Raw genomic sequence first — 113477 nt, 5'->3', positions numbered from 1 at the left:
CCGCCACGACGCCCGCCCCGGTGTTGCGGTCCGCCACGGGCTCCCGGGCGTCGACGCGGGCGGTCAGCGTCACCGGACGACCGGGCGTGAGCCCGCGCAGGGTGAAGTGCTCGCCGCCCACCACGTGGCGTCCGCTGTCGACGACGACGCGGCCCGCCGCGTCCTGGTTGCGAACCTCGGTGCGGTCGTCGACCCCCACCAGCGCCCGGTCGACGCCGTAGCCGTGCGCGGCCTCGTCGGCGGGGTCGCCGACGTCGACCCGGTCGACGATCCGTCCCGGGACCGGGTAGTCGGGCGCGTCGCCGTTGCCGACGTGCGACCAGTCCGCGCGCCACACGCTGATCACCGGGCACCCGCCCGCGGTCTGGCAGATGCCGCCGAACGGCCCGGCGTCGCGCTCCGGGCTCTTGAGGTCGAACGAGGTCAACGGCTCGGCGCCGAGGATCCGCGCCTTCGGCAGGTCGCCGACCGGCACGAGTTCCGTCTCGTCGAAGATCGAGAAGTACGTCGGCCGCTGGTCCGGAGGCAGGTGCGCCAGCTGCTCGTACATCGCGCCGGAGCCCTCGAGGGCGGGCCGGGCGAAGCCCGGGGTGGTGAGCCCGACGAGGTCGACCACGCGACGGTCGGAGAACCAGGCGACGGCGCCCACGTCGTTCACGGCCACGACCGCGTCCGGCGGGGTGTTGCCCTTGATCCACTGCGCCGCCGAGACGGCCGACTCCCGGATGCCGGCGGCCTGCTCGGCCTGGCGCAGCGCCCAGGTCGGGGCCGAGACGAGGGCGAACGCGCCGAGCACCGCCACCAGACCCGTCGTCACGATCCGGCCGCTGCGCGCGTCGCCCGCAGCTTGGCCGATCGCGCGGACGCCGAGCACCGCCAGCAGGACGACGACCGGCAGGAACGGCTGCAGGTAGCGGCCGTCGTGCCACAGCGCGGTCTCCAGCGTGGCCACGGCGGACAGCACCCCGGCGAGCCCGAGGGCGAGCACGCCGGCCACGACCCGTCGTCGGGATGCCACCGCGGCCAGCCCGATCGCCGCGACGATCGCGACGCCCGGCCCGGCCACCGTCGTCGTGGTGAGCCCGCCGACGAGCTCGAGTGCGGTCCGCGCGGTGGTGACCACGCGGTCGACGACCTCCCACGGCGACCCCAGCGGCCGGCTGAGCCAGGACTTCGCGACGACGCCGGAGTTCTCCGCCGAGCCGGTCAGCAGGCGGTAGAGCCCGAACTGCGCCAGTGCCGCCAGGAGCGGCAGCACCAGCAGGAGTGCGTTCCCGACGGCAGGTCGGCGCCGGCGGCGCACGAGCGTCACCACCGCGCCGACGAGCACGACGACGACGAGGACCAGACCCTCGGGGCGCGTGAGCACGAGGGGGACCGCGAGGGCCGGTGTCACGACGAAGTGGCCGAGCGGCTGCTCCCGCACGAACGCCAGCAGCACGGCCACGACGAGCACCGCGACGAGCGCCACCTCCATCCCGCTCGTGACACCCCAGAGCAGGGGCCCGCAGAGCGCGGTCAACACGCCCGCGACGGTGCCCGCGGGGCGCGAGCCGAGCTCCCGGCCGAGCAGCGCGACGAGGACCACCGTCACGACGAAGCACGCGATCCCGAACGCGACCGCCGCGTAGAGCAGCAGCCCCGACGGCAGGACCACCGAGGCGGCCCCGAGGAGCAGGACGTAGAGCAGGCTGCTCGCGCCCGTCGTGCGCGGGGCACCGGGCTGGTAGCGCAGGAACTCGCCGAGGCCGATCTGGCGGGCGTACTGCAGGTGGATGTACACGTCGTCGAGGGGCGGGACGAACCGCCCCTGGTTGTGCGCGAGGTTCACCGCGACGACCGCGAGGGACGTCAGGAGGGCGAGCGCGCCGACCCCGAGGAGCGCGCGGTCACCGAGGAGGCGCCTCCAGTGGGGCTGCACCCGGTCCCCGTGTGGGTGATCCGCGGGGTCGGCCGGGCGCGTCGGGTCCGGCTCGAGAGCGGGATCGGAGATCGTCGGGCCCCTGGTCACGACAGCTGTTCCTCCTCGTCACACGCCTCCTGCGCGGCGACCCCGCCACGGTAGGCGGCCCGCCGTCACCCGCGGCGGGCGGGGCGCGGCGCGCACGGTGTGTGACCAGGGGCGATCGCTCCGCGGTCGGGACGCGGCCCACTCCACCGGGGAGGGCCGCGCACCGCTCGGACGGGTCGGATCGGGCCGTGGGACGGGGCGGCGTCGTCACGGTGCGTGCCGACGTCACCCGGCTCGCGGACAGCGACCGGACGGCCGTCGCTCGATCCACTGAATGGCCTATCAGGAATCGGACGAGTCGTGCCGTTCCCCAGGTCGAGCACCACGGTCGACCTGATCGGGGCGCTCGGTCGGGGAGCACGGGGTCGGGGAGGCAGCACCATGGGAACGCTGACGTCACTCACGTCGCGGACGACGGGTGCGCGCGGGACGGCGGCGGAGCCGACCCGGGTCTCCTCGCTGCGCACGACACCGCTGGTCGCGGTGCCGCTCGTGTCCGACGACGCCCTCGCGGCGTCGCCGGTTGGCTTCCGGACGCCCGGTGCGGGGAGCGGGACCGTCCTCCCGCTCCCCCGGACCAGGGGGACCTCGCCGGTGCCGGCCCTGCCGGCCGTGGAGCCGCCGGCCGCGCGGCCGACCGGCACCGACCCGACGTCGGGACGGAAGCCGCAGGACATCGCCCAGCTCACCGGGCTGCGCTTCGTCGCGGCGGTGTGGGTGCTGCTGCTGCACGCCTCGTACATTCCCGGCGACGTGTTCGCGCGCTGGACGGCCCCGATCGCGCCGCTCGTGGCGGCCGGGCCGCTCGGGGTGGACCTGTTCTTCGTGCTCTCCGGGCTGGTGCTGACCCGCTCGTACCTCGCGCGGATGGGGGCCAGGCCGTCGGTCGGTGGGACGGCCCGGTTCCTGCGCGCGCGCATCGCCCGGGTGTGGCCGCTGTACGCGGTCGTCACGGTCGCGTTCGGCGCGTGGTGCGCGGCGCGGCTGGTGTTCGGCAGCGACGGGATCGTGGCCTGGCAGAACCCGCAGCCCTCGCTCGGCCCGCTCGGCTGGATCCGGCAGCTGACGATGACCCAGATGTGGACCTCGTCCGGCATCGAGGGCGTCTCGTTCGTGCTGCCGGCGTGGTCGGTGAGCGCGGAGTGGCTGGCCTACCTGTGCTTCCCGCTGCTGGTGCTCGCCGCGTGGCGGATCCGGTCGTGGCCGCTGCCCGTGCTGGCGGTGTTTGCGGTGCTGGCGGCCTCGCCGGTCGCGGTGGTCCCGCTCGTGACGGCGGGCTCGGGCGAGTCGGGCGCGTGGGTCTGGTTGCTGCGCATCGGCGGCGGCTTCACCGCCGGGATGCTGACGTGGCTCGTGGTGGAGCGGCTGCCCCGGACGCCCGTCGTCGAGCTGTGGGCGGGCCGCCTGGTGCTGGCCGTGCTCGCCGAGACGGTGCTGGTGGCGTACTGGGCGGCCTCGGCGCCGGCCTCCGCGGCGATCCCCGCGGCCGACCGGCTCTGGCTCGCCGTCCCGCTCTTCCCGGTGCTGCTGGGCGCGCTGTGCGTTGCCCGGGGCCGGCTCGTGGACTGGCTGTCCTCGCCGCGCCTGCAGCACGGCGGCCGCATCTCCTACGCGATCTACCTGGTGCACTTCCCGCTGATCGAGATCACCGTCGTCGCGATGACCCGGTTCCCGGCCCTGGCCCCGAACTCCTCGCTCGCGGCCCTCGCGATCCCCCACGTGCTCGTCGCCTCGGTGCTCGTGGCCCACCTGGCGTACCGGTGGGTCGAGGAGCCGGCGCGTCGTCGGTTGATGCGGTCGTCGTCCCCCGCCGCGTCAGCGGTGGCACACGGCTGACACTCGACGTCAGGAATGCGCCACGCTCGCGGTCCTCAGCGGGGCAGCAGCGCGAAGACCGCGATCCCGTCCATGTGCGCGCGGACGACGTCGAGCGAGTCGTCCGGGCCCACCGGGAACGCCTCGAGCGCCCACGGCACGGTCATCGCCGCGAGGTAGGCCCGGACCACCGGGGCGCCCTCGTCGGCGCCGAGCCGCTCCGTGTGCGCTCACGCGCAGGTGAGCAGTAAGGGTGGCTATAGCGACCCTTACTGCTCACGAGGCCGGAGGCCACCTACACGGGCAGACGCCGGAAGATCGGGCGCGGGATGTGGCGGAGCACGCTCATGACGTACCGGAACTGCGGCGGCGCCCAGACCAGCTCCCGGCCCTTCGTCACCGCCCCGACCGTGATCTCGGCGACCTGCTCCGGGGTCGTCGCGAGCGGCGCCGAGTCCATGCCCGCGGTCATCTTGGTCTTCACGAACCCGGGCCGGACGATCGTCACGCCGATCCCGTCGCCGCGCAGCGCCTCGGTGAGCCCGGTGTAGAAGGCGTCCATCCCGGCCTTGGTGGAGCCGTAGACGAAGTTCGAGCGGCGGGCGCGCTCCCCGGCGACCGAGGACAGCGCGACGATCCGGCCGTGTCCCTGGCGGCGGAACTCGGCGGCGAGGGCGACGCCGACCGACACGGTCGCCACGTAGTTGACCTCGGCGAGCTCGACGGCCACGTCGATGTCCTGCCAGGCCTTCTCCTGGTCGCCCAGGAGCCCGAACGCGACCACCGCGATGTCGATGTCCCCGCCGGCGAACGCCTTGCGGACGGCCTCGGTGTGCACCGCGGCGTCCTTGGCGTCGAACTCGACGGTCTCGACGTGCCCGCCCGCGCGCTCGAGGCGCGCGGCGGCGTCCGCGAGGCGCGGCGACTGACGGCCGGCCAGCACGATGCGCACCGGCCCGTCGGCGAGGTAGCGCTCGGCGATCGCGAGCCCGATCTCGGAGGTGCCCCCGAGCAGGAGCAGGGAGGACGGGTGCCCGACGGCGTCGATCATGGGTCTCCAGTCGGAAGAGATCAGCTGGTCAGCGCGAGCCGGCGCGACATGTCCGAGGCGAACACGCCGTCCGGGTCGGCGGCGTCGCGCACCTTGCGCCACTCGTCGAGCCGCGGGTACATCGCGGCGAAGGTGGCGGCGTCGGTGCGGGAGTCCTTGGCGGTGTAGAGCCGGCCGCCCATCGCGAGGACCCGGCGGTCGAGGTCGCGGCAGAAGCGGCCGAGACCGTCGACGATCGGGAAGTCCACGCAGATGTTCCAGCCGGGCATGGGGAACGACAGGGGCGCGCGGTTCCCCTCGCCGAACTTCTTGAACACGTTGAGGAAGGAGACGTGCCCGGACGCCGCGATGTCGGCGATGATCGAGCGGAACTCCGCCTCGGCGGCCAGCGGGACGATGAACTGGTACTGCAGGAAGCCCTTCGAGCCGTAGGCCCGGTTCCAGTCCCCGAACAGGTCCAGCGGGTGGTAGAAGGCCGTCAGGTTCTGGATCTGGCCCCGCTTGTTCTTCGTCTTCCGGTAGTACAGCTCGCCGATCAGCGAGAACGTCGCCTTGTTGGCGAGGCCGTTCGGGAAGACGTCGGGCAGCGTCGCGAGCTGCGGGGCGTCGAACTTCAGCGGGTCGCGGCGCAGCTTCTCGGGCAGCTCGTCGAGGCGCGCCAGTGAGCCGCGGCCCAGCGCGGCGCGGCCCAGCTTCGGGCCGGTGGAGATGGAGTCGAACCAGGCCGAGGAGTAGTCGTAGGCCTCGTCGGACCCGTCGGAGAACCGCTCGATCGTCTCGTCGAGATTCGCGGTGCGCTCGGTGTCGGCGACGAAGTAGGCGGTCTCGGTCTTCGTCATCCGCACCGTCGCGCGCAGGATGATCCCGGTCAGGCCGATGCCGCCGACCGTCGCCCAGAACAGCTCCGACTCGGGTCCCTCGGGCTCCAGACGACGGATCTCGCCGGTCCCGGTCAGCAGGTCCATCGCCACGACGTGGTTGCCGAAGCTGCCGTGCGAGTGGTGATTCTTGCCGTGGATGTCGCTGGCGATCGCGCCGCCGATGGTCACCTGGCGCGTGCCGGGCAGCACCGGAACCCACAGCCCGAAGGGCAGCGCGACCTTCATCAGCGTGTCCAGCGAGACGCCCGCGTCGACGTCGACCAGGCCGGTCTCGGCGTCGATGGAATGCACACGGTTCCGGGACGTCATGTCGACGACGAGGCCGCCGGCGTTGACCGCCGGGTCGCCGTACGAGCGGCCGAGACCCCGCGGGATGACACCGCGCGGACCCGCCGTCGTGACCGCCTCGGCGAGCTGGACGTCGGAGGTGACCTCGTCGCCGGAGAGCACGGTCGCCCGGCTCGGGGCGGTGCGGGCCCATCCGACCAGGGTCTTCACGGTGCGAGCCATCGCCATCGAGGCTAGCGCGCGGGGTTCCGTGCCCTGCTCGGAGGTGCTAGCTCTCCCCGATCGAGAGCGGACCCGGCGTCGAGAACCCGCTGTGGGAGACCTCGCGGGAGGTGACCCCGGGCGGGACCAGCGGCGTCGTCGGGACCCAGCGCTCGAGGCTCGCGATGTCGGTCAGCGGCAGGCCCGGGAGGTAGACCGCGTAGCGGACCTGGCGGACCAGCGCCCGCGCGGTGAGCCACGGGCCGCCCTGCGAGGCGGTGTAGCTGATGTAGCCCGACTGCGCCTCGCTGCGGGCGTCGGTGGACACCCGCCAGCCGGGGAGCTCGGCGACCCCGTCGCGCAGGGTCGGGAACGGGGTGCACGGGAAGAGGAACGCGCCGGGCCAGTCGACGGCGGCGGGCGTGCCGGGGGTGAGGACCTCGTTCCACGGCACGAGGCGGGCGATCCGCGGCGCGGAGAAGCCCTGCGTCTCCGGTGTGTCCCGGGCGCTGACCAGGCGGATGGCGGTGTAGTCGGCCGAGAGCCCGGGGTCGAGGCGCAGGTCGCGCGAGCGCGGGGCGTCGACGCTCGCCGACTCCGCGTACTGGGTCGCGCCCTCGTCGAGCGGCACGCGGGTGACCTCGCCGTCGGGAGCGCGGAACTCCGCGACGACGTCCCCGGCCGCGACCGGCCCGGTCAGGGTCACGACGACGGGTCCGGGCGGGTCGGGCTCCTCGCCCGGCGGGTACGTGGCGCTGTCGCGGTCGGGCAGGCGATACCAGCCGGTCGTCACGTCGGGTCCGCGCCAGCCGGGGAGATCGGCGCCGGCCATGCTCGGGCCGTCGGGACCCGTCGTCGGGAGGGCACCGGGTCCGTCGGACGGGAGCAGCCCGGCGAGCGGGTCGCGCTCGACGCGGAGCCGGTCGGCGATGCCGCAGGAGCCGCCGGTCAACGACGCGATCGAGTCGGACGCCAGGGTGTACGAGTCCCGTCGCTGGTACGCGGTCCGCGCGAACGAGAGCACCTCGATCGCGACCACCAGCACCACGACACCGATCGCGAGTCCGGGCGCCCACGCCGTGGCAGGAAAGCGTCGTTGCTGTCGTCCAGTGGCAGGTTCGCCACTCCGTCGCAGCGCCAGGACCGCCAGGACGACCGCCACGGCCGCACCGACCACGAGCACCGCGTCGGCGAAGCGCACACCGCCGAGCTGCGGCGACAGCGTCGACCACGTGATCGCGTAGCTGGAGATCCAGTGCCACTGGTTGTAGCCGGCGAGCGTCAGCCCCGACACGCCCGCCGCCGCCGCGACCCCGACCGACGCGCGCCGGAGCCGGCGACCCTCGTCGTCGGGAAGGGAGCGCCGCCACGCGTCCAGCGCGAGGAGCGTGGTGGCCGTGCCGAGGACGGCGAAGGCGCCGAAGTGGTGGGTCCACTTCGTCGGGGTGAAGGCGAGCGAGACCAGCGAGAGCAGCGTCACCACGACGACGCGGCGGCTCGTCCCGGTCAGCCGGTCCCGGGCTCCGAAGGCGAGGGCGGCGAACGCCAGGACGAGCAGCAGGACCGGGGCGCGGCGCCCGAGGTTGCCCTCCGCGTCGCCGACGGTGAGCAGCGAGGCGTAGCGGACGTACTCGTCGGTCCAGGGCCGGTCGCCGCCGATGAGCGTGCGGATGCCGACGGAGTCGAGCACGGACGCCCAGGTCTGGTCCGCGTAGACCAGCACCAGGGTCAGGCCCAGGGCGGCGATCCCGACGACGAGCGTGGCCGGCTTCAGCAGGGGACGGAGTGCTGCCAGCCCGACGAGCAGCGGCACGAAGGCCATCAGGCCGGTCGGCGTGACCGCGAGCGTGACCCCCGCGATCGCCAGCGCGCCGACCAGGGCGACGGCGCTCGACCGCTCGATCGCCCGCTCCACCAGCACGAACACGAGCGCCGACCCGACGAGCACCCACGGCTCGGGCCGGACGCCGAGGTCGTAGGGCAGCCACCAGGCGAGGTAGACGACCCCGGCCAGCAGCGGAGCCGCCGGGACCGTCAGCCGGGGCAGCACCGAGCGGGTCAGCAGGAACCAGCCGACGATCCCGAGCACCGTCGCGGGCAGGCGCAGCCAGAACGGCGCCGGGCCGACGCCGGCGATCACGGCCAGCACCTCGTAGAACCAGCCGAACGGCGTCTCCGGGGAGTTCAGCCACCGGAAGACGGTGCCGACCTGCCCGTTCTGCCCGAGCGAGCGCACGATCCCGGCGATGTAGCCGTCGTCGACCGTCAGCGGCCCGATCACCTGCCACAGCAGGAGGCCCCCGACGACGCCGAGGTCGGCGACGCGGGCGCGGGGGCCTCCCGACGAAGTGGCGTTCCTGCCACTGGATGACAGCAACGACGCTTTCCTGTCACCGGGGGAGGCGCGCCACAGCGCGCCCAGCGCCACGAGGAACGCCAGCACCGCCACGACCCCGAGCGCGACCTTCCAGCCGCTCGCGGTCGTCTGGAACCGCGTGTCCCCGACCGCGGAGAAGCTCAGCCCCGCGGAGGTCGCCGCGCCGGTGAACGCGCCCGCCACGGCGGGCCGGACGTCCCCGTCGGCCCGGGCGACCTCGCGGCCGTCGACGGCGAGGGTGGTCGCGTCGACCGACGAGTCCACGCGCAGCGACCCGGCCGGCACGGGCGCGAACGTCCGCCCGCCCGAGGTCACCTCGACCCCGTCCGCGGCCGTGCGGACCGTCAGCCCCTGGATCGGCTCGGCGAGCGGGTCGGTCACCGGCGGCGCCGTGGAGAACAGCACGGTGCCCGGCGCGGCCGCCCGCACCGCGTCGGCCGTCACGGTGACGACGAGCGACTGCGGTTGGTAGGGCAGCATCGGGATCGCCGCGCCGGTGGGCGCGACCGACGTCGGCCACGAGTACGTGACGACGGGCTGCGTCACCGGCGCGAACGGGAACGCCAGCGCCGCGAGCACCGAGACGGCGCCCGCGACGAGGGCGATCCACCTACCCGAGGTACTCACGCCCCGAGTACGCCTCCGACGCGAGGGTCGGGAACCGGGTCAGGCCGCTGCGGGTCACCGAGCCGACCGTGAGGTCGTAGTTGTCCGTCGGGTGGTCGTAGACGATCCGGTCGACGTTGCCCCACTGCAGCGTGGGCGGTCCGCCCGCCGTCACGGTGGAGTAGATGCGCACGGTCGCCCACGTCCGCTCGGACTGCACCATCGTGCCGCCCCACGACTCGTAGGTCGGGTTGGTGAGGATGAAGTCCGGTGTGTTCTCCGCGGCCTGCAGGCGCACCACCGGCGTCGGCGCGATCCCGTGCTGGACCGCCACCTGGTTCACGCACGGCCACAGCACCGCGGAGAGCTGGTCGGCGAAGACCGGTGGGCCGGTGCCCGGTCCGTTGCCGTAGGCGTCCGGACCGGTCAGCGACTGCACCGGCTGCATCGCCGCGAGGTGCGGCGGGGCGACGGCCAGCGCGGTGTCCGGGCCGGCGACGCGGTCCTCGGCGACCAGACGCACGGCGCTCGGCCGGTCGCCGGGGAGCAGGACGGGGACCTCCTGCCACTGCCGCGCCGTCAGCCCGTTCGCGGGGTTGACGGTCACCGCCGTGGTGCGGGTCGGCGCGGCGGCCGGGCCGTAGCCGAACTCGAGGACGATCCGCTGCTGGTCGGGGTCGTTGCCCGCCACCGGCACCACGACGTGCGTCGCGGTCGACTGCGCGGGCACCGGGTACCAGCCCGTCGTCAGGGTCCCGAGGCCCGTGCCCTGCTGCGGGAGGTTCGGGTCGCTGGTCACGGCGTCGTGCCACATCGCCGGGCCCGTCCCGCCGGGCGCGGGCCCGGGCGGCGGGACCGGGGCCTCGTCGGGACCGCCGTTGCCGGGCTCGGTGAGGGCGAAGTCCCCGGTCCCGACGGCGGGTGTGACCGGTCCGCCGAGATCGGCGGGGGTCCGCTCCATCACCTCGACGGAGTTCGACAGCTGGCAGGGCCGGCCGGCGAGGGCCTGCAGCTGCGCGCCCGCCACCGACCAGCCCGGCGCCTGGATCACGGGCGCGTAGACCATCACCGCGACCATCAGCAGCGCGGTCATGACGACGGACGGGACGAGCACCGCACGGTCGGGCGTGATGCCGAACGTGGGTTTCCGGTTCCGCCGGCGCCAGGCGACGAACAGGGCCGTCGCGAGGGCCAGCCCCAGCCACCACCAGAACTGCCGCAGGTAGAGCGGCCCGATGTGGGGCGCGAGCTGCTCCATGTCGAGCATCGACAGGTCGGGGTCGAGGTGCTTGCCGAACGGCTGGCCGCGGTCGGAGTAGGGCTTCCAGACGTTCGGGCCGGCGAACCCGAGCACCGTCGCGCCGGTGAGCAGCGCGACCCCGGCCCCGGTGACCAGCGCGCCCGGTCGGCGCGGCAGCGGCGTCTGCAGCATCGCGAGCGCGAGCAGCAGCGTGCCCGGGGCGGCGATCGCGCCGAAGTGGTTGACCCACTTCGTCGGGCCGAGCGCGAGGAGGAACAGCGCGACCGCCGTCGTCACCGCGGTGGAGAGCGTGTAGGCGTGCAGCGGGCCGTCGGAGCGGCCGCGTCGTCCGGAGCCGATCGAGACGATCACGAGCAGGACCAGCGTGAGCAGCACCGGCAGGCGGCGGCCCCACGTCCCGGTCTCGATGAGCGTCCGGTAGTGCGCCCACTCCTCGTACCAGGGGAACGTCACGTAGTACCAGGAGTGCACGCCGGTGGCCTCGACGACGTCGCCCAGGGTCGCGTCGCCGAACCCCACCGGGATCGCGATCGTCCCCGCCGCGATCACCGCTCCGACGACGCCGAGCCGCGTCCGCCAGCTCGTCGTGCGGAGCCAGCGGAAGAGCCAGGGGAGGGTCACGACGACGGGTGCGGCCGAGACCAGGCCCGACGGCGAGATGGTCACGGACAGGGCCGCGAGCGCCGTCGCCGGGATCAGCGGTCCGACCGCGTCCCGCTTCCGCGCGATCTCCGCGAGCAGCAGCACGCCCGCGAACACCGGGACGATGAACACCTCGGGGCGCAGCGCCATCCCGTACGGCAGGAACCACGCCAGGTGCGCGCCGAGCAGCGTCCAGGGAACCCAGCGGCGCCGCTCGATCCGGCCCAGCGCCGTGGCGAGGACGCCGCGCAGCAGGAACCAGGTGAGCAGGCCGAGCAGCAGCGGCAGGATCCGCATCCACAGCAGGCCCCACCCGGGCATGCCGAGCCAGTTCCCGACCGACCCCCACATCGACATCAGGTACTGGCTGCCGACGAACGGGTTCTCCGTCGCGTCGAACATGTAGATCTGGTTGCCGACGTACCCCGTCGCCCCGGCGTTGCGGGCCATGAGCAGGTACCAGGAGTCGTCGTTCTGCAGCGGGCTGAGGACCACCCAGGCCGCGCTCACCACCCCGACCGCGACGTCGGCGCCGTGGAACCGGGGCCGGACGAACCCGCCGTCGTTCCGGCCCCACCAGCGCCGCGCGGCGAGCACGATCGTCGCGGCGAGCGCGAGGACGTGCAGGATCAGCAGCGTCAGCTTCAGCCCGGACGGGACGCTGGAGTAGCGGTCGTCCGGATGGACGGTCGCGGCGAGGCCGGGCGTCCCGGGGGCGTCGGTGGCGAGCTCGGCGACCTGCGGGGCCTGCCCCGGCGCGGCGTAGAGCTGCTGCCCGTCGCGCGTGAGCGTGGTCGTCGTGCCGTCGTTGGCGTAGCGGTAGAGGCACGGGGTGAGGGGGAGGACCTCGTCGACGAGGGTGGCGCCGTCGCTCGTGACGGTGACCCGACCGCCCGAGCTCGAGACGGTGAGGCCCCGCCCGGGGGTGCCGGCGCTCGCGGGCTGGGTGCGCAGCGCGTCCCCGCCGCCGCGCAGGGCCTGGCACGGGACCTCGGCCGTCATCGCCAGCGGGCGGTAGGGCACCAGCGGGACGCTCGTGGAGGTCGCCGGCTGGCCCGCCTTCGGCCAGGAGACCACCGGGTCGTCCGCGGTGACCGGCGCGAAGGGGATCGCCACCCCCAGCAGCACGGTCACCGCCGCGAGGGCCGCGAGGAACCACCCGGAGCGGATCGTCCGCCGTGAGGGGGTCCTCCGGGGATCGTCCTCCGTGACGTGCACGGGGGTGTCCTCGACGACGGCCATGGGTGGAAACGGTATCGACGGTGCGGTGACCGGCCGGTGGGGGAGGGTGCCTACCATCGGGAGGCGTGAGCGTCGAGGAGAACGTCGGTCCCGCGGAGGCGGCGGTCGCCCCCGCCGCGCTGGGCCTCAAGGCGCAACTCGTGCGCTTCGTGCTGATCGGCGGCGTCGCGGCGTGCGTCGACCTCGGCGTCTACCAGCTGCTCCTGGCCCTCGGGGTCTGGGCGCCGCTCGCCAAGGGTGTGTCCTTCATCCTCGGCACGACGACCGCCTACCTGCTGAACCGGCGTTTCACGTTCGCCGCGTCCTCCGGCGGCGGGGCGAAGTTCCTGGGCTTCGTGGTGCTGTACGGGTCGACGTTCGCCGTGAACGTCGGTGTCGCGTCGCTGGTGCTGCACCTGATGGACGCGCCGTCGGTGAACCCGCCGCTCGTCGCCTCGGTGCTGTCGTGGTTCGTCGCCCAGGCCTGCGCGACGACGATCAACTTCGTCGTCATGAAGTGGGTGCTGTTCAGGAGCTGACGCTCCGCGCAGCAAGATCTGATCGAGCGGAGCGATGTGATCGCTCAGCGATCACTTCGCTCCGCCGGCTGAGATCTTGCGGCCCAGGGCCGCGGTGCCCGGCGCCTCATACCGCTCCGGACCGGCCGGCGCCACCCCCGGTGGAGGGGCGAGTCCCTTGGCGGGCGGCCGCACCCCGGGCGACCCAAGATCCGGACCAGCGGAGCAATGTGATCGCTGAGCGATCACTTCGCTCCGCCGGATGAGATCTTGCCGCCGTTCCGCCGGCCGCCCCGCCGACGCCCCCGACGACGGGCCACGCGACCCGCCGTCGGGAACCGGATCACCTCTCCGGCGACGGGATCCCCGGCGGCGGGTCGCCGATCTCGCCCTCGCTGTGGGTGCCCCACACCGTCTTCTCGCCGTGCACGACCTGCGGCGCCACCGTGCCCGGCGCGTACGGCTCCAGGGCCTCGATGCGGCCCCAGTCCAGGGTCGCCTCGCCCTCGAGGTACGACGGCACGTCCTGCTGGCGCTCCAGCACCTCGATCCAGCCCATCGGGCCACCCGCCGAGGGCTGCGACCAGGTCTCGCCGCCGATCCGGAACTGGGAGGCGTCGGCGATGAGCCGGTAGGTCGGCACCTCGGCGATGCCGTCGGCCACGTCGAAGGGCCGCAGGCACGGCGACGCGAACTGCACCGGCCACTCCAGGTAGCCCGGCTGCGTCCCGACCGCCTGCGTGAACGGCACCAGCTTCGGCCCGCGCATCGGGGCGATCGCGATCCAGCCGTCCGGGCCGAGCGAGCGGTCCTGGGCCACGAGCCGCACCTCGTCGGCGGTCGCGCCCTTGGTGGTCGAGAGGTTGACCTTGATCTCCCGCCACGGCGGCTCGTTGCCGCTGCCGCCACCGAGCTGGTCGGAGCCGAGGATCTGGATGCGGCCGTCGGGGAAGCGCTTCGCGTACTGCAGGAACAGCGAGTTCCCGCCGTCGAGTCGTCCGGCCACCGAGATCACCAGCGGGGTGGTCCCGGCGCGCAGCGAGTCGTCCACCGACTGCCACGGCGTGCGCAGCGTCCCGGTCGCCCGGCCCTCGGGGTCGAACGTGCCCAGGACCTGCGACGACAGGTCGTTGCGCAGCGTGTACTCGTAGCCCGACACCCCGGTTCCGCCGCCGGTCGGCGGCACGGCGTCCTCGGCGTGGAAGCCCTCGTTGACCGGGTTCGGGTCGACGAGCTGCGCGAGCGGGCTCGAGGCCGGCACGGTGTCCGGCGGCAGCGGCGCGGGCTGCTGGCCGGGCGCGAGCGGCACCTGCGGCGCCACGATCGGCAGCACCCCGCGCGCCGAGGGGACGAGCCCGGTGAACGGCGGCGCCGTCGGCAGGATCCCGGCCTCCGGGCTGCCCTCGACGCGCACGTGGTCGGCCAGCCCGCACGACGACGAGAAGACGTTGCGGAGCACGTCACCGCCGAGCGAGAAGCTGTCCCACTGCTTGTCGATCGCCTTGCCCATCGACGCCATCTGGAACAGCACGAGCGCCCCGCAGATCACCGCGATCGGCGCCGAGCCGAGCCGCAGCGCCCGGGCGCGCCGCTCCACGGCACCCGCCGAGCGCGACCCCCGCAGCCGGCGGACGCGCTCGCGCAGCGGCGCCGAGGCCGTCGTCAGGAAGGAGGTCTTTCCCGACGACGGGTCGCGCCGCTCCTCCGGGATGCCTCGGAGGTGCTCGATGGCCGCGACGACGAGGAAGAGGAACGCGACGCCGAGGAGCAGGGTGGAGGCCTGGTGGCCGTTGTAGGAGGGCGGCTTGTCGTTCCAGGGGACGCCCCAGTTGTTCGTGTACCACCACGTGTTCGGGCCGGTGAAGGCGAGCGCGAGGGTCGCGAACACCGCGGCGAGGAACAGCGAGCGGTTGCGGCGCGAGCGCAGCACGTCCGACGACGTCGCGAGCGCGGTCAGCGCCGCCATGCCCGACCCGAGCGCGGCGAACGCGCCGAAGTGGTGGGTCCACTTGGTCGGGGTCAGCGCCAGCACGAGGAAGCCGAGCAGCGTGGTGCCGATGAGGCGCTGCGACGGTCCGAGCGCCGCGCCCTTGATGCGGTTGCGCCGCAGCAGGACGACGAGGCACACGACGAGCCCGAGGATCAGCAGCAGCACCGGGGCCCGGCGTTCCAGCGAGCCGTCCGCGGAGACCGAGAACAGCGACTCGTAGCGGACCACCTCCTGGTACCAGGTGTAGTTCGGTCCCAGGTTGAAGCGGACCCGGTTGGCCTCCATCACCGCGGCGTAGGTCTGGTCGGCGAAGATCGCGACCAGCACGATCAACCCGGACGCCAGGATCGGCAGCACCACCGGCAGCCAGCCCAGCCGGGCCACGCGCTCCTGCACGAGCCGGAACAGCGGCCGGGCGGCGGCGAGGAACGGGGCGACGGCCATGAGGCCGGTCGGGGTCGCGGCGAGGGCGAACGCGGCGGCGACGAGGCCGAGCGCGACCGGCGCGAGCCGCCGGGTGGCCACCGCCCGCTCCACCGAGCAGAACGCGAGCAGGGCGGAGATGACGGCGACGGGCTCGGGGCGCAGGCCGTTGTTGAACGGCAGCCAGAACATCAGGAAGACCATCGCGGCGGCCCAGCCCGCGGCCTTCGAGCGCCGCACCTGCTGGCCGAGGCGGGGCAGCATCTCCCGGCTGATGAGCAGCCAGGACACGATGCCCATGAACACCGAGGGCAGGCGCATCCACAGCACGGTGTCGCTGACCTGGACCCAGACCGAGTACAGCTCGTAGAACCAGCCGAACGGCGCCTCGGGGACGTTGAACCAGCGGTAGTAGTTGCCGATGTAGCCGGCGCTCTCGCGGGCCCGGGCGATCCCGAGGATGTACCCGTCGTCGGAGGTCTGCGAGCCGATGACCGCCCAGACCGCGAGCCCGGCGACCACCACGCCGTCCCGCCAGGTCGGCACCCACCAGCGGCGCGGGGCGAGCCGCGGGGCGCGGCGGCCGGCGCGGGTGTCGAGCACGTGCAGCGCCCACACCGCGCCGAGGAAGCACAGGATCGCGAGGATGCCGGCGGCCGTCTTGAGCTCGGTGGCGGTCGTCTGGAAGCGCGTGTCCGGAGTGATCGAGACGCTGGTCCCGGCGACCGGGTCGCGGTTCTGGTCGAGGTCGGAGTAGATGCCGACGACCTGCGGGCGGAAGTCGCCGCCCAGCACCGTGTCGGCGCCCGCACCGAGGTTGATCACGGTCTCGGAGAAGTCCGAGGTGATCGTGACGTTGCACGGGCCGGCCGGGACCGGCTCCTGCGCGGCCTGCTGGCCGCGGTCGGCCACGGTGAGCTGCCCGTCGTCGACGAACAGCTGCATGCCCACCTGGTTGCCCTGCGGGGAGAGCGGCGGCGTCGTGGAGAGCACGGTCGCGCGCTGGGTGGCGCGGGCGTCGAGGCTGCGGATGGCTGCGCACGGGATCGTGGCGGTCATCGACTCCGGGCGGAACGCCACGAGCGGGGCGTCGACCGAGCGGGTGCCGGTGGTCGCGCTCGGCCACTGGATCGTCGCCGTGTCCTGCACCACCGGCAGGAACGGGTAGACGAGCGCGAGCACCGAGCCGAGACCGCCGAGCACGATCGCGATCCAGCGCCACCGGCGCAGCACCCGCTCGTCGTCCCGTCCCGACGACGGGTCGGGGCGGGTCCCGTCGCCGGTCGCGCGGGCCGTGGCCGGCGGGACCGAGTCCGAGGTCAGCACGTGGGGCGTCCTGACATGGTGGGGAGAACCTCCAGGAGGGGGGAGCTCATGCCCGGCGGAACTTCTCGCGACGACCGAGCCGGACGAGGCGCAGCCAGTCGCGCAGCGCCGCCGGGTCGCGTCGTTCCACGAGGAAGTACCAGCCGAACCGCAGGTGCTCGATGGCGCCCAGCTTGCGCAGTCCCGGCTGCGCGAGCAGGTAGCCGCGGTTGCGATAGGTGTAGTAGCGCTTGGTCGCGTCGCCCGGGTCCTGGGCGTGCAGCCGACCGCCGAGCATCGGTTTGAACTCGTCGGACCCGTCGGGGTGGACGTAGGCGGTCGTCAGGCACGTGCCGTAGGGAAGCCCGGAGCGCATGAGGCGGCGGTGCAGTTCGACCTCGTCGCCCCGCACGAACAGGCGAAGATCGGGCACGCCCACCACATCGAGTGTCTCGGCACGGAAGAGCGCCCCGTTGAACAGGTGCGCGATCCCGGGCATCAGCTCGCCGTCGCCGAACCCGTCGAGGTCGCTGCGGCGACGAACCCAGGTCAGGCCGCGGCGCAGCGGGAAGGCCAGCCGCTGCGGGTCGGCGGCGTCGGCGATCACCGGCGAGACCTCGGCGAGCCCGCGGCGCTGGGCGACCTCGAGCAGCGTCGCGAGGACGTGCTCGTCGGCCGGGCGGCCGTCGTCGTCGGCCATCCAGAGCCAGTCGGCGCCCGCGGCGAGGGCGGTCAGCATGCCGAGCGCGTAGCCGCCCGCCCCGCCGAGGTTGTGGTGCGAGGGCAGGTAGGTCACCGGCAGGCCGCAGGACTCGACGACCTCGCGGGTCTTCTCGTCCGGCCCGTTGTCCACCACGACGAGGTGGTCCGGACGGCGGGTCTGCCCGGCGATGACGGCCAGGCCGTCCGCCAGCAGCTCGGGGCGGTGGCGGGTGACGACGACCGCGTGCACGCTGCCGGTCACGGACGGGCCTCGCTGGGTGCGTCCGCCCCGATCCGCTTGAGGGTCTCGGGGCTCAGGGTCTCGAAGAGGTCGCGGCCCTTGTAGTGGCTCACCACCTCGCGCAGGGAGCCCTGCTCCTTGATCTCGCCGGTGTCCATCCAGATCGCGGTGTCGCAGAGCTCGACGAGGAACTCGTCGGAGTGCGAGGCGAAGACGAGCATCCCGGAGCGGGACACGAGGTCGCGGAGCCGGTCGCGGGCCTTCTCCAGGAACGCGGCGTCGACCGCGCCGATGCCCTCGTCGAGGATGAGGATCTCGGGGTCGATCGAGGTGACGACGCCGAGCGCGAGCCGCACCCGCATGCCCGTCGAGTAGGTGCGCAGCGGCATCCGCAGGTAGTCGCCGAGCTCGGTGAACTCGGCGATCTCGTCGACGCGGCGCTCCATCTCCTTGCGCGTCATGCCGAGGAAGAGGCCGCGGATGAGGATGTTCTCCAGGCCGGAGATCTCCGGGTCCATCCCGACGGCGAGGTCGAAGACCGGGGCGACACGTCCACGGATACGTGCGCGGCCGCGGGTCGGTTCGTAGATGCCGGCGAGCAGGCGCAGCAGCGTGGACTTCCCGGCGCCGTTGTGGCCGACGAGGCCCACCCGGTCGCCCTGGCGCAGGCTCAGGTCGATGTCGCGCAGCGCCTCGACCACCGGCACCTTCGCGTCGGTGATCCGGCCACCGGCCCGGCCCAGCACGGACTTCTTGAGGCTGCGGTTCTTGGCGTCGAAGATCGGGAAGTCGACGCTCGCGCCCTGGACATCGATCGAGACCATGTGTGTCACACCCAGTACGCGACGCGCGAGCGGTAGTTGCGCAGCGCGATCAGGGCCAGCGTCCAGCCGACCACGGTGATCACGCCGACGACCGCCCAGTGCGTCCAGCTCTGCACCTGACCGACCAGTGGAGCCCGGAAGATCTCGATGAAGTGGTAGAAGGGGTTCAGTCGCGCCAGCTGCTCCACCAGCGCCTTCGTGCTGCCCGGCGCCCCGCCCGCGAGCAGGTCCGGGGTCCAGATGATCGGCGTCATGGTGAAGAAGAGCTGCATGAAGCTCGAGACCACCGGCGGGATGTCGCGGAAACGGGTGGCGATGATGCCGAAGAGCAGCGTCACCCAGAGGCCGTTCGCGACGATCACGACGAAGGCCGGGATCGCGAGCAGCGCCGTCCAGCTCAGGCCCGGGTGGAGGATGCCCGGCGTGCCGTCGCTCAGCTGGTTGATCATCCGGTACGGCTCGTCGAGCTGGCCGAAGAAGATCGCCAGCACGATGACGTAGACGACCACGTTGTGCGCGAAGAACAGCACCTGGCGCCAGACCGTGCGGAACACGTAGATCATCAGCGGGGCCGGCAGGAACCGGATGAGGCCCTCGTTGGCGATGAAGGTCTCGGTCCCCTCCAGCACGCAGGCGCTGATGAAGTACCAGATCATGAAGCCGACGGTCACGTACGGCATGAACGTGCCGATCGGCTGACCGAAGAGCTGGGAGTACAGCCCGCCCAGCGCCGCGGCCGTCACGGCCATGCTGATGGTGATCCACAGCGGGCCGATCGTGGAGCGCCGGTAGCGCTGCTTGATGTCCTGCCAGCCGAGGTGGCCCCACAGCTCACGCTGGGCGATCGCCTGGCGGATGTCCCCGAAGGCGCGCCGCCAGGAGCGGGGGGACGCCCCGTGCAGGTCGCCCCCCGCGGCGTCGTCGTCCGACGGATCGTCGGCGCCGGGACGCGCGAGTGCAGGGACGGCCACGGGCGGTGAGCGTACCCGGGCGGGTCAGAGGTACTGGCCGGTCGTCCCCCCGGAGCCGTTCGCACCGCCGGCGCCCGCGGGCAGGCCGCGGCGCATCTGCTCGAGCTGCATCCGGGCCGCCATCTGCTGGGCGACCAGGGCCGTCTGGATGCCGTGGAAGAGGCCCTCGAGCCAGCCGACCAGCTGCGCCTGGGCGATCCGCAGCTCGCCGTCGGTGGGGGTGTCGTCCCCCTCGAACGGCGCGATGATCCGGGCCAGCTCCTCGCGCAGCTCGGGGGAGAGCGCCGACTCGAGCTCGGCGAGGCTCGACGCGTGGATCTCCTTGAGCCGACGGCGGCTGGCGTCGTCGAGCTCGGTGGCGCGCACCTCCTCGAGGAGCTGCTTGATCATCGTCCCGATCCGCATGACCTTCGCCGGCTCCTCGACCGCCGACGACAGGTCCTCGCGCTCGCCGTCGGTCTCCTCGGCGGGCTCGCCGGAGGGCATGCGCACGGTGCCGACGGGGCGGCCGTCGGCACCGACGATCATCACCTGGTCGCCCTCGGAGGCCCCGGACGGGTCGCTGGGCTGGTCGCTCATGTCCGCCATCCTGGCGGATACCCGGTGCGCCCCGCGCACGCATCGCGGCGCGGCGTGCATCCGGTCCCCGTGACGCCGCACCGTCAGCGGACCGCTCCGGACTGCGCCGGTCGAGCCCTCCGCCGACCAGGACCCTCCGCCGGTCGAGCGCCGGGCGGACCGGGCTCGGCTACCGGACGGAGCCGCCGTACCGTGCCGGAGCATGACGGTGGACGTCGCTCGGGTCCGGGGCCAGGTCCCCGCGCTCGGTGACGGCTGGGTCCACCTCGACGCGCCGGCCGGCATGCAGGTGCCCGAGCAGGTGGCGACGGCGGTGTCCTCGGCGCTGCGCGCGCCGGTGTCCCCGCCCGGCTCGGTCTTCCCGGCCTCGCAGCGCGGCGGCGCGATCGTCGACGCCGCCCGCCGCGCGGTGGCCGACCTCGTGGGCGCCGATCCGAAGGGCGTCGTCCTCGGGTCGTCGGCGGCGTCGCTGCTCGAACGGCTGGCCGACACGCTGTCCTCGCAGTGGTCGCTGGGCGACGAGGTCGTGGTCTCCCGGCTCGACGACCGCGCGAACGTGCTGCCGTGGACGCGGGCCTGCTCGCGGACCGGCACGGCGGTGCGCTGGGCCGAGGTGGACGTCGAGACCTGCGAGCTCCCGAGCTGGCAGTACGACGACCTGCTCGGCGACCGCACCCGCGTCGTCACCGTCACCGCCGCCTGCGGCCACCTCGGCACCCGCACCGAGATCGCCGCGATCGCGCGCAAGGTGCACGCGCTGCCGCCGCCCGCGTCCGGGGTCGAGCCGTTGATGGTCGTCGACGCCTCGGCGGCCGCGCCCTACCTGCCGCTGGACCTGGCGACGATGGGCGCCGACGTCATGGTGCTCTCCGCGGCGGCCTGGGGCGGCCCGTCGGTGGGCGCCCTGGTCTTCCGGCAGCCCGAGCTGCTCGACCGGCTGCCCGCCGTGTCCTTCGACGCCGCCGCCCGCGGTCCCGAGCGGCTCGAGGTCGGCGACGCCCCGGTCGCGCTGCTGGCGGGCCTCGCCGCGTCGGTGGACCACCTCGCCGAGCTCGACGACCGTGCCCGCGGCTCCCGGCGCGACCGGGTGCTCACCTCGATGTCCTCGCTGCGCGCCCACCACGACGAGCTGACGACCTACCTCGTGCAGGAGCTCCGCCACCTGCCCGGCGTCACCGTGATCGGCGACCCGGCGCGGCGCATCCCCACCGTCGCCTTCGTCGTCGCCGGTCGCACCGCGCAGGAGGTCGCCGAGCGGGTCGCCGACCAGGGTGTCTGCGTCCTGATCGACCCCGGCGACCAGGGGGCGCTCGAGGTCGTCGGCGGCGCCGAGATCGGCGGGGTCGTCAAGATCGGCCTGGCGCACTACACCTCGCGCGCGGACGTGAACGCCCTGCTGGGCGCGCTGGCGCGGATGTGAGCTGCGCTCTCGTGAGCACTAAAGGTCGCTATAGCGACCGTTAGTGCTCACCTGCCGGAGGCACCTCGAGGATGATCTTCCCGACGACGCCGCCGTCGTCCATGAGCCGGTGGGCCCGCGCGGCCTCGGGCATCGGGATGCGCTCGTGGACGATCGGGCGCACCCGGCCCGACTCGACCAGCGGCCACAGGTCCGACCGCACGGCGGCGACGATCGTGCCCTTGCCGTCGGGTCCGTCGGTCGGGCGTCCGCGCAGCGAGGTGGCGGCCACAGACAGCCGGCGGGTCAGCATCTTGGCCAGGTTGATCTCGCCCTTGGCGCCGCCCATGAGACCGATGATCACCATGCGGCCTCCGTTCGCCATCGCGTCCAGGTTGGCGTCGAGGTTGCGGGCGCCGATGTGGTCGAGGACGACGTCGGCCCCGCGCCCGTCGGTGGCCTGCTTGACGAGTTCGACCAGGTCTCCGTGGTAGTCGAGGGCCGCGTCGGCGCCGAGGTCGCGGCAGAGCTGCAGGCGGTCCTCGTGCCCCGCCGTCGCGAGCACCGTCACGCCCAGGGCCTTGCCGACCTGGATCGCGTGCGTGCCGATCCCGCCGCTCCCGCCGTGGACGAGCAGCGTCTGGCCGGAGCGCAGACCCGCCGTCAGGACGAGGTTCGACCAGACCGTGCACGCCACCTCGGGCAGACCGCCCGCGTCGACCAGCGACACCCCGGCCGGGACGGGCAGCAGTTGCGCCGTCGGCACCGCGACCTTCTGCGCGTAGCCGCCGCCGGCGAGCAGGGCGCAGGCCTCGTCGCCGACGTTCCAGCCGCTCACGCCCGGTCCGACCGCGCTCACGCGGCCGGAGCACTCCAGCCCGGGCAGCTGCGACGCCCCGGGCGGTGGCGGGTAGTTGCCCTGCCGCTGCATGACGTCGGCGCGGTTGATCCCCGCCGCCACGACGTCGAGGACCACCTCGCCCGTCCCCGGTTCGGGGTCGGGCTGCTCGGTCCACTCGAGGACCTCGGGGCCGCCGGGCTCACGGATGGAGATGCCGTACACGCCGGCGGACGCTAGTGGTCCGAGCGCGGCGACGCAGAAGGACGAACCGGAAGCGGTTGCCTGCGGATAGGATGCACCGTATGTCCACCCCGGAGGAGCCGCGCTGGCTCGACGCCGAGGAGTGGCGTGCCTGGCGGAACTTCATCGCCGGGCAGGCGCTCCTGCTCGGGCGGCTCGGTCGTGAGCTCTCCGACCAGCACGATCTCGCGTTCGCCGACTACGAGATCCTCGTGCGGCTCTCCGAGAAGGCCGACCACCGCCAGCGGATGACCTCGCTCGCCGAGGAGGTCGTCGCGTCCAAGTCGCGCCTGTCGCACCAGGTGGCGCGGCTCGAGGGACAGGGCCTGGTCCGCCGTGAGGTGTGCGACTCCGACGGCCGCGGTGTCTTCGCCGTCCTCACGCCCGAGGGGTACGCGCGCCTGGAGAAGGCGGCACCCGACCACCTCCGCGGCGTCCGCGAGCACTTCGTCGACCTCCTCGACGAGGACGAGCGCCGCGTCATGGGCGACGTGATGGAGCGGATCGTCGCGAAGCTGCGTCCCTAGCGTCACCTCCGGGTCAGCCGTGGCACACGGCTGACGTCCGACGTCAGGGCGGCGCCACGCCCACCGTCCCGACGGCGGGTCCTGGCGCGCCGTGCCTGCCGGCGTTGCCTACCCTGTCCCGCGGAAGCGTGGCAGAGCGGCCGATTGCATCCGCCTTGAAAGCGGACGTACCGAGAGGTACCGGGGGTTCGAATCCCCCCGCTTCCGCCGCCCGACCGGCCCAGGCACCGGGGCCGCCACGGCCGACCCGCGCGCAGGCACGGGGCGGAGCGTTCTACGCTGAACGGTCGTGACGATCGAGAACACGGGCGTCGCACTGGCTCGACGGGCCGCGGAAGCACTCGAGGCACTCGACCAGCACGGCCCGCACCAGCGCCCGCCCGGCAGCGACCGCTTCGGCTGGACCGTGGACGTGCTCGACGAGCTGGCGCGGGTCGCCGGCCTCGTCGGCCGCGCCGTCGACCACACCTCCGGCGACGCGTGCCCGGAGGTCCGGCGCGCCGCCCAGGACCTGGTGGACGCGATCGTGGCCCACCGCAACACGATGCTGCAGCCCGGGCGCCACGCCGCTGCGGACGTCCGTGCCGCGCACGAGGACCGCACCCGCCGCGACTACGCGCCGCCCGCCGCGCGCACCTGAGGTCGCGACGCCGCGATCCCCCGCAGCGCGAGGTCGATCCCGGCCAGGAACTGCTCGCGGTCGTCGTGGTGGCGCATCTGGTCGCCGATCGTCCGGGTGAACGACCACTCCTCGGCGTCCAGTTCCTCCCACGCCGTGGCCACGGCGTCGAGGAACTCCCCGCGGCTCCCGACCCGCGGCGCAGCCTGTGCGTTCGCCGCGTTCTGCACCGCGGCGCCGAGGATGTACTGGATCAGCACCGTCGTCGTCACGAACCAGTCGGCGCGCGGGACCCCCAGCGCCCGGACCTGACGGCCGACCGCCTCGAGGACGTGCGGGCTCGTCGCCTGCCACGTGCCGGTCGAGAGCTGCGCGGCCATCCACGGGTGCTGGTCGACCGCGTCGAACAGGCCGAGGGCCACGGCCCGGACCCGGTCCTCCGGCGAGCCCGAGGCGGGTTCCTCCGCCAGGGCCCGGGCGACGACGGCGTCGGTGGCCGCCGTGAGCAGCTCGTCCTTGTTCGCCACGTGCCAGTAGATCGCCCCCGGTCCGGTGGCCAGCCGCTCGGCCAGCACGCGGAAGGTCAGCCCGCCGGCGCCGGCCGCGTCGAGGATCCCGACCGCCGTCGACACGATCTGCTCGCGGGAGAGCGACTCGGAACGTCGGGGCACGGACCCATCTTGACACGGCTGGAACGTCGTTCCAAGCTACGTTGGAACGACGTTCCAGAGGAGACGACATGGTCACGATCGTCGGTGCCGGTCTGGGCGGTCTGGTGCTCGCCCGCGTCCTGCACGTGCACGGCATCCCCGCCGTCGTGTACGAGGCGGAGGCCTCGGCCGACGCGCGGGCCCAGGGCGGGATGCTCGACATCCACGCCGAGGACGGCCAGCCGGCCCTCGAGGCGGCCGGGCTCACGGAGGGCTTCCGCGCCCTCGTCCTGGAGGGCCGCGAGGCGATGCGCGTCCTCGACGCCCACGGCACGGTGCTCCTCGAGGAGCCCGACGACGGGTCGGGCGGCCGGCCCGAGGTCCAGCGGGCCGACCTGCGCCGGCTCCTGCTCGACGCGCTGCCCCCGGACACGGTGCGGTGGGGCCACAAGGTGACCGGGGTCCGCCCGCTCGGCGACGGCCGCCACGAGGTGTCCTTCGCCGACGGGACGAGCGTGACCACCGATCTGCTCGTCGGCGCCGACGGCGCCTGGTCGAAGGTCCGGCCGCTGGTCTCGGCCGCCCGGCCGACCTACGTCGGGCACTCGTACGTCGAGACCTGGCTCTACGACGGCGACACCCGCCATCCCGAGGCGGCCGCGGTGGTCGGCGGGGGCGCCCTGATGGCGCTCGCTCCCGGTCAGGGCATCTCGGCGCACCGCGAGAGTGGCGGCACCCTGCACGGCTACGTCGCGCTGACCCGCCCGCTCGCCTGGTTCGACGCCCTGGAGCCGGAGACGATCACCGCCCGGGTCGCCGCCGAGTTCGACGGCTGGGCCCCGGAGCTCACGGCGCTGCTCACCGAGAGCGACGTCCCGCCCGTCGTCCGTCGGCTCCACACCCTGCCCGTCGGGCACCGGTGGGAGCGGGTCCCGGGCGTCACCCTCGTCGGCGACGCCGCCCACCTCGCGCTCCCCAACGGCGACGGCGCCAACCTCGCCATGCAGGACGGGGCCGAGCTCGCCCTCGCCCTCGCCGCGCACCCCGACGACGTCGAGGCCGCCCTCGCGACCTTCGAGCAGGCCATGTTCGCCCGGGACGAGGCCGCGGACGGGGCGCAGCTCCACGAGCTCATGTACGGCGAGGACGCGCCGCACGGCCTGATCCGGTGGTTCGAGGCGATGGCTTCCTGACGACGGGTCGGGCCGGGTCGAGCCGGGTCGGCAGGGCGCCCACGGTCAGGACCCGGACGCCGCCCGCGACCGTGGCGACCTGCTGACGTCAGACGTCAGCGGTGGGCCACGGCTGACGGCCCGGCGCCCGCCACCACTCCCTGTGCGGGCTCGTCATGCCGACGGGGCCCGCACGATGTCGCCCGGCCCGACGGGCGCCGGCGTCGGCCGCGGCGCTCCCTCGAGCACGTCCCGGACCCGCTCCTCCAGCTTCGCCGCGACGGCCCGGTAGAACCGCCGCTGGGTGAAGCGGCCGAAGACGAGGAAGCCGAGCGCGATCACCGGGTTCGGGATCGACGCCCGCGACGACACTCCCGTGATCACGAACTCGACCCGCCCCGTCGTCGTGTTCTTGACGACCTCGTACACCAGCCGGCCGCGCTCGAGGTGCCGCCCGAGGGTCTGGTAGCTCCAGCCCCACACGCGCTCCTCGGCGCCGTCCGCCCGACGGCGGGTCTCGTCGACCACGGTGTCGACCCGCACCCCCATCGGGAAGCGCAGCACCACGAAGCGACCCTCGAGGAGCATGTCGCGCCCCTTCAACGGGACGTCCGCGTGGAAGAGCGCCGACATGATGTGCCGGTCGGCGAACTCGTAGTCGTGGGTGAGCGCGCAGGCGATCTCCCACGGCCCGCCGGGCTCCGGGTCGCCGGGGTCCTCCACCGCGAGCGTGTGCCGGAGCCGGTCGTGGTGCCAGCCCTTGCCGCCCGTCGTGGAGGGGTCGTAGTTGAGTTCGAGGCCCGCGATCTCGGCGAGGTCGGCCGCCGGATCGGACACCGGGCTCAGCCGCATCGTCCGCATCGCGCTCCTCATACCCGTTTTTCCCGACGCCAGGTCGTCCCCGGCCCGGCGATCGCGTCACGCCGTCCGTTCGGCGGTCCACCGGGGAGCACACACGCACCTCTCAGCGACCGCTCAGGAGCCGTCCGTAACTTCCGGCGGCGATGACGCTCCTCGAGGAACGCCCCGTCCGGGTCTGCAGCGCCGAGCCCACCGGCCGGCTGCTGCAGCCCGCCGCGTCGGGCGAACGCCGCCTGTCGTGGGACGTGATCCGGGTCCTCGCCGTCCTCTCGGTGGTCGTCCAGCACGCCACCTACACCGCGCAGGGCGTGATGCCGTGGCTCGCGCCGCCGCCGTTCACCTGGAGCGTCGAGGCCGGGGCGAACACGCTGATGGTCGTCTCCGCGTTCTTCATCTGCGTCACGATCGCGAAGCGCCGGCCCGGTCGCTGGTGGACGCAGCGGCTCTCCCGGCTGCTGCCCGCCTACCTCGTCGCCGTGCTCGTCACCTACGGCGCGACGCTGCTCGCCGCCGACTACGGGTACTGGCGCCCCGGCGTGCGCGACCTCGTCGGGAACCTGCTGCTGGTGCAGGGCTTCGACCCGGCCGTGACGTACATGGACCACTCCTACTGGACCCTGCCGCTCCAGCTCGGGGTGTTCTCGCTGGTGGCGCTGACGGTCGGGCTGCTCGGCCGGGACCTGTGGCGCCGCCCGGGCGTCCTGCCGCTGCTCGCGTGGTTCGGCGTCATCGCGCCCGTGCTGCTCGCCACGTACGCGACCGGGTGGCTGAAGTTCCTCTCCGACGGCTTCGTCATGTGGCGCTGGCAGCTGTTCGCCATCGGGCTCGCGATGTGGCTGGCCAGCACGCGGCGCATCTCGCTGACCCACCTCGCCGCGCTCACCGCGGCCGGCGTGCTCGCCGAGGCGGTCATCACGCCCGACACCGACTCCGCGATCGTCCTCGCCGCGGCGTGCCTGCTCATCGCGGCCGCGACCCTCGGCCCGGACTGGGACTTCCTGCGGATCGGCCCGCTGCCGCGCCTCATCGGCTGGGCGGCGGGCGTCTCCTACGGCGTCTACCTGATGAACCAGCAGATCGGCTACTTCTTCGCCTGGCTCGCGCAGGACTACGCGGGGATCACCGGGTGGGGCCGGCTGATCGGCGTGCTCGTGCTGGCCTTCACCCTCGGCTGGCTGCTCACGCGGTTCGTGGAGCGCCCCGCCTTCCGGGCGCTCACCGCCCGGCGTCAGGCGAAGGACCGCGCGGCGTCGAGCAGCAGCTCGTTCTCCTCCGGTGCGCCCGCGGAGACGCGCACGCCGTCGGGGTGAAACGCCCGCACGACCACCTTGTGGTCGAGGGCGTGCTCGGCGAACGCCTGCGTGCGCTCCCCGAGCGGCAGCCAGCAGAAGTTGGCGTGGGTCTCGGGCACCTCGTAGCCGGCCGCGCGCAGCTCGTCGGCCATCCGGCGGGCCTCGGCGGCGGCCGCCCGCGCGTCGGCGAGCAGGTCGTCGAGGACGTCGAGAGCCGCGATCGCCGCCGCCTGGGCGGGGGCGGAGACGGAGAACGGCACGGAGACGCTGCGCAGCGCGCTCGCGAGGTCGGGCGGCGCGACCGCGTAGCCGACGCGCAGGCCGGCGAGCCGGTGCGCCTTGGAGAACGTGCGCAGGACCGCGACGTGGGAGTGCGCGTCGAGCAGCGTCAGCCCGTCGGGGACGTCGTCGTCGGCCACGAACTCGCGGTAGGCCTCGTCGAGCACCACCAGCACGTGCTCCGGGACCCGGGCCATGAAGTCGACGAGTTCCCGACGACGGACCGCGGTGCCGGTGGGGTTGTTCGGGTTGCAGACGAACACGATGCGCGTGCGGTCGGTGATCGCCGCGAGCATCGCCTCGAGGTCGTGCTCGTGCCCGGCGGTGTTGGGCACCGGCACCGGGGTGGCGTGGCCGATCACCGAGACGATCGGGTAGGCCTCGAAGGAGCGCCACGGGAAGACGACCTCGTCGCCGGGCGAGCAGACCGCGGCCACCAGCTGCCCGCACAGGGCGACCGACCCGCAGCCCACCGCGATGCGCCCGGGGTCGACGCCGAGGTGGTCGGCGAGGCGCTGCGTCAGGGTGGTGACGGTGATGTCCGGGTAGCGGTTCCCGGCGGCCACCGCCTGCGCGACGGCCTCCTGCACGCGGTGGTGCGGGGGCAGCGCGACCTCGTTGCTGGCCAGCTTGACGGCCCCGGGCACGGTCCGGCCGGCGACGTAGGCGGGCAGCGACGAGAGGTCGGGGCGCAGCGGTGTCACACCACCACCGTAGTGCGGCGACGCGCCGGTGGAACCGGTTGCGCTCATCGGGTCAGACCACGCGGCACCCGGGGGTCGGGACATGGAAGGCTGCTCCCATGACGACCCGCACCGAGACGATCCCGCTCGTCGACGACACCGAGCTCGCGGTGACCGTCGGTGAGCCGGACGGCGCCCCGATCCGTGGCGGGATCGTGGTGCTGCACTCCTCGCGGGGTGTCACGGAGCGCACCGAGCGCATCGTGGCCGGGCTCGCCGACGAGGGCTGGCTGGCCGTCGCCCCCCACCTGTTCCACCGCACCGGGTCCGCCGACGAGGTCTCGGGCGCCTCGGTGCTGGCCGACTCCGACGCCTCGTTCGGGTGGTTGGCCGACCACGGCGTCTCCGCCGACCGCATGGGTGTCCTGGGCTTCGACCTCGGGGCCACCGCGGCTCTGGTCGTCGCCTCGCAGCGCTCGCTCGGCGCGGCCGTGACCGTCGCCGCCGCCGGGGTACAGCGGCCCCTCGCGGACGGCCTGCCCCCGCTGCTCGACGTCGTCGGCGAGCTGACGTGTCCCTGGTTGGGGCTCTACGGCGAGACCGGCGACCCGGTCGACCCCGAGGACGTCGACCGGCTGCGCGAGGCCGCGCACGCCTCCGGTGCCGTGGTCGACGTGATCGTCTACCCGGACACCGAGCACCGCTTCGACGACGCGGACTCGCCGGTGGTGCCGGACGGTCTCGCGGCCGGCGAGGGCGAGGAGGGGACCCGGAGCGAGGCGCGGCACCGCGTGCTGAACTGGTTCGACGCGCACCTGCGGTGAGGGGGTGCGCTCCGCGCAGGTGAGCACTGACGGTCGCTGTGGCGACCGTGAGTGCTCACGAGACCGGAGGTCACAGGTGACAGGCACTCGGGTCGCGGACGCCGAGGAGGGCGCCGAGGACGAGGCCCGCCGGGAACGGCGGCGCCGGGCCCGGATCGCGCGGGTCGTGGTCTGGTCGGCCCGCATCGTGGGCCTGCTCTCCATCATCTCGATCTTCGCCCCGGCCGCCCGACGACGGCTGGAGCCGGCCGCGTGGTTCGGGCTCCCCGTCGAGGCCACGCTCGTGGGCACCGTCGTCCTCGCGACGGCCGGGGTGGGCCTGATGCTGCTGGCCACCGGGCTGCGGCGGCGCAAGCGCCGGGCGTGGCAGCTCGCCGTCCTGCTGTGTCTGGTGATCATCGCGTCGCACGCGCTGGGGCGGCACCCGATCCCGCCGTTGGTCGTGGCCGTGATCCTGCTCGTCGGGCTGCTGTGGACCCGCCGCGAGTTCGACGCCCTGCCCGACCCGGTCGGCCGCTTCGTCGCCGTGCGCGTGGTGCTGCAGCTGCTGGTCGCCGGGTTCGTGATCGTCAGCGCGATGCTGCTGTTCGTGCGGCCCTCGTTCCTGGTGGGACGGCCGTCGGCGGGGGACAGGCTGCTGCACGCGCTGCTCTCGCTGATCGGCGTCGAGGGCCCGGTCGAGTTCCGGTTCGTCTGGTACGACGACCTGACCTCGGCGGTCGGCCTCACGTTCGGCGTCGGCGCCCTCGTGCTCGGCGGCTACTTCCTGCTGCGCTCGGCCGAGCCACGTCCGCAGCTGTCGGCCGAGGAGCAGGCCGGGATCCGCGGCCTGCTCGAGAAGCACGGCAAGGCGGACTCGCTCGGCTACTTCGCGCTGCGCCGGGACAAGGCGGTGGTGTTCTCCGAGACCGGCAAGGCCGCGGTCGCGTACCGTGTGGTGGCGGGCGTGGCACTCGCCTCCGGCGACCCGCTGGGCGACGTCGAGGCTTGGCCGGGCGCGATCGAGGAGTTCGTCGGCGTGTGCCGGCGGCACGGCTGGGTGCCCGCGGTGCTGGGCTGCTCGGAGACCGGCGCCCGCGTGTGGTCCCGGGAGGCCGGGCTGGACGCGCTGGAGCTCGGCGACGAGGCCGTGGTCGACGTCGCGACCTTCTCCCTGCAGGGCCGCGCCATGCGCACCGTCCGGCAGGCGGTCTCACGGATCAAGCGCGCCGGGTACGAGACGACCGTGCGGCGTCTGCGCGACGTCCCCGCCGCGGAGCTCACCGAGCTCGCGGCGTGCGTGGAGCGCTGGCGCGGCGGGCCGGACGAGCGCGGCTTCTCGATGGCGCTCTCCCGGGTGGGCGACGCCGAGGCCGACCCGGAGGCGGTCGTCGTCGTCGCCACCGCCGAGGGCGCGCCGCGCGGCCTGCTGCAGTTCGTGCCGTGGGGGACGGAGGGGCTGTCGCTGGACCTCATGATCCGCGACCCCGCCGTCACCGAGAACGGGCTCAACGAGCTGCTGATCACCGACCTGCTCGCCGCGTGCCGCGGCCTCGGGGTGGACCGGGTGTCGCTGAACTTCGCGGTGTTCCGCTCGGCCCTGGAGCGCGGCGAGCGGATCGGGGCGGGTCCGGTGGCGCGGCTCTGGGCCCGCCTCCTGCGGATCGCCTCGCGCTGGTGGCAGATCGAGACGCTCTACCGCTTCAACGCCCGCTTCGGCCCGACCTGGGTGCCGCGCTTCCTCGTGTTCGACGCGGTGCGCGACCTGCCGCGCATCGCCGTCGCCGCCTTCGAGGCGGAGGGCTACGGCGGCCGCCCGCCGGCGCTGCTGCGGGTGCTCAGGAGGTGACTTCGTCCCGTGAGTAGTTGTGACGGGTATAGCCGTCACAAGTACTCACGAGCCTCGGCACCTGGAACCGATTCGGGCCCGGATCCCTCCAAGCTGATGTGGAGGATCCCGAGGAGTGGCAGCGGACGCTGCGCGATCAGCTGAACATCGCGACCCGGGCCCAGGCCCTGGAGCAGGGTCTGACCGACCATGTGATCAGCGCCAACATCGCGGCCCACCGGTGGCTGCCGCTGTTCCGCGGGGTCTTCGCGGTGGTGACCGGCGAGCCGACGGCGGCGATGTGGCGCATGGCGGCGCTGTTGTTCGTCCGGGGCGAGGCCGTGCTCAGTCACGCCTCGGCCGCCGCGGTCCACGGCCTGCCCGGCGGCCGCGAGGAGGGGCCCGTCCACCTGACGGTGCCGTACCGATCCTCCGCACGAGGCTGCACGGGGATCGTCGTCCACCGGAGCCGGGCCTTCGCGCACATCCGGGACCGGAACGTCCTGCCACCGGTGACGACCAAGGTGGCCACCCTGATCGACCTCGCAGTGGACGCCGACGGTCCTCGTGAGGCCATGCAGGTCCTGACGGCGGGTGCGACCCGCGCACGCCTCGGCGGCTGGACGATCGTCGAGGCGTTGGAGAACCGTCCACCCCGTCGGTACGAGAAGGCCCTGATGGCCGCGGCCCGCCGGCTCGCGGAGGGCGTCGAGTCACCGCTCGAGGCGGACTTCGCGACCGACGTGCTCGAACCCCACGGCTTCCCGTCAGGGACGCGACAGGTCGCGCGCGTGGTCGAGGGACGGCGGAGGATCGAGGACCACGAGTGGGAACTGCCGCTGGGCGTCCTGACCGTCCGCCTCGACGGCTGGCGGTACCACGCCAACCGCCGCACTGCCCACGCCGACCGTCAGCGGGACAACGCGGCGGAGCTCGAGGGCCGCGCACGTCTCACCTTCGGGAGCGAGGAGGTCCGCGACCCGTGTCGCACGGCCGCGATGCTCGCGAGGCGGATGACGCAGCTCGGGTGGACGGGCGAGATGCGCCGGTGCCCGAGGTGCCCGTGAGTACTTGTGACGGGTATGACCGTCGGAAGTACTCACGGGGCGAAGCCACCTAAGGACGCACCAGCACCTTGAGGGCCTCGCGGTCGTTCATCGCGCGGTAGCCCTCGGGGGTCTCGTCGAGCGGGATCGTCCGGTCGAAGACCTTGCCGGGCTCGATCTTCCCGTCCATCACGTCGGGCAGGAGCTCGTGCATGTTGGCCTGGGTCGGCGCGATGCCGCCGGCGATCGTGATGTTGGCGCCGAACTTCCGGGCGGCGTTGGGGATCGTGCCGCTCTGCGGGACGCCGACGATGCCGACGAAGCCGCCCGGCTTCGCCACGTTGATCGCGGTCGAGAGCGACTGGTCGTACCCGACCGCCTCGATGACCGAGTGCGCGCCGTCGGTCCCGAGGACGTCGCGGACCTTCTGCTCGCCCTCCTCGCCGCGCTCGGCGACGACGTCGGTGGCGCCGAACTCGCGGCCCAGGTCGGTGCGGTCCCGGTGGTGACCCATCAGGACGATCCGCTCGGCGCCGAGGCGCTTCGCGGCCAGCACGGCGAGCAGTCCCACCGCGCCGTCGCCCACCACGACGACGTCCTTGCCCGGCTCGACCCGCGCCGACACGGCGGCGTGGTGGCCGGTGCCGAACACGTCGGAGAGCGTGAGCAGGCTCGGCATCAGGTCGGACTCGACCGGCACGTCGAGCTTCATCAGCGAGTGGTCGGCGAACGGCACACGCGCCGCCTCGCCCTGCCCGCCGTCGGTCTCGGCGCCCCAGGCGCTGCCGTTCGGGCAGGCGGTCGTCAGGCCGGCCCGGCAGTACTCGCAGGTGCCGTCGGCGTAGAAGAAGGGGGCGACGACCACGTCGCCCTGCTGGAGACGGCCGATGTCCGAGCCGACCTCCTCCACGACCCCGATGAACTCGTGGCCGATCCGGCCACCCTCCTGCGTCGCCTCGCGGTTCTTGTACGGCCAGAGGTCGGACCCGCAGATGCAGGAGTGCGTGATCCGGACGATCGCGTCCGTCGGGTTCTCCAGCTTCGGGTCGGGGACCTCCTCGACCCGGATGTCGCCTGCTCCGTAGATGAGCGTCGCCTTCATGCGCCCGGGCTACCCGTGCGCCCGTCACGCATGCGGCGCGGCGGATGTGTCACAGCCCTCACCTGCGACGTTCCCCGTCCCGACGGCGGGTGCGGTCGTCGGCGGGTGGCCGCGCGGACGGGGTGGGGGTGCCCGTCAAGGGCCTCGCGGGCGACGTGTAATGTCTTCTCCCGGTGGGCCCCAGGGCTCCGGGAGGCTTCGCCTAGTCTGGTCTATGGCGCCGCACTGCTAATGCGGTTTGGGGTAACCCCCCATCCCGGGTTCAAATCCCGGAGCCTCCGCTGCGGCGTTCGGAGTAGTCTGTCGCCGTACAACTCAAGAACCTGCGCCCGTAGCTCAACGGATAGAGCATCTGACTACGGATCAGAAGGTTAGGGGTTCGAATCCCTTCGGGCGCGCATCACGAGGGCCCGTCACCGGCTGGTGGCGGGCCCTTCGTCGTCTCAGGCCGCGATCGTGCGTTCGATCTCGTCGCGGTGGAAGTCGGCCGGCATGACGAGTCCACCGGTCTCGTGGTCCCGGTGCGCGATCCGGGAGCCGCACCAGCCGCAGCCACCGGCGGCGTCGACCACCGCGCGGCTCTCCACCTCGGCCCGCCGGTCGACGGCCGTGCGCTGCTGGACCTGGTCGTAGACCCACCAGATCCCGAACGGCACGGCCAGGATCGCGGCGGTGATCAGTGCCCATTTGAGGATGAGGAGCGCCAGGCCGATCAGGAGCACGACCCCGATCACGGTGCCCACGCCGGAGGAGTTCGAGCGTCGCGAGGCCATCGTCAGCACCACCACTTCTTCGCGCAGTAGCCGCCGGTGAGGGCACCGTCGGGCAGGCCGTCGTCGCCGCGGCGGGGCAGCGGGACGTACACGTGGTCGTCGTCCTCGGAGGACGAGGACGACGACGAGCTCGGCGGCGCGGCGCAGGTCCGGCCGTTCGGGTCGGCGGAGCGCAGTTCGTCCAGGTAGGAGGCGTCGGCCCGGCTCGCGTCGTCGACCTCGGTGTGGTCGTAGGTGACGGCGAGCGTGCCGTAGTCGCCGGCGCTCGTGTCGACGTAGCGCAGCAGCCGCCCGTTGCGGTCCTCGTCGACGCCGGGCTCGGTCCGGAGCGTGACCTGCTGCCCCTCGAGGAACGTCTCGGCGGTCGACGTGGCCTGGCGTCCGCCGTAGGTCGACGGGTCGCAGGCGTCGATCCCGAGGATGCGGATGCGCTGCCCGCCCGCGACGAAGGACTCGCCATCGACGACGTCGGTGACCGTCACGGTGTCGCCCGCGGGCACCTCGACCGGTGCCGCGACCGGTGCCTGGACGGGAGCCGCCGCCGCGGGCGCCACGTACGTGGGCGCGGCGGGCGCGCTGACCGCGGCCGGAGCCGCCGTCGTCGTGTCCGACCCGTTCGACAGGTCCCCGATCGCGACGAGGCAGAAGACCCCTGCCGCGATCCCGGACCAGACCTTGTATGCCGTGCGCACCCTCGTCGTCCCCCCGACCGTCCCCGTGTGTCGAGGCTGGTGTCGCGAGATCCGGTCGGCGCGTTACGTGGCGGGCAGCAGGGCCTTCGAGCTGCGGCGGAAGGCCCAGACGACGACGAGCGCGGCGAGCACGGTCAGCGGGGTCCCCATCACGACGCGGGCGACGCCGAGCCCACCGGTCGCCTCGGCGACGTAGAGCCACTGCTGCACCACGAAGCGGGCGCCGAACACGACCGCGGCGGCGAGGGTGGCGAGATCGTGGGCGCGGAGCACCCGCCGGTCGGCGCGCCACGGGTGCGTGCCGCCGTGCACCGCGTTCCAGACGATGCCGGTGATCGGACGGCGGGCCAGCAGCGAGGCCGCGGTGACGACGAACCCGGCGAGCGCGGCCCAGATGCCGATGACGAAGAAGTCCCGCGCGGACCCGGTGACGGCCACGATCGCGGCCGCGACCGCCACGCCGAGCAGGCTCCCGACCGCCGACGCGACCTTCTCGCCGCGGACGAGCCGGAACACGGTCAGGGCCAGGCCGGTCGCCAGCGACACCGCGAGGGTGACCGGCAGGGAGAGGAACGCGTTCGCCGTCACGAACACGACCACCGGGATCGTCGAGTACACGAAGCCCGCCGGTCCGCCCATCTGGTCGAGGACCGTGGGAGCGGCGGGTCGCGTCGGGGGATCGGTCTGCTGCTGCTCGGTCATGGCCACGAGGGAAGTCCGTGCCGCTGCGGCACACTCAAGCCTCACGTGACGCGGACCACGGACGCGCCCGTCACGCCGGGACCGGCGAGGCCTCCCGGTCCGGGGCGAGGCGGCGGAGCGCGAAGCCCGCGGCGAGGGCGAGCGGGAACATCAGCACGCCGTAGACCGCGGCGGGCACGGCCAGCCGCTCGACGCCGAGCACACCCACCGCGACGGCGATCGCCAGCGTGCTGTTGTGGATGCCGACCTCGAACGACGAGGCCACGGCCTGCGGGTGGCCGACGCGCAGCAGGCGCGGCAGCAGGTAGCCGAGCGCGAGGCTGATCACGCCGAGGAGCACGACGGCGAGCCCGACCTCGGCGATCACGCCGGGCAGGGCCTCCCGCTCGGAGAGCAGGGCGCCGATGATCACGCCCGCGAGGACCAGGGCGGACAGGATGCGGACGGGGCGGTCCGCCCGGTCGGCGAACCCGGGGGCGGCACGCCGGACGAGCATGCCGAGCACGACCGGCACCAGGACCACGGCGAACACCTGCAGCGCCTTGCCGCCCTGCAGCCCGACCGCCCCGTCCAGACCGAAGAAGGCGAGCGACAGACCCAGGACCACCGGCAGCGTCACCACGGCGAGCACCGAGTTGACCGCGGTCAGCGTGATGTTGAGGGCCACGTCGCCGCGGAAGAGGTGGCTGAACAGGTTCGCGGTGGTGCCGCCCGGGGAGGCGGCGAGCAGCATCATCCCGGCCGCGAGCACCGGGTCGAGCCCGAGCGCGAGGACCAGCCCGAAGCAGATCGCCGGCAGCACGACGAGCTGGGTGCCGAGCGCGGCGGCGACCGGGAGGGGGCGCTGCGCGACGCGGCGGAAGTCGGCGGGGGTCAGCGACAGCCCGAGACCGAGCATGACGACGGCGAGCGCGACCGGGAGCCCGACGGCGACGAACACGGAATCCATGGGAGCCCCCTCGGTGGACGAGGTCCCATGGTCGCGCTCCCGGCGAACCGGACACAACGGTCGTTCCGGGTGCGAGCGCCGGCTACGGGAGCGCCCGGCCTCCCAGGTGCTCGGCGAGGAACCGCTCGGTGGCCCGGAACATGTCGATCAGGTTCTCGGTCTGCGCGAACATGTGCCCCTCGTCGGCGTAGACGCGGTAGTCCACCTCCACGCCCCGGGCCCGCAGCGACGCGACGATCGTGTCCGACTCCGCCTGCGGCACCCGCACGTCGTTGGCGCCCTGGAAGACCATCAACGGGGTGACGATCCGGTCGGCGTGGGTGATCGGCGAGCGCTCGATCATGTCCGCGTGGGCGGCGGGGTCGTCGGGGTCGCCGACGTAGGCGTACCAGTTGTTGCGCAGCCCGGGCCGGATCGCCTCGGGCAGCGCCTGCATGAACGTCGCGAGGTTCGAGATGCCGACGTAGTCGACCGCGGCGGCGAACACCGACGGGTCGCGGGTCACCGCGGTCAGCGTCGCGTAGCCGCCGTAGGACCCGCCGAAGATGCCCACGCGCGCCGGGTCGGCGTGACCCCGGGCGACGGCCCAGTCCACGGCGTCGAGCAGGTCGTCCTGCATGGCGCCGGCCAGCTCGCCGATCCCGGCCTGCATGTGCTCGCGACCGAAGCCGGTCGAGCCGCGGAAGTTCACCTGCAGCACGGCGTAGCCGCGGTCGGCGAAGAGCTGGGCGACGGGGTCGTTGCCCCACGCGTCGCGCGTCCACGGACCGCCGTGCGGCACGAGCACCATCGGCCCCGGTCCGTCCGTCCCCGGCGGCAGCGTCAGGTACGACGGCAGGTCGCGCCCGTCGCGGGCGCGGACGGTCACGGGCGTCGTGGGCGCCAGCGCCGACGGGTCGAGGTGCGGGTGGGAGCGGAAGAGCAGGCGGGCGTCGCCGGTCGCGTGGTCGTACAGCCACGTCGCGCCCCACACGCGGTCGTGGGTGAACGTCACGAGCCACCGCCGGCCCGCGGCGTCGGTCGACAGCGCCCCCAGGTCGCCGTCCGACAACGCCTCGAGCCGCTCGAGCACCTCCTCGAACGCGTCGTCGACCGGCACGATCACCTGGCGCGCGCGGGAGTACCGCACGGCGAGCAGTTCGCCGGCCCGGTCGCGGATCAGGGGCGACGGGATCGTCGGGAAGACCTGGCCGCGGGTGTCCAGGTCGTACGAGGCGTGACCCGCGACCTCGGTCTCGACCGCGGTGCGCAGGTCGAGGTGCACGAGGCGCAGGCGGTCGGTGTGGCCGTGCCGGCCGATCCAGAGGCCGGTGCCGTCGGGCGTGAGCTGCACCGGGAAGGGGCCGGTGGGGTGGTCGGCGCCGTCGAACGCGGCCACGACCCGCTCGGTCCCGTCGGGGCTGCGGTGGTTGACCGTCCAGTGGCCCTCGCCGTCCTGGCCGATCCCGTAGAGGTCGCCGTCGGGGCCGACCATCGTGCCCCCGACCTCCCCGTCGCCGTCGGCGAGGACCGTCAGCTCCCCGGTGGCGACGTCGATCTCGCACGTGTCGACGCGCTCCGGGCGCCGGTGGTTCATCGCGACCACCAGCCGTCCGGGGCGCCCCACGGCCACGTCGTGGCCGAACACCCGCGCGCCGGGGAACGGCGTCAGGTCGACGATCGGCGCCTCCGGGTCGGACAGGTCGACGCGGTGGACGTGGAAGTGCTCGTCGCCGCCGGTGTCCTGGGCGTAGACGATCCACCGGTCGTCGATCCACCGGTACTGGTGGATGCTGCGGGTCTCGTCGGCGGTGACGCAGCGGGCGGCGTCGAGGTCGTCGACCGGGGCGACCCACACGTTGAGCCGCTCCTTCCACGGGGCGAGGAAGGCGATGCGTTCGCCGTCGGGCGCGAGCGTCGCGCCGGCGCGCTCGGGCGGGGAGACGAGGTCCTCGACGGGGATCAGCGGCGTCATGCGACCAGCTGACACCGTGCCGTCGCGGCACGGTCAAGGGCAGACTGGGTCGCGTGGGCTGGAGCACCCGGGAACTCGCCGAGCTCGCCGGCACCAGCCTGCGGTCGGTGCGGCACTACCACGACGTCGGGCTGCTGCCCGAGCCCGAACGCCGCAGCAACGGCTACAAGCAGTACGGCGTCGCGCATCTCGTGCGGCTGCTGCGGATCAAGCGGCTGGCCGACCTCGGCTTCTCGCTGCCGCAGATCGCCGACCTCGGCGACGGCGACGAGCACCCGGCCGAGGCCCTGCGCGCGCTCGACGAGGACCTCGCCGCGCAGGTCGACCGGCTGCAGGGGCTGCGCGCCGAGCTGGCCGAGATCCTCGAGCACGAGCTGCCCACCGACCTGCCCGGCGACCTCGCGGCCGTGACGACGGGGACGCTGTCGCCGAAGGACCGGAACCTCGTCACCGTCATGGGGCGGACGCTCGGGGCCGAGGGGCGGCAGGTGTACGCCGACCTCGTGCGGGGCCAGGACTCCGACCCGGCCCTGACCGAGGAGTTCGAGGCCCTCGACACCGACGCCGACGAGGCCACCCGCGACCGGCTCGCCGACCGCTTCGCCGACGAGGTCCTCGCCCGCGCCACCGCCGACCCGCGCATCACGACGTTCGGGCTCGACGCCCCCGGCGGCCTCCCGCAGTACCTGCGCACCGTCCGGCGGGCGATGGAGGATCTCTACAACCCGGCCCAGCTCGACGTCATGAACCGGATGGTCCGACGGTTCCGGGAGCGCTGGGACCCGGAGGCCCTGGCCGAGCGACCCGACGTCGGGAAACATCCCGGGACGTGACCGACGAGAAGCACCTGATCCGCTACTCGGGCCGCGGCGCGTTCGCCCCGGACGTCATCGCCCGCGCGGCGGGCAGTTCGGTGTTCACCGAGGACGGCCGGGAGCTGCTCGACTTCACCTCCGGGCAGATGAGCGCGATCCTCGGCCACTCCCACCCCGAGATCGTCGCGACCGTGCAGCGGCAGGTCGCGCACCTCGACCACCTGCACTCGGGCATGCTCAGCCGCCCGGTCCTCGACCTCGCCCAGCGGCTGGTCGCCACCCTCCCCGCGCCGCTGGAGAAGGCCGTCCTCCTGACGACGGGTGCGGAGGCCAACGAGGCCGCCGTCCGGATGGCGAAGCTGGTCACCGGGGGCCACGAGGTCGTGTCCTTCGCACGGTCGTGGCACGGCATGACCCAGGCCGCCGCGAACGCCACCTACAGCGCCGGACGCAAGGGTTACGGCCCGACGGCGCCGGGGAACTTCGCGCTGCCGGTGCCCGACCGGTTCCGACCCTCGATCGTCGGTCCCGACGGCGAGCTCGACTGGCGCCGGCAGCTCGACCTCGGCTTCGAGATGATCGACGCCCAGTCGGTCGGCGCGCTCGCCGCGTGCCTGGTGGAGCCGATCCTGTCCTCCGGCGGCGTGGTCGACCTCCCGCCCGGTTACCTCGCGGCGCTGCAGGAGAAGTGCTGCGAGCGCGGGATGCTCCTGATCGTCGACGAGGCCCAGACCGGGCTCTGCCGCACCGGGGACTGGTACGCCTTCTCCCGGGACGGGGTGGTGCCGGACATCCTCACGCTGTCGAAGACCCTCGGTGCCGGACTGCCGCTCGCCGCGGTGCTGACCGGCGCGGAGATCGAGGAGCGCGCCCACGAGCGCGGCTTCCTGTTCTTCACCACGCACGTGAACGACCCGCTGCCGGCGGCGGTCGGGCTGACCGTGCTCGACGTCCTGGAGCGCGACGGCCTCGACCGGCGCGCGGCCGAGCTGGGGCAGCGGCTGCAGGCGGGACTGCGGGCGCTGCCGCACGAGGTGGTCGCCGACGTCCGCGGGCGGGGCCTGCTGGTGGGGCTGGAGCTGGGCGGCGGGGACGCCGACCGGCTGGGCGCCGCGGTGACGGCGCGGTGCGCCGAGCTCGGGCTGCACGTGAACATCGTGCAGCTGCCCGGCATGGGCGGGACGTTCCGCATCGCGCCGCCGCTGACCGCCACGGAGGAGGAGATCGACCGGGGCGTGTCGATCATCGACGCGGCGCTGGGCTCCGTCGGCTGATCGCGTGGTCCCTCAGCGCGGTCCCGCGGGTTCCGGCGCAGCGCTGCGGGACCACTCGACGGCGGGCCGCCCGGGCGGGGCGAACACGTGCGCGAGCCGCTCGCGCCAGGTCGACGCCGCCCGGACGTCGCGCCAGATCGCGGCGAACTCGTGGTACTGCAGGCCGGCGACGTTCAGCGTGGGCGGCGGGGTGGTCAGTCCGTAGCGGGGACGCTGCCGCTCCTCGGCGTAGGTGCCGAACAGCCGGTCCCAGACGATGAGGACGCCGCCGTAGTTGCGGTCGAGGTACTCCGGGTCGCTCGCGTGGTGCACGCGGTGGTGCGACGGCGTGTTGAACACGAACTCGATCGGCGCCGGCAGCCGCCCGATCCGCTCGGTGTGCACGAAGAACTGGTAGACGAGGGTGATCGAGAACGCCGTGAAGATCATCCACGGCGGCACCCCGAGCAGCGGGAGCGGCACCCAGAACAGCATCTCGAACCACGGGTTCCACTTCTGGCGTGCCGCGGTGGAGAAGTTGAAGTACTCGCTGTTGTGGTGGGCCTGGTGGGCGGCCCACACGAGCCGCACCCGGTGCGCCGTGCGGTGGTAGCAGTACCAGAGCAGGTCCACGCCGAGCAGCACGCCGACCCACGTCCACGGACTCGACGGGTCGAGGCGCAGCGGCGTGAGCTCGTACAGCACGGCGTAGCCGAGGAGCGCCACGCCGCGGGCGACCGCGTTGAACAGCAGCGCGACCATGCCGCTGACCACGCTGGTGATCGTGTCGCGGCGCTCGTAGCCGCGGAGGTCGTCGTCGGCGAACACGGCGAACGAGACCGCCTCGAGCACGACGAAGAGGATGAAGAACGGCACCGCGAGGGTCAGGGGATCCCGGAGGACCGACATGGGGGCATTGTGCCGAACCAGGTAGTTCCCCGGAGTCCGGGCCGGATCGGGGGACGCCAGGATGCCGGGCATGGCTCTCGTCCCGGTCGACCTGCCCGCCCCGACGACCATGCGCGGCCGCTGGGCCGCCTTCGCCGCGATCCTCGGCGCCCGCGGCTGGGGGAGCGGCGCCTTCGCCGAACCCGGCCGCTGGCACTACGACGACGGCGGGGGCAACTGGGCCGACCTGCACCTCGTCGGTGACGGGCGCGCCGTGCTCGTCGGCAACGACCACGAGTACTCCGACACCTACTTCCGCGAGGCGGCGACGTACTTCCAGGAGGAGGAGACCGACCTGCTCGCGGGGGCGCCGGACTGGTGGGAGGCGCCCGCGGTCGACGGCATGGCCCGCCAGCAGTGGGTCGGCTTCGTCTACGGCTACGACGGCGAGCGCTGGTGGAGGGCGCCCTACGACCTCTCCGACGGGTTCTCCTCGCTGCACCCGGTGTTCGTCGACGACGAGCGGTGCGCGGAGATGGTCGTCGAGTTCGTGGAGAACGAGGTCCCGGACCCGGTGCGGCCGGACGCGGTCGCCGCGCTGATCGCGGCGGGCGCGGACCTGACGCGCGAGCAGCTGCGCGCGGTCGCCGACGTCCCGGACTGGGACCTCGACGCCGGCGTCGCGGCGGCGCGCGCGTTCCGGGGCTGAGCGGTTCAGCGCGCCGTCGTCAGCCCGTCCAGGACGAAGCCCGCGAGCCGGTCGGCACGGAGCGGCCAGGTCTCGTCGTCGGGCAGGGTCCACAGGCCCGCGAGCAGGGCGAGCACGTCGGCGGGGTCGCGGTCGTCGCGCAGCGTCCCGTCGGCCCGGCCCCGGGCCAGGATGCGGTCGAGGGCGTCGAGCATGACCCCGCGGGCCGGTGGGTGGTCCGCGCCGGGGGCGTGCAGCAGGTCGCCGAGGGCTCGCTTCGTCCGCGCGAACTCGACGAAGCGCAGGAGCCAGCGGGCGAGCGCGACCGCCCCGGACCCGTCGTCGGGAACCTCGCCGAGCTCCTCGATCTCGCGCGCGTACGTGGCCGCGACGAGGGCCTCGCGGTGCGGGAAGTGCCGGTAGAGCGTCGCGATGCTCACGCCCGCGTCGCGGGCGACCTTCTCCAGCGCGACGTCCGGGCCGTCGGACGCGAAGCGGCGGGCCGCGCTCGCGAGGAGGGCGGCCCGGTTCGCGCGGGCGTCGGCACGGGGCACGTCGACAAGCGTAGTGCTCCTACGTTTCGGTGGTACGGTCGAGCCGTATCCGTAGGCGCCCTACGTTTCAGGGGAGCACGACCATGACCATCCAGACCCCCTTCGGTGAGTTCTCGACCGCCGACGAGGTCGCCGCCGGGATCGACCTGACCGGGAAGCGGGCCGTCGTCACCGGGGCCTCGTCGGGGATCGGCGTCGAGACCGCGCGCACGCTGGCCACCCACGGCGCCGAGGTGACGCTCGCCGTTCGGAACCTCGAGGCCGGGGAGAAGGTCGCGGCGGACATCCGCGCGCAGGGCGGGAAGGTCGACGTCAGGCCGCTCGAGCTCGGCGACCGCGCCTCGATCGCCGCGTTCGTCGACGGCTGGGAGGGCCCGTTGCACCTGCTGGTGAACAACGCCGGCGTGATGGCGCTGCCGGAGCGCACGCTGATCGACGGGCAGGAGGCGCAGTTCGCGACGAACCACCTCGGGCACTTCGCGCTGGCCACGGGCCTGCACCGGGCGCTCGCGGCCGCCGACGGGGCGCGGGTCGTGGCGGTGTCGTCCTCGGCGCACCTGCGCCTGCCCGTGCTGTTCGACGACCTGAACTTCTCGTTCGTCCAGTACGACCCGTGGATCGGCTACGCCCAGTCGAAGACCGCCAACGTGCTGTTCGCCGTCGAGGCCACGCGGCGCTGGGCGGACGACGGGATCACCGTGAACGCCTTGATGCCGGGCGGCATCGCAACGGGGCTGCAGCGCCACGTGGACACGGAGGCGCTGCTGGCCGCGCGACGGGCGGCGGGCGCGACCGCTCCGATGAAGACCACGGAGCAGGGCGCGTCGACCTCGGTGCTGTGCGCGGTGTCCCCGCTGCTCGACGGCGTGGGCGGGCGGTACTTCGAGGACTGCCACGAGGCGACCGTGCTGACCGACCGGACGCAGGCCGACGGCCGGCACGGGGTCGCACCCTTCGCGCTCGACCCGGCGAACGCCGAGCGGCTGTGGGAGGTCTCGGAGCGCCTGGTCGGCTAGCGCCAGACCTGCTTCTCGGTGACGACGGCGGTGATGAGGTCGAACGGGGTGACGTCGAAGGCGGGGTTGTAGACGGGGGTGTCGGCGAGCGTCGTCGTCCCGCGGACCTCCTCGGCGCCGCGCTCCTCGACGACGATGTCGGCCCCGGTGGCCGTACCCGGGTCGATGGTCTCCTCGGGGGCCACGACGAGGAACGGCACGCCGGACCGGGCGGCGGCGCAGGCGAGCGAGTACGTGCCGATCTTGTTGGCGGTGTCGCCGTTCGCCGCGATCCGGTCCGCGCCGACCAGCACCGCGTCGACCAGCCCGGACGCGATGGCCGCCGGCCCGGCGGAGTCCACGCACAGCCGGTGCGGGGCGCCGGCGCGGGCGAGCTCCCACACGGTGAGGCGCGCGCCCTGGAGCAGCGGCCGCGTCTCGCAGGCGAGCACCTCGGTGAGAGCGCCGCGGTCGTGCAGCCGGAGGATCGCGCCGAGGGCGGAGCCGCCGGGGCCGCAGGCGAGGTCGCCGGTGTTGCACACGGTCAGCGCCCGGACCGGCCCGTCGCACAGGTCCTGGACCAGGTCGGCAGCGCGCTCGGTGGCCCGGGCGTTCACGACGGCGGCCTCGGTCGCCACCGCGCGGGCCTCCTCGAGGGCGGCCGCGGGGCCGTCGTCGGCGCGGGTCAGCACGCGGCGGACGCCGAGGCTCAGCGGCACCGCGGTCGGGCGGGCGATCGCGACGAGCTCGGCCGCCTCCGGTGTCCCGAGCGCGCAGGCGAGCGCGGCGCCGTAGGCCCCGACGATCCCCAGGCTCGGTGCCCCGCGCACGGCGAGGCTCCGGATGGCGTCGACCACCTCGTCGATCGTGCGCAGCGTCAGCCACACCGTCTCGTGCGGCAGGGCGCGCTGGTCGAGCAGGACCACCGCCGGGCCGTCGTCGGACCAGTCCACGAACTCCACGCCTCGATGGTCGCACTACGCCGATCACGTCCGGGGAGGAATCGGACAGGACTACTCCGTTACCCCGTGTGGGTGTTTAGAGTCGGAGCGTCATCGGATCCGTGTGAGGAGCGCCCCCTGCGTACTCGACTCGTCGGTCTCGTCGCCGTCCTGCTCCTCACCGTCGTCGGAGCCCTGACCGCCGTGCCGGCCCAGGCCGCCCCGGCGCCGGGCTACCAGCCGCCACCCGTGACGTTCGGGCCGTGCACCACGCCGTCCCTGGTCACCGCGGGCGCCCGGTGCGGGTTCGTCACCGTCCCCCTGGACTACGCGAACCCGGCCGGGCAGAAGATCCGGATCGCGATCTCGCGGATCGCCCACACGACCCCGCAGTCGCAGGGGATCATGCTGGTGAACCCCGGTGGTCCCGGTGGCTCCGGCCTCGGTCTCTCCCGGCTCCGGTCCCGCGTGCCGAACGGCGCCGGGAACGCCTACGACTGGATCGGGTTCGACCCGCGCGGCGTGGGCGCGAGCGAGCCGTCGCTGTCGTGCGACAAGACCTACGCGGGCTACAACCGCCCGTACTACGTGGCCACCGAGGATCCGCGGGCCGAGGCGGCGTGGCTCGCCAAGACGTCCCGGTACACGGCGGCCTGTGCGGTCGCCGGGCGCGACCTGCTGAAGCACCTGCGGACGACCGACACCGTCGAGGACATGGAGTCGATCCGCAAGGCGCTCGGCGAGCGGCAGATCAACTTCTACGGGTTCTCCTACGGCACCTACCTCGGCACGACCTACGCGACGCTGCACCCGCAGCAGACCCGGCGGATGGTGCTCGACGGCGTCGTCGATCCGTCGAAGGTCTGGGAGCAGGGCAACTACGACCAGGACGTCGCGTTCGAGCGCTCGATCGGCGTGTTCTTCGCGTGGGTGGCGAAGTACGACGCCGTCTACCACCTCGGCACCACCCAGCAGGCGGTGCGGGCGCGCTACGACGAGCAGTACCAGAAGCTGCGCACCCAGCCGGCCGGCGGACTCATCGGCTCCTCGGAGTGGAACGACATCTTCCTGCAGGCCGGCTACTACGTGTACGGCTGGGAGGACATCGCGTCCGCGTTCTCGGCCTGGGTCAACCAGCAGAATCCCGCCGGGCTGCTCGCGCTCTACCCGGCACCGACCGACGACAACGGGTACGCGGTCTACCTCGGCGTGCAGTGCTCCGACGCCCCGTGGTCGCGCTACCCGCAGTTCCGGCAGAAGAACGCGGCGCTCTTCCCGAAGGCACCGTTCGAGACCTGGGCCAACGCCTGGTTCAACGCGCCCTGCACCTTCTGGCCGGCCCCGGCCGGGCGGCCGACGGCCGTGAACGGCGCCGCGGCACCGCCGATCCTGCTGGTCTCCGAGACCCTGGACGCGGCGACGCCGTACGCCGGCGCGCTGGCCGTGCGGCAGTCCTTCCCGAAGTCGGCCCTCGTCGAGGGCACCGGGGGGACGACGCACGCCGGGACGTTGCAGGGGCAGGCCCCGTGCGAGGACCAGATCGTGGCCCGCTACCTGGCCGACGGCTCGTTGCCGGCCCGGAAGGCGGGCGGCGGGTCCGACGCGCAGTGCGCCCCGACGCCGCAGCCGGTGCCGACGGCGGTGAACCTGCCCGCCCCGACGGCGGCCTCGGCCAAGGCGGCGGCCAGCGCCGTCACCGCGGTGGCGCCGCAGCGCTGGTCGGGGAACTGAGCCCGCCGCGAGGTCCACGCCGGGCAGGTTCCGGAGGTGCCGGCGCTGCCTGACGTGACCCTCGGGGCCGGCCCGTCAGTGGAAGCGCACGGCGAACCCGACCGGGTGCAGGTCGGCCGAGAAGAACACGTCGAACCGGGTGTAGGCCTCGGCCTCCGGCTCGTCGGCGGAGGACCAGGAGAAGCTGAGCTCGGCCTCCCCGGCGCTCGGCACGGTGATGGTGTCGAGCCAGAACCCGCGTCGGTCGTGGTGCAGGTAGAGCGACAGCAGGTGCAGGGCCTTCCCGACGAGGGCCTCGCGCTCGGCCACCACGCGCGCGGCGAACTCCTCGCGGCCGGGATGGATCTCGACCTCGAGCCCGTCGTCGTGACGCTGGATCCGGCTCACCCCGCCGAGGATGCCACCGGGCGGGACACCGGACGGGTCGGTGGCCCCGCTGACGCGTCCGGTGACAGGGATGCGCCGTTCACGTCGGGACGCGGTCCACGAACTCCGCGTAGGCCGCGTCGACGACCGCGGTGTGGAGCGCGACGTCGCGGGGGCCCGAGAACAGCTTCTGGGTCAGCACCACGACGACGAGGTCGCGCACCGGGTCGACGTGCCAGCTCGTGCCGAGCCCGCCCGCCCAGCCGAACGACCCCGCCCGTGGCCCGTCGACCGTCACGGAGACGCCGAAGCCCCAGCTCGACGCGGGGTCGAGGAAGCCCGACGCCAGGGCGCTCGCGCGCTGGGCGGGGGTCAGCTGGTCGCGGGTCATCGGCGGCCGGTGGAGCAGGGCGCGCGCGAACGCCAGCAGGTCGTCGACGGTGGAGACCAGGCCGCCCGCCCCGTCCGGGAACGCGGGCGGGCGGGACCAGTGGCCGTCCGGCGCGTCCCACACGCCGTCCCCGTCGTAGGCCGTGGCGAGCCGGTCGGTCGCGGTGGTCCAGAACCCGGTGTCGGCCATGCCGTGCGGCGTGAACACACGCTCGGACAGCAGGTCGGGGAGCGGGCGGCCGCCGGCGCGGGCGAGCAGGACGCCCAGCAGCTGGCCCGAGGCGTGGTAGAGCCAGCGCTCCCCGGGCTGCGCGAGCAGCGGCAGGCGGGCGAACTCGGCGAGCCATTCGTCCGGCTCCGGCGGCAGCGTCGGGTCGGGCGGCCCGATGGTGTTCAGCCGCCCCGACGTCGCGGCCGCCATCAGCGGCCACGGCGGGTCGGCCGCGAACATCTCCGTCGTCATGCCGAGTCCGGCGGTGTAGGTCAGCACGTCCCGGACCGTGATCGGACGGTCGGCGGGCACGGTGTCGTCGAGGTCCGCGTCGGGCGCGCGGAGCACGCGCCGGCCGGCGAGTTCCGGCAGCAGGCGGTCGACGGGCTCGTCGACGGCCAGGGCGCCGTCGTCGAGGAGCGACTCCGCGAGGGCCGCGACCACCGGCTTCGTGATCGAGGCGATGCGGAACAGCGAGTCGCGTCGGACCGGCGCCCCACCCGTCGTCAGGAACCCGTGGGTGCGGACGTGGACGTCGTCGCCCCGGGCCGCCAGCGCGACCACGCCCGGGACGTCGGCGGACGACACCGCCTCGTCGAACGCGCTCATGCCCGGGTGAACCGCAGCGTCATCCACGGTTCGGCGACGCCGTCCCGGTGCCACACGCCCGTGCCGGTGTCGCCGTCGACCCGCATCACCGAGCGGGCCCCCGGGCCGCCGAAGCTGAGGTGGCCGTCGGGGGTGAGCTCGAGCGTCGACTCCTCGACCGATCCGTCCCCGCCGAAGGCGCGGGTGGGCACCGGTGACGCCGACACCGGTCCGATCACCTCGAGCGCCCGCACCGGCGAGTCGCCCATCACGACGTCCACGTGGTGCACGACGAACGCGTCGCCCAGCCAGGAGTAGGCGTCGGTGCCCCGCACGGTGGTCCCGTCGTCCACCTCGCCCTCGGTGCGCCAGGTCCCGATGATCGCGTCGAGTTGCTCCCGCATGCGAGGAACGTAGCAGTCGGTCCTGAAACAGGACTACAGGTCACGATCGGGTGACTCCGGCTCACACCCGGCGTGCCGGCCGCGATGAGGGGGCACACGCCCCGTCCGGTTGAGGAGACCACCATGGCCGTGCCGACCCCGAGGACCCCCAGCGGTGTCCCGGCCCTCGCCCTGCTGCTCGTGCTCCTGGTGATCGTCCTCGCGATGTGGATCGCCTGGACGGCCTGACGACCGATCGCGCGCCCCGGCGGCCTGATCGGCCTGGTGGCGCGCCCGGGACGGCCTCGAGATCCGGTCGAGCGGAGCAAGGTGGTCGCTCAGCGACCACTTCGCTCCGCGTAACGAGATCTTGCCGCCGTCCGGCGGCGCGACCAGCGGCCCGGCTGCAGCGCCCGGCTAGAACACGACCGTCGTCGCGCCGTCGCGCATGACGCGGTCCTCGCAGTGCCACCGCACCGCGCGGGAGAGCACCGAGCGCTCGACGTCCGCCCCGAGGCGGGTGAGGTCGGCCGCGGTGTGGCGGTGGTTCACGCGCACCACGTCCTGCTCGATGATCGGGCCCTGGTCCAGCTCCTCGGTCACGTAGTGCGCGGTCGCGCCGACGAGCTTCACCCCGCGCTCCTTGGCCTGCCGGTAGGGCACCGCCCCGACGAAGGCGGGCAGGAACGAGTGGTGGATGTTGATCATCGGGGCGCCGACGGCCGCGAGCAGTCCGCCCGACACGATCTGCATGTAGCGCGCGAGCACCACCAGGTCGAGGCCGGCGAGCAGCTCGGCCTGCCGGGCCTCCGCGTCCGCCTTCGTCTCCGGCGTCACGGGCACGTGGACGAACGGCACGCCGAACGACTCCACCGCGGCGGCCAGGTCCGGGTGGTTGGAGATGACGACCTCGACGGCGACGTCGAGGTCGCCGCGCTGCGTGCGCCACAACAGGTCGAGCAGGCAGTGGTCGATCCTGGACACGAGGATGCCGATCCGCTTGGGGGCGGCGGTGTCGGTGACCAAGAAGTCCATCGCGAAGTGGCGGGCGACGTCGGAGTCGAAGGCGGCCCGCAGCCGGTCGAGGTCACGCGAGGGCAGGGCGAACTCGGTGCGCTGGAAGTACGTGCCGTCGTAGGTCGCGGTGGTGTGCTGGTCGAGCGACAGGATGTTCGCGCCCGAGGCCGACAGGAACGACGAGACGGCGGCGACGATCCCGAAGCGGTCCGGGCAACGGACGAGCAGGCGGCCGACGGTGTCGGCGGGGCGGGACACGGCGAGCAGGGTAGTCAGGCGTGCCGCGACAACGCGCGCGCGTCGAGCGACGCGGGCGCGGGCGCCCGTCGCGGCCGCCGGCGGGCCGGTCGCAGCGGGGTCACGGCGTCGTTCCGGTGTCGGACGATCGTCGTGGCGAGTTCCCGCGACCGGGCCTCGAGTTCGTCGTCCTCGCCGCCGGTGAGCGCCGCGGCCGCGTCGCCGACCTGCAGTGCGATGCGCGCCAGTTCGTCGAGCAGGTCCGCCGACCAGTCGAAGCGGTCGACCCCGGCCGGACAGCCCGAGCGTCGGGCGGTGACCTCGGCCAGCGCCTCGTGGGCGCGGTGCACCAGATCCCGCAGGTGACGGCGCTCGTCGTCGTCCACCACGGGCCTTGCCTCCTCGACACGCCGTTCACGGTCCGGCCCACGGAGAATGCCCTGACACGCGCGGTTCACACGTGTCCGGGGGTCGCGCCGGTATCGGATCGGTGAACGAAGGACGACGAGGTCGCTGACTAGCCCGTTCGGGGCGGCGTTGCGCCATCGGGTGACGACATCCGGACGGAGCGTGGCCGGAACATGGAGAAGCCCGGTCGGCGGGGGGACACCGACCGGGCTCGCGTCGATCACGGGGGGCATGATCGACGCTGTCGAGACTCCTCTGCGTACACCCGCGCGTCAAGGAGTTGGCCCCCGGTGTGCCACGCGACTCACCGGTAACCAGGTCGTGCGACCATGGCCCCGCCTTCAGGGGAGGAGCGCCATGCGGATCCGACTGCAGGACGGACCCTGCGCGGGGGAGCACGACGTCCGCGTCGTCGACTCCGCGCCGCCGCCCGAGGAGTACCTCGTCCTGGTGGAGAAGGGTCCGCGCACGCCGACCGATGGCGTCAACGGCGGCACGATCCCCGGCGTCAACGTCTTCGCGGTGCACCGTCTCGCCCGCCGCGACCCGGACGGCACGCCGGTCTACGGGTTCGCGGGCAACCGCTTCTCCCGCGGGTACTGAAGCCCCGGGGCGACGACGGGCCCGCCGCGCGGACCCGTCGTCGGAACCGTGGTCAGCGGAAGGCGTCCTTCACCTTCTCGCCGGCCTGCTTGATGCTGCCCTTGGTCTGGTCGGCCTTGCCCTCGGCCTGCAGGTCCTTGTCGTCCTGGACCTTGCCGACGGCCTCCTTCGCCTTGCCCTTGAGCTCGTCCGTCTTGTTGTCGATCTTGTCACCGGTAGCCATGTCCGGGGAGATACCCGATCTCAGGCGGCCACCAACAGCACCCAGACCGGTCCCGACGCGAACGTCAGCGGGGCGCCGTCGGTGCCGGTGAACGTCGTCGGGTCGGACGGGCCGACGCGGGACCACGTGCCGGGGAAGCGGCGCCCGTCGCGCAGCACCTCGACCGGCCCCGACCCGACGGTGACCGCGGTCGGCGACGGGGCGCCGGCGACGTCCCGGATCGCCGAGGTCCGCACCGGGACGCGCTGCACGACGATCGTCGCCGGGCGCACGTCGCTGGGGGTCCCGCCGACGGTGAGGTCCCACCGGTCGCCGTCGGCGCGAGCCAGCACCTCGGTGCGGCCGACCCGCTCGACGACGTCGGGGGCCGGGCTGCCGCCCGGGGCGGGGGGACCGAAGCGGAACCCGACGTCCCGCGGCGCGGTCGCGTCCGGGGCGGCGCGCAGCAGGGCCGCCGGGTCGCCGAGGAGGTCGTGCGGGGCCGGGCGGTCGCCCACCCGCCGGTAGGCGCCGGGCACGCGCTCCGCGGACACCCCGTCGATGGCCGCGCGCGCGACGTCGGCGTCGAGTTCGGGGGCGTTGCCCGAGTACGCCAGGGCGGGGCGGCCGTAGGCGGCGAGCAGGTCGAGGTCGGACTCGCGCAGGCTGCGGACCGCACCGACGGTCGGGGGCAGGCGGGAGGCGAACACGGCGAGCAGGCGGGTCAGGCCGGCCTCGACCGGCTCGACGTAGACGACGTCGGCGTCGCCGACCCCGATCCACGGCCGCCCCTCCGGCGCGTTGTCGATCTTGACGGCGAGGACGGCCCGTCCCGGGTCGCCCGGTTCCCCGGTCAGCGGGGAGGTCCCGGTGGTCGGCGTGCGCGTGCCCGCGACGGGGGCGCCCGCCGGGTCGTGCCCGCCCAGCACGACGAACCCGAGCACGGCCGCCACGGCCAGGGCGAGGACGACCCCGAGTGCCTGCGTGCGCCGACCCTCGTCCGGCCCGTCCGCCACGGCGACCATCCTCGCTCCCGAGCGCGTCGACCTATGATCAGGGCATGGCGCGCCGCGCAGCGCAGGAACCCGAACCGGTCGAACCGCCCCGGGAGCGTGCCTCCGACGCCGAGCGCGAGGACGTCGCCGGGATGCTCGCGCGGGCCATGGTGGCCGGGCGGCTGACCCCCGTGGAGTACTCCGACCGCGTCGCGATCGCCCAGGCCGCGCGCTACCGCGACCAGCTCGACGGGCTCCTGTCCGACCTGCCCGGCTTCGTGCTGCACTCCTCCCACGGCAGCGACGTCCTCGATCTCGAGGCGGGCCTCGGCGGGTCGATCACGCGCCGCGGCTACTGGAAGGTCCCGCCGACGGTCCGGGTCCGCAGCTGGGTGGGCCGGGTGCTGCTCGACCTCTCGGAGGCCGAGTGCGCCACCGCCGTCGTCGCCGTCGAACTCGTCACCGGGATGTGCTCGCCGACGATCGTGCTGCCCGAGGGCGCGACCGTCGACGTGGACGACCTCCGGATCTCCGCGGGCGCCGTCCGAGACGAGACGGTGCACCGCCGCGACCGCGGTGACCTGCACGTGAGCGTGCGCGGACGGCACTCCTTCGGCGACGTCGTGCTGCGCCACCCGGTCCGCGGGCGGTGGGAGCGGCTGCGCGCACTCCCGGCCGAGGCGCCCCGCTCGGTGGCCCGCCGCGTGACGCGGACCCACCGACCCGCCCGGCCCGACGCACGCCGATCCGACGGCGGCGCCAGGTAACGTCGACCACCCCAGGAGCCGGCCGAGGGCCACCGACGTACACCGAGGAGGGACACCCGTGACGCTCGATCCCGGTGCCGGCCTCCGGCTCCTCGCCCCGCTGGCCGCCGGTCTCCTGCTCGCGCTGTGCGCCTCGCCGCTCTACCGCGCCCTCGTCGCCCGTCGCCGCCAGGCCCTCCTGGTCGACCGGGTGGTCACCGGCCGGGTGGCCCGGCTGACCGGGCCCGAGCGCCGCCGCGCCGTCCGGCACCTCCACCGGCAGGCGGGCGATCCGGTCCCCGTCGTCCTCGGCCTCGCCGCGCTGGCCGGGACCGTCACGGTGGTGGGCGCGGTGCTCACGGCCCGCCTCGCCGTCGGCGGCAACGCCGACCGGCGCGCGCTCATCGACCGCGTCGTCGGCACCCTCGACGACGCCGGGCTCCCGACGCCGAGCTCGGGCTCGGCCGTCCTGGTGGTCGCCTCGGTCGTGTCGGTGGTCCTCGCACTCGCCGTCGCCGCCCTCCACGTGGCCGCCCTCGACGTCGAGCGGCGGCGCGCCATGCCGGTGACCCGGCCCTGGCCGCTGTCGAAGCGGCGGACGACGTGGCTGTTCGCCGCCGTGGTCTTCGTGCTGCTGATGATCGTCGGCCTGGAGAACGGTGCGCTGGCCGCCGGGCTGTTCCTGCTCGGCCACCAGATGACGGTGCGCGCGATGCGCCCGAAGCTCTGCGCCGAGGCCCCGGTGCTGCCCGAGGCCCTGCGCGCGGCCAAGCTGCCCGACCCCAAGGAGCGGCGCCTCATCCGGTCGCGGCAGGGCCCCGCGCCGTCGCTGGGCGCGGCCGGTGCCCGTCCGCCGACCGCGGCCCGCCCGGCCGCCGTCCCGGCCGGTCCCCGCTCCGGCCCCGGGCGGACGCCGCCCCCGGTCCCGCGCTCCACCGCCGCCCCGCGGCCGCCGACGACCGCCACGCGCCTGATCGACATGGCGCCGCCGGAGCAGCCCCTCACCCCGCACGACCCGCGGACGGTGGGCGAGTACCAGCTCACCGGGCGCCTGGGGTCCGGCGGCATGGGCACGGTCTACCTCGGCCACCGGGCCGGGACCGCAGGCCAGGTGGCGATCAAGGTGCTCGCCCCGCACCTGCTCGACGACGTCGACGCGCGCACCCGGTTCCTGCGCGAGGGGCAGACCCTGCAGAAGGTCACCGGGGACTACACCGCCCGCGTCCTCGGGGTCGGCTTCGACGGCTCGATGCCCTACATCGTCATGGAACGGCTCGACGGGCCCTCGTTGCACGCCTACGTGTGCGAGAGCGGGGCCGTGCGCGACGCCGAGACCCTGACCCGGATGGCGATCGCCCTCGCCCGCGCCCTGGCCGCCCTGCACAACGACGGCATCACCCACCGCGACCTCAAGCCCGGCAACATCCTGCTGACCTCCGCCGGGCCCAAGGTCGTCGACTTCGGGATCGCCCGGGTGGTCGGCCAGACCCACCACACCCCGGCCGGGAACATGGTCGGCACCCCCGGCTACATGGCGCCCGAGCAGGTCACGGGCAACGGCGCCGGCCCGGCCACCGACGTGTGGGCCTGGGCGTGCTGCGTGGTCTTCGCCGCCCGCGGCGACCACCTCTTCGACGGCGAGAACATCGTCGACATCGCCCGGCGCATCCTCGACGGCCCGCCCGCCGACGCGTTCACCGGCGTCGGTCGGCTCTCGCCGCGGCTGGTGCCGGTGCTGCGTCGCGCCACGGCCCAGGACGCCGCCGACCGCCCACGCGACGGGGCCGCGCTCCTGCGGCTGCTCGACCGCTCCGGTGCCACCGCGACCGTCGGCAGCTTCGCCTGGGACAAGCTCGTCGGGGCACGCTGAGTCCCGCTGCTACGGTTCGGCCAGTCGAGCCTGAAGGGGAGTGTCCGTGGCCAGCTGGGACGACCTCGTGCTGTGGGTCCGGGTCCGCTACGAGGTGATGGCGCAGGACGCCGACAACCTGACCTTCCGCCTGCCGACCACCGACGACCGGGACCAGCTCGTGTACGTCCACCACCGGGGCGAGGTCGACGGCCACGACTGGATCCAGATCGAGTCGCCCATCGCCCGGCTCGACGACATCGACGCCCGCCGCCTGCTCGAGCTGGCCGAGGAGGCCGTCGTCGGGGGCGCCGTCGCGGTGCGCGGGACGGCAGTGTTCCGGCACGCCGCGCCGCTCGAGGACCTGACCTTCGCGGAGTTCGAGGGCCCGTTCCGCCTCGTCACGGAGACGGCGGACCGCCTCGAGCACCAGCTGACCGGCGCCGACCACTACTAGCGCTGGACCACGGGGCGTCGACCCACCAGGCTGGGCAGCCACCGCCGTCGCGCCGAGGGAGCCCGCCGTGATCGTCATCAACATCGTCATGCAGATCCGGCCGGAGAGGACCGACGACTGGTTGGCGCTGGCGGACTCCTACGCGCGGAACGTGAACGCCGAGGAGGGCTGCCTGTACTTCAAGTTCTCCCGCAGCCTCACCGACGAGAACGAGTACGTCTGCATCGAGGGCTTCCGGGACGCCGACGCCGGCTCGACGCACACCTCGCAGCCGTACGTGAAGGAGTTCTTCGAGCGGATGCCCGACCTCGTGTCCGCCCAGCCGCAGATCCTCTACATCGACACCCCGCACGACGGGTTCGGTCCGATGGGCGAGATCCAGCCGCGGTGACCGAGCTCGAGTTCACACCGACCCCCGACCAGTACGCGTGGACCTTCGGCGGGGTCGCCCCCGTCCGGGAGGTCGAGCCGGGCACGGTGATGCGGCTCTGGTGCGACGACGCCTTCGGTGGACGCATCCGCGCGGTCACCGACCTGCCGAGCGCGGTGCTCGACCCGCGTTTCCTCAACCCCCAGACCGGGCCGTTCGCCGTCGGCGGCGCCGAGCCCGGTGACACGCTCGTGCTCCACCTGGTCGACCTCACCCCGGCCCGCGACTGGGGCGCCTCCACGCTCGTGCCCTTCTTCGGCGGCCTCACGGGTACCGACCGGACCGCCCTGCTCGACGACCCGCTGCCCGAGCTCACCTGGATCTACGAGCTGGACCGGACGCGCGGCACCGTCACCTTCGTCGCCCGGCGCAGCGAGTTCTCGGTCGACCTGCCGGTGGCGCCGATGCTGGGGACGGTCGGGGTGGCGCCGGCCGCCCGCGAGGTGCGCTCGTCGCTGACCCCCGACGCGTTCGGCGGCAACATGGACACGCCCGAGATGCGGGCGGGCGTCACCTGCTACCTGCCGGTGAACGAGCCGGGAGCCCTGTTCTCGGTGGGCGACGGGCACTACCGCCAGGGCGAGGGCGAGTCGTGCGGCACCGCGGTCGAGGGCGCGATGCACGTGACCCTGATCGTGGAGCTCGTCAAGGCCGACGTCGCCCCGGCGCCGCTGTGGCCGCGGATCGAGAGCGACGACGAGCTGATCACCGTCGGCTCGTCCCGCCCGCTCGAGGACGCGTGGCGGATCGGGCAGAAGGAGATGATCTCCTGGCTCGGCACGCTGCACGGCCTCGACCGGCTCGACGCCTACGAGCTGCTCACCCAGATCTCGCTGGCCCCGCTCGCCAACGTGGTCGACACCAACTACAGCGCCGTGACCAAGGTGTCCAAGGCGTTCCTGCCCCGCGTCGAGCCCTACGACGGGCTGCACGCAGCGCTGCGCGCCCGCGCGGCCGACCTCTAGGGAGATCGATGGACCTGCAGCTCCGCGGCCGGCGGGCCCTGGTGACCGGCGGCAGCAAGGGCATCGGGCGGGCCGTGGTGGAGAGCCTCGCCGGGGAGGGCGCCACGGTCGCGTTCTGCGCGCGCGGGGCCGAGGGCGTCGACGCGACCGTCGCCGAGCTCACCGCGGCCGGCCACGACGTGCGCGGCGCCGCGGTCGACGTGGCCGACGGCGACGCCCTGCGCGCCTGGGTCACCGGGTGCGCCCGGGAGCTCGGCGGGATCGACGTGGTGGTGGCCAACGTGTCCGCGCTGGCCATCCCGCCCACCGAGGAGAACTGGGAGGCGTCCTTCCGCACCGACATGCTCGGCACCGTGCGGCTGGTGGAGGCGGCGCTGCCGTCCCTCGAGGCCTCCGACGTCGGGTCGATCGTGACGATCTCGAGCGTCTCCGGCCGTGAGATCGACTTCGCCGCCGGGCCCTACGGGACGTTCAAGGGCGCGATCGTGCACTACACGCAGGGTCTCGCCCACCAGCTCGCCGGCCGGGTCCGCGCCAACTCGGTCTCCCCGGGCAACACCTACTTCGCGGGCGGGGTGTGGGAGTCGATCGAGTCCGGCGACCCGGACCTCTACGACCGGGCCCTCGCGCTGAACCCGACGGGCCGGATGGCGCGCCCGGAGGAGATCGCGGTGGCGGTCACCTTCCTCGCCAGCCCGGTCGCGTCGTTCGTCACGGGCACCAACCTCGTGGTCGACGGCGCGCTGACCCGGGGCGTCCAGCTCTAACGACGGCCCTCCGGCAGGGCGGGGCGCTCGGGCCCGAAGATCAGGCCGACGACGACGTTGGCCGCGGTCCCGAGCGCGCTCACGGCCGCGACCACGCCGCGCGCGGTCCAGTCGACCGCCACGGCCACGCCGCGGCGGGCGGCGGCGCCCACCCGGCGCCAGCGGCTCGCGAGGTCCTCGACCGGACGCGCCGGCAGGTGCCGCGGGGCGAGGACCAGCTCCCCCGACGGCCGCGCGGCGCCGGTCGCGGGCACGGCCGCGTCCTCCCGGCCGGGCTCGGCGCGGAAGGCGAGCCGCCGATGAGGCAGCAGCGGGCCGACGTGCGGGTGGCGCGGGGCCGGGATGTCGGCCGAGAAGAGGGCGGGTCCGTCACCGAACCGGGCGATGGCGGCGGCCTCGCCCGCGACGAGCCCCGGCCGGTCCGCGCCCGGGGGATCCGACGGGCCCGGCGCGTCCCCGGAGGGATCGTCCGCGTCGGTCATGGGCCACCTCTCGTCGTCGTCCCGCCGGGGTGCGGGCGCCGATCGGCGACCGGCCGATCTCCCGCGAGCGGAGGACAGTGTCGCCCATCCGAGCGCGACCGGACACCGCTCGCCGCATGTTTCCATCCGGTCACGGAGCGCGCCACGTTCCCCCTGTATCCGTGTCGTCGGCCTGCCGTTGGCCTCCTCGGGATCGCCTGCCCGGCGGCCCCTCCGACACACGGTTCCACCCCGGGGGACCGTGATCGGAGAGTGACCGGATCGTGATCCAATCGAGACCGGCGGGGGTCGCCCCGCTCTGGTGGACGCGGGAGGTGGAGCGGTGGCGGGAGCGCATTCCCGGTCCTCGCGTCACGAGCGCCCGGAGCCCCTCGAGGTCCCCCCGCCCCCGGCGACCGGCGGCGACGACGCGGACCGCGACCGCGACTACGGCGAGATCTTCCGGCCCCGCCCGGCCGACGACCCCGCGCCGCCCTCCCCGCCGATCGGTTTCCCGAACGCGCTCTCCTCGGCGTCCTTCCGCGCCGCCGCCCCGGCGCCCGCGGCCGTCCCGGCGACGTCCGGCACGGCCACCCGGAGCGCCTCGTCCGCGCGCGGCGGCCTGCTGACCGGGTCCCGCCCGGCCGGCGCCCGCTCGACGGCGCTCCAGCCGCCCCCCGCCGTGCCGCCGCCCCCGGCGCCGCCGCTGCCCGAGGGTCCGACCGGCCGCGGCCCCGCCGGGCCCGCCGCTCCGACCCGGCGTCCCACGAGCCACCCGTCCTTCCCGGGCTCCGAGCCCGCCCCCACCGGGCTCACCGGCTCGCGCGCGGTCCCGGGTGCCCGCACCGACTCCGGGCCCCAGCCCCGGCCGGTCGTGCCGGCCCCGGTCCGTCCCGGTGGCACGGCCCGCCCGGGCGCCCCGGCGGCACCCGCCCGGCCCGTGCCCGGCGCGCCGCCCGTCACCGGCGCGGCCCCGGTCCGCCCCGGTGCTCCGGCCCGGTCGGGCGCTCCGGCCCAGCCCGGTGCTCCGGCGCAGCCCGGTGCCCCGGCGCAGCCCGGTGCCCCGGCCCGGTCCGCCGCTCCGGCTCCGGCTCCGGCGGAGCCCGCCGCTCCCGCGCAGCCCGGGTCGCCGGCGCGGCCGGGTGCCCGCGCCGCCGCGGCCCCCGCACCGACCCGCCCGCCCGGCCCGGTCCGTCCCGGCGGCTCGCCGACGCCCGCCGGTCCCGGGACGGCAGCGCCCTCCCCGGCCCCGGGCGCCCCGGCCCCGGGCGCCCCGGCGCCCGCCCGGCCGAGCGGGTCGCAGCGTCCGGGCGCCCCGGCCACCGGGTCCCGATCGGGCCCGCCGGCGCGGTCCGGCGGCCCCGCCGTTGATCAGCGGGCACCCTCGGCGGTGGCCGGGGCCTCCCCGACGCCGACGGTGCTCGACGACCACGAGGAGTCCGCGCCGAAGCGGACGCCCGACGGCACGGCCATCGCACCCGCCGTCGGGAAGGATGGCCGGGAGAAGGACGGGGCGGCCGGGCCGACCCGGGCCTCGTCGGGAACGACCACCTCCACGACCACCACGGCCCGTCGCACCGGCTCGACCCCGCAGTCGATGCAGACGCGGGCCGAGCGCCGCGCGGCGGGCAAGGACGGCCTCGCGCGGGCCGCCGGCCGCGCCGCGACCCGCACCACCCGCGCGACGCCCGGGCGCACCCGGATCAGCCGTCCCGCCGCCGCGGCGCGGGACGACCGGCCCGCGCCGCCGCGCGGTCGGATCGCCGCCGCGGTCGCCGCGCTGGTGGCGGCGGTGGCGGCGAAGGTCGTGCACTGGCCGGGCGGGGAGCGCCTGGTCCGCGCGGGCCACTGGGTCGACGGACACGTGCAGCGCTACCTCGACGGCCGGGACGGCGAGTCGCTGCCGGTGGCGGCGCGGCTGTGGCGGCGGCGTCGGCGGATGGGCTACGCGGCCCTGGCCACCGTGATCGGGGTCCCGGCGCTCTCGCTCACCCTCGGGTGGCTGCTGATCCCGGTGCCCAACGCGGACTCGGCGGTCGAGAGCCAGCTGAACACGGTCTCGTTCTCCGACGGGACGGTGCTCGCCCGCGTCGCGCCCGGCGAGCAGGGCAACCGCCAGAAGGTGTCGATCACGCAGATCCCGCTGCCGGTGCAGCACGCGGTGCTCTCCGCGGAGGACCGCACCTTCTACACGAACTCCGGGTTCGACGTCTCCGGCATCGCGAAGGCGGCCTGGAAGCAGGTCACCGGCGGGCAGGGCGGCGGGTCGACGATCACGCAGCAGTACGTCAAGAACGCGATGGTCGGCTCCGAGCACTCGTACTTCCGCAAGTTCAAAGAGCTGATCATCTCGGCGAAGATCACCCAGGAGTACTCGAAGGACCAGGTCCTCGAGGACTACCTCAACAGCATCTACTTCGGCCGCGGCGCCTACGGCATCCAGGCGGCGTCGCAGGCGTACTTCGCGAAGTCGGTCGACCAGCTCACGCCCGCCGAGGGCGCGATGATCGCGGGCCTCATCCAGGCGCCGTCGCAGTGGGACCCGGCGGTGAACCTGCAGGGCTCGCAGCGCCGCTGGAACTACGTGCTCGACGGCATGGTCTCGCAGGGCTGGCTGTCGGCCGGCGACCGCGCGGTCGCGACCTTCCCGATGACGGTCCCGCCGCGCAAGGTCGGCAACGGCGTCCCGGACGACGACCGCGGCCACATCTACAACGCGGTGAAGGACGAGCTGAAGACCCTCGGGATCGACGAGGACGCGCTCGTCACCGAGGGCCTGCAGATCCAGACGACGATCGACCCGGAGAAGCAGGCCGACGCGGTCGAGTCGGTGCGCGACGAGCTGCGGGGCAAGCCGGCCAACCTGCGGACCGCCGCGGTGTCCATCGACCCCCGCACCGGCGCGATCGTCGCCTACTACGGCGGCGACAACGGGTCGGGCCTGGACTACGCCCAGGTGCAGAAGCAGGCCGGGTCGACGTTCAAGCCGTTCGTCCTGCTCGCCGCCCTGCAGCACGACCCGCCGATCGGCATCAGCACCCAGTTCGACGGCCAGTCGGTGGCCGGGAGGACGGTGCGCAACGTCGAGGGCGCGGACTGCAGCAACTGCTCGCTCAAGCGCGCGATGACCCTGTCGAACAACGTGGTGTTCACCGCGCTGGGCAACGAGGTCGGCCCGCAGGCGGTGGCGGACGCCGCCCACCAGGCGGGGATCACGGCCAAGCTGGAGAACCCGAACTCCGGGCTCGCGCTGGGCAACGCCGAGGTCACCCCGGTCGAGATGGCGGCGGCGTACGCGACGTTCGCCAACGACGGCGTCTACCACAAGCCGCACCTCGTCCAGAAGGTCACGACGGCGAGCGGTGAGGTCCTCTACGACGGCGCGGCCGAGCAGGGCGAGCAGCGGATGGACCCGAAGGTCGCCCGCAACGTCACCGAGGCCATGCGCGACGTCCCGACCTACGACGGCGCCCAGCTCGCCGGCGGCCGCCTCTCGGCCGGCAAGACCGGCACCGTCCAGTCGCACCTGGACAACCAGAACAACGACGCCTGGATGGTCGGCTACACCCCGTCGGTCGTCGCCTCGGTGTGGGTCGGCACCGACGACAACACCCCGATCCAGTACCCGGACGGCCGCCCGGTGTACGGCCACGGGATCCCCAGCGACATCTGGCAGACCTTCATGAACGGCGCGGTGCAGGGCACGCCGAAGCAGACCTTCGGCGAGTTCGTCCCGGTCGCGGGCACCGACCCGGGCACCACCGCCACCGGCGAGGGCCAGCAGGCCTCCTCGACGACCGCCGCCCCGACCAGCGCGACGAAGGCGCCCGAGGCCACCAGTTCGGCCCCGCCGACCCCGAGCGCGGGCCCCGCCCCGGAGCCCGCACCCGCGGAGCCCGGTGCCCCCGCCGAGGGCGCGGCCCCGCAGGCCCCCGGGGCCGGGCAGCCGGAGGAGCAGGCCGAGCAGCCGGCTCAGCAGCCCGCCGACGGCGGCTGACCCCCGCCGACCCGGGCCACCGACGCGCACGGTCCGCGACAGTCGGCGTCGTGGGCCCAGCGGGCGCCCCAGGCCCCGAGGGCGTCGACGACGGCCCGCAGGTCCTCGCCCGCGGGCGTCAGCTCGTAGCGCACCTCGGCGCCGTCGGTGCGGCGCTCCACCACACCCGCCCGACGCAGGTGGTGCAGACGCTTCGACAGCAGCGAGGGCGAGCACCCGGGCAGGCCGCGGCGGAGCTCGTTGAAGTGCCGTCGCCCGGCCACCAGCTCGCGGACGACGAGCATCGTCCACCGCTCGTCGAGCAGTTCCACGGCCTTCGCGACCGCGCAGCACCGATGGTCGCCGCCCTCCATCCTACGCAGCGTAGCCGTGACACACGGTGATCGGTACACATCTCGCACTAGGCGGAACCCGGCCTGATTCCTACCTTCGGAGACCACTCCGACCGGAAGGACACTCATCGTGACCACCATGGACGCTCAGGCCGTCACCGCCCGTCACCGCGCCGTCTGGGCGTCCGGCGACTACCCCCGCATCGCGCGCGACGTCGTCGCCCCGCTCGGACCGGTCCTCGTCGAGGCGTGCCGGATCGGCCCGCACCACGGTGTCCTCGACGTCGCCGCGGGTGCCGGGAACGCCGCGCGCCCGGCCGCCCGCACGGGTGCCACCGTGGTCGCCTCCGACCTCGTGCCCGACCTGCTCGCCGTCGGTCGGGCCGAGGCGGAGGCGGAGGGCCTCACCCTGCAGTGGGAGGAGGCGGACGCCGCGGCGCTGCCGTTCGAGGACGCGGACTTCGACGTCGTCATGTCGTGCATCGGCGTGATGTTCGCCCCCGACCACCGGCGCTGCGCGGACGAACTCCTGCGGACCTGTCGTCCCGGCGGGCGGATCGGGCTGCTCTCCTGGACGCCCGAGGGCTTCGTCGGGCGGATGTTCGCCACGATGCGGCCGTACGCGCCCGCCCCGCCCCCCGGCGCGCAGCCCCCGGTCCTGTGGGGCTCGGAGCAGCACCTGCAGGACCTCCTCGGCGCCGGGGTGACCGACGTCGTGGCGCAGCGCCGGACGCTGCGCGTGGAGCGCTTCGCCGACGGGGACGCGTTCCGCGACTACTTCCGTGCCCACTACGGGCCCACGATCGGTGTCTACGCCTCCCTGGTCGACGACCCGGACCGCGCCGCCGCGCTGGACCGTGACCTCGCCCGGCTCGGCGACGAGGCCCTGGCCGACGGGATCATGGAGTGGGAGTACCTGCTCTGGACGGCGACCCGGGCTCAGCCGTCGGAGAGCTCCCAGTCGGCGTAGTCGAACCCGGGGGAGACCACGCAGGTCACGAGCACCTCGGCGTCGGCCGGCTCGGCGCGCTGCCAGGCGCCGCCGGGCACGAGGACGGCGAGCCCGGCGTCGGGCCCGAGCCGGTGCTCCACGCCGCCCCCGGGGGCGTCGGCGACCCACACCGAGATCGGACCGCCCCGCTGCCAGAGCCACAGCTCGTCCGACCGCACCCGGTGCCAGCCCGAGCGCTCGCCGGGCGCGAGGACGTAGTGGATGGCGGTCGCGGTGGGCCGTTCACCGTCGTACCCGGCGGGGTGCACGACGACGGGTGCGGCCCACAGCTGCCGGAACCAGCCGCCCTCGGGATGGGGCTCGAGATCGAACTCCTCCGCGAGCGCGGGCCTCACGCGGTCATGTCCAACGAGGCCAGCACCTTCGTCGGGGTGATCCGGACGACGAGCTCGCCGGGCACCGCGTTGCGCCGGCCGAACTCCTCCGCCCGGTCGGCGCCCATGTAGCGCCCGCCGAGCTCGGTGGCCGTGCGGAGCAGTTCGTCGGGCTCCTCCGACAGCGTCACCGTGCCCTGGACCTGCACGAACGCGAACGGCGGCTCCTCGAGGTCGACGCAGAGCACCACCCGGGGGTCGCGGGCGAGCGCCTTGCCCTTCGCGGTGTCGCGGCCGGTGTTGAACACCAGCGTGTCGCCCTCGAGCAGGAACCAGATCGGCGCGACGAGCGGCCGGCCGTCGCGCGCGGTCCAGCCGAGCTTGCCGGTGCGGGTGCCGTGGCTCAGGAAGTCCCGGACGGCGGGGTCGGTCAGGCTGCTCATGCGGCCGACCCTAGGGCCCGCGGCGAGGCCCGGGAGCCTCCGGTGATCAGGGCGCCGACCCGAGGGCCCGGGCGAGGCCCGTGACGGCGGTCCGGGCGGTGACGAGCCCGCCCACGCAGGCGCCGACATCGATCGTGCCGCCGGGCGCGGTGGCGGGGCAGCCCCGGGCGACGTACGCGTCCCGCGCCTGACCCACCGCGGCGACGGCGGCGGTCACGGCCGGGTCGGAGGGCAGGGCGTTCGCGGCGGTGCGCGCGGTCGAGGCCGTCTCCTCCACCCAGCGCCCGCAGCGCGGCCACACCGCGCGCGGGTCGGCGTCGGTGTAGCAGGGGTCGGCGAGGGCCAGGCGCAGTTTGTTCCGCGCCGCGTCGGGCGAGCGGTTCTCGACGCCGGGTGCGGCGGCCTCCGAGGACTGCCCGGACGGGATGCTGGCGGGCCCGGAGCCCCCGCAGCCCGCGAGCACGCCCAGCAGGACGGCGGCGAGCACGGCCGCGAGCGCCGCGCCGCGCCTCATCGCCCGGCCTCGGGGCGCAGCGAGGCCGCGAGGTCGTCGAGGGCGTCGGCCGGGCCGGTGAGGAGCACCCGCGCATCGTGCGCCCCGCCGTCGAGCCGCGCGAACGCGGGCGGCGGGACCCACGCCCCGTCGGCGGGCTCCGTCGCCCCGACGGGCAGCCGGACCAGGCACCGCTCCTCGGGCAGGTCGAGCACCTCGCCGGGACCGAAGGGCCGCCACTCGCGCGCGCCCGGCGGGGTGAGCCGGATCCCGCGGCGCGAGAGCTTCATCGTGTAGATCGTCTCGCGGGACACGAGGCGCGACAGCGCGGTCGCGAGCGCGACGGCGATCATCAGCGGGACGACCAGCGACCACTCGGCGGTGATCTCCGCGACGATGACGACCGCCGTGATCGGTGCGCGCGTCGCGCCCGCGAGCACCGCGGCCATCCCGACGAGGCCGTAGGCACCCGCCGGGCCCGCCACGCCCGGTGCGACGGCGGCGAAGGCGGCGCCGAGGGCGGTGCCGGTCATGGCGCCGAGGAACAGCGACGGCGCGAAGATGCCGCCCGAGCCGCCGATGGCCAACGTGAGGCTCGTGGTGAGCAGCTTGCCGACGAGCAGGACCAGCAGGAACCCGACCGCGTACTGGCCGGCCACACCGGCCTGCAGCACGGGGTAGCCGACGCCGTACATCTCGGGCAGCGCGACGAGCAGGAGGCCGACGAGCACCCCGCCGACCGCGGGGCGCAGCCACTCCGGTCCCCTCCACACCGAGTCGGCGAGGTCCTCGAGGCCGTAGAGGGTGCGGGTGAACGCCACGCCGACGAGGGCCCCGACGAGCCCGACGACGGCGAACAGCGCGAACTGGGCGAAGGAGTCGACGGAGAACGGGGGGAGCGTCAGGAACGTCCCCGAGCCCTCGAACGCCCGGGCGACGAGGTTCGCGACCGCGGACGCGGTGACCACCACGACGAACGAGAGCATCGTGAAGTCGAGCAGGATGATCTCGAGGGCGAAGAACACGCCGGAGATGGGCGCGTCGAAGGTCGCCGAGATCCCGCCGCCCGCCCCGCAGGCGACGAGCAGCCGCAGCCGCGAGGTCGGCATGCGCATCCACTGCCCGAGGCTCGAGCCGATCGCCGAGCCGATCTGGACGATCGGTCCCTCGCGGCCGACCGAGCCGCCGGTGCCGATGGTCAGGGCGGACGCGAGGGACTTCACGACGGCGACGCGGGGCCGGATGCGGCCGTCGTTCTCCGCGACCGCGAGCATCACCTCGGGGACACCGTGCCCGCGCGCCTCGCGGGCGTAGCGGTAGACCAGCGGCCCGTAGATCAGCCCGCCGACGACGGGGGCGGCCACGAGGAACCACCGCCCGATCTCGGGCCACCACGGCAGCGGGGCGCCGGGGGTGGCGGCGTAGTCGGTGGTGCCGGTGACGAGCCGCGTCACGCGGAAGATCAGTTCCCGGAACACCACCGCGCCGAGCCCGGCGCCGAGCCCGACGACCACGGCGGCCACCGCCATCCCGACCACCGACTCGCCGAGGAAGCGCTGCCAGCGCGGGGCCGTCGTCATGACGATCAATCTCCCACGGTCATCGGCCCGACGAGGGGTCCGAGTCCGGTTCGTCCGGGGACGTCACCGCTGGTCGAGGGCGCGGGCGTACTCCTCGGGGGTGTCCACGTCGGCGACGGCGCGCAGCTGCGGGTCGGCCGCGCGCAGGGCGGGATCGGCGAGCAGGTCGGCGGCGCTGAGCTCGCGGACCACGCTCGCCGCGAAGAGGTCGGCCGGACGGCGGGCGCCGTCCGCGAGGAGCCGCGTGGCCCGCGGCCCGAGCACCGTGCGGTAGGCGGCGGCGAGCGGCTGCCGGTGCCCGTGCAGCACGGGGAGGGCCACCTCCGTGTCCCCGGCGTCCCCCAGCGCCGCGAGCACGGCCGTCACGTAGGCCGGGTGCAGGGCGGGGAGGTCGACCGAGCACAGGAAGGCGACCTCGCGGCCCGCCGCACCCGCCGTCGTGAGCCCGGTGGCGATGCCCTGCAGCGGGCCCCGGCCCGGCTCGTCGTCGCCGACGGAGAGGACCCCGGCGCCGTCCACCGGCCGGGGGAATCCCGCGGCGCCGACGACGACCACGGGGCCGGTCACCGCGCGGCGCAGGACCGCGACCACGTGGTCGAGCAGGGTGCCGTCCCCCCAGCTCAGGGCGGCCTTGTCGCGGCCCATCCGGGTCGAGCGGCCCCCGGCGAGGACCACGGCGGCGGCAGTCGTCTCGGACACAGCCCTGATTGTCGCGCGGGCTTTGCGTCTATCCACCCGACGGCGGGGCTCGAGGAGAGGGCCCACCGTGCGACGACAGGGAGTGGACAGCGATGGCCGGCAGGTACGCAGGCGAGCCCGAGGACGCCCACCGCGGACAGATCGCGGCGACGCCGTCCGACCCCGACGAGGCGCGCGCCGACCGCGAGATGGCCGACGCCGAGCGTGCGGTCGCCCTGGGCACCGCGAGCGAGGAACAGCGCGAGGCCGTGGACCGCATCGCGCACGCCCGCACCCACGAGGAGCGACGCAGCCTCTGGATGAACGCCTAGCGGTGCCGTCCGCGCCGTTCCCGCCGTCCCCGGCCGTCCACCGCGATCGGTCGCAGGTCACTTCGCGTCGACGGCCGGGACGGTCTCTGCTTGTGTGATCCGTCATGAGCATCCCGTCCGACCTCGAGATCGCCCAGAAGGCGACGCTGAAGCCGCTGGACGACGTCGCCGCGGCCATGGACCTGCCCTCCCACCTGCTGGAGATGCACGGCCGCGACGTCGCCAAGATCGAGCTCGACGCGATCGACGTGATGGCGGACCGGCCGAAGGCCAAGTACGTCGTGGTGACCGCCATCACGCCGACGCCGCTCGGCGAGGGCAAGACGACGACGACCGTCGGGCTGGGGCAGGCGTTCTCGCACGTCGGGAAGCGCGGGGTCATCGCGATCCGGCAGCCCTCGATGGGGCCCACGTTCGGGATCAAGGGCGGCGCCGCGGGCGGCGGCTACTCGCAGGTCGTCCCGATGGAGAAGTTCAACCTCCACCTCACCGGCGACTTCCACGCCGTCACCAGCGCCCACAACATGCTCTCGGCGGTACTGGACAACCACCTGTACCAGGGCAACGCGGCGGGCCTGGACCCGTACCGGGTCACCTGGCGGCGGGTGCTCGACGTCAACGACCGCGCACTGCGCAACGTCGTGACCGGGCTCGGCGGCCGGATGGACGGCGTGCCGCGCGAGTCCGGCTTCGACATCACCTCGGCCTCCGAGGTCATGGCCATCCTCGCGCTGTCGAACTCGCTCGAGGAGATGCGCGCCCGGCTGGGCCGGATCGTCGTCGGCTACACCCCCGACGGCGACGCCGTGACCGCCGAGGACATCCACGGCGCGGGCTCCATGGCCGCCCTGATGCGCGACGCGCTCAAGCCGAACCTCATGCAGACCCTGGAGAACACGCCGGTCCTCGTGCACGCCGGCCCGTTCGGCAACATCGCGCACGGCAACTCCTCGATCGTCGCCGACCGCATCGGCATCCACGCCGGCGACTTCCTCGTCACCGAGGCCGGGTTCGGCGCCGACATGGGCGCGGAGCGCTTCTTCAACATCAAGTGCCGCGCCTCCGGGATGACCCCGGACGCCGCCGTCGTGGTCGCGACCGTCCGCGCGCTGAAGGCACACAGCGGGAACCACCGGATCGTCGCAGGCAAGGACCTGCCGGAGGCGCTGCTCGCCGAGAACCCCGACGAGGTCCACGCCGGCGGGGCGAACCTGCGCAAGCAGATCGAGAACATGCGCCTGCACGGCGTCTCCCCGGTGGTCTGCATCAACGCGTTCCCCACCGACCACCCCAGCGAGCACGCCGCGATCCGCGAGATCGCCGAGTCGCTCGGCGCCCGCGTCGCCGTGTCGACGCACTTCGCGGACGGTGGACGCGGCGCCGCCGAGCTCGCCGAGGCCGTCGCGGAGGCCGCGGAGGAGCCGTCGGACTTCCAGCTGCTCTACCCCGACGACGCGTCGCTGCGCGAGAAGATCGAGGCCGTCGCGACGAAGGTCTACGGCGCCGACGGCGTCGACTACGCCCCGGCCGCGAACTCCTCGATCGACCTCTACGAGCGCAACGGGTTCGGCGGGCTGCCCGTCTGCATCGCGAAGACCCACCTGTCGATCTCGTCGGACCCGAAGCTGCTCGGCGCCCCCACCGGCTGGCGCATGCCGGTCCGCGAGGTCCGCGCCTCGGTCGGGGCCGGCTTCGTCTACCCGATCTGCGGGGACATGCGGACGATGCCGGGCCTGGGCAAGCAGCCCGCCGCGCACTCGATCGACGTGCAGCCCGACGGCACGATCGTGGGGCTGTTCTAGGTGGCGGCCGGGAGTCCCCGGCCGCTGGGCGAGGTGGCGGTCGGGCGGCTCGGCGACGCGCTGGCGGCGAAGGGGCCCGGGCCGGCGGCCGGCTCGACCTCGGCGATCACCGCGGCGCTGGCGGCGGGTCTCGCGGGCAAGGTCGCGAAGGCGGCCGCCCGGACCGACCCGGCGGCCGTCGACCTGTCCCACGAGCTCGACGGGCTGCGCGCCCGGGCGCTCGGGCTGGCCGACGACGACGTCGCGGCGTTCGCCGGGTTCCTCGCCGCCCGGAAGGCCCCGGGCGGGGACGCCGGCGCGACCGAGGCGATCGTCCAGGTCCCGCTCGACGTCCTCGCCGTGGCCGTGCGGGTCACCGAGATCGCGGCGGCCCTCGCCGAGCACGGCCCGGACGCCCTGTCCGGCGACGCCGTCACCGCCTCCCTGCTCGCGGCGGCCGCCGCCGAGTCGGCGTCCGCGCTGGTCGGGATCAACATCGCCGACGGCCCCGAGGCGTGGGCCGACCCGCGCGTGGAGGACGCCGAGGAGCGTGCCGGCGAGGCGCGGCGGCTGGCGGAGCGGGCGGCGTTCTAGGTGCGCTGCGCGCTCGTGAGCAGAAGAGGTCGCCATGACGACCGTTAGTGCTCACGTGCGCAGCACCCGCGGCGGGGTCGTCGAGTCCGTCCACGAGGTCGCCCTCGTCGTCCTGCGCCCCGACGGGGGGACGTTCCTGACGGCGGGTGACCCGGCCCGGCCGGTCTTCGGGCGCTCCTCGCTGAAGCCCGCGCAGACGGTCGCGGTGCTGCGGGCGGGGGCCGACCTCACCGACGACGAGGTCGCGATCGCGAGCGCCTCGCACAGCGGCGAGCCCGGGCACCTCGCCGCGGTGGCGGCGCTGCTCGACCGGCACGGCCTGACGCCGGAGCACCTGGGGTGCGTGCCCGACCTGCCGCTGGGCACCGCCGCGATGCGGGCGTACCTGGCCGCGGGGCACGGCCCGACCCCGCTCGCCATGAACTGCTCGGGCAAGCACGCGGCGATGCTCGTGGCCGCCGGCGGGGATCCGGACTACCTCGACCCGGCGCACCCGCTGCAGGTCGCCTGCCGGGCGGCGGTCGACGAGCTCGCCGGCCCGGTCCTCGGCGCGAGCGTCGACGGCTGCGGTGCTCCCGCGTTCGTCACGACGCTCGCGGGGCTCGCCCGGCTCGCGCACGCCCTCGCCCGGCCGACCGATCCCGCGGTCGCCCGGGTGGCCGCGGCGATGCAGGCCCGGCCGGACCTCGTGGCGGGCACCGACCGGCTCGACACCGTGCTGATGACCGAGCTCCCCGGCAGCGTCGCGAAGTCCGGCGCCGAGGGCGTGCTCGTCGCCGCGCTGCCCGACGGCACGGCGGTCGCGGCGAAGGTCCTCGACGGCGCGGGCCGCGCGCTGGGGCCGGTCCTGCTCGCGGTCCTCGAGGCGGTCGGCCTCGCGGCGCCGGACGCCCTGCGTGCGGTGGCCGCGCCACCGGTCGTCGGGAAGGGGGAGCAGGTGGGCGCATTGCGTGCACACCTGACGCGCGCCACGGACGGGTGATGTCCTCAAACGTGTCGGTAGCCCGAGGGTCACGATATCGGTTCCGTGTGGGAGTCTGGCGCCTCGCACCCGAGTCCGAGGAGCCGCCGTGGCCGTCTGCCTGATCGTCGCGCCCGACGCGGCCGCCCGGGAGCGGGTCGCCCGCGGGGTGGAGGCCGGGTTCGACCTGGTCCGCGGCGTGGGGCCCGGCGAGGACCTCGTGATCGCGCTCGAGCGGGAGCGCCCCGACCTCGTCCTGGTGGCCGCCGACGACGACGGCTCCGGGATGCCCGCCTGGATCGCCACGCTCGACACCGTGCGCACCACGGCACCCGACGTCGCCGTGCTCGTGGTCGGCGGTCCGTCCGACGAGCACCGGGTCGCGGGCCAGGCGCTCGACCGGGGCGCGAAGGGGTTCCTGCGCGCCGGCGAGGAGACCGGGCCGCGCCCGTTCAGCGCCCGCGGCCGGCGTCCCGCCACCACCGAGCTGTCGCGCCGCGAGCTGGACGTGCTGCTGGGGATGTGCGAGGGGCTGTCGAACTCCGAGATCGCGGCGTCGCTGACGCTCGCGGAGGACACCGTCAAGACCCATGCGCGGCGCCTGTTCCGCAAGCTCGGCGCGGGCGACCGCGCGGACGCCGTCGCCCGGGGCTTCCGGCAGGGCATCCTGCACTGACCGTGGGCACGTGACGCCCACGTCGTTGACCCCCGGCGCGTGGTGTGGTCGGCTCAGCCGTCGACGGACGCGGAGGAAGCCGGTGTGAATCCGGCGCGGTCCCGCCACTGTCACCGGGGAGCGGACCCCATGCATGGCCACGGTCGGGCAACCGGCGGGAAGGCCGGGGCGAGTGTCGATCCGGGAGCCAGGAGACTCCGGCCGTCGCGAGTGCCACCAGCACGCCGACGGCTCCACCCCCGGACCGCCGGCCGATCGGGCGAGGAACCCGAGGAAGGCCTGCCTGCGATGTCGCACGCCCCCCTGCACTACCTGCGCCGCCACACCGCCTGTCCCCGACCGACGACGTGGCGGACCCGCGCCGCCGACGACGTCCGCGCCGCCCTCGCGCTGGCCTGCCTCGACGACAAGGCGGTGCCGCTCGACCTCCTGGGCGCGGGACCGGTCCGCTCCCGCGCCGACCTCGCGGCCCGCATCGACGCCCTGACCGAGGACCTGCTCGAGCGGATGGACGACGAGGGGTGGGACCCCGGCGCCGCGCCGCGGGCGGTCACCTCGGTGCTCGCCGCGTCGGTGCCGGCCGCCGAGGCGGCGCTGCTGCGGGCCGCCGCGGGCGCGCGCCAGGGCGAGATGCGGTGACGTCGCTCCTCCCCGACCAGCACGACCTCGCCCACCACGGCGACGCCGAGGTGGGGCCCGGCCTGGTCGACCTCGCCGTCAACGTCCGCGCCGACACCCCGCCGGCCTGGCTGACCGAGCGGCTCGCCGCGTCGCTGGCCGAGCTCGCCGCCTACCCCGACGCCGGGCCGGCGCGGGTGGCGGTGGCCGCCGCGCACGGACGTGACCCGGCCGAGGTGTGGCCCGTGGCGGGCGTCGCGGAGGCGTTCGTACTGCTCGCGCGGGCACTGCGCCCGCACCGGGCCGTCGTCGTGCACCCGCAGTTCACCGAGCCCGAGGCCGCACTGCGGGCCGCGGGCCACGCGGTGGAGCGGGTGGTCCTCGACGGTGACCTGACGTTGCACCCGGGCGACGTGCCCGAGGAGGCCGACCTCATCGTCGTCGGGAACCCGACGAACCCCACCTCGGTGCTGCACCCCGCGGCGACGCTCGCCGCGCTCGCCCGTCCCGGCCGGGTCCTCGTCGTCGACGAGGCGTTCGCCGACACCGTGCCCGGCGAGCCCGAGTCGCTGGCCGGCCGCGACGACCTGCCCGGGCTCGTCGTGCTGCGCAGCCTCACCAAGACCTGGGGCCTCGCGGGGCTGCGGGTCGGCTACGTGCTCGCGGCGCCCGACCTGGTCGCGCGGCTCGCCGCGGCCGCGCCGCCGTGGTCGGTGTCGACGCCCGCGCTCGTCGCGATGCAGGCCTGCACGACGGCGGGTGCGCGGGCCGAGGCCGACCGCGCGGCGGTCGCGCTGCGGGCCGACCGGGAGCACCTGCTGGCGGCGCTGCGCGGCGTCGACGGCGTCGAGGTGCGCGGCAGCGACCCGGCGTCGAGCTTCCTGCTGCTGCGCGTCCCGGGGCGGACCGACGTGCGCGGCGCGCTGCGGGAGCGCGGCTGGGCCGTGCGCCGCGGTGACACCTTCCCGGGCCTGGACGCGGAGCACGTGCGCGTGGCCGTCCGGGACCGGTCGACGATGGACGCGTTCGTCGCGGCCCTGCGGGAGGTGCTGTGAGTCTCGAGCGAGGGGACGCGGAGGCCCTGTACCGGGTGCTGTCGGCGCGGCGGGACGTGCGGACCGGGTTCACCGCCGAACCGGTCGACGACGCCGCGCTGCGCCGGGTCCTCGCGGCCGCGCACACGGCACCGAGCGTCGGCTTCTCGCAGCCGTGGGACTTCCTCGTGGTGCGCGACGCGGGGCTGCGGGACGAGCTCGCGGACCTCGCCGCGGCGCAGCGGGCGGCGTTCGCGGCGTCCCTGCCCGCGGCGCGGGCGCGGGCGTTCGCGGGCCTGAAGGTGGAGGCGATCCGCGAGGCCCCGCTCGGCGTCGTCGTGACCTGTGACCCGACCCGCGGCGGCCGGCACGTGCTCGGGCGGGCGACCCAGCCGCGGATGGCCGCGCACTCCGTGGCCGGTGCGGTGCAGAACCTGTGGCTGGCGGCGCGGGCCGAGGGACTCGGCGTCGGGTGGGTGTCGTTCTTCCGCGAGCGGGAGATGGCCGCGCTGCTCGGTGACCGGGTCGGGCTCCCGCAGCACCTCGAGATCGTGGCGTACCTGTGCCTCGGGCACGTCTCGGCGTTCGCCGACGGGCCGGAGCTGGAGACCGCCGGGTGGGCCCGGCGCCGACCGTTGGAGTGGGCCGTGCACGAGGGCCGGTGGGGCGCGCACCCCGGCGGGGACGCGCTGGACGACGCCCTGACGGCGTGCGCGGCGCTGTCGACCGCGGACGGCGAGACGGCGGCCCGTGAGCGGCTGACGCGGATGACGGTGCCGCCCGGGGCGCTCGGGCAGGTCGCCGAGCTCGGGGTGCGGCTCTCCGGGCTGGCCGGGTCGTGCCCGCCGCCGGTGCCCGAGCCCGCCGTCGTCGCGGTGTTCGCCGGCGACCACGGCGTGCACGCCCAGGGCGTGACGCCGTGGCCGCAGGACGTGACCCACCAGATGGTGGCGAACTTCCTCGCCGGCGGCGCTGCGGTGAACGCGTTCGCGCACCAGGTGGGCGCGGAGGTCGTCGTGGTCGACGTCGGGGTGGCGGCCCCGCTGGACGAGGCGCCGGGGCTGCTGCCGCGCAAGGTCCGGCCCGGGACCGCCGACATGACGGTCGGCCCGGCCATGTCGCGCGAGGAGGCGCGGGCGGCCGTGGTCGCGGGGGTGGAGGTGGCCCGCGACCTCGTGGCGGCCGGCAACCGGCTGCTCGTCACCGGCGACATGGGCATCGCCAACACCACGGCCTCGGCCGCCCTGGTCTCGGCGTTCACGGGCGCGTCGCCGGAGGTCGTCACCGGGCGCGGCACCGGGATCGACGACGCGATGCTGGCGCGCAAGGCCGCCGTGGTGCGCACGGCGCTGTCGCGGCACGGTCTGCTGCCCGACGCTCCGTCCTCCCCGTCGACCGAAGGGCACCCTCAGTCGGATAGAGCGACCGAAGGGCCCCTTCGCCCAGGACGGGGCGGGCCGGCCGCCGTTGGCGAAGGGCGCCCACCGGCGGATAGACCGACCGAAGGGCCCCTTCGCCCAGGACGGGGCGGGCAGGCCGTCGCGGACGACCCGCTCGGCGCGCTGGCGGCCGTCGGCGGACTGGAGATCGCGGGGATCGCCGGGCTGCTGCTGGGCGGGGCGGCGCTGCGGACCCCCGTCGTCGTCGACGGCGTCGTGGCCGGGGCGGCCGCGCTGGTCGCGGCCGCACTCGCCCCGACTGCGTCACAGGCGTGGATCGCGGGGCACCGCTCGGTGGAGCCTGCCCATACCCTGGCGCTGACCCACCTGGGGCTCGAGCCGGTGCTCGACCTCGGGATGCGGGTCGGCGAAGGGACCGGAGCCCTCCTGGCGGCGCCGTTGGTCGCCGCCGCCGCACGGGCGCTCGCCGAGGTCGCCACCTTCGACAGCGCCGGGGTCGCCGAGAAGACCGAGGAGATCAGTCAGTGAGCACGCTCTATCCCGTCGGGCTCGACCTGGCCGGTCGCCGCGTCGTCGTCGTGGGCGGCGGCTCGGTGGCGCAGCGCCGGGTCGCGGGGCTGCTCGAGGTGGGCGCCGCCGTCCACGTCGTGAGCCCCGCCGTGACCACCGCCCTGGAGGCCCTCGCGTCGTCGCGGGAGGTCGTCTGGGAGCAGCGCGTGTACGCCGCGGGTGACCTCGACGCCGCCTGGTACTGCGTCGCCGCCACCGACTCCGCCGAGGTCAACGCGGCCGTCGCCGCCGAGGCCGAGGCCTCGCGCGTGTTCTGCGTGCGCGCCGACCACGCCGAGCAGGGGACCGCGGTGACCCCGGCGGTCGGGCGCTACGACGACGTCACCGTCGGCGTGATCGGCGGCGGCGATCCCCGCCGGGCGGCCGGGGTGCGTGACGGCGTCGTCGAGGCGCTGCGCAGCGGCACGCTCGCCGACCGCCGCCACCGCGGCGACCGGAACCCCGGCGTCACCCTCGTCGGCGGCGGGCCGGGCGACGCCGGGCTGATCACGGTCCGGGGCCGCCAGGCGCTGGCGCAGGCCGACGTCGTGGTCACCGACCGGCTCGCCCCGCAGGCGCTGCTCGACGAACTGCCGCCCGACGTCACCGTCATCGACGCCTCGAAGCTCCCCCGCGGGCGCTACATGAGCCAGGACACGATCAACGCGGTGCTGGTCGACGAGGCGCTGGCGGGGAACCGGGTGGTGCGGCTCAAGGGCGGCGACCCGTTCGTCTTCGGCCGGGGCTACGAGGAGATCCAGGCGTGCGCGGCGGCGGGCGTCACCGTCGACGTCGTCCCCGGCGTCACCAGCGCGATCTCCGTGCCCGCCTTCGCCGGCATCCCGGTGACCCACCGCGGCATCACCCACGAGTTCGTCGTCGTGTCCGGGCACCTGCCGCCCGGCCACGAGCAGTCCCTCGTCGACTGGGCGGCCCTCGGGCGGCTCACCGGCACGGTCGTGCTGCTCATGGCGGTGGAGAACCTGCCCCGGATCGCGGAGGCGCTCGTCGACGGCGGCCGGGACCCCGAGACGCCCGCGATCGCGATCCAGGAGGGCGGCCTGCCCGGCGAGGCCACGGTGCGCGCGCCGCTGGCGAAGCTGCCGTCGGCCATGGCGGACGCCGGGCTGCGCCCGCCCGCCGTCGTGGTGATCGGGCCGGTGGCCGACCCGTCGGCGTTCCCGCCGCCCTAGGACCCCGCGGACGGCGGCGTCGGGCCGGGACCCAGGACCGACTCGAGGACCTCCCCGACGGCGAGCAGGCGCCGGTCACCGCCCAGCGGCCCGTCGATCTCCAGCCCGACCGGCAGCCCCGCCGCCGTGGTCCCGGCCGGCAGGCTGAGCCCCGGGATGCCGGCGTTGCTCGCCGGGTCGGTGTTGCGGATGACCGTGCCGAACGTGCCGGTCGGCGCGGCGTCGCCCACCCGGATGCTCGACGAGCCCGACTCGAGGTCCATCGGGAACGCGGGCAGCACCGTCGTCGGGAAGAGGACCGCGTCGAGGGCGTGGGCGGCGAAGTGGTCCCGGTAGAGGCGCTGGAGCGCGGGCCGGTGGACGCGGACGGCGTCGTCGTAGAACGGGCCCATGGCGTCGGCCGTCACGGCCCGGAAGACCTCCGCGACGTCCGGGCTCCCGATGGCGCGGACGATGTCGTCGAGGGTGGTGGCGTCGACGCCCGTGGCCGCGAGGTAGTCCGGGATGTCGGTCCGCGGCTCGTGCAGGGCGACCGCGAAGGACACCTGGTCGTTGAGGTCGAACAACCCGGGGAGGTCGGCCTCCACCAGGGTCACCCCGGCGTCGGCGAGCTCGTCGAGGCGGCGCCGGAGCACGGTGTCGAGCTCGGGGTCGAGGCCCGTCCACAGCGTCGGCGGGACGCCGAGCCGGAGGGACCCGATCGCGACCGGCGGGGCCGCGGGGGCGGGCGCGATCACGGCGTCGAGCAGGGCGACGTCGGCCACGGTGCGGGCGATCGGGCCGACCGTGTCCCGGGTGCGGCTGATCGGCAGGACGTGCCCGGCGTCGTGGTAGCGGCGCTCCGGCCCGCCGTCGCCCACCGAGGGGCGGAAGCCCACCGTCCCGGTCAGCGCGGCCGGCACGCGGGTCGAGCCGCCGGTGTCGGTGCCGAGCCCGGCCGGGGCCGCCCCGACGGCGACCGCCACGGCCGTCCCTCCGGACGAGCCCCCGGGCACGAGGTCCGTCCCGAAGGGGTTGCGGACGGGACCCGCGAAGGACGACAGGTTCGTGCTCGTGATGCCGAACGCCAGCTCGTGCAGGTTCGTCTTGCCGAGCACGACGGCCCCGGCCTCGACGAGGCGCCGCACGCTGGGGGCGTGGGTCCGGGCTCGGCGCCCCTGCAGCGCGGGGGTGCCGCCGGTGGTGGGGAGCCCGGCGACGTCGATGTTGTCCTTCACCACGACGACGAGGCCCGCGAGCGGCGGTGCCTCGCCGGCGGCGAGCCGCTCGTCCAGCTCACGGGCGCGGGCCCGCGCGCCGGACGCGTCGAGCGTGATGAAGGCGTTCAGCGTCCGCGCGGCCCCGGCCCGCTCGAGGAGCGCCTCGAGGTGGTCGGCCACCGACGTGCGCCCGGCGCGGACGGCCGCCACCGTCTCGACCCCGCTCCAGCGGGAGACGTCCGACCCGGGCGTGACCTGACGATCCATGAGCCCCTCTTCCCGCGCCGCGTAGCGACCGAATGATCGTTCGGTCGTGGTGTCACCGTGGCAGGCGACGCGGGGCCTGACAAGGGCCGCGCCTCAGTCGTCGCGGCCGCGGCGGTCCTGGTCCTGCGCGTACTCGCCCGCCGTGAGCACCTCGACGCTGCCGAACGCGCCGCGGCCGCTGACCTGGACCTGCGGCGCCCCGGGCGGCTCGGGCGCGCAGGCGGTGTCGCACCGCGTGGACCCGAAGATCGTGGTGCCCGAGGTGCTGGCCTGCGTGTCGTCCGGGACCACGACCTTCGTCGAGCCGAACAGCACCCCGACCTGCACGTCGGTCTGACCGGGCGCCACCTGCACCACCCTGCTGCCGAAGACCGCCGCGCCCTGGTTCGCCGACAGCACGCCCGGCGCGACGACCGCGGCGACGCCGATGACCGCGGCGATCACCAGCCCGCGGAGGCCCCGCCCGTGCCGGCGCTGCTCGGGCACGCGGGTGTCGTCGTGCCACGTCGGTTCCTGCTCGACGGTCGGCGGCCCGGGAGGCGGGGCCGGCGGCGGCCCGTCGTCGGGAAGGTCCGCCGTGAGCGGCGCGAGCTCGCTGCGGAAGCGTGCGGCGTAGCAGGCCTGCGCGCGCTCGTCGTACTCGGCGAGCGTGATCATCCCGTCGTCCTGGGCGCGCCGCAGCCGCTCGTCGACCTCGCGGCGCTCGCGGTCACCGATCCGCGGTTCCGGCTGCTCCACGCCGCTCATCCTGGCCCGGTTGGCACGACGGGCACCACCACACCTCCCGGGCGTACGGCGCGCCGGTCGCGGGGCGGAACCGGACGAGCGTGCCGCAGCGGTAGCACGGACGGTTGGACCGCCCCGTGACCCAGTGGTTCTGTCCCTTCCGCTTCACCCCGGTCGTCGTCATCCCGGTGTTGTGCTCGAGCGAGTGCCGGATCATCCTCCGGCCCAGTGCGAGGAGCGGTTCGAGCTCGACGTCGCCGACCGGCCGCCAGGGGTACAGCCCGCGCAGGAAGCACAGCTCGACGGCCCAGAGGTTGCCGAAGCCGGCGACGCCGCGCTGGTCGAGGAGGGTCTCGACGACGGGGCGGGCCGGGTCCTTCCCGAGCCGCGCGAGGGCCTCGTCGAGGTCGAAGTGCTCCTGGGTCGCGGTCGGCTGCCCGGCGAGGACGTCCGGCCCGAGGTGGCCGACGACGCGGTGCTCGTCGCGGGTCGCGAGCAGGTCGGTGACCGGGACGCCGAGCCCGACGAGGCTGCGGCCGTCGTCGAGGGTGATCGCCGCGCGCAGGGTCGGCAGGAGGTGGCGGGGGAGGGCGGGGCGACCGTCGGGACGGTGCTTGCGCACGATCGTCCAGGAACCGTCCATGCGCAGGTGCGAGTGCAGGGTGCGGCCGTCGGCGAACCGCGTGAGCAGGTGCTTGCCGTGGGCCTTCGTCGCCTCGAGCGTGACACCGCGCAGGTCGACACCGGCGAGGTGATTGCGGAACTCGGCGCGGATCACCGTGGCGCCGGCGAGCGTGCTCAGCCGTGCGGCCGCCCGGTGCACGGCGTCGCCCTCCATGGGGTCGGGTGTACCCGCATCCCAGAGGCAAGCAATGCGTCACTGCGGCCGTCGAGTGCCAGGACATCGGCATCGTCGGCCACCACGATCCTCACCTGCCGAGCGATGTGCTCGCTCAGCGATCACCTTGCTCGGCAACGGAGGATCTTGCCCCACTCAGAGGGCAGTGACGCTGCCACAGGGGACGGGCCGGGCGAGCTGGGCCGACCCGATGATATGGCCTTTCCTGTCACTGGATGCACGCAGTGACGCATTGCTTGCACGGGGACCGGGTCAGCGCCCCAGGGACGCCCGGTCGGCGGCCCAGGCGGCGGCGCCGCACACGAGGCCGGTCGACGACGCGGCGCCCGGGTCCTCCACGCCCGCGAGCCCGCACCCGGTGCGCGCGGCGAGCCAGTCGCGGACCCCGGGCAGGGCCGCGATCCCGCCGCGCACGAGCAGGGGCGGGCGCTCGCCGCCGGCCGCGTCCAGGAGGTCGACCGTCGCCGCGCCGACCTGCTCCAGGGCGGGGGCGAAGAGCGGGCCGAGGTCGTCGTGGGTGATCCGGACGGTGCCCGGTCCGGGGTTGTCCGGCGGCAGGACGGGGACGGCGATGTCGACGAAGCCGTCCGTGCCGAGCCGGCGCTTGGCGTCGTGCACGCCGCGGCGCAGCCAGAAGTACGCGCGGTGCGCCTCGGGGTCGGCGGAGAACCGGATGCGGTCGGCGAGGGCGGGGCGGGCCCGGTCGAGCACCAGTTGGGTCAGCGCGTCGTCGAGCGACTCGGCGCCGACCTCGACGGTCCGCGTGCCGGGGCGCAGCGTCGCGGCCGTGGTCCCGTGCTCGCCCTCGGCCCGGTCGACCACCGCGATCTCGGTGCCGCCCCCGCCCAGGTCCACCACGACGACGGGTCCGCTCCCGCCCAGCCGGACGGCCGCCGCGACCGGCGCGGCGACGAGCGCGACCTCGGCGTCGCCGGCGCCGTCGACCGCGCCGAGCGCCGAGCGGCCCGCCGCGGTGAGGGCGGCGCGGCCGGTGGCGGGGTCGGTCCACGACGGCGGGTGCACGAGGGCGAGCAGGGCCGGCGCGCTGCCGCGGCGGCCCGCCTCGGCCTGCAGGATGCGGGCGATCAGCGCGGTCGCCACGTTCACCGCGGTCGTCGGGCGGGGCCAGGTCGCGAGCAGGGCGTCGTCCCGGCCGCCGGTGGCGGCGCCGAGGTAGTCGCGGGCGCGGAGCACGGCGGCCTGCGGCTCGGCGTGCGCCGCCTCGAGGGCGGGCCGCCCGGCGAGGACCACGCCGTCGGTCCGCGAGAGCACCACCGAGGGCAGCTCGGGGGCACCGTCGACGGGCACCGTCGCGACCCGCGTCCACCCGTCGTCGGGATCGACGTCGGCCACGGCCCCCGTCGTCGTCGAGGTGCCGTGGTCCACCGCCAGCACCCAGCGCGCCTCGCCCATGGCGCGCAGTGTGTCAGGACCCCGGAGACAGCCGCACCGGCAGCGCGGACAGCGCGTGGATCAGCATGCTGTGGCGGTAGACGATCTCGTCGAGCGGCACCGCCGGGGCGAGCCGGGGGAAGCGGTCGAACAGCGCCGCGAGCGCGACCTCGGCCTCCAGCCGGGCGAGCGAGGCACCCAGGCAGAAGTGGATGCCGTGGCCGAAGGCGAGGTGCCCGGTGAGGTCACGGTCGGGGTCGTGCAGCTCGGGGGCGTCGAACCGCTCGGGGTCGCGGTTGGCCGCCGCGACCGACAGCGTGACGAGCGCGCCGTGGGGGATGGTCGCCCCGCCCAGCTCCAGGTCCTCGGTGGCGAAGCGCAGCGGCGCGTTGGCCACGGGCGAGGTCCAGCGCAGGAACTCCTCGACCATCGGCGCGAGCGTCTCCGCGGCGAGCACCCGTTCGCGCAGCCCGTCGTCGCGCAGGACCGCGTGCACGCTGTTGGTGATCAGGTTCGACGTCGTCTCGTGGCCCGCGATCAGCAGGATCATGCCCATCGCCACGATCTCGTCGTGGGAGAGCGCGTCGCCGTCCTCGGAGGCGCGGATGAGGGCCGAGAGCAGGGCCTCGTCGGGGGCGTCGCGCTTCGCGGTGACCAGGTCGGACAGGTAGGCGGTGAGGCTCGCCTGCGCCTGGTGCTTCTCCGGCTGCGGGGAGTCGTCGATCATCGTGCGCGACCACTCCGCGAACGCGTCGCGGTCGTCGAGCGGCACCCCGAGCAGCTCGCAGATCACCTGCATCGGCAGCGGCACCGCGAAGTCGCCCACCAGGTCGATCTCCCCGGCCTGCTCCGCCCGGTCGAGCAGCGTCGCGGCGATCTGCTCGACGGCGGGACGCAGCGCCGCGACCCGGCGCACCGTGAAGGTGGAGACGACCAGCTTGCGCAGCCGGGTGTGCACCGGCGGATCGTTGAGCAGCAGCATGTGCCCCGCCGGGCCGGGGATCAGCGGCTCCGCCGGCCGCTGCTCGGGCGGCATCGTGGAGCGGAAGTCCTTGGCCAGGCGGGGGTCAACGAACGCCGCCCGCACGTCGGCGTAGCGCGTGACGAGCCAGGTCGACCCGCCGTCGGGAAGGTCGACCTCCCGGACCGGCGCGATCTCGCGCAGGCGCGAGAGCGTGCCGTAGGGGTCGGCCCAGTAGTCGTCGGTGAAGACGGGTCCGGTGGCGAGGTCGGTCACGGACGCGAGTGTGCCCGTCACGGCGTGCGTTCACCGTGATTTCGGTGAGGGTTCGTTCAATGAAACGAGGGGGTTCAGCCCTTCGGCTCACCCATGCCCACCGACGTACGCCCGAACGCCCGCCCCGTCCTGCGGAACTGGGCCTCGAGCTGGGGCACCATCGTCCTCGCCTGCGCCATGATCGGGAGGTCGCCGAGCCAGGAGAAGGTGATCGGGCGCAGCGCGGCGACGATCCCGACCGACTTCGGCACGAACACCCGCCGCTTGCGCTTGGCGATGCCCGCGAGGAAGCCCTCCACGCAGTCCTCGACCGGCGCGAGCGCGCCCAGCGGCCCGGGGAGCTTGCGCAGGGTGTCCTCGAAGGTCGACGAGTCGGCCTTCACGTCGCGCACGAGGTCGGTGTCGATCCAGCCCATGTGCGCGGTGCCGACACCGATGCCGCGGTACGCGAGCTCGAAGCGCAGCGCGTTGCCGTAGTTCTCCACGCCGGCCTTGGCGCCGCAGTAGGCGGCCATGCCGGGCAGGGCGGTGAACGCGGCCAGCGAGGAGACGAGCAGGTAGTAGCCGCGGCGCTTCTCGACCTCGGCGACGGTCGCGGACACCGTCCGCGACACCCCGATGAGGTTGACCTCCATGACCCGGGCGACGACGTCGGCGGGGGACTCCGCGACCGTGCCCTGGTTCGCGATCCCGGCGTTGGCGATGACGACGTCGATCCCGCCGAGCTCGGCCACGGTGTGCTTCACCGCGGCGTCGAGCGAGGCCTGGTCGGTGACGTCGCAGGTCGCCCAGGTGTGCTGCGGGCCCAGCTCGCCGGCGATCCGCTCCAGGCGCTCGGGCTCGAGGCCGACGAGCGCGATCCGCGCGCCCCGCGCCGCGGCGGCCCGGGCGGTGGCCTCGCCGATCCCGCGGGCGGCACCGGTGATGAACAGGACCTTGCCGTTGATGTCGTAGGTCACGAGTGCTCCAGGATCCGTCGGGGGGTCAGCACGTACTCGTCGGTCCTCATGTGCTTGAGGCGCCGGTGGAAGGGCATGGTGAACGTCGGCCACAGCGCCGAGTTGCGGCCCTGCCCGTCCAGGTACCAGGACCGGCAGCCGCCGTCGGTCCACACCGTGCCCTCGGTGAGCCGCTGCATCTCCGCGACGAAGCGGTCCTGGACGTCCTGCCGCGGCTCCACGGCCCCGACCGACCGGGTCCGCAGGCGCCGCAGCACGTCCATCACGAGGTTGATCTGCGACTCGATCATGAAGACGACCGAGTTGTGGCCGAGGCCGGTGTTCGGCCCGAGCAGCGTGAACAGGTTCGGGAACCCGGCGATCATCGTCCCGTTGTGGGCGAACATCGTGTCGCCCCAGTGCTCGGCGAGGCTGCGCCCGTCGCGGCCGAACACGCGGTGGCTGATCGGCAGGTCGCTGATCGCGAAGCCGGTGCCGGCGATGATCGTGTCGACCTCGTGCTCGGTGCCGTCGGCGGTGACGACGGCGTGCTCCGTCACGCGGGTGATCTTCTCGGTGACCACGTCGACGTCCGGACGGTCGAGCGCCGGCAGGTAGGTGTCGGACAGCAGGATGCGCTTGCAGCCCATCGAGTAGCTCGGCGTGATCTTCTCGCGGAGCGTCGGGTCGGTGACCTGCGTGCGCATGTGGCGTTCGGCGAGCTTCGCCGCCTTCGCCATCCGCCGCGGGTCCTTGAAGCCGAGCACGAACGTCTCGCGGGCCCAGTAGATGGCCTCGCGGTTGAGCTTCTGCAGGGCCGGGAGGCGGCGGAAGAGCCACTTCTCGAGGCCGGTGATCCGCCGGTCGCGCCGGGGCATGATCCACGGGGGCGTGCGCTGGAAGACGGTCAGGTGTCCGACCACGGGCGCGATCTCGGGCACGAACTGGATGGCCGAGGCGCCGGTGCCGATGACCGCGACGCGCCGGCCCCGCAGGTCCAGGTCGTGCCGCCAGGTGGCGGAGTGGAACATCTCCCCGCCGAAGTCGTCGAGGCCCGGCACGTCCGGGAACGAGGGGTCCGACAGCGCGCCGCTGCCGAGCACGACCGCGTCCGCGGTCCACGTGCCCTGCGTGGTCGTGACGGTCCACCGCTGCGTCCGCTCGGACCACCGCGCCTCGGTCACCTCGTGGTGGTTGCGCGTGAACCGGTCGATCCCGTATTCCGCGCTGATCCGCTGCAGGTAGGCGTGGATCTCCGGCTGGGGCGAGAACGCGTGGCTCCACTCCGGGTTCGGCGCGAACGAGAACGAGTAGAGATGGCTCGGCACGTCGCAGGCGCAGCCCGGGTAGGAGTTGTCCCGCCAGGTCCCGCCGACGTCGCCGTGCCGCTCGAACACGAGGAAGTCCTCGACGCCGGCCTGGCGCAGCCGGATGGCCGTGCCGAGCCCGGAGAAGCCGTTGCCCACGATGGCGACGGACAGGTGCGGCACGTCGGGGTCCTTCCCGACGGCGGGTGGTGCGGCTTCGGTGGTCACGATCCCCTCCCGGTGGTACAGCTGCGTACCGAACCTGCTGGGGAGGATGGTACGAGCTGGTACCATAGGCCAGTGACTGTGAGCGCGCACACCGCGGATTCCGGCGAGCACCCGGTCGTGGTCGCCATCCGCACCGGGACCGCTCCGGGCTCGGACCACCGTGACCGGCTGATCGCCGCGATGGGTGAGCTCCTCGCCGAGCAGGGCTACGCGAGCGTGACCGTCACCGACGTCGTCGCCCGCGCCCGCGTGTCGAAGCGGACCTTCTACCAGCACTTCGCCGACCGCGAGGAGTGCCTGCTCGCCACCTACCGGGTGGTCGCCGAGGCCCCGCTGCACCGGATCGCGGAGGCGGCGGCGTCGACGGTCGGCACCGGCCTGCCGGTCCGCGAGGAGATCGCCGGCGTCACCGGCGCGTACCTGGCCGCGATGGCCGAGCACCCGCTGCTCACCCGCGCGATGCTCACCGAGGTCGGCTCGGCGGGGCCTGCGGGGCTCGCCGTGCGCCGCGAGGTGATGCGGCGGTTCGCCGACGGGCTCGTGGCGCTGGCCGCGGCGGGCGGGCGGGAGCTGTCCGCCGGGGTCGCGCAGGCCCTCGTCGGCGGGATCAACGAACTGGTCCTCGAGGCCGTCGAGTCGGCCGACGTGACGGCACGGGAGATGGCCGACGCGATCCTGGCGCTCGGGGACACGGTGACCGAGCTCGGCACGGCGGTCCTCGACCGGTAGGCCGCGGCACCCCCCGTGTCAGCCGTGTGCCACCGCTGACGTCGAGTGTCAGCAGGGCGCCACGCCCACCGGCAGGATCCGCCGGTCGGGTGACCCGAGGCAACGGGTGGTGCAGCCCGAACGTCGTTCCCCGGATGGAACCGTCACCGCGACGGTGGTTATGGTCCCGGGACCAACGCGGCGTCCGGTATCTCCCGGCGTCCCTCCTGCGCCGGTGTCCGGAGGCGGGGGAGCCGAAGCAGCGAGGGAGACGCCGATGGCTCCAGCCCCGGGTCCGCCCGGCCCCCGACCACCCCGGCCGGGCGGGTTCGCGATGCCCCCACAGGGACCGCCGCCCGGGCCGCCTCCCGGTCCTCCGCCCGGTCCGCCCGGTCCGCCGCCGCCGCGTGGCGCGCGGCCGCCCCAGGGCCCGCCGCCACCACCCCCGCGTCCGCTGCCCCCGCAGCCCGCGCGGCCGCAGCCGCAGCCGACCCGCGTCGGGACCCCACCCGCCGTCGGGACGGCGCCGGCTCGCCCCCCGCGCCCCGTCCGCAGGCGGCGGTGGGGACGTCGGATCGGGGCGCTGCTGGGTGTGCTCCTGCTGCTCGTCGTCGGGTTCGGGATCTACCTGGACACGCAGATGACGCGGACCGAGGCGCTCTCGTCGTACGCGGGGCGCCCGGCGTCGGGCTCCGGGACGAACTGGCTGCTCGTCGGCTCGGACAGCCGGGCGGGGTTGTCGAGCGCCCAGGAGCGGCAGCTGTCCACCGGCGAGGCGGACGGCAACCGGACCGACACGATGATGATCGTGCACGTCGGGTCGTTCGGGGGGCAGACCTCGATCGTCAGCCTGCCCCGCGACTCGCTCGTCGAGGTCGACGGCACCACGGCGCGGCTCAACTCGGCGTACTCGTCGGGCGGGCCGCAGCTGCTGGCGCGCACCGTCGAGCAGTCGACCGGCCTGCGGATCGACCACTACGCCGAGATCGGCTTCGAGGGTTTCGCGTCGATGGTGGACGCGGTCGGCGGGGTCGAGATGTGCCTCGACGAGGCGATCGACGACCCGAAGGCCGGGATCGACCTGCCCGCGGGCTGCCAGGAGCTGAACGGCCCGAACGCGCTCGGCTACGTCCGCACCCGCGCCTTCCCGAACGCCGACCTGCAGCGCGTGCAGAACCAGCGGGCGTTCCTGTCGGCGCTCATGTCGAAGGCCGCGAGCCCGGTGACCCTCGCGAACCCGTTCGCGTCGGTCCCCTTCGCGACGGCGGCCGTGCGCACGTTGACCGTCGACGAGTCGACCCACGTCTGGCACCTCGCGAGCCTCGGCTGGGCGATGCACGCCGTCAGCTCGGGCGGGGTGACGACGACGGTGCCGATCCGGCCCTCGGGTTCGGTGTCGGGCGCGGTGGTGTGGGACCGCACCGACGCGCCGCGGTTGTGGGAGGCCCTGCGCTCCGGCGAGGACATCCCGCGGGATCTGGTCACTCCGGGTCCCTGACGATGTGGCGTTCCCGCCACTGGATGACAGCAACGACGCTGTGCTGCCAGAAGGTGGGGCGCCTCAGCGGTCCCGCGCGAACAGCACCGCGAGCACCGTGCAGCCCAGCACGATGAGCGCGATGGGCAGGACGGCGTTGATCGTGTCCCAGGACATGGTCAGCCCCAGGCCGGCGCGCGGTCGCCGGTGTCCGTGCGGGCGGTGTCGAGCAGGGCCGCGCTCTGCCGGGTGATCACCACCGTGCCCGCGACGACCACGGCGGCCGCGACCACCTGGCCGACCAGCGCGAGCGGCGTGGTGCGGACCCACTCGCCGAGCACGAGGACGCCGAGGGTGACCGCCACGGCGGGGTCGGTCGTCCCGATCACGGCGTTGACCGGTGCGTTGAGCCGGCCGAGGTGCAGGGCCCGCTGAGAGAAGGTCCAGCCGCACAGCGAGGTGACCAGGGCGGCCGCGAAGGGCCAGGACACGACCGCGTCGACGAGGTTCGACGCGGCGAGCGCGGTGGCGAACAGCGTGGCCGTCAGCCCGTAGAAGCCGCCGGTCGCGAGCGCCAGCAGGGCCGCCCGCACCGGCTCGGACCAGCCGACGCCCCGGAGCCCGAGGACGCCGACGAGGCCCGCGACCACGCCGACCACGACGAGCGGGGTGACGGCGGGGGTCGGCATGACGGCGGGTGCCTGCGGGTGGGCGATCGCCAGGAACGCGGCGAGACCGAGCACGCAGACCACCGACGCGCGGAGCAGGCGGCGGTCCAGGCGCCGGCCGGCGAGGGCCGCGGAGGCGATCGTGCCGAAGACCAGCCCGGTGACCAGGACCGGCTGCACCAGTGCCACGGGCCCGACGTGCAGGGCGTAGGCGTAGGAGCCGAACCCCACGGCGATCACGGCCTGACCGGCCCACCAGCGGCGGCGCCGCAGCACGCGGGCGAGGAGCTCCCGGGTCGAGCCCGGCTCGTCGATCTCCTGCCCGGCGCGCTGCTGGAGCACGGTCCCGGTGGAGATGCCCGCGGCGCCGACGAGGGCGGCGAGCAGGGCGATCGCGGCGGTCACGGCAGGTTCTCCACGGTCGGCAGCTTGAGCACGGCGGCGAGGTCGACCCCCGCCTGCCGGCGCGACCAGGCGGCCGCCCGGTCGTGCGCCGCGCGGAGCGCGGCCGGGTCGGCGAGCCACTCCTGCAGCAGGCGCGTCAGCTCCCGCGGCCGACGGCAGGTGCGGGCCAGCCCGGCCCGCCCGAGCAGGCGGGCGGAGTCCCGCCCGTGGCCCGGCAGCGGCTGGTAGAGCACGAGGGTGCGACCGCAGGCGAGCGCCTCCTGCGCGGTCGCGCCCCCGGAGTTGTTGACGACGACGTCGGCGGCGGCGAGCAGGGTCGGCACGTCGTCCACCCAGCCGGGTACCCGCAGGCGCTCCGACCCGACCCGGTCGCCGAGCGCCCGCAGCCGCCGGCGCGCCCGCTCGTCGCGTCCGCACAGGGCGACGACGTGGCACCGCGGGTCGGCCGCGAGGGCCGCCCGCACCGCACCGGCGATCCCGCCCAGCCCGAGCGAACCCGCCGTCACGACGACGACGAGCGCGTCCGCCGGGAGCCCGAGGTGCTCCCGGGCCGCGCGGGCCCCGTCGTCGGACACGGGGGTGAAGGGCGCCCCGACGAGGGCCGAGCGCACCGTGACCCCGGCGCCCGGGTCCATGACGCGGGTGGGCGCGGCGGCGAGGTCGTCGAGCACGAGGTACTCGTCGACGCCGGGGTAGGTCCAGTAGGCGTGGGGCGCGAAGTCGCAGATCGCGGCGACGACGCGGGCCTCGAGCCGCCCCTGCCGGCGCAGCCGGGCCAGACCCGCCGTCGCGAGCTGGTGGGTGGAGACGACGACGTCGGGGGCGCCGTCCGCGGCCAGGCGCGCGTGGGGCCCCTCGAGGTCGGCGGCGAGCGCGCGGGCGACCCAGGCGCCCATCACCTCGCGGTAGAACCACCGCACGAGCCGCGAGTGCGTCACCGCGGCGTACCAGGCCTCCTGCAGCGCCGGGGTCCACTGCACGGCGAACTCGAACAGCCAGCGGAACACCGGCCCGGAGCCGTGGCCCATGCGGGCGAACGCCTCGGCGAGCCGGATGTCGCAGTCCGGGCGGTCCCGCGCGACGATCGTGGCCACCGCGCGGGCCACCGCCGCGTGCCCCTCGCCGATCTCCCCGGAGACGATCAGCAGCCGGGTCGCGCGGTCCGTCGGCGGGCTGTTCACGGTGTCCAGTCTCCCGATCCCGCAGGACGCACACCCGTCCGGGTGTGCTGTTCACACGGGAGGCGGTTCCCGTTCAACCCGGTGCGCGTCCTTCCGCGACGCTTCACCCGTCCCTCATCGCCCGTCCTCCGGACGCGCCGATCATGAGTCCCGCGTCGAGGTCCACCGTGGGTCACAGTAGGTTCACGGGAGGGTCACGGCACCCGGACGATCGTCGGCTGGTCGGAACGACCCGGCCCGTCGGCCGTCGTCACGCCCGAGAGGAGCCCTCCGACCGATGACCGCACTCGGCGTCCCGAGGTCGACCCGCGCCCGGCGTCGCCCGCTGCGTCCCCGGCACCTGCGGGTCCTGCGGCGCGGCACGCGCCCGCCCGAGGACACCCGGCGGGAGCGGCCCGACCGGTCGCCCCGGGTCGTCGTCCTCACCGCGCGCGTGGGGGCGGGGCACGACCGGGCGGCCTACGAGCTCGCGGCGCGCCTGCGGGCGCGCGGGGCCGTCGTGGACGTGCACGACTACCTGGACGCGCTCCCGCGCTACGGGCAGGTCATCATCGGCGACGGCTACGGGTTCACCGTCAACCGGATGCCGCGGTTCTTCGACTGGCTCTTCTACGCCCTCGAGCACCGCTGGGACGTCCGCGGGATCATCCTGACCTTCCTCACGTTCTCCGAGCGCACCGTGCGGCGGTGGACCCGGGACGCCGACGTCGTGGTGTCCACGTTCCCGCTGTCCTGCCAGACGCTGGGCCGCATGCGCGCCGCGGGCCGGATCCGCGTGCCGGTGATCAGCTACCTGACCGACCCCGCGCCGCACCGCATGTGGCTGCACCCCGGCGTCGACACGCACCTGTCGGTCACCAGCGCGTGCGCGGCGGCCGCGGACGCGATGTACGGCGTCGAGGTCCGTCCCGCGGGCCCGCTCGTCGGGCCCGCGTTCTCCCGCGCGCACACCGACGCCGACCGCGTCGAGACCCGCCGCTCGCTCGGGCTCGGCGACGACGAGACCGCCGTGCTCATCAGTGCGGGCTCGCTGGGGCTCGGGGACGTGCCCTCGCTGGTGTCGGCGGCCCTCACCAACCCGGCCGCGCACGTGGTGGTGCTCTGCGGCCGCAACACGGCCCTGCGCACCGAGCTCGACGCCATGCCGCGGGTCACGGCGCTCGGCTGGCGCGACGACGTCCCCGCGCTGATGGGTGCCTGCGACGTGCTGCTGCACAACGCCGGCGGGCTCTCGGTGACCGAGGCCCTCGTCGCGAACCTGCCGGCCGTCACCTACTGCCCCATCCCCGGGCACGGGCGGGCGAACGCGACCGTGCTCGCCGACGCGGGCCTCGCCCCGTGGCCGACGACGCCGGAGGCCCTCGCGGGGGTGCTCGACGGCGTCACGCGCACCTCCCCGCTCTCGCCGTGGCCCACCGACCCCGACGGCGACGTCGCCGAGATCGTGCTCGAGGCGGCCGGACAGCGGGCGGCGGTCGCGGCGGCGTCCTGAGCGCCGACGACGGGACCTGAGTCCCTTCCGGAACGCGATCCTGCTCCCTGTCGTGCCGTCCGACCGGGCCATACATTGCGGACGTGACGACACGGAGCGTGACGAAATTCGTGACGGCGGCGGCCGTCCTGGCCCTGGCGCTGACCGGGTGCTCCTCCTCCCCGGGCAGCTCGGACGCTCCCGCCGCCGCGCCCGCACCGGGGGGCGGGGCGATCACGCCGGAGGCCGTCTCGGCCGCGGTCGGGGCGCTCGACGGCATCGTCACCGCCGACCTGCAGGCGACCGGCGTCCCGGGGGCGGCGGTCGCGGTGGTCCACCAGGGCCGGGTGGTCTACGCGAAGGGCTTCGGGGTGCGCCAGGTCGGGCGCCCGGAGCCGGTGGACGCGGACACCGTCTTCCAGGTCGCGTCGGTGTCCAAGGCGATCGCCGGCAGTGTCATCGGCGCCGCGGCGACGCAGAAGCGGGCGGCGTGGACGGACACGATCGCCTCGCGGCTGCCGGGCTTCACGCTCTCCGACCCCTACGTCGGCGCGAACGTCACCGTCGCCGACATGCTCGCCCACCGCAGCGGGCTGCCCGAGAGCCAGTTCACCACCGACATCCTCGAGGACCTCGGCTACTCGCAGGCCGACATCCTCGCCCGCCAGCGGCTGCTGCCGCTCGAGCCGTTCCGCACCGGGTGGAGCTACACCAACTACGGCCTGACGGCGGGTGGTGAGGCGGCCGCGGCCGCCGCCGGGACCACGTGGGCCGACCTCGCCCAGCAGACGATCTTCGGTCCGCTCGGGATGGCCTCGTCGAGCTACCGCTACGCCGACGTCGCGAACCGGTCGGACCGGGCGGCCCTGCACAAGCGGGAGGCGAACGGGTCGTGGACGCCGTCGCTCACGTTCGACGTGGACCCGCAGGCGCCGGCGGGCGGTGCCAGCACCTCGGTCGACGACATGAGCAAGTGGATGACGATGCTGCTCGCCGGGGGGAAGAACGGCGCGACCACGGTGATCGACACCGCGAACCTCGACCAGATGTGGGGGCCGCAGGTGCAGCGGGCTCCGGTCGAGGAGGTCGGCGGCCCGTTCCAGTTCTACGGCGAGGGCTGGAACGTCGAGCGGGACTCGTCCGATCGTCTGTCGGTGAACCACTCCGGGGCGTTCCAGACCGGGTCGGGCACCAACGTCAAGCTCCTCCCCACCGAGGACCTGGGGATCGTCACCCTCACCAACGGCACGCCCGACGGGCTCGCCGAGGCGATCAACCAGCGCTTCTTCGACCAGGTCGAGAACGGGAAGCAGAGCCGCGACTGGCTCGCCCTCTACCGGCAGGCCTTCGCCCAGCTCTCGGCGCCGGTCGACCCGACCGACTACACGAAGCCCGCCCCGCAGGTGACGCCGCCGCAGGCCCCGACCGCGTACGTCGGGACCTGGCGCAGCGACTTCTGGGGCGACCTCGTGGTGAGCGCGGCGCCCGACGGGTCCCTGTCGATGGTCGTCGGGCCGGAGCGCCAGCAGTACCCGCTGGCGCACTGGACGGGCGACACCTTCTGGTTCACCCCGCGCGGGGAGAGCGCCTTCGGGAACTCCGGCGTCGTGTTCGCCGGCCCCCGGCTCACGGTCAACGCCTGGAACGAGGTGCCCGGGCTGGGGGTGTTCCGGAAGGTCGGCTGACCTCCTAGGGGGCGTCCACGATCTGGACGACCCCGGTGTTCACGCTCGCGATGTAGAGCCGCCCGGAGGTCGGGTCGACGCCGAGCGTGTACGGGCCCTGCGCGGTGGCGACCCGGGCGACCTCGCGGGGCTGCGGGTTCGTCATGTCGTAGCCGATCACCACGTTGGTCCCCGAGGACGCGACCCACACGCGGTCGCGCACCGGGTCGTAGGTGATGCCGTAGGGGCCACCGGGCTGCGGCACGGCGCCGACCTGCGTGGGCGGGCCGTCCGGGTTCGGCTGGAACACCAGGACCTGGTCGCCGCGCGTGTCGGTGGCGATCATGCGGCCGTGCCGGTCGGCCACGAGGTGCGTGGGGCCCTGCCCGGACGGGGCGCTGCCCACGATCCGCAGGGTGTTCACGTCGTAGATCGTCAGGTCGTCCTTGCGGACGTCGATCAGTCCGACCAGATCCCCCACCGGGGCGAGACCGGCGGGCTGGACGGCGTCGGTGAACATCTTCACCACGCGGTCGCCGCGGATCGCCGAGACGGTGCCGCCGAGCTCGTCCGCGGTCATCACCGTGCCGTTGGGGGCCTGCGTGGCGTCGTGCGGGACGGTGCCGACGAACAGCGGCGGGTCGGCCTGACCCGCGGGGAGGTTCACCCGGACCAGGGCGTTCGCGCTCTCGACGGGCACCAGGATCGGGCCGCCGGGCGCGGCGAGTTGCAGGTGGCGCACGAAGCCGGGCAGCGGGGTGCGGCCGCGCACCGCGCCGGTGTCCGCGTCGAGCAGCACCAGTGAGTTCGGGTTGCGGGTGGCGACGGCGACCGTGCGGGTCACCGGGTCCACCACGACCCCCTCGGGGGCCGAGCCGACCTCGACCTGGCGGCCGGGCGGCGGCGTGGTCGGCACGGGCGCCGACTGCGGCTCGGCGGCGAGCGAGAGGTTCGTCGTGTCGGGGCGGGTGCCCTCGGTGGGCACGCCCGGGACGAGGAGCCCGGTGGTGGGGGCGACGCTCGGCGCCGACGTCGGGGCGGGGGCCGGTGGGGCCTGGGTACCGCAGGCCGCGAGCACGAGGCTCGCGGCGACGGCGGGGAGGAGCAGGGCTCTGGCTCGGCCTCGGGGCATGTCCGTCCTGTACCCCCTCCCGGCGTCCTGAACGTCCGTGCGATCCCGACGACGGGTGCCGGGGCACCCGTCGTCGGGACGGGCGGCTACCGCACCTCGGCGGCGTGGATCTCGGCCTGCTTCTCGGCCTTCGCGAACTCCTCGACGAGCGTGGCGCAGAAGGCCGGCAGGTCGTCGGGGTTGCGGCTGGTGATCAGCTTGTCGTCGACCACGACCTCCTCGTCGACCCACTCCGCGCCGGCGTTGCGCAGGTCGGTGGCGAGGCTCGGGAACGAGGTCATGCGACGGCCGCGGACGACGTCGGCCTCGATGAGCAGCCACGGCGCGTGGCAGATCGCGGCGACCGGCAGGCCGACCGCGAACGCCTCGCCGACGAGGCGGACGAAGTTCGGGATGGTGCGCAGCAGGTCGGGGTTGGCGACCCCGCCGGGCAGCACGAACCCGTCGTAGTTGTCGGTCTTGACCTGGCTGACCACCGCGTCGACGTCGAAGCGGTCACCCTGGTCGAGGTGGTTGAAGGCCTGGATGGAGCCGGGCGTCTCCGAGATCAGCACCGGGGTGCCGCCGGCGTTCTGCACGGCCTTCCAGGGCTCGGTCAGCTCGACCTGCTCGGTGCCCTCCTTGGCGGCGAGGAACCCGATGGTGCGGCCCTCGAGCGGGCGGTCCGATGTGGCCATGACGATGCGACACTCCTCGAAACTGCAGGTGGGATACCCTCGGGGGGTAAGAGTCGGCGCGACGGCCGACGGACAGGCCCGGGATCCCCGGCACCCGTCGTGCGAAACGCACACCGGGGTGGGCGCCACGCCACGATCGCGGGCGTGGCACCGTCGCGGGCGACCCCCCGACGTTCGGAAGGACTCCCATGGCCACGACGACTCTCTCGGTCCCCGAGATCCACTGCGACCACTGCCGCACCGCGATCGAGGGTGCGCTCTCGCCGATCGACGGCGTCGAGGGCATCGACGTCGACCTCGAGAACCGCGTCGTGCGCGTCGAGCACGACGACGAGCTGCAGCTCGGCTCCGTCGTCGAGGCGATCGAGGACCAGGGCTACGACGTCCCGAACCGGGACGCCTACGTCCGCGCCTCCTAGTCGGTCACCTCCGGTGCAAGCAGTGCGTCACTGCTTGCACTGGACGCCAGGAACGCCCCACCGTCGCGGCGGCCCGACTAGCTGGCCTTCTCCTCCGCGGCCTTCTCGTCGTCGGACTTCTTCCGGCGCGAGCGGGTGGTGGTCGTCTTCTTCGTGGTCGACGCGTCGTCGTCGGCCTTCGCGCCCGACCGCTTCCGGGTCGTCTTCTTCGCCGGCTCCTCGGCCGGGGCCTCGTCCTCGTCCTTCTTCGGCGAGGACGGCGAGTCCGCGGCCTTCCCGCCCGCCGCCTCCACGGAGCGGCGCAGTGCGGTGAGCAGGTCGGTCATGTCGTCGGCGTCCTCGGCGGGCGCCTCCTCCGGGGCCGGACGACCGCCGCCGTGCTCACGCTTGTACTCGATCAGGTCGCCGACGGCCTTGCGGTACTCGTCCTCGAACTCGTCGACCTCGAAGTCGCCGGAGAGCGAGTCGATGAGCGACGACGCCATCGCCATCTCCTGCGGGCGGACCTCGACGTCGTTGTCGAGCACCGGGAACTCGGCCTCGCGGACCTCGTCGGGCCAGAGCATCGTCTGCAGCACGATCGCGTTGTCCCGGACGCGCAGCAGGGCCAACGTCTCCCGCTGGCGCAGCGCGACCTTCACCAGCGCCATCCGGTCGGTCTCGCGCAGGGCCTCGCGCAGCAGCGAGTACGGCTTGAGCGCCTTGTTCTCGGGCTCCAGGTAGTAGCTCTTGTCCAGCAGCAGCGGGTCGACCTGGTCGGCGGGGACGAACTGCACGACGTCGATCTCGTGGCCGGTCGCGGTGGGCAGGGTGGCGAGGTCGTCGTCGTCGAGCATGATCAGCTGCCCGTCGTCGGTCTCGTAACCCTTCGCGATCTCGGAGTAGGCCACCTCCTCGCCGCACACCGAGCACGTGCGCTTCTGGCGGATGCGCCCGCCGTCGACCTCGTGCACCTGGTGGAACCGGATGTCGTGGTTCGAGGTCGCGGCGTAGAGCCGGACCGGGACGTTGACCAGCCCGAACGACACCGCGCCGCTCCAGATCGCGCGCATCGCGCGGCTCCCTCCGCTCGTCACCGGGCGTCACCGGTGCTCGACCCCAGGATGCCCCACACGCGTCGCGACTCACAGGATTTCCGCGGGCGGGTACCGCGCGGCGTCCACGGTCGGGGTGTCGGCGGCGAGGTTGTCGGACCCTCGGGGCACGATGTGGGGCATGCAGGACGTCGGCGTGCGCGGAGCCGGCATCCGGCCCATGCAGCCGGTGCCGGGGCGGCTGCCCGTGGGCCCGGAATGGTCCTACGAGGTGGACTGGAGCGGCATCCGCCTGCTGGCCGACGTCGAGGACGGGACGCTCTGCCTGCGCACGCTCGAGGGGGACGACGTCACCGCGCGGTTCCCCGAGTTCGCGCCGCTGGCCGAGGTGGTGCCCGACGGGCTGTTCGACGGCGAGGCGGTGCTGCTCGACGCCGGGCAGCCGTCGTCGCTCGCGCTGTTCGACCGGCTGCGCCGGGCCGACCCGCGCAAGGCGCGCACGCTCGCGCGGGCCCGCCCCGCGATCCTCATGGTCTACGACGTCCTGCGGCTCTACGGCGTCCCGCTGACCGAGCGCCCGCTCGACGAGCGCCGGGCCACCCTCGGACGGCTGAGCCTCGACGAGGTCGGTCGCATCCAGGTGTCCCCGGTGTACGACGACGGGCCGGCGCTGCTCGCCGGGGTGCGCGAGCAGGGGCTGCCGGGCGTCATGGCCCGGCGCCGGGACACGCCCTACGACGCGGAGGCAGCCGCGGACTGGCTGCGGGTCGTGGCGCCCGCGGAGGCACCCACCGCGCCGACCGCCGCGACGTCGGTCGACCTCCCGACGGCCGAGCAGCCCCCGGCCGGGCCGGCGCTGTCCGCCCTGCCGCCGGCCGACGCGTCGGCCCCGCCGCACCCGCCGTCGGGCAAGGTGACCCGCGGGCGGCACAGCCGCGGCCAGGAGGACCCGCCGGGTCTGTGGTGACGCCCGTCAGGCGCGCGCGACCAGTCCGCTCGCGAACACGGCGACGAGCTCGCGCAAGGTGTCCGGCAGGAGCACGCGCATCGCGGCCAGCGTCGGGTCGAGCTCGTAGACGGCGGCCATCGCCGGGGTCGGCCGGCAGGCCGTGAACACCGTGCCGGCGCAGAGCAGGGTGCCGGCGCCGAGCTGGAAGGCGGCGTCGTCGTCGAGCTCGCCGAGGAAGCGCCGGACGACCCCGGCGAGCCGGAGGCCGAGCTCGCGCAGACCCTGCTTGTAGCGCAGGGCGACGTCGGTCGAGACGTTCCGCTCGAGCACGGCGGACTGGGCGGCGAGCAGGTCGCAGAGCACCGGGCGGGTGGTCAGGGTGGTCGCGAACAGGTCGGCCAGCGCGTCCACGCGCTCGCGGGGGGTCCCGACGACGGGGTGGGCCGACTCGAGCTCCTCCACCCACTCGACGAGGCGTTCGTCGAGCAGCGCGAGCAGGGCGGCCTCGCGGGACTCGACGTAGCGCAGCACGTTCGACTTCGCGAGGCCCACCCGCCGCGCCAGCTCGTTGAGGCTGACCTGCGCGACCGGCATCTCGGCCAGCATCTCCGCGAGCGCGCCCAGGACGGCGCGGCGTCGTTCGTCGCGCTGGTCGTCGGTGCGCGCCCGCCGGAAGGTCACACCGGGAGATTACAGACCGGCGGGCTCTTGTGTATCAGACCGGCGGTCCGATACGTTCACGGCACAAGAGACCGCCGGTCTCTTCTTCCTGAGGGGCGTCGCCATGTACTCCGTGCCCGACCAGACCGGACGGACCGCCGTCGTCACCGGGGCCAACAGCGGGACCGGGAAGGAGGCCGCCGCGCGGCTGGCGGCGGCCGGCGCGCGGGTCGTCCTCGCCGTCCGCTCGTCCGAGAAGGGGGAGGCCGCCCGCGCCGAGATCCTGAGCCGCGCGCCCGGCGCGGCGGTGGAGGTGCGGCGGCTCGACCTCGCCGACCAGGCGTCGGTGCGCGCGTTCGCGGAGGGGGTGGACGGCCCCGTCGACCTGCTGCTCAACAACGCCGGCGTGATGGCGGTGCCCGAGCAGCACCTCACCGTCGACGGCTTCGAACTGCAGACGGCCTCGAACGTCCTCGGACCGTTCGCGCTCACCGTCCGCCTGCTCCCGCAGTTGCTCGCCGCGCCGGGCGCCCGCGTCGTGTGGATGAGCAGCACGGCCGCGTGGACGGGCCGGGTCGACCCGGAGCGCCCGGAGGTGCCGCGGCGCTACTCCCCGACCCTCGTCTACGGCGCGACGAAGCTCGCCGACCAGCTGCTGGCCAACCACCTCGCGCGCGTCGCCGACACGCGCGGCTGGGACCTGCGCAGCCTCGGCGCCCACCCCGGCATCACGCGGACCGAGCTGTTCGCGAACAGCACCGTGCCCGGCGGGGGCGCGCCGCGCGAGATGCCGCGGCTCCAGCGGCTGCTCCCGCTGCAGGAGGTGGACACCGGGGCGGAGCCGATGCTCGTGGCGGCCACCGACCCCGGCGCCGCGAACGGCACCTACTGGGGACCGACCGGGTGGGGTCCGACCGGGCTGCTGCAGGTGCGGGGACGCACCGCCCGGGTGCGCGCCCCGCGGGCGGCCGCGGACGTCGACCTCGCCGCCCGCTACTGGGCGGCGGCGGAGCGGGTCACCGGGGTGTCGCTCGACGCGAGCGTGCCCGCCTGACCGGCACCGGCGGGTGTCGGCCCGGTACGACGGTCGACGACGGCGGTCGGCTCAGTCGTCCGCCGGGGCCGCCGCCTCGAGGGCCTCGGCGGTCCACCCGATGATCCGGCCGCCGGTGCGACCGAGCTCGCGCATCGACTCGAGGTGCTCAACGGGGGTGCCGGCGAGGTCGACGCGGACCTCCCGGCGGTCGAGGCGGGCGGCGTCGAGCGCGGCGCGCCCGTCGTGACCCGCGGTCAGCGTCGCGAGCAGCCCGCCGGTGGACGCCAGCGAGCCGCGAGCGGCGCCGAGCCGGCCGAGGGCGTCGTCGAGCGCGGCGAGCAGCGAGGCGCGGTTGCCCTCGCACATCGCCGCGGTCAGCTCGGGGCGGGTGGCGGCGACGCGGGTGCCGTCGGCGAACGAGCCGGCGGCCAGGGCGAGGGCGAGCTCGCCGCCGTCGGCGCCGACCGCCGCCAGGACCGCGGCGAGCAGGTGCGGGAGGTGCGAGATGCGGGCGACGGCGACGTCGTGCTCGTCGGACGCCGCGGGCACCACGGTGGCGCCGCACGCGAGGGCGAGCGCGACGACGTCGGCCCAGACGGCGAGGTCGGTGTCGTCGTCGGTGGCCACCACCCACACCTTGTCGTGGAACAGCTGCAGCGAGCCCGCGTCCCAGCCGGAGAACTCGGTGCCGGTCATCGGGTGCCCGCCGACGAAGCGGGAGCCCGGCGCCCAGCGCTCGACGGCGTCGCGCACCGGCTCCTTGACGCTGGTGACGTCGGTGAGCCGGCAGTCCGGGGCCTCCTTGCCGACGACCGCGAGCACGTCGTCCATCGACGTGAGCGGCACGGCGACGACCACGAGGGCGTCGGTGTCCGCGGCCCGGCGCACGGCGTCGGCGACGGTGTCGCTCACGTCGTAGCCGTCGGCGCGCGCCTTCTCGATCGTCGTCTCCGACGCCGACGCACCCCAGGCCTCGCGGCCCGCGTCGGTGGCGGCGCGCAGCAGCGACCCGCCGATCAGCCCGAGCCCGAGCACGCACACGGGCCGGGTCAACGCGGCGGCCAGCACCGCACCGGTGTCCGGTTCCTCTGTCCCCACGGCTCGCGAGCGTAGGGCGAGGCCGGGAGGTGACCGCCGTTCACCCACTCCAGCGACACGGCGGGCCTCGTCAGGGCCGCAGGACCTCCAGGGCGTACCCCGCGTACAGGGCCACCCCGGCGACCATCGCCTCCTCGTCGAACACGACGCGGTTCGAGTGGTTCGGCGGCGCCTCGGCCGGGTCGACGTCCGGCGGGCAGGCCCCGAGGAACGCCAGCGCGCCGGGCACGCGCCCCAGCACGTAGGAGAAGTCCTCCGAGCCCATGATCGGGTCGGGCATCGGCTCCACGAACCGCGAGCCCAGCACCGACCGGCCGACGTCGGCGACCCGCTCGGCCACCTCGCCGTCGTTCACGGTCACCGGGTAGCCGCGGTCGATCTCGACGTCGGCCGTGCACCCGTAGGCCCCGGCGGTGCCGGTGCACACCCGGTGCAGCTCGGTCAGCAGCTGCTCGCGGGTCTGTTCGGCGAGCGTGCGCACGGTGCCCTCGAGGGTCGCGGTCTCCGGGATGACGTTGGTGGTGGTGCCGGCGGTGAGGTGGGCGACGGTGAGCACCGCGGGGTCGAACGCGCTGATCCGGCGGCCCACCATCGTGTGCAGCGCGCCGACCATCGCGGCGGCGGCGGGGACCGGGTCGAGGGCGTCGTGCGGGGCGGAGGCGTGCCCGCCCGCGCCGTGCACCGTCACCGTGAAGTCGTCCGACGAGGCCATGATCGACTCGGCGCGGGTCTGGAGCGTGCCGGAGGCGAGCCGCGAGGTCACGTGCAGCGCCATCGCCGACGACGGCAGCGCCCCACCGGCCTCGAGCACCCCCTCGGAGAGCATCGACAGCGCCCCGTGCTTCGACTCCTCGCCCGGCTGGAACATGAACACCACCGTCCCGGCCAGCCGGTCCCGCCGTCCGGCGAGCAGCCGGGCCGCGGAGGCGAGCATCGCGGTGTGCAGGTCGTGCCCGCAGGCGTGCATCGCGCCCTCGACGCGGGAGGCGTGGTCCAGCCCGGTGTCCTCGTGCAGCGGCAGCGCGTCCATGTCGGCACGGAGCAGGACGACGGGGCCGGGCCGGGTGCCGGTGAGCGTGGCGACCACGGAGGTCGAGGACCGTCCGCACGTGATCGTCACGGGTAGGTCGCGCAGCACCGCGAGCACGGCGGCCTGGGTCTGGGGCAGGTCGAGGCCGAGCTCGGGCTGGCGGTGCAGCGTGCGGCGCAGCGCCACCGTGTCGGGCTGCAGGGAGCGCGCCTCGGCGAGCAGGGCCCGTTCCGGCGCGCGGTGGGCGGCTCGCCGACGGCCCTCCCGCTGGGCCTCGTCGGACGTCCTCACACCCGTGATCCTGCACCCCCGGCCTCCGTCGGGCGACCGCCCGGCGCGCGGAAGGTGTCGATTCGGTGCGCTTGGCGTCCACGCCCTTCACGGTCCGGGTCGACGGTCCTACCGTGGCGACCATGGCAGGACAGGGCGCACAGGCCGCCCCCCGTGGCGGTGGACAGGGCACCGTCGTACCCCTGGACGGCTGGGCCGTCGCGGTGACCCGTGAGGAGGGGCGCTGGCGTGCGGTCCCGATGGACCGTACCGCGCTCGCCGACCTCGACAGCGCCATCACCGCACTCCGGGCGTTGCGTTCGACCGGAGCGGTCATCGGACTGCTCGATGTGGACGACGAGTTCTTCGTCCTCGTGCGCCCGGTGCCCGGAGGGGTCTCGCTCCTGCTCTCCGACGCGGTCGCGGCCCTCGACTACGACGTCGCGGCGGACGTGCTCGACCTGCTGCGCCTCGACGTCCCCGACGAGGACGAGGTCGACGACGACCCGTGGCCCGAGGGCGACCTCGGCATGCTGTCCGACCTCGGGGTGCCGGCCGACGAGCTGGCCGTCCTGGTCGACGAGATCGACCTCTACCCGGACGAGCAGCTGACCGCCATCGCGCGGCGCTGCGGGTTCGCCGAGGAGCTGGCCCGGATCGTGGAGACCGCGCCTGCGTCCTGACCTCCCGGTCGACGAGGACCTCGTCGACCGTGCCCTCGCGGTCGCGCGCACGGCGCACCCCGCCGACGTCCCGGTGGGGGCGGTCGTCGTCGACGCGGCCGGGCGCGAGCTGGCGTGCGCGACGAACGCACGGGAGGCCCTGGGCGACCCCACGGCGCACGCCGAGGTGCTCGCGCTGCGGGCCGCGGCGGCGGTGCACGACGACGGGTGGCGGCTGACCGGCTGCACGCTCGCCGTGACGCTCGAGCCCTGCACGATGTGCGCCGGCGCGGCGGTGCTGGCCCGGGTCGACCGCGTGGTCTTCGGCGCCTGGGAGCCCAAGACCGGGGCGGCCGGGTCGCTCTGGGACGTGCTGCGCGACCGCCGGCTCGCCCACCGTCCCGAGGTGGTCGGCGGGGTGCGGGAGCAGGCCTGTTCGGAGGCGCTGCGGGGGTGGTTCCGGGGTGGTTCCGGGGGCGACGAGGGCGCCCGGTAAGGTTGCTCCCGGTAGCGTGTCCGAGCGGCCAAAGGAGCACGCCTCGAAAGCGTGTGTGGGTTCTGCCCACCGTGGGTTCGAATCCCACCGCTACCGCCATCGACGCCGGGTCTCCCACGTGGGAGCGCCCGGCGTTCGTGTGTCCGGCCCCGCACGCACGAACGGGCCGCCCGCCACGGTCTCCCGTGACGGACGGCCCGCTCGTCGGGGGAGGGGCTAGGCGACCCCGGCCTGCCGCGTGAAGTTCGGCGGGATGAGCAGGTCCTCCGGGGACAGCTCGTGCACGGAGGTCTTGCCCAGGCCCATCAGGCCCGACCCGATGCCGCTCTGCAGGATGTCCAGGACGTTGCCGACCCCGGTCTCGCCGGCGGCGGCGAGGCCCCACAGGTAGGCGCGGCCGATCGCGACGGCCTTCGCGCCCAGGCACAGCGCCTTCACGACGTCGGAGCCGCGACGGACACCGCCGTCCATGATCACCTCGACGTCCCGGCCGACGGCCTCGACGATCCCGGGCAGCACCCGGATCGGCGCCGGCGTGGAGTCGAGGTTGTTGCCGCCGTGGTTGGACACCTGGATCGCGGTGGCGCCGGCGTCGACGGCCCGCTTGGCGTCGTCGACCCGGGTGATGCCCTTGACGCAGAACGGCAGGTCGGTGCCCCACTGCTCACGGAGCCAGGCCACGTCGGCCCAGGTGGGCGGCGGGGTGAACATCCACTGCCCGTAGGCGCCGAAGAAGGTGGGCGGCGCGGAGCCGTCGACCGGGATGTTCGGCACCGTGAGGTCGGGGATCTTGCCGCTGCGCAGGAACTCGATGCCCCAGCGCGGGCGGGTGACGCCCTCGGGGATGTACTTGAGGATCGTCTTCCAGTCCATCTTCTCCGGGATGGACGGGCTGCCCCAGTCGCGGCCGTGGGAGAACGACCAGTCTAGGGTGACGATCAGGCCCTTGGCCCCGGCCCGCTTGGCGCGCTCGGCGCGGGCGGCGAGGGTCTCGCGGTCGCCCACCCAGTACATCTGGAAGAACGTCTTGTCGTTCGCGGCGACGACGTCCTCGATCGCACGGCTCGCGAACGACGACAGGCCCATCGCGGTCCCGCGGGACGCCGCGGCCCGGGCGACCGCGACCTCGCCCTCGGGGTTCACCGCCTGCACCCCGGTCGGCGAGATCATCACGGGCATCGAGATCTCCTGGCCCATGATCGTCGTCGCGAGGGACTTCTCGAACGGCAGATCCGCCACGTGCGGCGCGAACTGCAGTTCGCGGAAGGCGCCGGTGTTGTCGTCGAGCGTGTAGCCCGCCTCGCTGCCCGCCACGAGCGCGCCGTACACCGACTTCGGCAGCCGCTTCTTCGCGCGGCGCTGCGCCTCCGCCACCGACTCGAACCACTGACCAGCCATGAGCACCTTCCGCAGTCGCTTGTTCCTCCGAGGGTAAGTGGCCCGGCTCATAGCCGCGCCGCACGCCGGGACGGCATCGATCCCGTCCGTTGGGGCAGGTCGGGGCCCCGGTCGGTTCCCGACGACGGGTCACGGCGCCGGTGCGGACGGTGAACCGACCCGACCCGTCGTCACGAAAGCCCCGACGTCCGCGGTCGGTGACCGGGGACGCGTCCTGACCGAAGGAGCCCCAGCCCACATGTCACCGTCCCGCGCGTCCGGACCCGACGCGACTGCACCCCCGCGGTCGCGCCCGGTCCCGGACGCCCCCGGACCGGCTCCCGTCGACGCGGACGTCACCGACGCCGACCTGGTCGCCCGCCTCGCGCGGCGCGACACCGGCGCCCTCGACCTCCTCTACGCCCGCCACGGGCGCGCGGCCTACTCGCTCGCCCGGCGCATCTGCGTCGACGAGGGCCTCGCCGAGGACGTCGTCCAGGAGGTGTTCCTCGTGCTCTGGCGGGACCCGGAGCGGTTCGACCGCACGCGGGGCACCGTCATCAGCTGGCTGCTCACGCTCGTGCACCACAAGGCGGTCGACGCGGTGCGCCGGGAGGCCACCCGTCGTCGCCACCACGTCCCCACCGACGAGCCCGACGCCGGGCGCGACAGCTCCGCCGTGCCGTCGGCCGACCGCGCCGCCCTCGGCTCGGTCATCGCCGAGCACGTGCGCGCCGCCCTGCGCCACCTGCCCTCCGAGCAGCGCCAGGCCCTCGGCCTCGCCTACTACGGCGGCTACACCCAGCGGGAGGTCGCCTCGATCACCGGCGTGCCCATCGGCACCGTCAAGTCGCGGATGTTCACCGGGGTGGCGAAGCTGCGCGTCCTGCTCGCCCCGGTCCTCGGCACCTCCGCCCTCGAGCTGCTCGGGGACACCTGGTGAGCGCCGCCGGGATCCCGCACGACGGCGAGCTCGCGGGCGCCGTCGTCGGTCGCGCGCTGCACGCCCTCGAGCCGGAGGAGGAGGACCGCGTCAGCGAGCACCTGCGCTCCTGCGCGCCGTGCCGGTCGCTGCTCTCCGAGACCCACGCGACGATGGCCGCCCTGGCCCACGCCGTCGCCGACGTCGAGCCGCCGGCCGGGTTGCGCGAGCGCATCCTCGCCGCGGCGGCCGCCGAGCCGGCCCGACCCGTCCCGGCGCCCGAGACGCCCGCACCGGAGGCCGCCGGGCCCCCGACCGCGCCGACGCCGCGCCCGACGCCCGCGGCCCCTCCGCCCGCGACCCCGGCCCCGCGGCGGCGCAGCCTCGCGGTGCTCGCGCTCGTGGCGGTCGTGGCCGGTGTCGTCGTCCTGTCCGCCCGGGGGCTCGTGTCCGGCCCGGCGAACGACGCGCGTGTCGCCTCGGCCGACCGCGCCGACCAGGTGATCACCTCCGCGGAGGCCCGCAACCCGGACGTCCGCCACGCGGCCCTGCTGCAGCCCGGCGGCTCGGTGATGGCGGTGGTCCTCGACGACGGGACCGGGCCGCGGATCGTCCCGGTCGACGTCCCCGCGATCGGGGTGGACCGCACGTTCGTGCTCTGGCGCGTCGCCGGGGGGCAGGCCACCGCGGTCGGCACGTTCGACGCGGCGGGCACGTTCACCGCGACCGGGCAGCGCCCGACCACCGGGCTCGCCCAGGGCGCCTACGCGGTGTCCGCCGAGCCCGCGGGCCCGGTCCCGCCCCGCCCGTCGTCGGTGGTGGCGAGCGGTCCGCTGATCTGACGCGGCGCCGGTCGGGTCCGGTTGCCGGTTGCCTGTCGCCGGTTGAGCGAAGGGCACCTTCGGTCGGATAGACCGATCGAGGGGGCCCTCCGGTCAGGTGGGCGTGCCTGGCGAGGGGCGCCCACGGCTCGTCTACCCGACCGATGGTGCCCTTCGGTCGGAACGAGGTCGGAACGAGGTCGGAACGAGGTCGGAACGAGGCCGGAACGGCGGCGCGACGGGGGCGGGACGGCGCGTGGACCGGTGGCGGCGCGGGCCGGACGGACGAGCCGCGTCGTCCGGCGGGACGCCGCGCGCCGCGCCCGTCCCCTGCGCCGCGTGTCGCTGCGCGGTCCGCCGTTCGTCGCGTCGTGTCGCTGTCCGGCCGCAGCACCGCCGTGGCGCGCCGCGCAACTCGGCGTCACTGTCGGGGGGTCTGGCTACCGTGGACGGCGGTCGGGATACGCGACGGCGCGTGGCCGGCCTCGGCGTCGGGGCGGCCCGGCGCGGCACGGAGGACGGGGAGGCGTGCGGATGGCGTCTGGTGCGGCTGCTCCCGCCGACGTCCTGCCGCGCGTGCCCGGGCCCCGGGGCGCCGCCCGTCCGATGCTGGCCTCCGACGGCGAGCTGCCGCGCGGCGCCGGGTGGGCCTTCGAGTTCGTCTGGTCCGGCCTGCGCTGCTTGGCCTGTGCCCGCGACGGGCAGCTCCGCCTGATCGACTCCGACGGGCACGACGTCACGGCCGGCTTCCCCGAGCTCGCGCTCCCGGCCGCGGAGGGCCTCGTGCTCGACGGCGTGGTCGTGGCGGAGGACCCCGTCGGGCGCCCGAGCATGTCGCGACTGCGCCGGCGTCGACGCGTCGCCCGGCCCTCCCGCGCCCTCGTGAGCGACACGCCGGTCTCGTACTACGTGTTCGACGTGCTGGAGGTCGAGGGCCGCTCCACCGCCCGGCTGCCCTACCGGCAGCGGCGGGAGCTGCTGGGCGAGATCGACCTCGCCGGGGGCCACCTCGTGGTGCCGCCGTCGTTCACCGGGGTCGGGGCGGACGAGATCGTCGCCGCCGCCCGGCAGTACGGCCTCGAGGGCGTCGTCGCGAAGCGGCTCGAGTCGACCTACCAGAGCGGTCGGCGGTCCCGGAGCTGGATCACCGCGGAGATCACGCGGTCGCAGGACGTCGTGGTCGGCGGCTGGCTGCCGCCGCGGGGTCGCCGGGACGGTGTCGGGTCGCTCCTGCTCGGTGTGCCGAGCGACGGGGTCCTGCGCTACGTGGGCCGGGTGTCCACCGGCGTCACCGCTGCGGCCCGCCGCGAGATCCTCGACGCGTCCGTGGGCCTCGACCGCCTTGTCAGCCCGTTCCACGGCGATCTCCCCGCCGACGTCGAGAGTGCGGCGCAGTGGGTGGCGCCCCGGCTGGTCGGGAAGGTGGAGCACCGCCGCTGGACGCCCACCGGCCTGCTCGGTCGACCGGTCTGGCAGGGACTGCGGGCGGGGACCCACCCGGCCACGGTGCACGCCCCCGTGCTGGCCGCGCCGGTCGTCGCCACGGATCTCGCACTCGACGACCTCGAGACGATCGAGCGCCCCTCCGCGCTCCGGGCGGGGAACTCGCGTGGCGTGGACGCCGCCGTGCCGCCCGAGGTCGAGCGCCCCGGCGTCCTCGCCCCGGCGGCCGGCGACGTGGTGCTGCCCGACGCCGAGGTCGAGGCGGCGCTGCGCTCCCGCTACTCGGCGCACTTCGTGCACAACGCGCTGACCGCGATCGCGGCGTTCGTGCGGGTCGACCCGACGCGCGCCCGCGAGCTGCTCACCGAGTTCGCGGACTTCACGCGCTACTCGTTCCGCACCGCCGACACGACCACCACCGTGGCCGAGGAGCTGCGGAACGCCCGGCGCTACCTCACGTTGGAGCAGGCCCGGTTCGGGTCGCGGCTCGGGGTGGAGATCACCGTCGGGCCCGAGGTCGAGAGCGTCGTGCTCCCGCCGTTCGTGGTGGCGCCGCTGGTGGAGAACGCCGTGCGACACGGCATCGAGCCGGTGCTGGGCGGCGGCACGGTCCGCATCACCGCGGCCGGCGCGGGTGCCGACTGCGTGGTGACGATCTCCGACGACGGGGCCGGGATGGGTCCCGAGGCCTCCCGCGCCGCGTCCCAGGTCGACGCCCGCCACGGCGGGATCTCCGAGGTGTCCCGGCGGCTGCGCGCCGCGTACGGCGGCCGCTGCGACCTGCACGTCGACAGCCGGGCCGGCAGCGGCACCACCGTGCGCATCCGGGTCCCGGCCGCCCGCGCCGAGGAACCGCCGGGCGGGGAGCTGCTGGTCGGCTGAGGGCGTCCCCCGTCCCCCGACTCGCTCACCGGGGGACGCCCCGCACCGTCGGTCGCCGGTCAGTCGTCGGTCTGGGAGCAGCTGGCCTGCGGGCCGGAGAGGATGCTCCCGAGGATCGGCACCTGCAGCCCGCACGCGTTCACGGGCAGCAGCGTGAGGTCGTTGAGCACGCCGACGTTGCCGTCGCCGGAGGGGCCGTCGCGCCCGTCGGTCCGGGTGTGGGCCGACGCCGTGGGGGCCACGGCGGTGAGGGCGGCCGCCGACAGCGCGAGGGCGGCGATGGGGGTGGCGGCACGCCGGCTGGGCCGACGCGGGGCACGGTGCTTGGCCACAGTGGTCCTCCTGAGTCCTGGAGTAGTCCGGTCGACCGTTCGGCGCAGCTGCCCCGCGACGAGCGGTCGAGTGGGGACTCTGCGCTCCTGTGACGGGTGGGGCCATTGGTGCGGCGAGATCGTCCCGGATGGTGTGGCTCGTCGAGCGGGAGGCCGAGCGGTCCGGTACAAGGGTCGAGCGGTCGTTCTACTGCGACGAACGGGTGATCCCCTCGCGAACGGACAGAGGCCTCGCCGCCCCCGTCGACCACACGCCGGAACCGGTGCCGCCGGCATCGGTCGGAGCGGCCGCCGGGCAGGATGGCCCTCCGTGCGCATCCTCGCCGTCGACTGGTCCGGGGACCTGCGGGCGGCGGCGAAGCGCATCCGGGTGGCCGAGGCCGAACCGGGCCGACTCCTGGACGTCCGGGGCGGACTGGACCGGACCGGGGTGGGCGACCTGCTGCTCGACCTGCGCGACGGACCCGAGCCCGTCGTCGTCGGGATGGACTTCTCCTTCGGGCTGGCCCGGTGGTTCGCCGCCCGGCACGGCGTGTCGACGCTGCCGGAGCTGTGGGACCTCGCGCGCGACGAGGGCGAGGCGTGGCTGCGCGCGTGCGAGCGGCCGTTCTGGGGCCGCGCGGGCACCCGGAAGCCAGGGGACGTCGAGCTCTACCGCGACACCGAGCACGAGGCCCGCGCCCGGGGACTCAACCCTTTGTCGACCTTCCAGATCGGCGGCGCCGGCGCAGTGGGCACCGGGTCGGTGCGCGGGATGGCGCTGCTGGGGGCGTGGCGCCGCGCGGGCGTCGGGGTGTGGCCGCTCGACCCCGCGCCGGGCCCGCGGGGCGTGCTCGTCGTCGAGATCTACCCGCGGTCGATGACGGGGCCGGTGGTCAAGTCCTCGGCGGAGCAGCGGCGCGCCCTGGTCGACGCCGACCCCCGCATCCCGCCGGACCTGCGGGACGCCGCGGCCGACACCGAGGACGCCCTCGACGCCGCGTTCGCCGCGCTCGGCATGGCCGACCACGCGGACGAGCTCGCCGCGCTGCCGGCCCGCACCGACCCGGCGTCGGGCATCGAGGGCCGGCTGTGGCTGCCGCCTACAGGGAGACCGCGACCTCGCTGAACGTCAGCCCCAGCTGGTCCGCGGCCTCCGCGAGGACGCCCTGCACGGCGAGGGTGTCGTCGAGCGGCATCACGGTCGACTCGGTCCACCCGGCGCGCAGGCAGGCGTTCACCTCGACGATCTCGTGCGAGTAGCCGGCGCCGGTCGCGGGGAGCTCCAGGCGCTCACCGGGGTCGTCGGGGGAGCGGTGGACGACGATCGTCGTCGGGTGGTGGAAGCGGGGGAGCACGTCGATCCAGCCGGTGGACCCGAAGATGCGGGCCTGCCCGGGCGACGGCGAGTGGAAGGACGTCTGGGCGGTGGCGAACCGCCCGTCGTCCCACGCCAGGAGCAGCGCGTTCTCCGCGTCCACCCCCGTCGTCTCCATCCGGCCGACCGCGTGGACCCGCGACGGGTTCCCGCCGAGCACCATCTGCGCGAAGGAGACGGGGTAGACGGCGAGGTCGAGCAGCGCGCCGCCGCCGAGCTCGGCGTTGAACAGCCGGTCGGCGGGGTCGACGTCGCGCACGGTGCCGAGGTCGGCCTGCACGGACCGGACCTCGCCGATCTCCCCGGCCTCGTAGATCTCCCGGGCGCGCACCACGGCGGGCTGGAAGCGCGTCCACATTGCCTCCATCGCGAACACCCCGTGCCGGCGGGCCGTGTCGACCACGCGCCACGCCCCGGCGAGGGTCGCGGTGAAGGTCTTCTCCACCAGCACCGCCTTGCCCGCCTCGAGTGCGGCGACGGCGAGGTCGGCGTGCTGGGGGTGCGGGGTCGCGATGTAGATCGCGTCGACTGCGGGGTCGTCGACGAGCGCGCGGTACGAGCCGTGCGCCCGCGCCGCGCCGTGCTCCGCCGCGAAGGCCTCCGCGCGCTCGGCCGAGCGGGAGCCGACCGCGGCCAGCTCGGTGCCCTCCACCGCCACGAGGTCCCGGGCGACGTTCGCCGCGATCCGGCCCGGTCCGGCGATGCCCCAGCGGATGGTCTGCACGGCGTCAGCCTGTCACGCGGGCCACTACAGCGAGCCACCGAGGAGGTCGACGTCCTCGGCGGTGCCGGAGACGACGAGCTTGCCGTCCTCCGCGCGCAGGTCGGTGGCCGTGATCGAGAACGGCAGCTGACCGGGGTCGAGGCGGGCGGAGTAGGTGCCCAGCCGGGACCGCAGGGCGCTCGTCACGGCCCCGGAGACCGACGACGGGGCGTCACCGGCGTCGACCGCGATGTCCCGCGCCGAGAGCACGATCTGTCCTCCGGCGAGCCGGAAGGTCGCGATCACCGAGGCACGGACCTGCTGGCCCAGGACGCTCGTGGTCGAGGTCAGCTCCACCGCCTGCGACGGGTCGATGTTCGCGACCTTCGCCCCCCGCGCCTCGAGCGTCTGGGCGGTGACCGGCTGCACCGTCACGTCGGAGACCTTGAGGATGCGCGCGAGGTCCGCCGGGTCGACCTGCGCGCTCGCGGTCACCGTCCGCGCCGGGATGGAGCGGACGGTGCCGTCGACGAGCGACTGCGGGGGCAGGCTGACGTCCCCGAGGTCGGCGACCAGCGTGATGTCGCGCAGCTGGCGGTACGGGATGTGCTCGGCGGTCAGGGTGACCGACGGGTACTCCCCGGCCGCAGCCTGCGTCAGGAACGGGAAGCCGTGGATGTCCACGCTCGGCTCGGCGTCGAGCTCCAGCTGCGTCTGCAGCTGCGACGCCACCCGGTCCTGGGCCACGAACCGGGCCCCGAGGTCGACGCCGACGAGCAGGACGGCCAGCACGGCCAGGGTGATGAGGAATCCGCGCATCACCCGTCAGTGTCCGCCACGGGCGATTCAGTGCGCGAAGTGCCTCGAGATCACCAGACGCTGGATCTGGTTGGTGCCCTCGAAGATCTGCATGATCTTGGCCTCGCGCATGTACCGCTCGACCGGGAAGTCGCGGGTGTAGCCGGCGCCGCCGAACACCTGCACCGCGTCCGTGGTCACCTTCATCGCCGCGTCGGTGGCGACCAGCTTCGCGACGGAGGCCTGGCGCGAGTAGGGCACGCCGGCGTCCTTGCGACGGGCGGCGTCGAGGTACGTGGCGCGGGCCGAGTCGACCGCGGCGGCCATGTCGGCGAGCACGAAGCCGAGGCCCTGGTGGTCGACGATGCGCTTGCCGAAGGCCTGCCGCTCGTTCGCGTACGCGACGGCGGCGTCGAGCGCGGCCTGCGCGAGCCCCACGGCGCACGCGGCGATCCCGAGGCGCCCGGAGTCGAGCGCGGCGAACGCGATCTGGAGGCCCTGGCCCTCGTCGCCGATCCGACGGTCGGCCTCGATGACCCCGCCGTCCCAGGTGGCGCTCGTCGTCGGCACCGCGTGCAGGCCCATCTTCTCCTCGGGCCGGCCGAACGTGAGGCCCTCGGTCTCGCCCGGGGCGAGGAAGCACGTGACGCCGCGGCTGCCCTCGCCGGTGCGGGCGAACAGCGCGTAGAAGTCGGCCTTGCCGCCGTGGGTGATCCAGGCCTTCTCGCCGGTGATGCGGTAGTTCCCGTCGTCGCCCTGCTCGGCGCGGCAGCGCAGCGCCGCGGCGTCCGAGCCCGCGTGCGGCTCGGAGAGGCTGTAGCCGCCGACCAGTTCGCCGGCGAGCATGCGCGGCAGCCACTCCTGCTTCTGCTCCTCGGTGCCGAACGTGGCCACCGGGAAGCACGCGAGCCCGTGCACGCTCGTCGTCACCGCCACCGTCGCCCAGCGCGCGGCGAGCTCCTCGAGGACCTGCAGGTAGACCTCGTAGGGCTGCGCGCCGCCGCCGTACTCCTCCGGGTAGGGCAGCCCGAGCAGGCCGGTCTCGCCGAGGGTGCGGAACAGGCCCTCGGGATACATCCCGTCGCCGCGCTCGTGGTCGTCCACGCGGGTCGCCAGCTCCTTGTCGGCGACCTCGCGGGTGAGCTCGATCAGCGCCCGGGCCTCGTCGGTGGGCAGGAGGCGGTCGACAGCCATGTCACGTCCTATCGGTACTGATAGCGGAACGTCAGTACCGATGAGAGTAGCGTCGACGCGCTAGGATTTCCAGATGGCCTCACCGGTGCGCCGCGGCGCCGCGCGGCGGGACGAGCTCGCCGACGCCCTCGTCGAGCTGGTCCTCGCCGAGGGGTTCGCGGGCTTCACGCTCGACGACGTCGCGGCCCGGCTGCGCTGCTCCAAGCGGACGCTCTACGGGCTGGCCGGGTCGAAGGAACAGCTCGTGACGGCGGCCGTGGTCCGCTTCTTCCGGGCGGCCACCGACCGGGTCGAGGCGGCGGTCGCCACCCGCTCCGCACCCGCCGACCGCCTCGCCGCCTACCTGCGCGCCGTCTCCGCCGAGCTGGCGCCCGCCTCGGCCGCGTTCTTCGAGGACGTCGCGTCCTTCGCGCCGGCCGCCGACATCTACCAGCGCAACACCCGCGCCGCCGCGCGCCGCGTCCGCGAGATCATCACCGAGGGCGTGGAGTCCGGCGCCTTCCGCGACGTGCACGTGGCCTTCGCCGCCGAGGTCGTCGCGTCGACGATGGAGGCCATCCAGCAGCGCCGGATCGCGGCGACCACGGGGCTCGACGACGCCGAGGCCTACGAGCAGCTCGCCACCCTGCTCGTCCGGGGGCTGCGTTCCTGACGGCGGGTCGCCGGCGGCCTGCGAGCGTCAGCGGTGGCACACGGCTGACACCTGACGTCGGGACGGCGCCACGACGCCCGTGCCCGCAACGACGGACGCCGGGCCCCGTGGAGGGGACCCGGCGTCTCGTGGAGCTGGCGGAGGATACGGGATTCGAACCCGTGAGGGTGTTAGCCCAACACGATTTCCAATCGTGCGCCTTAGGCCGCTCGGCCAATCCTCCGTCGACGAGGGTACAGGGGCTCCCCGCGAGGTCGGGCGCCCGACCCCCACCCCGTCGGCGGTGGGTCCGCGGACCGGTACAGTCGTCCCCGGACCCCGCGCGGCGTCCATCCTGTGAACTCCCCCAGGGCCGGAAGGCAGCAAGGGTAAGCGGGCTCTGGCGGGTGCGCGGGGTCCCCTTCTTTCCCCGGGGCCGGGGTGTCGGACCCCCCGCGTAGCCTCGCGATCGTGGCGACACGAAGCGCAGCGGAGCTGGAGCGGGTCTGATGGCACTCGCTCTCTACCGCAGATACCGACCCGGCACCTTCGCCGAGGTCGTCGGGCAGGAGCACGTCACCGAGCCGCTGCGCACGGCGCTGACCGCCGGCCGGATCAACCACGCCTACCTGTTCTCCGGGCCGCGTGGCTGCGGGAAGACGTCGTCGGCGCGGATCATGGCCCGCTCGCTGAACTGCGAGCAGGGCCCCACGCCCGATCCGTGCGGGGTCTGCCAGTCCTGCGTCGCGCTCGCACCGAACGGGCCCGGGTCGCTCGACGTCACGGAGATGGACGCGGCGAGCCACGGCACCGTCGACGAGGCGCGCGACCTGCGGGACAAGGCCGCCTACGCGCCGGTCAACTCCCGGTACCGCGTCTTCATCATCGACGAGGCGCACATGGTCACCACGGCGGCGTTCAACGCGCTGCTGAAGGTGGTCGAGGAGCCGCCGGAGCACCTGATCTTCGTGTTCGCGACCACGGAGCCGGACAAGGTCCTGCCCACCATCCGGTCGCGCACGCACCACTACCCGTTCCGCCTGCTCCCGCCGAGCACGCTGCGGGCGCTGCTCGAGCGCATCTGCGACGAGGAGGGCGTGCGGGTCGAGCCGGCCGTGTACCCCCTGGTCATCCGTGCGGGCGGGGGCTCGGCGCGTGACTCGCTCTCGGTGCTCGACCAGCTGCTCGCGGGGGCCGACGAGCAGGGCGTCACCTACGCACGGGCGGTCGGGCTGCTCGGGGTCACCGACGTCGCGATCCTCGACGACGTCGTCGACGCGCTCGGCGCCCAGGACGGCGCCGCGGTCTTCGGCGCGGTCGACCGGCTCGTCGAGGCGGGGCACGACCCCCGACGGTTCGCCGCGGACCTGCTGCAGCGCCTGCGCGACCTGATCCTCGTCCACGCGGTGCCCGACGCCGCGGACAAGGGCCTCGTCGACGTCCCGGCCGACGAGATGGCCCGCATGGTCGACCAGGCACAGCGCCTCGGCCCCGCCGCGCTCGCCCGGCACGCGGAGCTGGTGCACACCGCGCTCACCGAGATGCGCGGGGCGACGGCCCCGCGGCTGCTCCTCGAGCTCGTCTGCGCGCGCATGCTGCTGCCCGCGGCGTCCGCGTCGGACGCGGCGCTGGTGCAGCGCCTCGAGGGCGTCGAGCGGCGGCTGCAGGCCGGGGCGACCGCGAGCGCCGGCGGCCCCCTGGCCGTTCCCGACGACGGGCCGGAGCCGGCGGGCGAGCCCCGCTTCCAGCGCCCCTCGCAGCGGCAGGCCGAACCGGCCGCACCGGCGCCCACCCCGCCGCCGCGCGCCGACGAGCAGGACGCCACCGTCGCGCCGCCCACCGGCCGGCCGACGGCCACCGTCGAGGCCCCGCGTCCCGAGCGGGGCGAGGCCCCGGCGCGCGAACCCGCGGCGCAGGCGCCACGGCAGGAACCGGCCCGCCAGGAACCGGCCCGCCAGGAGTCCGCGCGCCAGGAGCCTGCTCGGCGGGAACCGGCTCGGCCGGAGCCGCCGCGCGAGGACGCCCGCCCGGAGCCGGCGGCCCCGGCCGCGCAGGCCCCGGCCGCGCCCGGGGCGATGACGGCGGCCGACCTCCGCCGCGTGTGGTCGGAGGTCATGGCCGCCGTGCGGGAGGGCAACAAGCCCACCCACGCGCTGCTGCAGAACGCCACGGTCGCCGCGGTCGAGGGCACCACGGTCGTGCTCGCGATGCCGACGGCCCCGCTCGCCCGCCAGCTCTCGCAGCCGAACCGCGCCGGCCACGTCACGGCCGCGCTCTCGCGGGTGCTGTCCGGCGAGTGGGCGGTCCGGGCCACCGACGCGGCGGGCCAGCAGGCGAGCGGCCCGTCGTCGGACGGCGGCCGTGGCGGTGCGCCCGCCCGCGCGGCCGCGCCCCAGGCTCCGCAACGCCCGTCCCGGCCGGAGCCCGCGCCCGAACCCCAGCGTCCGGCCCGGCCCGAGCCGCAGCGGGCGGAGAACGGCGCGTCCGGCGGTCGGCCGCAGTTCCAGCGCCCGAGCGCCGCACGCGCCTCCGCGGGTGGTGCCCCCGCCCCGGCCGCCGAGCGCCCCCGCCCCGCGAGCCC

The 113477-nt window shown here is 74.7% G+C and carries 106 protein-coding genes, 5 tRNA genes, 1 other RNA gene and 1 riboswitch (1 of these 113 running past the window's edge); of the genes, 53 read left to right on the top strand and 59 right to left on the bottom strand.

Annotated elements, in window-relative coordinates; all coding sequences use genetic code 11:
* On the bottom strand, positions 1-2011 hold the 5' portion of the coding sequence (locus LN037_RS14940) for a DUF8728 domain-containing protein (protein WP_230753934.1). Its footprint begins 215 nt before the window's first position; 2011 of the gene's 2226 nt are visible here — the first part of the coding sequence; its start codon is at positions 2009-2011; its stop codon lies off the left edge, out of view.
* 381 nt (positions 2012-2392) lie between these two features.
* On the opposite strand from LN037_RS14940, the gene LN037_RS14935 reads away from it, so the two are divergent.
* Positions 2393-3847: an acyltransferase family protein gene (locus tag LN037_RS14935; protein ID WP_230753933.1), complete on the top strand. Its 1455-nt coding sequence runs from the start codon at positions 2393-2395 to the stop codon at positions 3845-3847.
* 35 nt (positions 3848-3882) lie between these two features.
* Here LN037_RS14935 and LN037_RS32595 read toward each other — a convergent pair whose 3' ends face one another.
* The 5 genes from LN037_RS32595 to LN037_RS14915 all read right to left on the bottom strand — a co-directional run bounded on the left by LN037_RS32595 (position 3883) and on the right by LN037_RS14915 (position 12375).
* On the bottom strand, positions 3883-4017 hold the full coding sequence (locus tag LN037_RS32595) for a hypothetical protein (protein WP_255694182.1): 135 nt from the start codon (positions 4015-4017) through the stop codon (positions 3883-3885).
* 104 nt (positions 4018-4121) lie between these two features.
* Positions 4122-4877: a decaprenylphospho-beta-D-erythro-pentofuranosid-2-ulose 2-reductase gene (gene dprE2, locus LN037_RS14930; RefSeq protein WP_230753930.1), complete on the bottom strand. Its 756-nt coding sequence runs from the start codon at positions 4875-4877 to the stop codon at positions 4122-4124.
* A 20-nt stretch (positions 4878-4897) separates the two neighbouring features.
* On the bottom strand, positions 4898-6268 hold the full coding sequence (dprE1, locus tag LN037_RS14925; protein WP_230753928.1) for a decaprenylphosphoryl-beta-D-ribose oxidase: 1371 nt from the start codon (positions 6266-6268) through the stop codon (positions 4898-4900).
* A gap of 46 nt (positions 6269-6314) precedes the next feature.
* Entirely contained in the window at positions 6315-9251 is a 2937-nt protein-coding gene (locus tag LN037_RS14920; RefSeq protein ID WP_230753925.1) for an arabinosyltransferase domain-containing protein, read from the bottom strand.
* Positions 9235-12375 carry an arabinosyltransferase domain-containing protein gene (locus tag LN037_RS14915; RefSeq protein WP_230753923.1) on the bottom strand — a complete coding sequence of 1047 codons (3141 nt, stop codon included), beginning with the start codon at positions 12373-12375 and terminating at the stop codon, positions 9235-9237. Before LN037_RS14915 ends, LN037_RS14920 begins: the two co-directional genes overlap by 17 nt.
* Before the next feature lie 65 nt (positions 12376-12440).
* Here LN037_RS14915 and LN037_RS14910 point away from each other — a divergent pair, with 65 nt between their 5' ends.
* Positions 12441-12893 carry a GtrA family protein gene (locus LN037_RS14910; protein ID WP_230753921.1) on the top strand — a complete coding sequence of 151 codons (453 nt, stop codon included), beginning with the start codon at positions 12441-12443 and terminating at the stop codon, positions 12891-12893.
* A gap of 322 nt (positions 12894-13215) precedes the next feature.
* Here LN037_RS14910 and LN037_RS14905 read toward each other — a convergent pair whose 3' ends face one another.
* The 5 genes from LN037_RS14905 to LN037_RS14885 are packed head-to-tail and all read right to left on the bottom strand — an operon-like array spanning position 13216 to position 19907.
* A complete protein-coding gene (locus LN037_RS14905) occupies positions 13216-16611 on the bottom strand; it encodes an arabinosyltransferase domain-containing protein (protein ID WP_230753919.1) in 3396 nt (1131 codons plus the stop codon).
* Between the two features lie 46 nt (positions 16612-16657).
* Entirely contained in the window at positions 16658-17554 is an 897-nt protein-coding gene (glfT1, locus tag LN037_RS14900; RefSeq protein WP_230753916.1) for a galactofuranosyltransferase GlfT1, read from the bottom strand.
* Positions 17551-18357: a galactan export ABC transporter ATP-binding subunit Wzt/RfbE gene (gene wzt, locus LN037_RS14895; protein WP_230753913.1), complete on the bottom strand. Its 807-nt coding sequence runs from the start codon at positions 18355-18357 to the stop codon at positions 17551-17553. The genes glfT1 and wzt overlap by 4 nt, the downstream gene beginning before the upstream one ends.
* 5 nt (positions 18358-18362) lie before the next feature.
* Positions 18363-19328, bottom strand: a complete 966-nt coding sequence (gene wzm, locus LN037_RS14890) for a galactan export ABC transporter permease subunit Wzm/RfbD (protein WP_372460454.1) — start codon at positions 19326-19328, stop codon at positions 18363-18365.
* A gap of 24 nt (positions 19329-19352) precedes the next feature.
* Positions 19353-19907, bottom strand: a complete 555-nt coding sequence (locus LN037_RS14885) for a bacterial proteasome activator family protein (RefSeq protein ID WP_230753910.1) — start codon at positions 19905-19907, stop codon at positions 19353-19355.
* A 202-nt stretch (positions 19908-20109) separates the two neighbouring features.
* On the opposite strand from LN037_RS14885, the gene LN037_RS14880 reads away from it, so the two are divergent.
* On the top strand, positions 20110-21327 hold the full coding sequence (locus LN037_RS14880; RefSeq protein WP_230753907.1) for a cysteine desulfurase-like protein: 1218 nt from the start codon (positions 20110-20112) through the stop codon (positions 21325-21327).
* Between the two features lie 40 nt (positions 21328-21367).
* Here LN037_RS14880 and LN037_RS14875 read toward each other — a convergent pair whose 3' ends face one another.
* A complete protein-coding gene (locus tag LN037_RS14875; protein WP_230753904.1) occupies positions 21368-22369 on the bottom strand; it encodes an NAD(P)H-quinone oxidoreductase in 1002 nt (333 codons plus the stop codon).
* An 80-nt stretch (positions 22370-22449) separates the two neighbouring features.
* Between LN037_RS14875 and LN037_RS14870 the strand changes: the two genes are divergently transcribed.
* From LN037_RS14870 to LN037_RS14860, 3 genes are all read left to right on the top strand, one after another.
* Positions 22450-22914 (top strand): MarR family winged helix-turn-helix transcriptional regulator, encoded by a 465-nt coding sequence (locus LN037_RS14870; protein ID WP_230753901.1) that lies wholly within the window; start codon positions 22450-22452, stop codon positions 22912-22914.
* Between the two features lie 122 nt (positions 22915-23036).
* Positions 23037-23121, top strand: a tRNA-Ser gene (locus LN037_RS14865).
* Positions 23122-23203: 82 nt separating this feature from the next.
* Entirely contained in the window at positions 23204-23554 is a 351-nt protein-coding gene (locus LN037_RS14860) for a hypothetical protein (protein ID WP_230753898.1), read from the top strand.
* Here LN037_RS14860 and LN037_RS14855 read toward each other — a convergent pair.
* On the bottom strand, positions 23527-24204 hold the full coding sequence (locus LN037_RS14855) for a TetR/AcrR family transcriptional regulator (RefSeq protein WP_230753895.1): 678 nt from the start codon (positions 24202-24204) through the stop codon (positions 23527-23529). The genes LN037_RS14860 and LN037_RS14855 overlap by 28 nt on opposite strands.
* A gap of 68 nt (positions 24205-24272) precedes the next feature.
* Between LN037_RS14855 and LN037_RS14850 the strand changes: the two genes are divergently transcribed.
* Complete coding sequence (locus LN037_RS14850) at positions 24273-25376, top strand: FAD-dependent oxidoreductase (protein ID WP_230753892.1); 1104 nt, start codon at positions 24273-24275, stop codon at positions 25374-25376.
* Positions 25377-25529: 153 nt separating this feature from the next.
* Here the strand turns inward: LN037_RS14850 and LN037_RS14845 are convergent, their stop codons facing one another.
* Positions 25530-26216, bottom strand: coding sequence for a DUF1990 family protein (locus tag LN037_RS14845; protein WP_230753891.1), 687 nt, complete (start codon positions 26214-26216; stop codon positions 25530-25532).
* A 143-nt stretch (positions 26217-26359) separates the two neighbouring features.
* Here LN037_RS14845 and LN037_RS14840 point away from each other — a divergent pair, with 143 nt between their 5' ends.
* On the top strand, positions 26360-27526 hold the full coding sequence (locus tag LN037_RS14840) for an acyltransferase family protein (protein ID WP_230753889.1): 1167 nt from the start codon (positions 26360-26362) through the stop codon (positions 27524-27526).
* Here LN037_RS14840 and hisC read toward each other — a convergent pair.
* Complete coding sequence (gene hisC, locus LN037_RS14835) at positions 27445-28491, bottom strand: histidinol-phosphate transaminase (RefSeq protein WP_230753887.1); 1047 nt, start codon at positions 28489-28491, stop codon at positions 27445-27447. The two genes, LN037_RS14840 and hisC, sit on opposite strands and share 82 nt — an antisense overlap.
* Before the next feature lie 98 nt (positions 28492-28589).
* Here hisC and LN037_RS14830 point away from each other — a divergent pair, with 98 nt between their 5' ends.
* The 3 genes from LN037_RS14830 to LN037_RS14820 all read left to right on the top strand — a co-directional run bounded on the left by LN037_RS14830 (position 28590) and on the right by LN037_RS14820 (position 32168).
* Complete coding sequence (locus LN037_RS14830; RefSeq protein WP_230753885.1) at positions 28590-29294, top strand: dienelactone hydrolase family protein; 705 nt, start codon at positions 28590-28592, stop codon at positions 29292-29294.
* A gap of 76 nt (positions 29295-29370) precedes the next feature.
* Positions 29371-31122 carry a phosphatidylglycerol lysyltransferase domain-containing protein gene (locus tag LN037_RS14825; protein ID WP_230753883.1) on the top strand — a complete coding sequence of 584 codons (1752 nt, stop codon included), beginning with the start codon at positions 29371-29373 and terminating at the stop codon, positions 31120-31122.
* Positions 31123-31220: 98 nt separating this feature from the next.
* Positions 31221-32168, top strand: coding sequence for a hypothetical protein (locus tag LN037_RS14820; protein WP_230753881.1), 948 nt, complete (start codon positions 31221-31223; stop codon positions 32166-32168).
* 49 nt (positions 32169-32217) lie between these two features.
* Here the strand turns inward: LN037_RS14820 and LN037_RS14815 are convergent, their stop codons facing one another.
* Entirely contained in the window at positions 32218-33249 is a 1032-nt protein-coding gene (locus LN037_RS14815; protein WP_230753879.1) for a zinc-binding dehydrogenase, read from the bottom strand.
* A 191-nt stretch (positions 33250-33440) separates the two neighbouring features.
* On the opposite strand from LN037_RS14815, the gene LN037_RS14810 reads away from it, so the two are divergent.
* Positions 33441-33530 (top strand) — tRNA-Ser (locus tag LN037_RS14810).
* A gap of 44 nt (positions 33531-33574) precedes the next feature.
* Positions 33575-33647 (top strand) — tRNA-Arg (locus LN037_RS14805).
* Positions 33648-33692: 45 nt separating this feature from the next.
* Here LN037_RS14805 and LN037_RS14800 read toward each other — a convergent pair.
* From LN037_RS14800 to LN037_RS14780, 5 genes are all read right to left on the bottom strand, one after another.
* Entirely contained in the window at positions 33693-34022 is a 330-nt protein-coding gene (locus LN037_RS14800; RefSeq protein WP_230753876.1) for a hypothetical protein, read from the bottom strand.
* A gap of 2 nt (positions 34023-34024) precedes the next feature.
* Positions 34025-34714 carry a thermonuclease family protein gene (locus LN037_RS14795; protein WP_230753873.1) on the bottom strand — a complete coding sequence of 230 codons (690 nt, stop codon included), beginning with the start codon at positions 34712-34714 and terminating at the stop codon, positions 34025-34027.
* Positions 34715-34777: 63 nt separating this feature from the next.
* A complete protein-coding gene (locus LN037_RS14790) occupies positions 34778-35416 on the bottom strand; it encodes a DUF3159 domain-containing protein (protein WP_230753872.1) in 639 nt (212 codons plus the stop codon).
* A gap of 70 nt (positions 35417-35486) precedes the next feature.
* Positions 35487-36365: a bile acid:sodium symporter family protein gene (locus LN037_RS14785; RefSeq protein ID WP_230753869.1), complete on the bottom strand. Its 879-nt coding sequence runs from the start codon at positions 36363-36365 to the stop codon at positions 35487-35489.
* Between the two features lie 82 nt (positions 36366-36447).
* Positions 36448-38319, bottom strand: a complete 1872-nt coding sequence (locus LN037_RS14780) for an alpha/beta hydrolase family protein (protein WP_230753867.1) — start codon at positions 38317-38319, stop codon at positions 36448-36450.
* Positions 38320-38372: 53 nt separating this feature from the next.
* Here LN037_RS14780 and LN037_RS14775 point away from each other — a divergent pair, with 53 nt between their 5' ends.
* Positions 38373-39152 carry a MerR family transcriptional regulator gene (locus LN037_RS14775; RefSeq protein WP_230753865.1) on the top strand — a complete coding sequence of 260 codons (780 nt, stop codon included), beginning with the start codon at positions 38373-38375 and terminating at the stop codon, positions 39150-39152.
* Positions 39149-40408, top strand: a complete 1260-nt coding sequence (locus LN037_RS14770; protein WP_230753863.1) for an aspartate aminotransferase family protein — start codon at positions 39149-39151, stop codon at positions 40406-40408. Before LN037_RS14775 ends, LN037_RS14770 begins: the two co-directional genes overlap by 4 nt.
* A gap of 12 nt (positions 40409-40420) precedes the next feature.
* On the opposite strand, the gene LN037_RS14765 is transcribed toward LN037_RS14770, so the two are convergent.
* Positions 40421-41296, bottom strand: coding sequence for a sterol desaturase family protein (locus LN037_RS14765; RefSeq protein ID WP_230753861.1), 876 nt, complete (start codon positions 41294-41296; stop codon positions 40421-40423).
* Positions 41297-41366: 70 nt separating this feature from the next.
* On the opposite strand from LN037_RS14765, the gene LN037_RS14760 reads away from it, so the two are divergent.
* Positions 41367-41984 (top strand): proteophosphoglycan 5, encoded by a 618-nt coding sequence (locus tag LN037_RS14760; protein WP_230753859.1) that lies wholly within the window; start codon positions 41367-41369, stop codon positions 41982-41984.
* Positions 41985-41989: 5 nt separating this feature from the next.
* On the opposite strand, the gene LN037_RS14755 is transcribed toward LN037_RS14760, so the two are convergent.
* Positions 41990-42517 (bottom strand): TetR/AcrR family transcriptional regulator, encoded by a 528-nt coding sequence (locus LN037_RS14755; protein WP_230753858.1) that lies wholly within the window; start codon positions 42515-42517, stop codon positions 41990-41992.
* An 83-nt stretch (positions 42518-42600) separates the two neighbouring features.
* Here LN037_RS14755 and LN037_RS14750 point away from each other — a divergent pair, with 83 nt between their 5' ends.
* Entirely contained in the window at positions 42601-43533 is a 933-nt protein-coding gene (locus tag LN037_RS14750) for an SDR family NAD(P)-dependent oxidoreductase (RefSeq protein WP_230753856.1), read from the top strand.
* On the opposite strand, the gene mtnA is transcribed toward LN037_RS14750, so the two are convergent.
* Positions 43530-44474: an S-methyl-5-thioribose-1-phosphate isomerase gene (gene mtnA / locus LN037_RS14745; protein ID WP_230753853.1), complete on the bottom strand. Its 945-nt coding sequence runs from the start codon at positions 44472-44474 to the stop codon at positions 43530-43532. The genes LN037_RS14750 and mtnA overlap by 4 nt on opposite strands.
* Positions 44475-44591: 117 nt before the next feature.
* On the opposite strand from mtnA, the gene LN037_RS14740 reads away from it, so the two are divergent.
* On the top strand, positions 44592-46184 hold the full coding sequence (locus LN037_RS14740) for an alpha/beta fold hydrolase (RefSeq protein ID WP_255694212.1): 1593 nt from the start codon (positions 44592-44594) through the stop codon (positions 46182-46184).
* A 75-nt stretch (positions 46185-46259) separates the two neighbouring features.
* Here LN037_RS14740 and LN037_RS14735 read toward each other — a convergent pair whose 3' ends face one another.
* The 5 genes from LN037_RS14735 to LN037_RS14715 form a co-directional block, all read right to left on the bottom strand.
* Entirely contained in the window at positions 46260-46571 is a 312-nt protein-coding gene (locus LN037_RS14735) for a hypothetical protein (protein ID WP_230753848.1), read from the bottom strand.
* Positions 46572-46650: 79 nt separating this feature from the next.
* On the bottom strand, positions 46651-47760 hold the full coding sequence (locus tag LN037_RS14730; RefSeq protein ID WP_230753847.1) for a serine hydrolase domain-containing protein: 1110 nt from the start codon (positions 47758-47760) through the stop codon (positions 46651-46653).
* Positions 47757-48143, bottom strand: coding sequence for a hypothetical protein (locus LN037_RS14725; RefSeq protein WP_230753846.1), 387 nt, complete (start codon positions 48141-48143; stop codon positions 47757-47759). Before LN037_RS14725 ends, LN037_RS14730 begins: the two co-directional genes overlap by 4 nt.
* Positions 48144-48539: 396 nt before the next feature.
* Complete coding sequence (purU, locus tag LN037_RS14720) at positions 48540-49397, bottom strand: formyltetrahydrofolate deformylase (protein WP_230753844.1); 858 nt, start codon at positions 49395-49397, stop codon at positions 48540-48542.
* Between the two features lie 14 nt (positions 49398-49411).
* On the bottom strand, positions 49412-49765 hold the full coding sequence (locus LN037_RS14715; RefSeq protein ID WP_230753842.1) for a hypothetical protein: 354 nt from the start codon (positions 49763-49765) through the stop codon (positions 49412-49414).
* 376 nt (positions 49766-50141) lie between these two features.
* Between LN037_RS14715 and LN037_RS14710 the strand changes: the two genes are divergently transcribed.
* Positions 50142-50387, top strand: coding sequence for a hypothetical protein (locus LN037_RS14710; RefSeq protein ID WP_230753841.1), 246 nt, complete (start codon positions 50142-50144; stop codon positions 50385-50387).
* Positions 50388-50439: 52 nt separating this feature from the next.
* On the opposite strand, the gene LN037_RS14705 is transcribed toward LN037_RS14710, so the two are convergent.
* Both LN037_RS14705 and LN037_RS14700 read right to left on the bottom strand, forming a co-directional pair.
* Complete coding sequence (locus LN037_RS14705) at positions 50440-50610, bottom strand: CsbD family protein (RefSeq protein WP_230753839.1); 171 nt, start codon at positions 50608-50610, stop codon at positions 50440-50442.
* Positions 50611-50630: 20 nt separating this feature from the next.
* Positions 50631-51614: a DUF3048 domain-containing protein gene (locus LN037_RS14700; protein WP_230753837.1), complete on the bottom strand. Its 984-nt coding sequence runs from the start codon at positions 51612-51614 to the stop codon at positions 50631-50633.
* Positions 51615-51649: 35 nt separating this feature from the next.
* Between LN037_RS14700 and LN037_RS14695 the strand changes: the two genes are divergently transcribed.
* From LN037_RS14695 to LN037_RS14670, 6 genes are all read left to right on the top strand, one after another.
* Positions 51650-52351, top strand: coding sequence for a DUF1707 SHOCT-like domain-containing protein (locus LN037_RS14695; RefSeq protein ID WP_230753835.1), 702 nt, complete (start codon positions 51650-51652; stop codon positions 52349-52351).
* Positions 52352-52409: 58 nt separating this feature from the next.
* The gene (locus tag LN037_RS33620; RefSeq protein ID WP_230753833.1) at positions 52410-54200 is read left to right on the top strand and encodes a serine/threonine-protein kinase; all 1791 of its coding nucleotides are present in this window, start codon (positions 52410-52412) and stop codon (positions 54198-54200) included.
* Between the two features lie 46 nt (positions 54201-54246).
* Positions 54247-54636 carry a type III secretion system chaperone family protein gene (locus tag LN037_RS14685; protein ID WP_230753831.1) on the top strand — a complete coding sequence of 130 codons (390 nt, stop codon included), beginning with the start codon at positions 54247-54249 and terminating at the stop codon, positions 54634-54636.
* A 67-nt stretch (positions 54637-54703) separates the two neighbouring features.
* On the top strand, positions 54704-55027 hold the full coding sequence (locus LN037_RS14680) for a putative quinol monooxygenase (RefSeq protein WP_230753829.1): 324 nt from the start codon (positions 54704-54706) through the stop codon (positions 55025-55027).
* Positions 55024-56031: an acetamidase/formamidase family protein gene (locus LN037_RS14675; protein WP_230753828.1), complete on the top strand. Its 1008-nt coding sequence runs from the start codon at positions 55024-55026 to the stop codon at positions 56029-56031. The genes LN037_RS14680 and LN037_RS14675 overlap by 4 nt, the downstream gene beginning before the upstream one ends.
* A gap of 8 nt (positions 56032-56039) precedes the next feature.
* A complete protein-coding gene (locus tag LN037_RS14670; protein WP_230753826.1) occupies positions 56040-56798 on the top strand; it encodes an SDR family NAD(P)-dependent oxidoreductase in 759 nt (252 codons plus the stop codon).
* Here the strand turns inward: LN037_RS14670 and LN037_RS14665 are convergent.
* Positions 56795-57280 (bottom strand): hypothetical protein, encoded by a 486-nt coding sequence (locus LN037_RS14665; protein WP_230753823.1) that lies wholly within the window; start codon positions 57278-57280, stop codon positions 56795-56797. The genes LN037_RS14670 and LN037_RS14665 overlap by 4 nt on opposite strands.
* Positions 57281-57602: 322 nt before the next feature.
* Between LN037_RS14665 and LN037_RS33615 the strand changes: the two genes are divergently transcribed.
* A complete protein-coding gene (locus LN037_RS33615; RefSeq protein ID WP_230753821.1) occupies positions 57603-61256 on the top strand; it encodes a transglycosylase domain-containing protein in 3654 nt (1217 codons plus the stop codon).
* Here the strand turns inward: LN037_RS33615 and LN037_RS14655 are convergent.
* Positions 61232-61609, bottom strand: coding sequence for a winged helix-turn-helix transcriptional regulator (locus LN037_RS14655; RefSeq protein ID WP_230753819.1), 378 nt, complete (start codon positions 61607-61609; stop codon positions 61232-61234). The genes LN037_RS33615 and LN037_RS14655 overlap by 25 nt on opposite strands.
* Before the next feature lie 118 nt (positions 61610-61727).
* Here LN037_RS14655 and LN037_RS14650 point away from each other — a divergent pair, with 118 nt between their 5' ends.
* A complete protein-coding gene (locus LN037_RS14650) occupies positions 61728-62558 on the top strand; it encodes a class I SAM-dependent methyltransferase (protein ID WP_230753816.1) in 831 nt (276 codons plus the stop codon).
* Here the strand turns inward: LN037_RS14650 and LN037_RS14645 are convergent.
* From LN037_RS14645 to mobA, 5 genes are all read right to left on the bottom strand, one after another.
* Positions 62528-62935, bottom strand: a complete 408-nt coding sequence (locus LN037_RS14645; RefSeq protein WP_230753814.1) for a cupin domain-containing protein — start codon at positions 62933-62935, stop codon at positions 62528-62530. The genes LN037_RS14650 and LN037_RS14645 overlap by 31 nt on opposite strands.
* Positions 62932-63357 carry a PPOX class F420-dependent oxidoreductase gene (locus tag LN037_RS14640; protein WP_230753812.1) on the bottom strand — a complete coding sequence of 142 codons (426 nt, stop codon included), beginning with the start codon at positions 63355-63357 and terminating at the stop codon, positions 62932-62934. The genes LN037_RS14645 and LN037_RS14640 overlap by 4 nt, the downstream gene beginning before the upstream one ends.
* Positions 63358-63403: 46 nt before the next feature.
* Positions 63404-63871 carry a hypothetical protein gene (locus LN037_RS14635; RefSeq protein ID WP_230753810.1) on the bottom strand — a complete coding sequence of 156 codons (468 nt, stop codon included), beginning with the start codon at positions 63869-63871 and terminating at the stop codon, positions 63404-63406.
* A complete protein-coding gene (locus tag LN037_RS14630; RefSeq protein WP_230753808.1) occupies positions 63868-65430 on the bottom strand; it encodes a chloride channel protein in 1563 nt (520 codons plus the stop codon). Before LN037_RS14630 ends, LN037_RS14635 begins: the two co-directional genes overlap by 4 nt.
* Before the next feature lie 63 nt (positions 65431-65493).
* Positions 65494-66129: a molybdenum cofactor guanylyltransferase gene (gene mobA, locus LN037_RS14625; protein WP_230753806.1), complete on the bottom strand. Its 636-nt coding sequence runs from the start codon at positions 66127-66129 to the stop codon at positions 65494-65496.
* A gap of 92 nt (positions 66130-66221) precedes the next feature.
* Here mobA and LN037_RS14620 point away from each other — a divergent pair, with 92 nt between their 5' ends.
* From LN037_RS14620 to cobA, 9 genes are all read left to right on the top strand, one after another.
* A complete protein-coding gene (locus LN037_RS14620; protein ID WP_230753804.1) occupies positions 66222-66440 on the top strand; it encodes a hypothetical protein in 219 nt (72 codons plus the stop codon).
* A 104-nt stretch (positions 66441-66544) separates the two neighbouring features.
* Entirely contained in the window at positions 66545-68242 is a 1698-nt protein-coding gene (locus LN037_RS14615) for a formate--tetrahydrofolate ligase (RefSeq protein ID WP_230753802.1), read from the top strand.
* The gene (locus LN037_RS14610) at positions 68243-68815 is read left to right on the top strand and encodes a cyclodeaminase/cyclohydrolase family protein (RefSeq protein WP_230753799.1); all 573 of its coding nucleotides are present in this window, start codon (positions 68243-68245) and stop codon (positions 68813-68815) included.
* A gap of 34 nt (positions 68816-68849) precedes the next feature.
* Positions 68850-69797 carry an asparaginase gene (locus LN037_RS14605; RefSeq protein WP_230753796.1) on the top strand — a complete coding sequence of 316 codons (948 nt, stop codon included), beginning with the start codon at positions 68850-68852 and terminating at the stop codon, positions 69795-69797.
* Between the two features lie 88 nt (positions 69798-69885).
* Positions 69886-70452, top strand: coding sequence for a response regulator transcription factor (locus LN037_RS14600; protein ID WP_230753793.1), 567 nt, complete (start codon positions 69886-69888; stop codon positions 70450-70452).
* 72 nt (positions 70453-70524) lie between these two features.
* A riboswitch (cobalamin riboswitch) is annotated at positions 70525-70650 on the top strand.
* Positions 70651-70740: 90 nt separating this feature from the next.
* Positions 70741-71091 carry a hypothetical protein gene (locus LN037_RS14595; protein WP_230753791.1) on the top strand — a complete coding sequence of 117 codons (351 nt, stop codon included), beginning with the start codon at positions 70741-70743 and terminating at the stop codon, positions 71089-71091.
* Positions 71088-72125 (top strand): Rv2231c family histidinol phosphate aminotransferase CobC, encoded by a 1038-nt coding sequence (gene cobC, locus LN037_RS14590; protein WP_230753789.1) that lies wholly within the window; start codon positions 71088-71090, stop codon positions 72123-72125. The genes LN037_RS14595 and cobC overlap by 4 nt, the downstream gene beginning before the upstream one ends.
* The gene (gene bluB / locus LN037_RS14585; protein ID WP_230753786.1) at positions 72122-74032 is read left to right on the top strand and encodes a 5,6-dimethylbenzimidazole synthase; all 1911 of its coding nucleotides are present in this window, start codon (positions 72122-72124) and stop codon (positions 74030-74032) included. The genes cobC and bluB overlap by 4 nt, the downstream gene beginning before the upstream one ends.
* The gene (cobA, locus tag LN037_RS14580) at positions 74029-75246 is read left to right on the top strand and encodes a uroporphyrinogen-III C-methyltransferase (protein ID WP_230753783.1); all 1218 of its coding nucleotides are present in this window, start codon (positions 74029-74031) and stop codon (positions 75244-75246) included. Before bluB ends, cobA begins: the two co-directional genes overlap by 4 nt.
* Here the strand turns inward: cobA and iaaH are convergent.
* The 7 genes from iaaH to LN037_RS14545 all read right to left on the bottom strand — a co-directional run bounded on the left by iaaH (position 75243) and on the right by LN037_RS14545 (position 83399).
* Complete coding sequence (gene iaaH / locus LN037_RS14575; RefSeq protein ID WP_230753780.1) at positions 75243-76712, bottom strand: indoleacetamide hydrolase; 1470 nt, start codon at positions 76710-76712, stop codon at positions 75243-75245. The genes cobA and iaaH overlap by 4 nt on opposite strands.
* 93 nt (positions 76713-76805) lie before the next feature.
* Entirely contained in the window at positions 76806-77450 is a 645-nt protein-coding gene (locus LN037_RS14570) for a DUF1707 SHOCT-like domain-containing protein (protein WP_230753777.1), read from the bottom strand.
* Complete coding sequence (locus LN037_RS14565; RefSeq protein WP_230753774.1) at positions 77422-78276, bottom strand: DNA-formamidopyrimidine glycosylase family protein; 855 nt, start codon at positions 78274-78276, stop codon at positions 77422-77424. Before LN037_RS14565 ends, LN037_RS14570 begins: the two co-directional genes overlap by 29 nt.
* A gap of 273 nt (positions 78277-78549) precedes the next feature.
* On the bottom strand, positions 78550-79710 hold the full coding sequence (locus LN037_RS14560) for a hypothetical protein (RefSeq protein ID WP_230753771.1): 1161 nt from the start codon (positions 79708-79710) through the stop codon (positions 78550-78552).
* A 13-nt stretch (positions 79711-79723) separates the two neighbouring features.
* Positions 79724-80926, bottom strand: a complete 1203-nt coding sequence (locus LN037_RS14555; protein WP_230753768.1) for a cytochrome P450 family protein — start codon at positions 80924-80926, stop codon at positions 79724-79726.
* 74 nt (positions 80927-81000) lie between these two features.
* On the bottom strand, positions 81001-81885 hold the full coding sequence (locus tag LN037_RS14550; protein WP_230753765.1) for an SDR family oxidoreductase: 885 nt from the start codon (positions 81883-81885) through the stop codon (positions 81001-81003).
* Positions 81882-83399, bottom strand: a complete 1518-nt coding sequence (locus LN037_RS14545; protein WP_230753762.1) for a flavin-containing monooxygenase — start codon at positions 83397-83399, stop codon at positions 81882-81884. Before LN037_RS14545 ends, LN037_RS14550 begins: the two co-directional genes overlap by 4 nt.
* A 72-nt stretch (positions 83400-83471) precedes the next feature.
* Here LN037_RS14545 and LN037_RS14540 point away from each other — a divergent pair, with 72 nt between their 5' ends.
* Both LN037_RS14540 and LN037_RS14535 read left to right on the top strand, forming a co-directional pair.
* On the top strand, positions 83472-84128 hold the full coding sequence (locus LN037_RS14540) for a TetR/AcrR family transcriptional regulator (RefSeq protein ID WP_230753759.1): 657 nt from the start codon (positions 83472-83474) through the stop codon (positions 84126-84128).
* Between the two features lie 571 nt (positions 84129-84699).
* The gene (locus tag LN037_RS14535; RefSeq protein ID WP_230753757.1) at positions 84700-85605 is read left to right on the top strand and encodes an LCP family protein; all 906 of its coding nucleotides are present in this window, start codon (positions 84700-84702) and stop codon (positions 85603-85605) included.
* 158 nt (positions 85606-85763) lie between these two features.
* On the opposite strand, the gene LN037_RS14530 is transcribed toward LN037_RS14535, so the two are convergent.
* Positions 85764-86657 (bottom strand): DMT family transporter, encoded by an 894-nt coding sequence (locus tag LN037_RS14530; RefSeq protein WP_230753753.1) that lies wholly within the window; start codon positions 86655-86657, stop codon positions 85764-85766.
* Entirely contained in the window at positions 86654-87838 is a 1185-nt protein-coding gene (locus tag LN037_RS14525; protein ID WP_230753750.1) for an MGDG synthase family glycosyltransferase, read from the bottom strand. The genes LN037_RS14530 and LN037_RS14525 overlap by 4 nt, the downstream gene beginning before the upstream one ends.
* A gap of 277 nt (positions 87839-88115) precedes the next feature.
* On the opposite strand from LN037_RS14525, the gene LN037_RS14520 reads away from it, so the two are divergent.
* Positions 88116-89330, top strand: coding sequence for an MGDG synthase family glycosyltransferase (locus LN037_RS14520; protein WP_230753747.1), 1215 nt, complete (start codon positions 88116-88118; stop codon positions 89328-89330).
* Positions 89331-89428: 98 nt separating this feature from the next.
* Entirely contained in the window at positions 89429-90994 is a 1566-nt protein-coding gene (locus LN037_RS14515) for a serine hydrolase (protein ID WP_230753744.1), read from the top strand.
* A gap of 4 nt (positions 90995-90998) precedes the next feature.
* On the opposite strand, the gene LN037_RS14510 is transcribed toward LN037_RS14515, so the two are convergent.
* A complete protein-coding gene (locus LN037_RS14510) occupies positions 90999-92105 on the bottom strand; it encodes an NHL repeat-containing protein (RefSeq protein WP_230753740.1) in 1107 nt (368 codons plus the stop codon).
* An 86-nt stretch (positions 92106-92191) separates the two neighbouring features.
* Positions 92192-92782, bottom strand: coding sequence for a type 1 glutamine amidotransferase domain-containing protein (locus LN037_RS14505; protein ID WP_230753738.1), 591 nt, complete (start codon positions 92780-92782; stop codon positions 92192-92194).
* A 188-nt stretch (positions 92783-92970) separates the two neighbouring features.
* Between LN037_RS14505 and LN037_RS14500 the strand changes: the two genes are divergently transcribed.
* Positions 92971-93201, top strand: coding sequence for a heavy-metal-associated domain-containing protein (locus LN037_RS14500; RefSeq protein WP_230753736.1), 231 nt, complete (start codon positions 92971-92973; stop codon positions 93199-93201).
* 77 nt (positions 93202-93278) lie between these two features.
* Here LN037_RS14500 and ku read toward each other — a convergent pair whose 3' ends face one another.
* Positions 93279-94253 (bottom strand): non-homologous end joining protein Ku, encoded by a 975-nt coding sequence (gene ku, locus LN037_RS14495; protein ID WP_230753734.1) that lies wholly within the window; start codon positions 94251-94253, stop codon positions 93279-93281.
* 163 nt (positions 94254-94416) lie between these two features.
* Here ku and LN037_RS14490 point away from each other — a divergent pair, with 163 nt between their 5' ends.
* On the top strand, positions 94417-95202 hold the full coding sequence (locus LN037_RS14490) for an ATP-dependent DNA ligase (protein WP_230753731.1): 786 nt from the start codon (positions 94417-94419) through the stop codon (positions 95200-95202).
* Positions 95203-95208: 6 nt separating this feature from the next.
* Here LN037_RS14490 and LN037_RS14485 read toward each other — a convergent pair whose 3' ends face one another.
* On the bottom strand, positions 95209-95865 hold the full coding sequence (locus tag LN037_RS14485) for a TetR/AcrR family transcriptional regulator (protein WP_230753728.1): 657 nt from the start codon (positions 95863-95865) through the stop codon (positions 95209-95211).
* A gap of 103 nt (positions 95866-95968) precedes the next feature.
* Between LN037_RS14485 and LN037_RS14480 the strand changes: the two genes are divergently transcribed.
* Entirely contained in the window at positions 95969-96898 is a 930-nt protein-coding gene (locus tag LN037_RS14480; protein ID WP_230753725.1) for an SDR family NAD(P)-dependent oxidoreductase, read from the top strand.
* A gap of 51 nt (positions 96899-96949) precedes the next feature.
* On the opposite strand, the gene LN037_RS14475 is transcribed toward LN037_RS14480, so the two are convergent.
* Both LN037_RS14475 and LN037_RS14470 read right to left on the bottom strand, forming a co-directional pair.
* A complete protein-coding gene (locus tag LN037_RS14475; RefSeq protein ID WP_230753722.1) occupies positions 96950-97978 on the bottom strand; it encodes a prephenate dehydrogenase in 1029 nt (342 codons plus the stop codon).
* 70 nt (positions 97979-98048) lie between these two features.
* A complete protein-coding gene (locus LN037_RS14470; protein WP_372460450.1) occupies positions 98049-99299 on the bottom strand; it encodes a M20 metallopeptidase family protein in 1251 nt (416 codons plus the stop codon).
* Positions 99300-99421: 122 nt separating this feature from the next.
* On the opposite strand from LN037_RS14470, the gene LN037_RS14465 reads away from it, so the two are divergent.
* From LN037_RS14465 to LN037_RS14455, 3 genes are all read left to right on the top strand, one after another.
* A complete protein-coding gene (locus LN037_RS14465) occupies positions 99422-99961 on the top strand; it encodes a tRNA adenosine deaminase-associated protein (protein ID WP_230753719.1) in 540 nt (179 codons plus the stop codon).
* Positions 99951-100436, top strand: coding sequence for a nucleoside deaminase (locus LN037_RS14460; RefSeq protein ID WP_230754229.1), 486 nt, complete (start codon positions 99951-99953; stop codon positions 100434-100436). The genes LN037_RS14465 and LN037_RS14460 overlap by 11 nt, the downstream gene beginning before the upstream one ends.
* 10 nt (positions 100437-100446) lie before the next feature.
* Positions 100447-100535 (top strand) — tRNA-Ser (locus LN037_RS14455).
* 117 nt (positions 100536-100652) lie between these two features.
* Here LN037_RS14455 and mftD read toward each other — a convergent pair.
* Positions 100653-101834 (bottom strand): pre-mycofactocin synthase MftD, encoded by a 1182-nt coding sequence (gene mftD, locus LN037_RS14450; protein WP_230753716.1) that lies wholly within the window; start codon positions 101832-101834, stop codon positions 100653-100655.
* Positions 101835-102072: 238 nt separating this feature from the next.
* On the opposite strand from mftD, the gene LN037_RS14445 reads away from it, so the two are divergent.
* From LN037_RS14445 to LN037_RS14435, 3 genes are all read left to right on the top strand, one after another.
* A complete protein-coding gene (locus tag LN037_RS14445; RefSeq protein WP_230753714.1) occupies positions 102073-102756 on the top strand; it encodes an RNA polymerase sigma factor in 684 nt (227 codons plus the stop codon).
* Positions 102753-103577: an anti-sigma factor domain-containing protein gene (locus LN037_RS14440; RefSeq protein WP_230753712.1), complete on the top strand. Its 825-nt coding sequence runs from the start codon at positions 102753-102755 to the stop codon at positions 103575-103577. Before LN037_RS14445 ends, LN037_RS14440 begins: the two co-directional genes overlap by 4 nt.
* A gap of 513 nt (positions 103578-104090) precedes the next feature.
* Positions 104091-105881 carry an ATP dependent DNA ligase gene (locus LN037_RS14435; RefSeq protein WP_230753708.1) on the top strand — a complete coding sequence of 597 codons (1791 nt, stop codon included), beginning with the start codon at positions 104091-104093 and terminating at the stop codon, positions 105879-105881.
* Positions 105882-105940: 59 nt separating this feature from the next.
* Here the strand turns inward: LN037_RS14435 and LN037_RS14430 are convergent, their stop codons facing one another.
* The gene (locus LN037_RS14430; RefSeq protein WP_230753705.1) at positions 105941-106213 is read right to left on the bottom strand and encodes a hypothetical protein; all 273 of its coding nucleotides are present in this window, start codon (positions 106211-106213) and stop codon (positions 105941-105943) included.
* Between the two features lie 310 nt (positions 106214-106523).
* On the opposite strand from LN037_RS14430, the gene LN037_RS14425 reads away from it, so the two are divergent.
* The gene (locus LN037_RS14425) at positions 106524-107321 is read left to right on the top strand and encodes a hypothetical protein (protein ID WP_230753703.1); all 798 of its coding nucleotides are present in this window, start codon (positions 106524-106526) and stop codon (positions 107319-107321) included.
* Here the strand turns inward: LN037_RS14425 and LN037_RS33610 are convergent.
* Genes LN037_RS33610 through LN037_RS14410 form a run of 3 tightly spaced genes read right to left on the bottom strand, consistent with a single transcriptional unit; the run spans position 107296 to position 110265 of the window.
* Complete coding sequence (locus tag LN037_RS33610) at positions 107296-108294, bottom strand: Gfo/Idh/MocA family protein (RefSeq protein ID WP_230753701.1); 999 nt, start codon at positions 108292-108294, stop codon at positions 107296-107298. The two genes, LN037_RS14425 and LN037_RS33610, sit on opposite strands and share 26 nt — an antisense overlap.
* Before the next feature lie 24 nt (positions 108295-108318).
* On the bottom strand, positions 108319-109092 hold the full coding sequence (locus tag LN037_RS14415; protein WP_230753699.1) for an LmeA family phospholipid-binding protein: 774 nt from the start codon (positions 109090-109092) through the stop codon (positions 108319-108321).
* 27 nt (positions 109093-109119) lie between these two features.
* Entirely contained in the window at positions 109120-110265 is a 1146-nt protein-coding gene (locus LN037_RS14410) for an acyl-CoA dehydrogenase family protein (RefSeq protein ID WP_230753697.1), read from the bottom strand.
* 73 nt (positions 110266-110338) lie between these two features.
* Between LN037_RS14410 and LN037_RS14405 the strand changes: the two genes are divergently transcribed.
* Positions 110339-110917: a TetR/AcrR family transcriptional regulator gene (locus LN037_RS14405; protein ID WP_230753694.1), complete on the top strand. Its 579-nt coding sequence runs from the start codon at positions 110339-110341 to the stop codon at positions 110915-110917.
* A 135-nt stretch (positions 110918-111052) separates the two neighbouring features.
* Here the strand turns inward: LN037_RS14405 and LN037_RS14400 are convergent.
* Positions 111053-111140: transfer RNA gene (locus tag LN037_RS14400), tRNA-Ser, on the bottom strand.
* Positions 111141-111227: 87 nt separating this feature from the next.
* Between LN037_RS14400 and ffs the strand changes: the two genes are divergently transcribed.
* Positions 111228-111322: signal recognition particle sRNA small type (ffs, locus tag LN037_RS14395), an RNA gene on the top strand.
* An 83-nt stretch (positions 111323-111405) separates the two neighbouring features.
* Positions 111406-113477: DNA polymerase III subunit gamma and tau (locus LN037_RS14390; protein ID WP_230753692.1), on the top strand; the 2072-nt coding region annotated here is incomplete at its 3' end.

Origin of the sequence: Actinomycetospora soli (assembly GCF_021026295.1) — a bacterium.
Taxonomy (GTDB): domain Bacteria; phylum Actinomycetota; class Actinomycetes; order Mycobacteriales; family Pseudonocardiaceae; genus Actinomycetospora; species Actinomycetospora soli.
The sequence above is the reverse complement of the archived record's forward strand: the minus strand, read 5'-3'. Positions and strand labels throughout refer to the sequence as shown.

What these genes read in the sequence shown, in the direction of transcription:
- LN037_RS14695 (WP_230753835.1), top strand. Translation starts at nt 51,650, where the DNA reads ATGGCGCGCCGCGCAGCGCAGGAACCCGAACCGGTCGAACCGCCCCGG.
- LN037_RS14665 (WP_230753823.1), bottom strand. Translation starts at nt 57,280, where the DNA reads ATGACCGACGCGGACGATCCCTCCGGGGACGCGCCGGGCCCGTCGGAT.
- LN037_RS14765 (WP_230753861.1), bottom strand. Translation starts at nt 41,296, where the DNA reads ATGTCGGTCCTCCGGGATCCCCTGACCCTCGCGGTGCCGTTCTTCATC.
- iaaH (WP_230753780.1), bottom strand. Translation starts at nt 76,712, where the DNA reads ATGGATCGTCAGGTCACGCCCGGGTCGGACGTCTCCCGCTGGAGCGGG.
- dprE1 (WP_230753928.1), bottom strand. Translation starts at nt 6,268, where the DNA reads ATGGCTCGCACCGTGAAGACCCTGGTCGGATGGGCCCGCACCGCCCCG.
- LN037_RS14435 (WP_230753708.1), top strand. Translation starts at nt 104,091, where the DNA reads ATGGCGTCTGGTGCGGCTGCTCCCGCCGACGTCCTGCCGCGCGTGCCC.
- LN037_RS14410 (WP_230753697.1), bottom strand. Translation starts at nt 110,265, where the DNA reads ATGGCTGTCGACCGCCTCCTGCCCACCGACGAGGCCCGGGCGCTGATC.
- LN037_RS14700 (WP_230753837.1), bottom strand. Translation starts at nt 51,614, where the DNA reads ATGGTCGCCGTGGCGGACGGGCCGGACGAGGGTCGGCGCACGCAGGCA.
- LN037_RS14480 (WP_230753725.1), top strand. Translation starts at nt 95,969, where the DNA reads ATGTACTCCGTGCCCGACCAGACCGGACGGACCGCCGTCGTCACCGGG.
- LN037_RS14800 (WP_230753876.1), bottom strand. Translation starts at nt 34,022, where the DNA reads ATGGCCTCGCGACGCTCGAACTCCTCCGGCGTGGGCACCGTGATCGGG.
- LN037_RS14635 (WP_230753810.1), bottom strand. Translation starts at nt 63,871, where the DNA reads ATGAGGCGCGGCGCGGCGCTCGCGGCCGTGCTCGCCGCCGTCCTGCTG.
- dprE2 (WP_230753930.1), bottom strand. Translation starts at nt 4,877, where the DNA reads ATGATCGACGCCGTCGGGCACCCGTCCTCCCTGCTCCTGCTCGGGGGC.
- LN037_RS14620 (WP_230753804.1), top strand. Translation starts at nt 66,222, where the DNA reads ATGGCCGGCAGGTACGCAGGCGAGCCCGAGGACGCCCACCGCGGACAG.
- LN037_RS14850 (WP_230753892.1), top strand. Translation starts at nt 24,273, where the DNA reads ATGGTCACGATCGTCGGTGCCGGTCTGGGCGGTCTGGTGCTCGCCCGC.
- wzt (WP_230753913.1), bottom strand. Translation starts at nt 18,357, where the DNA reads ATGGTCTCGATCGATGTCCAGGGCGCGAGCGTCGACTTCCCGATCTTC.
- LN037_RS14710 (WP_230753841.1), top strand. Translation starts at nt 50,142, where the DNA reads ATGCGGATCCGACTGCAGGACGGACCCTGCGCGGGGGAGCACGACGTC.
- LN037_RS14655 (WP_230753819.1), bottom strand. Translation starts at nt 61,609, where the DNA reads ATGGAGGGCGGCGACCATCGGTGCTGCGCGGTCGCGAAGGCCGTGGAA.
- LN037_RS14510 (WP_230753740.1), bottom strand. Translation starts at nt 92,105, where the DNA reads ATGCCCCGAGGCCGAGCCAGAGCCCTGCTCCTCCCCGCCGTCGCCGCG.
- ku (WP_230753734.1), bottom strand. Translation starts at nt 94,253, where the DNA reads ATGCGCGCGATCTGGAGCGGCGCGGTGTCGTTCGGGCTGGTCAACGTC.
- LN037_RS14465 (WP_230753719.1), top strand. Translation starts at nt 99,422, where the DNA reads ATGGCAGGACAGGGCGCACAGGCCGCCCCCCGTGGCGGTGGACAGGGC.
- LN037_RS14490 (WP_230753731.1), top strand. Translation starts at nt 94,417, where the DNA reads ATGCAGGACGTCGGCGTGCGCGGAGCCGGCATCCGGCCCATGCAGCCG.
- LN037_RS14915 (WP_230753923.1), bottom strand. Translation starts at nt 12,375, where the DNA reads ATGGCCGTCGTCGAGGACACCCCCGTGCACGTCACGGAGGACGATCCC.
- LN037_RS14845 (WP_230753891.1), bottom strand. Translation starts at nt 26,216, where the DNA reads ATGCGGACGATGCGGCTGAGCCCGGTGTCCGATCCGGCGGCCGACCTC.
- LN037_RS14830 (WP_230753885.1), top strand. Translation starts at nt 28,590, where the DNA reads ATGACGACCCGCACCGAGACGATCCCGCTCGTCGACGACACCGAGCTC.
- LN037_RS14705 (WP_230753839.1), bottom strand. Translation starts at nt 50,610, where the DNA reads ATGGCTACCGGTGACAAGATCGACAACAAGACGGACGAGCTCAAGGGC.
- LN037_RS14500 (WP_230753736.1), top strand. Translation starts at nt 92,971, where the DNA reads ATGGCCACGACGACTCTCTCGGTCCCCGAGATCCACTGCGACCACTGC.
- LN037_RS14815 (WP_230753879.1), bottom strand. Translation starts at nt 33,249, where the DNA reads ATGAAGGCGACGCTCATCTACGGAGCAGGCGACATCCGGGTCGAGGAG.
- LN037_RS14565 (WP_230753774.1), bottom strand. Translation starts at nt 78,276, where the DNA reads ATGGAGGGCGACGCCGTGCACCGGGCGGCCGCACGGCTGAGCACGCTC.
- mftD (WP_230753716.1), bottom strand. Translation starts at nt 101,834, where the DNA reads ATGGCTGGTCAGTGGTTCGAGTCGGTGGCGGAGGCGCAGCGCCGCGCG.
- LN037_RS14505 (WP_230753738.1), bottom strand. Translation starts at nt 92,782, where the DNA reads ATGGCCACATCGGACCGCCCGCTCGAGGGCCGCACCATCGGGTTCCTC.
- LN037_RS14785 (WP_230753869.1), bottom strand. Translation starts at nt 36,365, where the DNA reads ATGGATTCCGTGTTCGTCGCCGTCGGGCTCCCGGTCGCGCTCGCCGTC.
- LN037_RS14670 (WP_230753826.1), top strand. Translation starts at nt 56,040, where the DNA reads ATGGACCTGCAGCTCCGCGGCCGGCGGGCCCTGGTGACCGGCGGCAGC.
- LN037_RS14760 (WP_230753859.1), top strand. Translation starts at nt 41,367, where the DNA reads ATGGCTCTCGTCCCGGTCGACCTGCCCGCCCCGACGACCATGCGCGGC.
- LN037_RS14605 (WP_230753796.1), top strand. Translation starts at nt 68,850, where the DNA reads ATGACGACCGTTAGTGCTCACGTGCGCAGCACCCGCGGCGGGGTCGTC.
- LN037_RS14615 (WP_230753802.1), top strand. Translation starts at nt 66,545, where the DNA reads ATGAGCATCCCGTCCGACCTCGAGATCGCCCAGAAGGCGACGCTGAAG.
- LN037_RS14935 (WP_230753933.1), top strand. Translation starts at nt 2,393, where the DNA reads ATGGGAACGCTGACGTCACTCACGTCGCGGACGACGGGTGCGCGCGGG.
- LN037_RS14840 (WP_230753889.1), top strand. Translation starts at nt 26,360, where the DNA reads ATGACGCTCCTCGAGGAACGCCCCGTCCGGGTCTGCAGCGCCGAGCCC.
- LN037_RS14870 (WP_230753901.1), top strand. Translation starts at nt 22,450, where the DNA reads ATGTCCACCCCGGAGGAGCCGCGCTGGCTCGACGCCGAGGAGTGGCGT.
- LN037_RS14415 (WP_230753699.1), bottom strand. Translation starts at nt 109,092, where the DNA reads ATGCGCGGATTCCTCATCACCCTGGCCGTGCTGGCCGTCCTGCTCGTC.
- LN037_RS14730 (WP_230753847.1), bottom strand. Translation starts at nt 47,760, where the DNA reads ATGAGCGCGTTCGACGAGGCGGTGTCGTCCGCCGACGTCCCGGGCGTG.
- LN037_RS14595 (WP_230753791.1), top strand. Translation starts at nt 70,741, where the DNA reads ATGTCGCACGCCCCCCTGCACTACCTGCGCCGCCACACCGCCTGTCCC.
- LN037_RS14880 (WP_230753907.1), top strand. Translation starts at nt 20,110, where the DNA reads ATGACGGTGGACGTCGCTCGGGTCCGGGGCCAGGTCCCCGCGCTCGGT.
- LN037_RS14405 (WP_230753694.1), top strand. Translation starts at nt 110,339, where the DNA reads ATGGCCTCACCGGTGCGCCGCGGCGCCGCGCGGCGGGACGAGCTCGCC.
- LN037_RS14520 (WP_230753747.1), top strand. Translation starts at nt 88,116, where the DNA reads ATGACCGCACTCGGCGTCCCGAGGTCGACCCGCGCCCGGCGTCGCCCG.
- LN037_RS14640 (WP_230753812.1), bottom strand. Translation starts at nt 63,357, where the DNA reads ATGAGCAGCCTGACCGACCCCGCCGTCCGGGACTTCCTGAGCCACGGC.
- LN037_RS14725 (WP_230753846.1), bottom strand. Translation starts at nt 48,143, where the DNA reads ATGCGGGAGCAACTCGACGCGATCATCGGGACCTGGCGCACCGAGGGC.
- LN037_RS14790 (WP_230753872.1), bottom strand. Translation starts at nt 35,416, where the DNA reads ATGACCGAGCAGCAGCAGACCGATCCCCCGACGCGACCCGCCGCTCCC.
- LN037_RS14650 (WP_230753816.1), top strand. Translation starts at nt 61,728, where the DNA reads ATGGACGCTCAGGCCGTCACCGCCCGTCACCGCGCCGTCTGGGCGTCC.
- LN037_RS14630 (WP_230753808.1), bottom strand. Translation starts at nt 65,430, where the DNA reads ATGACGACGGCCCCGCGCTGGCAGCGCTTCCTCGGCGAGTCGGTGGTC.
- LN037_RS14445 (WP_230753714.1), top strand. Translation starts at nt 102,073, where the DNA reads ATGTCACCGTCCCGCGCGTCCGGACCCGACGCGACTGCACCCCCGCGG.
- LN037_RS14780 (WP_230753867.1), bottom strand. Translation starts at nt 38,319, where the DNA reads ATGACGCCGCTGATCCCCGTCGAGGACCTCGTCTCCCCGCCCGAGCGC.
- LN037_RS14750 (WP_230753856.1), top strand. Translation starts at nt 42,601, where the DNA reads ATGACCATCCAGACCCCCTTCGGTGAGTTCTCGACCGCCGACGAGGTC.
- LN037_RS14885 (WP_230753910.1), bottom strand. Translation starts at nt 19,907, where the DNA reads ATGAGCGACCAGCCCAGCGACCCGTCCGGGGCCTCCGAGGGCGACCAG.
- LN037_RS14560 (WP_230753771.1), bottom strand. Translation starts at nt 79,710, where the DNA reads ATGGGCGAGGCGCGCTGGGTGCTGGCGGTGGACCACGGCACCTCGACG.